Source organism: Paraburkholderia sp. GAS199, from assembly GCF_050436585.1.
Classification (GTDB): Bacteria; Pseudomonadota; Gammaproteobacteria; order Burkholderiales; family Burkholderiaceae; genus Paraburkholderia.
Window position 1 is genome coordinate 168444 of the sequence record NZ_JBNDMM010000009.1, and the last position, 114119, is coordinate 282562.

Here is a 114119-nt window from a genome sequence, read left to right on the forward strand (position 1 = left end):
GGCAAGCCGGCATCGTCCAGCGCGCGGGCGAGCGCCAGCGCCGTGGCGGGGCTTTCCTCGCCCGGCTTGATGACCACGCTGCAGCCGGCCGCGAGCGCCGCGGACAATTTGCGAGCCGGCGTGATGGCGGGAAAATTCCACGGTGTGAAGGCGGCCACCGGGCCGATTGCCTGACGCTTCACCAGTTGCTGCACGCCGGGGCGATTCGACGGCACCACGCGGCCGTCGATGCGGCGCGCTTCTTCGGCGAACCATTCGAAGTAGTCGGCGGCGCGCAGCACTTCGTCGCTGCTTTCGCCGAGCGGCTTGCCTTCTTCGAGCGTCATGAGCGTCGCGATGTGCGAAGCGCGTTCGCGGATCAGGTCGGCGGCCCGTTTGAGCACGCGGGCACGCTCGGCGGGCACGGTGTTGCGCCACACCTGGAAGGCACGCTGCGCCGTGGCGAGCGCGCGGTCCAGATCCGCCGCAGTGGCGAGCGGCACGCGGCCAAGCTCGGTTCGCGTGGCGGGATTGACGACGCTGGCCGTGTCGCGGCCGTCGGCGTGCAGCCATTCGCCGTCGATGAAAAGGTAGAGCGGGTCGTACGATGCGTTCATGACAATCACCTCTGACTGGGTTCCGAATCCTTAAAAGCCGGCTTTCCGGGCGCCGTCTGGCGCTAAGTGCCGGGGTATGGAACGCAGTCTATGAGGCAAGCGCCGATCGAATTAGAGGGGCGGCAGGGAAACATTCTTGTCGCCAGCAGCAATATCGCCGGCACCTTGCGTGGCTTGCGCCGGAATGGCGCCGGAATCATCATGCGCAATGAAAATGCGCTAGCGTGCCGTCTGACGATCAACCGGGATGGACTCCATGGACAAGTTCTACAACATGTCGGTGTATGCGAAAGTGGTCGAAATGGGCAGCTTCACAGCGGTCGCGAACCATCTCGATTCGACCGTGGGCAACGTGTCGCGCGCGGTGTCCTCGCTGGAAGAAGCGCTCAATACGCGCCTGTTGCAACGGTCCACGCGGCGTCTTTCCGTGACCGACGCAGGACGGCGCTTCTATGAACGCTGCGCGGCCATCCTTGCCGATCTCGATCAGGCCGAAGCCGAAGCGCGCGACGCGCTGCTCGAACCGCGCGGCACCTTGCGGGTCCACTGCGTGCCGGGTCTCGGGCGTCAGTTGCTGACGCGCGCGGTGCTGGCCTATCGCGAGGCGTTTCCGCAAGTGGGCGTCGATCTGCTGTTGTCGCAACGCATGCCGAACCTGCTGGAAGATCAGCTCGACGTCTCGATCGTGATTGCGCGCACCTTGCCGGATTCGGCTTACGTGAGCCAGAAAATCGGCAGCAGCCATTGCGTGCTGGCCGCCTCGCCCGCGTATCTCGAACGGCATGCCGCGCCGTCGACGCCGGAAGATCTCATCGACCATGCCTGCCTGTTGCTGGCAACCGTGGACTACGCCGCCGACGAATGGAACCTGACGAGCGCCGCAGGCAGCGTCACGTTCCGGCCGACCGGCCCGAACCTGTGCGTGAACGACATGGAAGCGATGGCGCTGGCGTTGCGCGAGGGCGCGGGCATCGGATTGCTGGCGGGTTTTTGCGCCATCGACGGTCTGCGCGACGGATCGCTCGTTCGCGTGTTGCCCGACTATCACACCTATTCACGCAACGTCTACGCGGTCTATTCGTCGCGTCAGTTCGTGGATGCAAAGGTGAAACGCTTCATCGAAGTGCTGAAAACGCTCGTCGGCGTGGAGCTGGAAGCGTTCGCGAGCGAACTCGGCATTGACTCGGCAGAGCCGCTCCCGTAGCCGCTTTTTCGAGTGCGCGCTCTACAGATTGCGCCCCCACGTAACTCCCGGATGAAGCTCGCGCGACTACCATGCACGTTTTGATGCCGCGCGCGGCGCTCTTTCTCTCACCGGGTTTTTCGCATGAATCTGATCGTCCGTCTGCTGTTTCTGTTGCTCACCAGTTCGCGCCGTAGCCGGCTGCATGTACTCGACACTTGCGTCACGCCGTTTCGTGTCTGGCTGAACGACCTCGACGTACTGATGCACATGAACAACGGCCGCTATTTCACGATCCTCGATCTCGCGCGCGTCGACCTGATGATGCGCAGCGGTCTCTGGCGGCAACTGAAAGCACAGGGCTGGTATCCGGTCGTCACACTGGAGACCATGCGCTTTCACCGCTCGCTCGAACTCAATGATCGCTATAACGTCGAGACGCGCGTGATCGGTTGGGACGAGAAGCATATTTTTCTCGAACAGGGCTTCGTGCGCGATGGCGTACAGGTTGCATTGGCGATAGTGCGCGCACGTTTTCTGAAGCGTAGCGGCGGCGTGGTGACAACCGCCGAGCTGATGCAACTCTCGGATGTCACGCAGGATTCGCCTGCATTGCCGGAATGGGTGGCGCGCTGGAGCGAGGCCGACGGCGGCATGACGTTCCAGTGAGCGCTCGCGGTCAGTCGACGAGGTCGTCGAGGCGCTCGTCGTCGATGCCCGCCGGTTCCAGATGCGCCGTGACGTCGGCCGACTGGAACAGCCGGCGCACGGCTTTCTCCGCGTTGTCGCCGATCTCGTGACCCTTCTCGACGCTCAGCGAGCCGTCTACTTCCACGTGAAATTCCACGAAAATGCGGTCACCGCCGTTGCGCGTGCGAATGTCGTGAACGGACTGCACACCTTCGCAGCCGCGCACGGCCGCTTCGATCCGTTCGCGGTCCGCCTGATCCAGTTCACGGTCGAGTAGCTGGATCAACGCGTGCGCGGCCATGCCTCGCGCGTTCCATAACATGTAGAGCGAAATGGCCAGTGCGCCGATTGCGTCGGCGCGCGTCCAGCCGAGAAAGCGCTCGAGCAGCAGCGCCACCAGCACGGCGAGATTGACGGCCACATCCGTCACGTAATGCGCGCGGTCGGCGGCGATGGCCGTCGAACCGGTGCGCGTCACCACGAAGGTTTGCATGCCGACCAGGCCGGCCGCGATGATCGTGCTGCCCACGATGACGGCGATGCCGAAGCCCGTTTGATTCAGCGTTTGCGGGACGACGAGGCGCTGGATCGACTCGACGCCGAGACCGAGCGCCGCGCCCGCCAGCAGAAGCGCCTGAACGAAAGCTGCGACGGCTTCGGCTTTGCCGTGTCCGTAGCGATGGCCACTGTCGACGGGGCGTGCCGCGTAACGCACGCCCGCGAACGTCACCGTGGACGCCACCACGTCGACCAGACCGTCGGCGGCGGCCGTGAGCAGCGAAATCGAGCCCGTTGTCAGCCACGCCCAGACCTTGACGACCACCAGCCCCAGCGCCACCACGAGCGCCACGATAGACGCCATGCGTCGGAGCGCGCCATCGGACATGCTTTCGGGCATCGTCTCGACCTCTCAATCGATGCATTGAAGGAACGACCGGCGGAATGTCCACCGGCTTTTATCGTACATGAAGGCAACGGCGAAGTCGTGAACGAACACGTCGGACGCATGCCGCCGCGACGCGGCTGCATTCGTGGTCATGACGCAATGTCATTTCATCCATGCCATTCATGTCATTCAGTTTTGCTTTGTATTTGTCCACAATGCCTCTCGACGACACATTCACGGCATCGGCACCGATGCCGGTTCATGCAAGGAGAAGCGGACATGTATGCAATCACAGGAATAACGGGCAAGGTGGGCGGCGCGGTTGCGCGTACGTTGCTGGCGGCGGGGCAGCCGGTTCGCGCTGTCGTGCGCGATGCGGCCAAAGCCCGGATGTGGGAAGAACGCGGCTGTGAAATCGTCACGGCCAATATGGACGACGCGGCCGCCTTGCACGCCGCATTCGCCGACGCGCAAGGTGTGTTCATTCTGCCGCCGCCCGAGTTCGATCCTGCGCCCGGTTTTGCCGAGGCGCGCGAGGTGATCGACGCGGTCAGCGCGGCACTTCGCTCGGCGCGGCCGGCGAAGGTCGTGTGCCTGTCGACCATCGGCGCTCAGGCCACCGAACTCAATCTGCTGACGCAGCGCACGTTGATGGAACAGGCGCTCGCCGATCTGCCCGTGCCGACCGCGTTTCTGCGTCCCGGCTGGTTCATGGAAAACGCCGCATGGGATGTTGCGCCCGCCCGCGACACGGGTGTCATCGCCAGCTTCCTGCAACCGCTCGACAAGGCCGTGCCGATGGTCGCGACCGCGGACGTCGGCCGGATCGCGGCGCAACTGCTGATGCAGAACTGGAACGGTCTGCGTGTCGTGGAGCTGGAAGGACCGCGCCGCGTGACGCCAATCGATATCGCGCAGACGCTTTCGCGGATTCTCGGTCGTGAAGTTGCCGCGCAGGCGGTGCCGCGCGATACGTGGGAAACCCTGTTTCGCTCGCAAGGCATGAAGCATCCGATGCCGCGTATGCGCATGCTCGACGGCTTCAACGAAGGCTGGATCGATTTCGAGTCGGCGGGGAGCGATGTTCTGAAGGGCGACGTGGAACTGGAAACGGTGTTGCGCGAACTCGTTTCGCAGGCCGGCTGAAAAACGGCGGCGCGGTTTTATCCGCGCCGCCGTTCGAGGCGGGTCGAAGCTGGCTCAGCTTGCCGTGCGTCCGCCCAGATGCTGCGCGAGGAAAGACTCCATGGCTTCGTAAAACTCGTACTGGTTTTCCTCGTTGTGGAAGCCGTGGCCCTCGTTTTCCTTGAGCATGTATTTCACCTCGACGCCGCGCTCGCGCAACGCGTTGACGATCTGGTCGCTTTCCGCCTGTTTGACGCGCGGATCGTTGGCGCCTTGCGCGACGAATAGCGGCGTGACGATGCGGTCGACGAAGAAAAGCGGCGAGGCGTCGTGCAACGCCTGCTTGCCCTCGTCGGTTTGCGGATTGCCGATCATCTCGTACATCATGTCGATCATCGGCTGCCAGTACGGCGGCAAGGATTCGAGCAGGGTGAACAGGTTCGAGACGCCCACGTAGTCCACCGCCGCGGCGTAACGAGTCGGCGTGAACGCGACGCCGGCCAGCACCGCGTAGCCGCCATAACTCGCGCCGTAGATGCCGACGCGCGCCGGGTCGACGAGGCCCTGGCCGACGAGCCACTCGATACCGTCGTCGATGTCGTTCTGCATCGACTTGCCCCATTGCCCGAAGCTTGCTTCCCAGAAAGCGCGCCCGTAGCCCGTCGAGCCGCGGAAGTTCAGTTGCAGCACCGCGTAGCCGCGATTGGCCAGCAATTGCGCTTCGGAGTTGAATCCCCACGTATCGCGCGCCCACGGACCGCCGTGCGGATTGACGATGAGCGGCAGCGGCTTCTGCAACGGCTGGGCGGGGTCGATGCCGGCGGGCAGGGTCAGATAGCCGTTGATCTGCAAGCCGTCGCGCGCGGCGAAATGGATCGGCTGCATCGGTGCCATGTCGGCGGCGTCGAGCCAGGGCATCAGCTCGGCGAGCCTGGATAGCCGCCGGCTCGCGACATCGTAGGTCCACGTCGAGCCGGGCGAGAGATCGCTTGCCACACGCACGATGGCGCGCGATTCGTCGCGCGTGATGCTCGTGACCGAAACTTCCTGACCGGGAAACTGGCGCTCCAGATCGTCGAAGATCGCGCGTGCCCAGTCGTCGAAGAAATGCCGGTGCACGCGGTCGTCCATGTACCACGCAGCCGTCAGCACGTGACGGTGCGTCGAATACGACATGCCGCCCACGTCCACGTGCTCCGTTTCGAACAGCAGTTTGCCTTCCTGCGCGGTCTGCGGATCGAACTCGAAAATCGCGGTCTTGTCGCGGCCGCGATTGGACATGACGTACAGGCGCTGGTCGTCGAACGTGAAAAACAGCGGCGAGACGGATTCGCGAAAGTTGGTGGTGAGGATCGGGCGGAACGGATCGCTTTCGACGTCGCGATAAAGCAGGGTGGTGTTGACGCCGTCGGAGGCCATGGCCACGCGCAGGCGTCCCGCGTGATCGGTCATCCAGCCCATCACGTTGCCGGGATTTTCGGCGATCGGCGTGAAGTCACCCGTGACCACGTCGACGCGGAATAAGTCGAATACCTGCGGGTCGCGGCGGTTCATCTGGAGCAGGATGTGACGGTCGTCGTCGCGCAGGTCGTCGACGATGCTCGCCCGCACGCCGTCGAACGGCGTCAGATCGAACGGCTCGCCACCGTCGATCGGCACCGACAGCACGTGAAAGTTTTCGTCGCCGCCAAAATCCTTGACGAACAGAATGCGGTCGTTGCCTTTCCATGCATGGCCCGGCACGTCGCGCTCGGTTTCGCTGGTCAACGGCCGTGCTTCACCGAGCGGCGAGCCGTCGGCGCCGAGTGCCTGCACGAAAATGTTCTGGCGGCCCGCGTGCCGGGTCAGGAACGACAGATGCCGGCCATCCGGTGAAATGGTGAACTGGCTTTTTTCGGGTCTGCGGAAAAAGTCGCGCACCGAATACGTTTTGACGGTACGGCCAGCCGTTTCGTTTTTGCCATCCAGGTTGCTCATGCAGTCCTCCTCGAAAACCCCATTTGACCATGATCGGCGCTTTTCTCGCTCGAACCCCGCCGTCGACCTTGTCGGCATGCGGCAAACCGGCTAGATTGCGGATTCGCGTTAGACGAACTCTTCCGAATGAAACGGATATTGCCTCCGCTCAATGCGTTACGCGTTTTCGAAGCCGCGGGACGCCTCGGCAGCTTCAAGGAAGCCGCGGCGGAATTGCACGTCACGCATGGCGCGGTGAGCCAGCAAGTGCGTCTGCTCGAAGAATGGCTGGAGGCTCCGCTGTTCGAGCGGCATAACCGGCGTGTGGTGCTGACGTCAGCGGCGCGCGTCTATCTCGCCGAAATCACGCCGCTGTTCGAGCAACTCGCGCACGCTACCGCGCACTATGGTTTGCCGGAAACGGTTGCGCGAACCTTGTCCGTGAATGCGCCGGCTACGTTCACCTTGCGCTGGCTCGTGCCGCGCCTCGCGACATTTCGCGCCGAGCATCCCGGCATCGAAGTGAATGTCGAGACGTCCAACGAGTCCGTGGAAAGTTTGCGGGAAAGCTACGACCTCGTGATACGCGGCGGCCCGGACACGTTCTACGGCTATTCGATGCGGCCGTTCCTTTCCGAAGAAAGACTTCCGGTGTGCAGCCCGGCGCTGTTGCAACGCCTGCCGCTGCAACAGCCCGACGACTTGCGGCAGCATACGTTGCTGCACACGTCGAGTTTGCCGAGGCTGTGGCCCGACTGGCTCACGGCGGCAAACGTCGCTCGGATCAAACCCGCCGCCGCGCTGACCTTCGACCACTTTTACCTGACCCTGCAGGCTGCCATCGACGGAATCGGCATCGCGATGGGACCGACGGCGCTGGTGTCGAGCGACCTTGCGGCGGGGCGGCTCGTCGCGCCATTCGAGGGGCCGCGTCTGCGTTCGCGAAGCTATTGCACCTACACGCCCGATGCGAAGTCGGGCGACGAACGCGTCATGCTGCTGCGCCAATGGCTGGAGCGCGAGGGCGGCTTGTCGCAAGAACAGCATGGGCGCTGACGACGCGCACGCCGCGCACTCTGACCGGAGATTGCACTGATGGTTTCGAAACGGACATGAATATCCGCGCGTTTCCTGACAACTCGCTTCGATCGAGCTGGCTGACGGGCGGCACGCTGCTGTTCGTCGGTGCATTGATCGCGTCGCAGTCGGGTTTCGACGTGGTATTCAATGCGGTGACGGGCGGCTCGGCCTGGCTTCGTGTCGTGTTGTTTATCGCGCTGACTTACGTGGGAATTTTTTGCGCGCAGCGCACCGGTCTTCGTCTCGCGGCGCATGGTCTCGATCATCCCATGGCGGTTGCGTTCGGCATCGGGCTGTTCGTCGCGCTCTATATCGCGGCTGTCGATCTGGTTCTGTTCCGCAGCCTGCTGCCGGCGAGTTACGTGACGTATTTCGCGGAACAGCCGCTGCATCGGCGGCTCTTTTACTTCATTCTGCGCGCGTTCAACGAGAACATCCTGTATCGGCTATTTTTCATGTCGACGATGCTCTGGTGTCTCGGGCTCGTCTGGCGCAACGCGCGAGGCCGCATTCCGGATGCGGCTGTGTGGCTGACTATCGTTCTGGCGCAGGCCGTGCCGATGCTGCTGAACGAAGCGCCTTTCTATCCGCCGCACCTCACGCCGGTTTTTCTGTTCTACGTGGTAGTGCGTTTCATTCTCGCGGGCATTCTGTGGGGCGTGCTCTACTGGCGATACGGCTTCCTGACCGCGGAAGTCGCGCACGTCAGCACGCATCTCTTCCTGCAGCCGATCATGGGTTACGTGCTGAGCCCGGCATAACGCCGGGTCGCGCGGCCTGTTTCGCGCATTATTCCGCGCATTTCACGTCCTGCTTTCGCACGTCGATGATGACGGGATAGTCGCCGTGTTCGAGTTCCACGCGCGCCACCACGGCCACGGTGTTGGCGTCGACTTCGTCGTACACGCTGACCTTGTCGTTGCGCAGGCTCGTCAGGCCGACGCAGGCCGACGCGCGGCCCTCGTCGGAGATCTTGCACTGGATCGGGTTGTCCGCGAAGTAGCGGTAACGGTCGCGCTCGGACGTGGCCATATATTCGCGGAAGCTCTGTTCCGAACCGCCAATGCCGGTGACATAACCAATCGCGCAATCGAGCTTCGGCGAATCGCTCGTGCCGGCGCTTTGAGCCCACGCGGGGCTGCTCGCGGTCAGCGCGGCGGCCAGGGTTGCGACGGCGAATGTCGATGCAGGCAGGTATTTCATGGCGCGCTTTACGTGTATGGATCGAAGTGCTGAATTGTAAAGCCATCTCCGAACCTGAGCGTCGGCGCGGGCTGCCGGGCGAATCTGTGAGCGCGAAGAACGCGCGGCTATAATCGCCTTCGAACCAGTTCGAGGGGAAGTGTTGCTCGTGAAAAAGATCGCTGCTGTTGCGCTTGTCGCGCTCGTTACATGTGCCGCAGGTTTGGCGGGTTGCTCGTCGACTGAAAAGGAACAGGCGCAAGCCCAGCAATTCCTCCACAACGAAAGCGGCCTCGCTGCCGCACAACGCAATGCCGCGATCGATTGCGGACCGTCGAATTGCGACGCTGCGTGGGCGCTGACGAAGCGTTATATCGAGCAGCATTCGGACACCGCCGTAACACGCGCCGACGCGGTTGCGATCGACACCGACGTGCCGTCGGGATCGGGCAAGGTCGCGTTTTCCGCCACGCGCGACGCCAGGGGCGCCGGCGCCACGCTCACGCTTTTCGCGCAATGCCGCGGCATGTACGGCGCGGACGGCGCGAAGGGCTCGGACTACGACGAGTGCGCCGAGAAAATCCTCAAGACGCAGAACGGATACGTGCCGTTTCTACGCACCCATGCTTCGCAGCAATAACGCCTGAACGCGTTCCGCGCATCGCGGGACGTCTCAACCCGGCTGACGTCGCAGTTCGCCGGGCCCCATGCCGGTCCAGCGCTTCAGTGCACGCCGGAAGTTCGCGGGGTCGCTGAAGCCGAGCAGCATGGCGATGTCGTCGGTGCTCATCTTGGTGGTCTTCAGATACTCAGTCGCGAGCGAGCAGCGCACGTCGTCGACGATGGCGACGAACGAGGTGCCTTCGTCCTCCAGACGCCGCCGCAAGGTCCGGCTGGTCATCTTCAGCGCTTCGGCCACGACCTCCATGCCCGGAAACTCGCCGGGCTTGCGCATCAACACCTGGTACACCTCACCCGACACGCCCACCGACGTCTTCGCCTGACCGATCAGCCGGTCGCAGGTTTCCTGCAACAACGTGGCCGTCAGCCGGTGCGCCAGTTGCGGCTTCTGTTCGAGAATGCCGCTGTCGTAATGAAGCTCGCACTGCGGCTCGTCGAAGTAACACGGACAACCGAGATACTCGGCGTAAATGTCGGCGTGCGCCGGCGCCGGATAGGCGAAGCAGGCCTTGACGGGCGGACAGGTTCGACCGGCCACGTCCTGAAGATGCGTGACGTGCTGCGTGAACTGCTGTTCGAGCAGGAATTCGCGCAACTCGCGTGACGGCGCGGAAATGAACGCGTCGGGAAAGGTCCAGACGCCTTTGTCCGGATACTCGGTCCATTCGATGGTGAGCGTGGGCGTGGCGAGCGGGTGATACTTCACGCCGAGCCGGAAGTAATCGCGCAGCGACAGGCAGGACATCAGCGCATAGCCGTACATGCCGTAAGCGGAGAGATGTAGACGCGAGCCGACGATAAACGGCGTCGCGGGACTGCAGCCCAGCAGAATGGCGTTACGGCACACGATGCCGTACTGGCGCACGGAAGTGAGCGCCGACGCGTCGTAAATCCGCTCCACGTCCACGCCGCTGCCTTTCAGGCTGTCTTCGGGCGCAATGCCCTGCTCGCTGAGCACTTCGACCAGCGCGGCGATCTTGTACGGCGCGTGGATGCGCTCGTTCTGCAATGGCAATCTCGACGACACCGCTTCACCTCAGAATGTCCCGTGACAACATGGCGTTGTCCGAAAATGACCTTACGTGCGAAATCGTATCTCACTAGTATCGAGTTCACAACAGGCGGGTCCGTGGACGGAGCCGCCGCAGACTCGGGAGACACGCTTGCTCAATCGTAAAGTCATTATTTCGTGCGCGATTACCGGCGCGACGCATACGCCGTCGATGTCGGAATATCTGCCGCTCACCCCGGCGCAAATCGCGGCGCAGTCGATCGAAGCCGCCGAAGCGGGCGCGGCGATCCTGCATCTGCACGCGCGCAATCCTTCGAACGGTCAGCCGACGCCGTCGCCCGAGGTGTTTCGCCAGTTCGTCCCCGCGATCGTCGAAGCCACCGACGCCGTCATCAACATCACGACCGGCGGCAGCACCCGCATGACGCTGGCCGACCGTCTCGCGTATCCGCGCCTCGCCAAACCCGAGATGTGTTCGCTGAACATGGGCTCGATGAATTTCTCGATTCATCCGATTGCCGCGAAGATTTCGTCGTGGCGCTACGACTGGGAGAAGGACTATATCGAAGGCATGGAAGACACGATCTTCCGCAATACCTTCAAGGACATCCGCAACATCCTGCTCGAACTGGGCGAACACGGCACGCGCTTCGAGTTCGAATGCTACGACGTCGGCCACCTCTACAATCTCGCGCATTTCGTCGATCAAGGTCTGATCAAGCCGCCGTTCTTCATCCAGTCGGTGTTCGGCATTCTCGGCGGACTCGGCGCGGAACCGGAGAATATGGCGGTCATGCGCAGCACGGCGGATCGTCTTTTCGGCCGCGAGAACTATCAGTTTTCGATTCTCGGCGCGGGCCGTCATCAGATGGCGTTCGTCACCATGGGCGCGATCATGGGCGGCAACGTGCGGGTCGGTCTGGAAGACAGCGTCTACCTCTCGAAAGGAGTGAAAGCCGAAACGAACGCGCAGCAGGTGCGCAAGATCCGGCACATTCTCGAAGAGCTTTCGTTCGAGATCGCCACGCCGGCCGAAGCGCGGCAAATGCTCGGATTGAAGGGCGCGGACAAGGTCGATTTCTAGCCGCCTTTTTCGCCCACTTCGCAAACGGTAGCGAATGCCGAATCACAAAAACAAGAACGAGCCATTTCTGGTGGAGACATCATGACGACCCAAACAACCGGCGCAGACAGCACGGCGCTACACCGCATCGCGACGCATAAGGCGATGTTGCGGCTGATCCCGCTCATGTGCGCGATCTATTTCATGTCGTACCTCGACCGCACCAACGTGTCGCTCGCCAAGGCGCGGCTCGCCGCCGACCTCGGCATCAGCGCCGCGGCGTACGGACTCGGCGCAGGCATCTTCTTTCTCGGCTACGCGCTGCTCGAAGTGCCGAGCAATCTTGCCGCGCATCGTGTCGGGCCGCGTCGCTGGATCGCGCGAATCGCGGTGACGTGGGGCGCGCTCTCGGCCGCGATGATGTTCGTGCAGGGCGAGTGGTCGTTCTACACGATTCGCGTCCTGCTCGGCATCGCCGAAGCGGGTCTATTCCCCGCGCTGATGTACATGGTGACGCTGTGGTTCGCGCCGCAGGATCGCTCGGTCGCGGTAGGCTGGATTTACACCGCGCCCGCGCTGGCACTCGTGATCGGCAATCCGCTTGGCGGCGCCTTCATGCAGATGGACGGCCTCGGCGGTTTGCACGGCTGGCAATGGCTGTTTCTGCTCGAAGGTCTGCCGACCATCGTGGTGGGCATCGTCCTGTGGTTCAAGCTGCCGGAAAGGCCGTCGGACGCGCGCTGGCTGTCGAAAGACGAAGCGCGTGTGCTGGAAGCGCGCGCCGTGCCGGACGCGGCGCACGCCGGCTTCTTTTCCAACGACTGGGTGGCGGCTTTGAAGCGCCCGGCCACCGTGCTGACCGGCCTGATCTACTTCCTGAATCAGGTCGCGTTCGTCGGCCTCGTGTTCTTCACGCCGGCCATGATCCAGCAGATGCACGTCAAGTCGCCGCTGATGGTCGGTGTGTTGTCGAGCAGCGTCGGTATCGGCTTCCTGCTCGGCGTGCTGGTGCTGCCGCGCATTCATCGTCGCGTGACGAACGACTGCGTCTATCTCGGCATTCTGACGGCGGGGCTGATCGTCAGTGCGGTGCTGTTCATCTCGTCGGCGTGGCTGCCTGCGCAGCTCGCGCTCTTCGTGGCCACGGCATTCTTTGCGGGCGGCGTGCTGCCGCTCTATTGGGCGATTTCGATGAAACGCCTGCACGGCATTCAGGCCGCCGCCGGACTCGCATTCATCAATACGATCGGCCTGATCGGCGGATTCGTCGGACCGTATCTGTTCGGACTGGCGGAGAGTGCGTCGGGCAGGAGCGCGTCGGGTTTCTCGGTGGTGGTGGGCGCGTCGGTGCTGGGGCTCGTCCTCGTCCCGCTGCTCGCCAAAGCGATTCAAGCCGAGGGACGGACGGCCAGTTTGAACGAGCCGCTATTGAATATCGAATCATGAGCCTGAGAGGGTTGCCGCGTCGCTTCGCTCGGAGCGGCGCGCGTTAGCCTTACTATGGGCGGGTTTCCTCATAGAACGAGTACAAGCAATGAGACTGAATCAGAAAATAAGCATCGTGACGGGCGCGGGGCAAGGCATCGGTGCCGCAACGGCACTCAAGTTTGCGCGTGAAGGTGCGATCGTCGTGGTGTGCGATGTGAATCACGAGGCAGTGACCAGCGTGGTGGCTGCGTGCCGCGAAGCAGGCGCTCAGGCGCAGGGATTCACGCTCGACGTGACCGACCGTGCAGCGGTAGACAGCATGGTTGCCGACGTGCTGGAGCGTTACCGGAAGATCGACGTACTCGTGAACAACGCGGGTATCACGCGCGACGCGCGTCTGCAGAAAATGACGCTCGCACAATTCGACGATGTGATCGACGTGAATCTGCGCGGCGTGTTCCACGTATCGCAAGCGGTGGTCGACAGAATGGTCGAGCAAGGTTCGGGTGTGATTCTGAACGCGAGTTCGGTGGTCGGCATTTACGGCAATTACGGGCAAACCAATTACTCGGCGGCGAAGTTCGGCGTGATCGGTTTTACCAAGACCTGGAGCCGCGAACTGGGGCCGAAGGGAATCCGCGTGAATGCGGTCGCGCCCGGCTTCATCGACACGCCGATTCTCTCGACCGTGCCGCAGGACGTGCTGGCGAAAATGCGCGAGCAGGTGCCATTGCGCCGCCTCGGTCAGCCCGAGGAAGTCGCGAACGTCTACGCGTTTCTCGCGAGCGACGAAGCAAGCTATATCAACGGCGCCGTGATCGAGGTATCCGGCGGCATGACGCTGTAATTTTCAAAGGAATGGTATGAAGACCGTCGATCTCCTCAAGCCCGCACCGGGGCTGCGCGTTCTGATCTCGGGCGCGGCAGCCGGCATCGGCGCCGCGATCGCGCAGGCGTTTCTCGACGTCGACGCGGCAGTCTATATTTGCGACGTCGATCCGGCGGCAGTCGATAAAGCGACCACCGCCGACCCGCGGCTCCATGCCGGCGTGGCCGATGTGTCGGATCGCGATCAGGTGGACCGCATCATCAAAGACGCGCGCGCGAAACTCGGTGGCCTCGATATTCTCATCAACAACGCGGGGATTGCGGGCCCGACCGGCGCGGTCGAAGATATCGACGCCGATCAGTGGGAGCGCACCGTGTCCACCAATCTGAACAGCCAGTTCTATTTTCTGAGGAAGGCCGTGCCGCTTCTGAAGGAGACGTCGAGCAATCCGTGCATCGTGGCGATGGCGTCGGTGGCGGGACGGTTGGGCTATCCGTTTCGCACGCCTTATGCCGCGACCAAATGGGCGATCGTGGGGCTGGTGAAGTCGCTGGCAATCGAACTCGGACCGAGCAACGTACGTGTGAATGCCATTCTGCCCGGCGTGGTGGAAGGCGAGCGCATGGACCGCGTGATCTCCGCGCGGGCCGAAGCGCTCGGCATCGGCTTCGAGCAGATGAAGGGCGAATATCTGGAAAAGATTTCGCTGCGGCGCATGGTGACGGTTCAGGACGTGGCCGCCATGACGCTTTTTCTCGCGTCGCCGGCGGGCCGCAATATCTCGGGTCAGGCGATCAGTATCGACGGCAACGTCGAGTATCTCTGATTACCGCACGCGCTCTATAGCCGCGTCGTCTGGTCAGTAGTTCTCCGTGGCGGCCTTGTTGCCCGCGCCGTGCGGATCGGCGGATGCCGGTTGACCGTGCGAGTCGCCGGAAGCTGCGGCCGCGCCGGGTTGCCCCGGCCGCAACAGCACGCCGCCGAGAATGCCTGCCGCCGCCGCGAAAATCGCGCCGAACAGAAACGCGACGTGATAGCCGCTATTGAGCGCGGCCACCGCATTGCCGAGTGCCTGCATCGCCTCGCTGCGGGCGGCCGCGAGACTCGCCAGCACGGCGAGGCCGAGTGCGCCGCCCATCATGAACGACGTATTGACGATGCCCGATGCCAGGCCCGAATCGCTCGGAGCGACATCGCTCATCGCGGCCAGCAGCATCGGATTGAAGGCGATGCCCGCGCCGATGCCGAGCAGCACCATGCCGGGCAACACGTCGGGCACGAAGCTGCCGTCCACGGGCGCGCGGGCGAACCACGCCAGCCCGCACGCGGCGACCAGCAAACCGGTGGCAAGCGGCGCGCGCAGACCGAAGCGCATCACCACGCGCGCCGACAGCCCGAGCGAAAAGAAGCCCATTATGAGGTTGGCCGGCAGGAACGCCAGCCCGACCTGCAGCGGACGGTAGCCGAGCACGCGCTGCAGATAGAGCGCGGAAATGAAGAACCACGCGAACATGGCCGCCGCCCACAAAACCCCGACCACGTTGGCCACGGCCACATTGCGCAGACGGAACAGCCCGAGCGGCATCAGCGGATGCTGCACGCGCGCTTCGATGACGAGGAACGCGCCGAGCAGGGCCAGCGCGACGAACAGCAGGCCGAGCGTTTGCGCGGAAGTCCAGCCGGCCTCGTTGCCGTTCACGATCGCGTAGACGGCGAGCATCAGCGAGGCGGTGATCGTGATGGCGCCGGCCACGTCGAGTTTCTCGCCATGAGCGGTGCCGCGTGCCGCGGGCAGCAACGCGACACAGAGTGCGTACACCGCAATGCCGATAGGCAGGTTGACGAGAAAGATCCAGTGCCAGCTCAGCAGGTTGGTGAGCACGCCGCCGAGCAAGACGCCGATACTGCCGCCGCCCGCGCACACGAAACCGTACACGCCCATCGCTTTCGCGCGTTCGCCCGGCTCGGTGAACAGATTCATGATGAGCGACAGGGAGACGGCCGAGACGATCGCGCCGGCCACGCCCTGCACGGCACGCGCGCACACCAGCAACACCTGCGAGTTCGAGATGCCGCACGCGAGCGACGCCAGCGTGAACAGCGTGATGCCGGTGAGGAACAGCTTGCGATGGCCGTACAGATCGCCGAGCCGCCCGCCCAGCAGCAGGCAGCCACCGAACGTGAGCATGTACGCGTTGACCACCCACACCAGCGAGGTCTCGGTGAAGCCGAGATCGGCCGCGATCGACGGCAATGCGACGTTCACGATGGTCGTGTCGAGCACGATCATGAGTACGCCGAGACAGAGCACGATCAGGGCCAGCCAGCGCGTCTTGCCGTGGATGGAGTGGGTCATACGGGCGGCTCCTTGACGGGGGTTTTTCAGTCTAGCACCCGCGACTTTTGGCCCACAACTACGAAATCCAGGTTCGAGCGCGATTGCGCGAACGCTCAGTCGCCGCCGACCATTTCGTACTTGCCGCCGCGTTCGAGTGCACGTTGATACGCCGGCCGCGCGTGAATGCGTTTGAGGAAGTCCGCGATGGCGGGCGTCTGGTTTTGCATGCCGCCGCGCGCGCTGGCGGCTTCGAGCGGGAAGCTCATCTGCACGTCGGCGGCGGTGAAGTCGGTGCCGACGAACCAGCCCGTCGTGCTCAACTCCTTGTTGATGTAGCCGAGGTGCAGCTTCAGTTGCGGGTCGATGAAACTCGATTGCAGCGTGGCAGCGATCTTGCGCGCAATCGGCTTGGCGAAGAACGGCATGGGCGCGCTGGCAATGCGCGACGCCACCAGCTTGAGCAGCAAAGGCGGCATTGCCGAGCCTTCCGCGTAGTGCAGCCAGTAGGTGTAGCGCAGGCGGTCGGGCGTGCCGATGGCGGGCGCGAAACGGCCCTCGCCATAGGTGTCGATCAGATACTCGATGATCGCACCCGACTCGGCGATGGTCTGGCCGTTGTCGGTGATGACGGGCGATTTGCCGAGCGGATGAACCGCGCGCAGTTCGGGCGGCGCGAGCATGGTTTTCGGGTCGCGCTGGTAGCGTTTGATGTCGTACGGCACACCCAGTTCTTCCAGCAGCCACAGGACGCGCTGCGAACGGGAGTTGTTCAGGTGATGGACAGTCAGCATGGCGTGGTCGAGGTGGACTATGGAACGTCACATCATAAGGATGTTGTGCAGAGGCGGGGCTCTAGTCGTCGCCACTGCTTCGCTGCGACTTCAGTTTCGCCATGCCCGCGCCTCGTGCGGACTCCGGCCTACACCTTCGACTTCGCGCCCATCAGCGTGTTGGAAGGCAGCGTTTCGTCCAGCAGCTTGCGCGCGCTTTCGATGCCCGCTACCGGCAAGCCTTCGGGATTCAGCAAGCCGACCTGCACCAGCACCGAGGCCTGGTCCCAGTAGATATGCTCGTTGTAGAGCTTGTCGCCGCGGAAGCACACCACGGCCAGCATCGGCACTTCGAAATATTTACCGGTGGGCGCGACGCCAGGCAGCAGCCAGTCGATCTCGCACGAGTGCGTGCAGCTGAACACGAATTCGTCGACCACGCGGTCCGAGCCGATCGTGCGTGAAATCGGAATCAGCTTCGTATCCGGCGGATTCGAGTTGACGAAGTGATGCGTATAGAAGCGCTTGAGATTGTCGTGACCGACACCGCCGGTCATTGTCGGCACGTGGTTGACGTAGGGCTGCGCGACCATGGTGGGCATCACGGCTTCCACGTCGCGGGTGGCGAACTCGTGGTAGCAATGCGCTTCCCACAGCGCGTTCAGATCGTAGACGGGACCGAGCACTTTGCGCAGCAACGCGAGCGTGCGCGAGTAAGCCATCATGGCCGCCGGTTTGTCGTATTGCGGACGCGCCGGCGCGGCGAACGCATGATCGCAGCCGGGGTACACGTATTGCTCGATCTGCGGACGCAAGCGTAGTGCGGCGCTGATTTTTTCGCGTGTGGCGGGCGGGCAGTGCGCGTCGTTTTCCGGGAAGTGAAACACCATCGGGCAGCGCACCAACTTCACTTCGTCGAGATAGGCTTCGAGTCCGACGCCGTAGTAGCTGACCGCGCAGTCCACGTCGGTACGCACCGCGCTCAGGAAGGCGAGCTTGCCGCCCAGGCAATAACCCACCGCGCCGACTTTGCCCGCCTGCTCCGGCATGGCACGCAAGGTGGCGATCGTGGCGGCAATGTCGCCAATGGCGAGATCGACGTCGAAGCGGCCGAGATAATCGAGTGCCTGCTTCATGTCGGCTTCGCCGTAACCGAGATCGATGCCGGGCTGGATGCGCCAGAACAGATCCGGCACCAGCACCACGTAGCCTTCTTCCGCGAAGCGCTCGGCGGTGGCTTTCATCGTTTCGTTGATGCCGAAGATTTCCTGCAACAGCACGAGGCCGGGACCCGAGCCTTGCGCGGGACGCGCCACGTAAGCGTTGAAACGGCCGCCGTCCTGGGCGACGACTTCGATGAAAGATGCGGACATACGGTGTGTCTCCTGCTGGAAGAGGGCTACTTCATCGTACGCAACTCGAAGCGTTTGAGCTTGCCGGTTTCGGTACGCGGCAGGGCGTCGACGAAGGTCACCACGCGGGGATATTTATACGGCGCCACGCTATTTTTCACGAAATCCTGCAGTTGCGCGACCAGTTTGTCGTCCGGCCCAAAGCCTGGGTTGAGCACCACGAAGGCCCGCACGATCTGTCCGCGCGTTTCGTCGGGCACGCCGACCACGCCGCATTCGGACACCGCGTCGTGTTGCATCAGCACGCTTTCCACCTCCGGGCCGGAGATGTTGTAGCCGGCGGAGACGATCATGTCGTCGGCGCGCGCCTGGTAGAACACGTAGCCGTCTTCGTCGAGATAAACCGAGTCGCCCGGCAGATTCCAGCCGTCGCGAACGAACTTCGTCTGGCGCTCGTCGGCGAGATAACGGCAGCCGGTCGGTCCGCGCACGGCGAGCTTGCCGATCGTGCCGGGCGGCACCGGTTGCATGTCGTCGTCTACCGCCTGCACGACATAGCCCGGCACGGCGCGTCCGATGGCATGCGGGCGAATCTGCTCGCCCTGCGCCGAAATGAAAATATGGATCAGTTCGGTGCCGCCGATCCCGTCGATCATCCGGATACCGGTGGCGTCCTGCCAGAGACGGCGCGTCGAGTCCGGCAGCGCTTCGCCCGCGGACACGGTCTTCTTCAGGCTGGATACGTCGTGGCGCGCCGCCAGCGGCGCCATCTGCCGGTAGAACGTGGGCGCGGTGAACATGATGGTGGCGTGAAAGCGTTCGACCGTTTGCAGCAGGGTCTCGGGCGTCAGCCGCTCGATCAGCACGGTCGAGGCGCCGGCGCGCAAGGGAAAGCAGAGCATGCCGCCGAGTCCGAACGTGAAGGCGAGCGGCGGCGTGCCGCAAAAAATGTCGTCCGGCGACGGCTTGAGCACGTGGCGGGGAAACAGGTCGCACATCGCCAGCACGTCGCGATGAAAATGCATGCAGCCTTTGGGCGCGCCCGTCGTGCCGCTCGTAAAGGCGATCAGGCAGACGTCGTCGGAAGCGGTGTCGCAGGCGTCGAAGCGATCGGGTTTGTTGACCGCGAGCGTGTCGAGGGAATCCGGGGCGTCGTCGTGGAACAGCAGCGTTTGCGTGAGGCCCGCGCAATAGAACTCGTCGGCCGGATCGGTGCAGCGTGCGAGTTCGTCAGTCAGACGCGCGTCGCACAAGGCCGCGCCGATCCGCGCCTTGTCGACGATCTGCTTGAGTTCCTTGGCGCGCAACAGCGGCATGGTGGGCACGACCACGAGCCCGACTTTCAACGCGGCGAGCGTGGTCACAGCCATGTGCAGCGAGTTCGGTCCGCGCAGCAACACGCGATTGCCGGGCTGCAGACCCATTTCGTCCACCAGCACGTGCGCGCTGCGATTCACCAGCGCGAGCAGTTCGCGGTAGCTCGTGGCGTGCGCCTTGCCGTCCACCTCCGACCACACCGCGGGCCGCTCGCCGTGACCCGCTTCGATACTGCGGTCGAGCAGTTCAGTGGCGCAATTGAAGCGCGCCGGATAGGCCACGTCGGGGTTGTCGAGCAGAAAGACAGGCCATTGATCTTGCGGCGGAAGATTGTCGCGCGCAAAGGTGTCGACGTGTGCTGACGGTTCCATCGTGGTCTCCCGGGCGTTGAGCCGGCTGAAGCGCTACGGTTGGCGTGTTGGGTCGGTTTCGGTTGCTTGCGGTTACCTGCTTATTGCGGAATGACGGCGGTGGCTTCGATCTCCACCTTGGCTTCGTCTTCGATCAGCGCGACCACCTGGACCGCGGTCATGGCGATGTCGTAGTCGCCGACCAATGCGCGGAACGCGGCGCCGATGTCTTTGAGCGAGGCGAGATATTCGCGCTTGTCGGTGACGTACCACGTGAGGCGCACCAGATCGCGCGGCTCGCCGCCGGCTTCGCGCAGCACGGCCAGGACGTTGCGCAGCGCCTGCGCGGCCTGACCGGCGAAGTCGGTGGTCTGGAAGCGCGCTTCCTCGTCCCAGCCGATCTGACCGGCAATGAACACCTGCGTGCCGCTCGCCGCGACACCGTTCGCGTAACCGCGCGGCTTGACCCAACCGGCGGGAAGGAGAGCTTTTTTCATGAGCGTTGGGCCTCGGTAGCGTCGATGGTGTCGCTGGTATGACTGGACGCGGGTTGGGGATCGAACTGGGCGAGCGCGCTCGCGATGTCCGCTGGAATCTCGATGGACTGGCCGCTTTCAAGCGAAGTGGTGACCAGCACCTGTTTCGCGCTGAAGCGCGTTTCCTCGTTGCAGCGCCCGACGATATCGAGGCCGATCGAACGACGGCCGATTTTCGCGACTGTGAGCGACAGGATAATCGTCTCGCCCATTGCGCTCGGCCGCGAGAATTCGCAATCGAGCTTGACGATCGGCAAGCCGATGCGGCGCCGGGCAATCATGTGCGCGTAGTCGATCCGCAGAGCTTCGTTGAACCAGTCTTCGACCAGCGCGTTGGTCATCACCAGATACTGCGGAAAGAACACGATGCCCGCGGGATCGCAATGCGAAAACCGGATGCGCACGGGCCGCTCGAACGTGGCGCTCATGACGTGCCGCCTTGCGCCGTTGCAGCAGACGCGGCGGCATGCGCTTTCAACAGATCGCGCCCGACGATCAACTGCTGCACTTCGGTCGCGCCTTCGTAAATACGCAGCGCGCGAATCTCGCGATACAGCATCTCCACGGCCGTGCCGCTTTGCACGCCCATGCCGCCGTAAAGCTGCACGGCGGCGTCGATCACCTGCTGCGCGCCTTCGCTGGCATGCCACTTCGCCATCGCGGCTTCACGCGTGACGTTCTCGCCCTGATCGCGCAGCCAGGCGGCGCGATAGACCAGCAAGGCGCTGCTGTCGATAGTCAGCGCCATCTGCGCGAGCTTCGCCTGCGTCAACTGAAAATCGCCGAGCGTCTGGCCGAACATCTTGCGCGAGGCGGCGCGGTCGAGACCTTCCGCCATGGCATGACGCGCAAAACCGAGCGACGCCGCCGCGACCGAGGTGCGGAAAATATCCAGCGTGCGCATGGCGAGCTTGAAACCTTCGCCGGCGACGCCGAGCATCTGGCTGCGCGGCACGCGCGCGCCGGCAAAGCGCAAACGCGCAAGCGGATGCGGCGCAATCACGTCGATACGCTCGGCGATGTCCAGGCCCGGCGTCTCGGCGTCTACGATAAACGCGCTGATGCCGCGCGCGCCCGGCGCTTCGCCGGTGCGGGCGAACACTACGTAGAAGTCGGCGATGCCGCCGTTGGAAATCCAGGTCTTCTCGCCGTCGAGTACATAGGCGTCGCCGTCTTCGCGCGCGCTGAGCGCCATGGCGGCCACGTCCGAACCCGCTTGCGGCTCCGACAAGGCAAACGCGGCAATGGCCGTGCCGTTCGCGACGCGCGGCAAATAGCGGCTCTTCTGCTCGTGGGTGCCGCCGAGCGAGATGGCGCCGGACCCCAGGCCTTGCATGGCGAGCGCGAAGTCGGCGAGGCCGTCGTGCTTCGCCAGCGTTTCGCGCAGCAGGCAGACGGCGCGCGTGTCGATGGTGTCGCCGTGACCGCCGTAGGCCACGCCGCCTACGCCGTATTTCAGCCAGCCGGCCGCGCCGAGTTCGCGCACGAGACGGCGGCACGCGGCGTCTGCGTCGTGATGATCGACATGGCCGAGATGCTCGCTCGCCCATGCCTCGATGCCGGCGGCCAGTTCGCGATGACGCGGCTCGAAGAACGGCCACGCCAGCGGGCTATGCAGGTCGATGTCGCGATGGGCGCTCATTCAGTTGCCCTCGAATGTTGGGCGCGATTTCGCGGCGAACGCCTGGTAGGCGCGTTCGAAATCGCGCGTGCTCATGCAGATTGCCTGCGCCTGCGCTTCGGATTCGATGGCTTCGTCGATACTCATGCTCCATTCCTGATGCAGCATTTTCTTCGTGATGCCGTGCGCGAACGTGGGACCGGCGACGAGATCGGCGGCGAGCTTATGTGCCTCGTCGAGCAGGGCCGAGGGTTCGCACAGACGGTTGTAGAAGCCCCACGCGTGGCCTTCGTCGCCGCTCGCCGAGCGTCCGGTGAAGAGCAGTTCGGCGGCGCGTCCCTGGCCGATGATGCGTGGCAGGATCGAGCACGCGCCCATGTCGCAACCGGCCAGACCGACGCGCGAGAACAGAAAGGCGAGCTTGCTGCGCGCGGTGCCCAGGCGCAGGTCGGAGGCCATCGCGAGAATCGCGCCCGCGCCGGCGCAGACGCCGTCGATAGCGGCAATCACCGGCTGCGGACAGTGGCGCATGGCCTTCACCAGGTCGCCCGTCATGCGGGTGAACAGCAGCAGCTCGGGCATCGGCAGATCGATCAGCGGCGCGATGATGTCGTGCACATCGCCGCCGGAACAGAAGTTTTCGCCCGCGCCGTGCAGCACGACGGCTTTCACGTCCGTGGCATAGGCGAGTTGACGGAACAGATCGCGCAGTTCCGCGTACGACTCGAAAGTCAGCGGATTCTTGCGTTCGGGGCGGTTCAGGGTGATGGTCCCGACCTTGCCGGCGACCGACCAGCCGAAGTGGCGCGCCTCGTAATCGGCGAGCGTGACCTGATTGCCGGCGAGCAGCGCGTCGGCGTTGGATCGTGTCATGAATGTCTCCCGTGCATGAGCGTTGCCCGATTGATGCGATTCAGTCTTTCAGACTGTCGAGCAGATGTTTCTTGAGTTTGCCGAGGCGCTGATGTGTGCGCGACTTTTCGTCGAGACTCAGGCCGCCGAACAGTTCGACCACCCATTGCTCGTGAGCCGCCGCCATCTTGTCGAACGCCTTGCGGCCTGCCGGCGTAAGGCACACGCTGATCGAGCGGCGGTCGTTCGGATCGTTGTCGCGCATCACCAGCCCTTCTTTTTCGAGCTGATCCGTAATGCCGGTGACGTTGCCGCCCGTCACCATCAAACGGCGCGACAATTCGGTCATCTTCAGTCCTTCGGGATGGCGTTCGAGTTGCGCCATCAGATCGAAACGCGGCAGCGTGGTGTCGAATTCGTTGCGCAGACGCTTTCGCAATTCGGCCTGCACGAGATTGGTGGTGGTCAGCATGCGCAGCCACAGGCGCAGGCCCATGTGGCTATCCGCGCCGGTGCTCATTTCGAGGTCCACGACGTTCTCCGCGGGTTGGGCGACGCCCTTGCGTGGCGACCGCGTGTCGGCGGCGGGCGCAGCGGGTTTCTTGATGTTCGATGACCGGGTCACATGACTTCTCCGCCGGAGATGGAAATAGCCTGTCCCGTGATGGCGTCCGAGCCGGACTGGCACAACCACAGGACAGAGTTCGCAACCTGTTCGGGACTCACGAAGCGCCGTTGCGGATTCGCGCGAAGCAGGGTGTCGCGCGCCTGCTGTTCGGTGCGCGACGTTTTACTGGTGATCTGTTCGAGCGACGCCTGCAGCAGTTCAGTCTCGGTGTAGCCGGGACACACGGCATTGACCGTGATGCCTCGGGTGGCCACCTCCAGTGCGAGCGAACGCGTGAGGCCGATCACGCCGTGTTTCGCGGCGCAATATGCCGCGACGTACGCGTACCCGATCTGTCCGGCCGTGCTCGCCACGTTGACGATGCGCCCGTAGCCGCGCTCGAGCATGCCGGGCAGCACGGCGCGCGTGCCGAGAAAGACGCCGGTGAGATTCACGTCGAGCATGCGTTGCCAGAGGGCGATGTCGGTGTGCGTGAAGGGCGCAGCCTGCGCCTGCCCCGCATTGTTGACGAGGATATCGACGGCGCCCGCTTCGGCGAACGCCCGTTGCACCGATGCCTCGTTGGTGACGTCCACGCTGATGCACGCCACTTCGCCGAGTGCGAGGCACTTTTCGCGTTGCGCTGCGAGACGTTGCGGATCGCGGCCCATCAGGGTGACGCGGGCGCCGGCCCGCAACAACGCTTCGGCGACTGCCGCACCGATGCCGCTGCCGCCGCCCGTGACCACGGCGTGCTGAGTGTCGAGTGTGTTGACGGAAGTGTTCACGTCGTTCCTTCGGCGCGTTGCGCGCGTTCTTGCGGCGAAAGACCGGCATTGGCCGCGGCCTGCGCGCGTTCGCGTTCGAGATTGCGTTCGAGTTGCGACTTGGCCGCGATATAGGGCTTGGGCCACGCCACATCGAAATAGCCGATTTTCGCGGCTTCGTTCAGCGTCCACGAAGGATTGGCGAGATGCGGACGGGCGATCGCGCACAGGTCGGCGCGACCGGCCGCGATGATGCTGTTGACGTGGTCCGCTTCGGAAATCGCGCCCACGGCGATCGTGGCGATGCCCGCTTCGTTGCGCACGCGGTCGGCGAACGGTGTCTGGAACATGCGGCCATACACCGGCTTTTCTTCCTTGCTGACCTGTCCCGACGAAACGTCGATCATGTCGGCGCCGGCGGCCTTGAATGCGCGCGCGATCTCCACGGCGTCGTCGGGCGTGGTGCCGCCTTCGACCCAGTCGTTAGCGGAAATACGCACGGACATCGGCTTGTCTTGCGGCCAGACGGCGCGCATCGCACGAAACACCTGTAGCGGGTAACGCAGGCGATTTTCCAGCGAGCCGCCGTATTCGTCGGTGCGATGATTCGTGAGCGGCGACAGAAAGCTCGACAGAAAATAGCCGTGTGCGCAGTGCAATTCGAGCCAGTCGAAACCGGCTTGCGCGGACATCTGCGTGGCGCGCACGAATTGCGCTTCGATTTCGCGTAGATCGTCGGCGGTGGCTTCGCGCGAATGCTGGCTCACGCCGTGTAAATATTGTTGCGGCGACGCGGAAACGAGCGGCCAGTTGCCTTCGGCGAGCGGTTGGTCGATGCCTTCCCACGCAACCCGCGTCGAGCCCTTGGCGCCGGAATGTCCGAGCTGGATACCGATTTTCGCGTCCGATTGAGCATGTACCAGATCGACGATGCGCTGCCACGCTGCGAGATGTTCCGGTGCATACATGCCGGGACAGCCGGGCGTGATACGCGCTTGCGGCGACACACAGGTCATCTCGGTCATGACGAGCGCGGCGCCGCCCATCGCGCGCGCGCCGAGATGCATCAGATGGTAGTCGCCGGCAACGCCGTTTTCCGCGCTGTATTGCGCCATCGGCGAAACCACCACGCGATTTTTCAGCGTGACGCCGCGCAACGTAAATGGCGTGAACATCGGCGGAACAGAGTGCTTTTCGGCCTGGCGTTGAATTCCCGCGCGTTGCGCGAGCCAGTCTTCAAAGCCGGAAAGATAGGTCGAATCGCGCTCGCGCAGATTCTCGTGCGAAATACGCTGCGAACGCGTGAGCAGCGAATACGCGAACTGTTCCGGCTCGAACGACGTGTAGCGGTCCACGTGTTCGAACCACTCGGTTGAATTGCGCGCCGCGTTCTGGATGCGCAGAACGTCGATGCTGCGCACGTCGGTGTAGTGTTGTAACGCGGCGGGCAGATCGCGAGGATGCGCCGCCATGCTGTTCGCGAGTTCGATGGAATCTTCGAGCGCGAGTTTGGTGCCCGAGCCGATCGAAAAGTGTGCCGTGTGCGCGGCGTCGCCCATCAGCACGATCGGCGTTTGCGAGCCGTCGGCATGGCGGCGCCAATGTACCCATTCTTCGTTGACGACGCGCGGAAAGCGGATCCATTGCGATGACCCACGCAAATGCGCCGCGTTGGAGAGCAACGGATTGCCGTCCAGATACTTCGCGAACAATTTTTCGCAGAAGGCGATGCTCTCTTCCTTGCTCATTTCGTCGAGACCGGCGGCGCGCCAGACACGCTCCGGTGTTTCGACGATGAAGGTGGACGTGTCGTCGTCGAAACGATACGCGTGCGCCTGAAACCAGCCGAACTCGGTTTCCTCGAACGCGAACGTGAAGGCATCGAAGCGCTTTTTCGTGCCGAGCCAGACGAAGCGGCAGTCGCGCATGTCGATGGCCGGCTTGTAGGTGTCCGCGTATTTTTGCCGGATCGCGCTGTTCGCGCCGTCGCAGGCAACGATGAGATCGGCTTCGTATTGCGTGTCGTCCGTGACCTGGGTTTCGAACACCAGTTTCACGCCGAGCGCTTCGCAGCGTTCCTGAAGAATGTTCAACAGGCGCTTGCGCCCAATACCGCAGAAGCCGTGTCCCGACGAACGGATCTTGCTGCCGCGGAAATTGATTTCGATGTCGTCCCAGTGATTGAACGCGTCGAGAATGGCGTTGGCGCTGGGGGCGTCGGCGGCGCGCAGATTGCCGAGCGTCTGATCGGAGAACACCACGCCCCAGCCGAACGTGTCGTAAGGCCGGTTGCGCTCGACCACCGTGACGTCGTATGCCGGATTCCGGCCCTTCATCAAGAGACCGAAATACAGCCCGGCCGGACCGCCGCCGATACAGACGATGCGCATGCTTGTTCCCCAATGTGAACTGCCGTTGGGGATAATTTAGGTTTAGATAGTTTAGATGTCAAGCAATTGTGCGCGATGCGTCGCGGCCGCGAACGGGCGGCGGGTCCTGACCGGCCCCCGCCGCGCGCTTAACCGTCAGACGAAATTACACCTTGGGCGTGTCGTGTGCATCGGGCTTGCGCAACTCGCGCCGAAGGATTTTGCCCACGGTCGATTTGGGCAGCGTTTCCACGAAGCGCACCAGCTTCGGCACTTTATAAGCCGCGATGAGCGAGCGGCAATGCGCGATGATCTCCTGCTCCGTCAAAGCGCTCTGCGCGCTCCTGACCACGAAAAGCTCGACGGCTTCACCCGTTCTTTCGTCTGGAATGCCGATGCAGGCGCACTCGGCGACGCCGGGGCAGGCGGTCGCCACTTCCTCGACCTCGTTCGGATAGACGTTGAAGCCGGAGACGATGATCATGTCTTTCTTGCGATCCACGATCTTGAGAAAGCCCTTTTCGTCGAATACGCCGATATCGCCCGTGCGGAAATAACCGTCGGCGGTGAATGCGTCGGCATTGGCCTCGGGCTTCTCCCAGTAGCCGCGCATCACTTGCGGTCCTTTGGCGCAGATCTCGCCCGATTCGCCGACGGCCACTTCGCGGCCGTTGTCGTCGAGCAGTTTGATATCCGTCGAAGGAACGGGCAGGCCGGTGGTGCCGTTGAATTCGTCGACGAAGTCCGGGTTGAAGGAGAGCACCGGCGAGGTTTCCGAGAGCCCGTAGCCTTCGCGGATGAAACCGCCGGTGATGGCTTTCCACCGCTCGGAAACGCTGCGCACCACGGCGGCACCGCCGCCGCCCGACATACGCAAACGCGACCAGTCGACCTCGGGCAGTTGCGGGTGCTGGATCATGCCTGCGTACAAAGTGTTGACGCCGATAAAGACCGTTGGACGCGACTGTTTGAGCACCGCCATGAAGGCGCCCATTTCGCGCGGATTGGGCACCAGCCAGTTCTCCGCGCCGATCGAGAAGTAGGTGATGAAGTTCACCATCAGCGCGAAGATGTGATACAGCGGAATGGCCGTGACGATGGTTTCTTCGCCGGGGCGCAGCGCGTCGGAGACGAAGGCTCTGAACTGCTCGGTGTTGGCCACCAGGTTGCCATGCGAAAGCGCGGCGCCTTTGGAGAGTCCCGTCGTGCCGCCGGTGTATTGAAGGAACAGAAGGTCGTCGCTCGTCAGGGCGACCGCGTGGCGCTGCAGCGTGCTGCCTTGAGCAAGCGCCTGGCGCAGGGAGACGGCATGCTCGAATCCGGTGACGGCCGTTTCTTCTCCCAATGCGTCGCCCGCAGTGGGGCGGCCGGCAACGAGTACTTGCCGGATAGCCGTGTTGCTCACCACGGCGGCGAGCGTCGGCAGCGCGTCGCCGTAGATCACGATGCACTGGCTGCCCGAATCCTTCAACTGATGTTCGAGTTCGCGCGACGTATAAAGCGGATTGACGTTGACCTGAATCGCACCGGCCCTGACGATCCCCAGAAACGCGATGGGGAACGCGGCGATGTTCGGCAGCATCACCGCCACCCGATCGCCTTTCTTCACGCCGGCATTTTGCAGATACGCGCAGAAATCGCGCGACAGCGCATCGATCTCGGCGTAACTGAGTGTCTGGCCCGCGCAAACGAAGGCCGTCTTGTCCGCGTAACGGATCATGGCGTCTTCCAGCATCGCGAGCACGGAAACGTGCGCGTGAGTGTCGATGTCGGCGGGCATGTCGCCATACGAATCAAGCCAGTGGCGGGAAGTCATCGGTTTTCCTGTAGGTGAAGTGGCGGCGAATCCAGCGACAGCCGCTATCCCGCATGGGCTTTTAGCGGCACCGTCTGCTGATGAAGCATCGCGCCATAGTGCTCGATCTTGCGCGCGCGGACTGTTCTGTTTTTATCAATTTAGGGCTAACCCCGATACGGCGAGCGCCTCACGTCAACGGATTGAACGCGGTATGCGGGGAACAGCCGTTGTGCGGTCAGGCCTGTGCGACCAGACGCTCCAGACCCGGCAGATCGAGAATCACGAAATGGGAGTAGGTGGTGCGGATGATGCCTTCGCGCTCGAGATTCTTGAGTTCGCGGTTCACCACGGGGCGCGACCGGCCGACCATGTCGGCGAATTCGTCCTGCGACAGTTTGAGCGAGATCGCCACGCCCTCGGGACGCGGCATGCCCCACGGTCCGACGAGATAGAGCAGGATGCGCGCGCACCGTTGGCGCAGCGTGAGCAGGCTGTTGTCGGAAAGATCGAGATACAGCGTGCGCGAGCGCAAACAGAGCAGACGCATGACGGCTCGCGCGAAGCCGGGTTCCGTGTCGAGTACGTCCTGAATCAGCGCTTTATCGAACAGCAACACGAGTGTGTCGGCGTGCGCCACGCTGTCGTGAATCGCACCCTGTTCGTCGAGCACGGGAATCAGGTTCATCAGTTGCCCCGGCTCGAGATGGCGCAACAGAAAACGCTTGCCGGCTTCGGTGGTCACGCTGATTTCGAGTGTGCCGTCGACGATCAGACACAGATGCTCGACCGGCTGCCCCTGGCGGCAAAGCGCTTCGCCGCGCTGAAGCAAACGGACTGTACCTTCCCTCAGCAGACGGTCGATCGTCTCGGGCCGGCACGTGGCGAACCATGCTGAGCGGTGCAGCGCTGCGCTGGCCAGCGCGCGCTGGGACGGACGGACTGTTTCTGTCATGTTTTTTACAGATTTGCGGACCTCGTCTCCCTAGACTCGTTTCATTCAATCAGAAGTGAGGAGACGAGAATGTCCGACGATCATAGCATCGGCGCGAGCGCGTATCTTACGGCGTTGCAGGAGGCCAGCGTGACCCATTTCGTCACGGTGCCCGACCTGATCCAGGTCGCGCTGCATCAGGCCATGGAGCGTGGCGACAGCGACCTGCGGCTCGTGCGGACCTGCAACGAAGACCAGGCGGTTTGCGTTGCCGCGGGTCTGACAATCGCCGGCCAGCGTCCCGTGGTGGTGGTGCAGAACCAGGGTTTCTACGCGTGCATCAACACGATTCGCGCCGTGGCGCTCGACGCGCAAATCCCCACTGTTTTGATGATCGGACAGTTCGGCCGCGAGCACGACAACTTCGGTCAACCTCACACGTCGTCGCGCCGGCGCGTGGTGAATCTGCTCGAACCGCTGCTCAATGCGCTGGGCGTTCCCTTCTGGTGTCTCGAAAGCAATCGCGACGTTGCCGAGGCCGTGCCCGCGGCATTCGATGCCGCTCACAACCGACGCGGCCCGGCGGCATTGATTGTCGGCCGCCCTGTGGCGTGGCACTAAAAAAGGAAGGAGAAAATACCATGCGAATCGGAGAAGCTTGCCAACAGATCGCGCTTGCGCGCAAGGAGCGCGTGATCGTCGCGACGATGGGCGCCATGTTTGCATTCGACGCACTCGGCGTGACCGAACGCCGTTTGAGTTCGGTGCCGTTGATGGGTGGCGCGGCAGGGCTCGCGCTGGGACTGGCGCTGGCGAAACCGCAAGTCGGCGTGATCGTCGTGGACGGCGACGCGAGCCTGTTGATGCAACTGGGCGGTCTCGTCACCGTAACCGATAGCGGCGCGACCAACATCGTTCATTTCGTTATCCAGAACGGTGCGCAGTTTGCCGGTACGTCCAACCTGCCGGTGCCCGGCGGCGAGGCCGTCGATTTCTGCGCGATGGCGCTGGCTGCGGGCTACGCAAGCGCCCACGTATTCGACGATCGTGCCGCGCTTGCCGACGCGTTGCCGACGCTCCTCGCCGCACCCGGACCGGTTTTCGTGGCGCTCAAGGTCGAGCCGGAACCGCCGCGTTTCGGCCCGGATCAGCCGCAGCCGGAAATGCCCGACCGTCAGTTTCAACGCATGGGTATGGAAGCGGAGCAACTGGGCGTGTGGTACGCGTCGGAGAGCGGCGCGCGTCATTGACGTGCGGGCCGCAGCGGTGTGTCGAAGACGTGGGTCGTGATCCGGCAGGATAGCCGGCTCGACCGCGTAGTAAGTCCGGAGCCGGTCGGGTCCGGACAGCAGTCACTCCTCGTCAGGGTCGTGCGGATCGATGCATCCGTGGCGGGGAAACATAAAAGAAAAGCTGGAGACGGAATGAAAGCAGTTCATCACCTGCCCGGACACGGGCGCATCGCATCTCCGACCCGCTGGTTAGGGTCGCCTCTGCCGTCGGGCGCTTACGTGCCCTCATACGCGGTGCGCTGACCCTCGTTGGTCCTCGTCGCATGTCCTCCCGCTGCGGTGTGTCTCACGCCCGGCGCAGGCGAAGTCGCGTGGTCCGGTTTGACCACGCGACTTCGCAAGACCTGCTTTTCGTATCCGTTTCACGATTCGTCGGGCCGGCACCGCACGACAGTTCGCGTGCCGGCCGCAGCTAGCGATGCAGGTTTTTTATAAAACAAGATCGGAGACAAGCCTTGCTGAAAAAACTGAAAACACATCGGGGACTCGGAATCGCCATTCAGGCGAGCGCCGTTGCGGCGATCGCCTGTCATGGACTGGCGGCGCATGCGCAGTCGTCGGTGACGCTTTATGGTATCGCCGACACGGCGGTTCGCTACACCACGCACGCCGACGCCAAGGGCGATTCGAAGACGCAACTCGGCAACGGCGGCGCCAGCGAAAGCCTGTTCGGGATGCTCGGCTCGGAGGATATTGGCGGAGGAACGCGCGTTGTATTCCAGTTGGAGAACCGCTTCTTTCTGAACTCCGGCATGAGCGATCCCAGCTATCCGTTCTTCAATACGGCGTTCGTCGGTTTGCAGTCTTCGACGTTCGGCAGGCTGACACTCGGCCGCCAGCTCAACCCGATGGCCGATGCGGTAGGACGCACGTACATGAGCCAGAACTTCTATCAGTTCCGTCCTGAAGTCGGCATGGCGCAGGGCAACTTCACCAGCAGCATGGCGAAGTACGCGGCCGCGTGGCACGACGTCACGGTGGAGTTGTCGTACGCGTTCGGTGGGACGGCGGGCGCATTCGGCGCGGGCAGCCAGATCGGCGCGTCGATTGCCTATGTGCCGAAAGGACCGTTGCGCCTCGGCGCCGCCTATCTGGATTCGCGCGACGCAATGAACTCGTCGGCGCACTTCAAGGCGTGGACGGCAGGCGCCGCGTACACGTTCGCGAGCACGACCTTCAACGCCGGCTGGGTCGTGAATCGCCAGGATCAGGGCTTTACCGGCAACTTTCCGAACGGGCCGTTCACCGCGCCGCAGTTGACCGCGCTCAAGTTCAACACGTTCTCGTCGCGGGAAATGTTCTTTGGCGGCGTGAGCCAGCGCTTCGGTGCGGCGACGCTCGTCTCGGCCAACGTGTGGCGCACCTTGCAGACCGGCAAGGCCGCGAGCGGCGACGGCAACGCGACGCAATTCCAGTTGCTCGCGGATTACAGCCTGTCGAAGCGGACGGATACTTATATCGAAGGCGACTACTCGCTGTATCGGGGCGGTCTGATCGGCGCGCAGGCGCAGGGGTTCAACGGCGTGAGCGCGGCGGCGCAATCGACGCAGCTAGGCGTCATGGTCGGTTTGCGTCACAGGTTCTGAGAGAAGCGTTTTTTCATTCAACACGGCTGACCGGCAGCGACCGGCGCAAGGAGCAAATATGAACGCGCGCTATCAACCAGCGAGGGCCTGGAGCATCGCGGTATTGCTCGCTCTGTTCATGCTGGTCAACTTCGTCGACAAGATCGTGATCGGTCTGGTGGCGGTGCCGATGATGAAAGATCTCGGTCTGACGCCGGTGCAGTTCGGCGTCGTCGGCGGCAGTTTCTTCTGGCTGTTCGCCATCTCCGGTATCACCGGCGGCTTCATGGCGAATCGCATCAAGGCGAGCACGCTGTTACTGGTGATGGCGCTGCTGTGGTCCGCGTCGCAATTGCCGGTGGCGTTCTCGACTTCGATGACGGTACTCATCGCCGCGCGCGTGCTGCTCGGTATCAGCGAAGGACCTGCGTGGCCGGTCACCATTCACGCCTGCTTCAAATGGTTTCCCGACGACCGGCGCAATCTGCCGGTTTCGATGATCGCGCAGGGCGCGACCGTGGGCCTGCTGCTCGCCGGCTTCTCGATTCCGCTCATCACGGCGCACTGGGGCTGGCGCGCGAATTTCATCGCGCTGGGTCTGGTCGGCGTGATCTGGGCCGTGCTGTGGCTGGCATTCGGCGGGGAAGGGGCAATCGGCGGTCATGACGCCGTGAAGGCGTCGGGTCACGCGGCCGAGGCGCGCGTGCCGTACCGGAAGTTGCTGGCCGACCGGATGGTGCTCGGCAATTTTCTGCTGCACTTCGTGGCCTACTGGAGCCTAGCGCTGATACTCACGTGGTTGCCGAGCTATCTGCAGAAAGGCCTCGGCTACGACGCCGTCACTTCGGGCCGTCTGTTTGCGCTGGTGGTCCTGATCGGCACGCCGATCAACGTCGGTCTCTCGTGGTGGTCGCAACGGATGCTGTCCAACGGCGCTTCGTCGCGGATGGCGCGCGGCGTCTTCGCGAGCATCGGGCTGGTCGTGGCGGGCGTGCTGTTCTGTCTGCAGATGGCGCTCGATCTCAGCAACATGCAGAAGGTCCTGCTCGCCGCCGTCGCTTTCGGCCTGACGCCGATCATCTACTCGCTCGGCCCGGCGATGCTCGGCGAGGTCACGCCGGGCGCGCAACGCGGCGGCATTCTGGCAATCGACAACTCGATCGCGTCCATCGCGGGCGTCATGGCGCCGGTCGTCACCGGCAAGCTCGTCGAAGTCACGACAGGCTCCGGCGCCGCGGGCTACGAACAGGGTTTTGCGATTTGCGGCTGCATGCTGATCGTGGGCGGCTTGATCGGAATGTTCTGTCTGGACCCGGCGAAATCGGTGCGCCGTCTGGCCGGATCGCGACCGGATCAGGCGCCATCCACGACGCGATCTGTTTGATCCCAATTGCTATCTGAAGGAGTACACGATGCCTGAAGGTTTGCCGTCCTTGTCGCCCTACATGGGCGGACCCGTGAGCGTCACGACCGGACGCAAAGGTGAAGTTGCCAACGCGCGATTGATCGCTCACGGCGAGGCGCTCGGGCGCAAGCTGCACCGGGTGACGGATCGCGTCTATTGCCAGTTGGGCAGCAGCCTCGGCAACTCCACGATGGTGTTGGGGCAGGACGGCATGATCGTCATCGATACCGGCGACTGTGTGCAGCAGTCGGTCGAACAGCGCGAAGACTTTCGCAGCGTGACGGATCGCGCCGTCAGCGCGCTGATCTACACGCACGGCCACTACGCGCTCGGCTCCCGCACCTACGTGGCGCCCGGCGACGAAGAACGTCTGCCGATCTACGCGCACCGGGACCTGCTGCAAGTCATGTCGCGCACGCTCGGCGATCTTGCGCCTTTTCTGACGCGGCGAGTGGCGATGCAATTCGGCATGTTCCTGCCGCCATCAGGGCCGGACGCGATGCCGAACCAGGGGCTAGGCGCCGAGTTTTTCCCGCTCGACCGATACACGCCGACGCCCGGCTTCGTGCGACCGAATCGTCTGCTGGACGACGGACAGTGCGAAACCATCGACGGTCTGCGCTTCCAGTTCTGGCATACGCCGGCCGACTCCGACGACACGGTGTTGATCTGGATGCCCGACGAGGGCGTGGTGGTCAACAACATCGCGTGGCCGGCGATGTTCAACATCTACACGCTGCGCGGCGAAGCGTTCCGCAATCCGACGAGGCTGTTGCCCGGTCTGGACAGAATTCTGGCGCTCGATCCCGAACATCTGGTGGGCGTGCACGGCGTGCCGATCAGCGGCAAAGAGGCGATTCGTCAGGCTGTGACGGAGTACCGCGATTGCATCCAGTACACCTACGACCAGACCGTGCGCGGCATCAATCAGGGGCTGACGCCGGATGAACTGGTGCGCTTCGTGCAACTGCCTGCGGCGCTCGCCAACGGTCGCCTGACGGGGCAGTTCTACGGCGAGTTGCCGTTTTACGTGCGGCAAATCTATTGCGGTCTCGTCGGCTGGTTTGGCAGCGACACCGTGGAACTGCACCGTCTGCCGGAAAACGATGCGGCGCGTCGCTGGGTCGATCTGGCGGGCGGCGCCGGGCGCGTGTTGCAGCAGGCGCGCGAGGCGCTGGAGAAGCGCGAGTTTCAGTGGGCCGCCGAGCTCTCGACCACCGCGTTGCGCGCGGGCGCCGACGTCGCGGCCGCGCGGCAAATCAAGGCCGATGCCTTGCGCGCAATGGCACAGGTGACCACGGCCGCGAATACGCGCTCCTGGTATCTCGCGCAGGCTCGCGAACTCGAAGAGAAAGTCGATACCCACCAGTTGCCATTCACCTTCGTGAACGCATCGACGGTTCGTCAGATGCCACCCGGCACCTATGTCAACGCGATGCGCTTCAAGCTCGATCCCTCGCTGAGCGCAGAACGGCCGCGGTGCGTGCATCTCGCGATCGACCAGCACCACTTCACGCTGCTGTTGCGTCATGGCGTCGTGCAGGTCTTGCCCGGATGCGTCGACGAAGCCGACGCCACTGTTGGATTGACGATGGATCAGTGGGCCGCTCTCGTATCCGGTGACGCTGCTCAGGCCAATGCGCCGGCATCGGAAGCGCGCTTCGGTGGCGACGAAACACTGGGCCGGGCGCTGCTCGATGCATGGCGTTAGCCGATAATTTTGCGCGTCAAAAAAACGATTGATTAAATGTAAGGATACCGAAACATGAGCAGCACGCTAGATCGCTATCGTGGACAAGACATCGGTCTGGTCGACGGACCGCGCGGTGCGCGAGTCGCCGCATCGACGTTGAAAGCGGTGGCGGCCACCTTTGCCGTGGCGCCGCGACTCATCGAAGTCGCGCCGAAAGTCTGGAATCTCGTGGGCATCGGCATTTCCAGCCGCATGATGATCGATGCGCCCGAAGGTCTGGTGATTTTCGACACCGGCGACGATCTGGAGGACGGCGAGCACGCGCTGGCCGAGTTCCGCAAGGTCAGCGACCGTCCGATCAAGGCTATCGTCTATAGCCACAATCACTACGCGCATGGCACGCAAGCCTTCGTACGCGAAGCGCCGGACGCGATGATCATCGGTCATCATGAGGTGAACCGGCATCTGGCCGAGATATCCACCGGCTTTGCATCGGGCGGTGAATTTCCCGAGGCCGTACCCGCGCTGACTGCCCGCTACGAGCGTCAGTTCGCGCTGCATCTGCCGCCGACGGGCCCGGACACCGGTCTCGCCGCGATCATTCCGCCCGGCCGCGCCAAAGGCACGGTGCCGGCCACGCATCTCGTGCATGACGGCGACGAGCTGACGGTGGCGGGGCTGCGCATGCAGTTCTTTACCGGACACTTCTCCGATTCGGAAGACACGCTCACCGCTTGGGTGCCGGAGATGAAGCTGGTCTACAACAACTTCCTCTGGCCGAGCCTCTTCAACTTTTATACGCTGCGCGGCGATGTGTTTCGCGACCCGTCGTCGTGGCGCAATGGTCTGAAGCTGATCCGCGACCTCGAACCGGAACTGCTCGTCAACACTCACGCCTTGCCGTATGTCGGCAAGGCCAACGTGCGGCAGGCGCTGGAACTCTACATGGACGCGATCAGTTACATGATCGATCAGACCTTGCGTGGCATCAACAAAGGTTTGTTGCCCGATGAGTTGAAGGAGTTCGTCAAACTGCCGCCGCATCTGCGCGAGTTCGCCAACAACGCGGAAACCTACAGCGAGTTTTTCTATTTCCCGCTGCACCTCTATCACCACATCTTCGGCTGGTTCGACGGTGACGCCGCGAGCATTCATCGGCTCGCACACGATGAAGAAGCGCGTCGCATCGTGGCGGGTTTCGGTGGAGCGTCGAAGGTGCTCGCGCAGTACCGCGAGGCGATGGCACAACGCGACCTCGTGTGGGCAAGCCGCCTCGCGGGCTGGTTGCTCGCCACCGACCCCGAAAACGACACCTATCGTCAGGCTCAGGCCGAGGCGTTGCGCCAGATCGCGTATCGCGCGCCGGGCACGATTCCGCGCCACTTCAACCTGACGCAGGCGCTGGAACTGGAGCGCAAGATCGCGCCCGTGCGCAGCGTGCTGCCGGATGTGCAGACGGTCAAAGCTGCGGAGCCGGCGCGCTTCATCGACTTCCTGCGGGTCCGTCTTGACCCGCAGCGCTCGGCCGGCGTGCAGCAACGTCTGGTGATCGAGATATCCGACCGGAACGCGCGCCATGCGTTGCAGGTGCGCCGCGGCGTCTGCGAATTCCATCGCGATCCGGGTGAGACCGTGATCGGCGATCTCAGCTTGCGGGTCACGCAGCAGGCGTGGGCCGAGTACTACGTCGGCCGCCAGTCGATCGCGGCGCTGCTGGATAGCGGCAGCGCGACCTGCGATCGGCGTGACGATCTGATTCGCTTCTTCGCGTTGTTCGACGACGCGCAGGAGTCCATTACACATGATGTTGCCGCAACGCCGCAGGGAGCCGTCGCATGAGCAATGCCGAATATGATTACATCGTCGTGGGAGCGGGTTCGTCCGGCGCCACGCTTGCCACCCGCCTGACTGAAGACGCGACCACGCGCGTGCTGCTGTTGGAAGCCGGTCAGCCGCGCGATAAAGACTTCTGGGTCAGGACGCCGGTTGGCGTGGCCAGGATTCTCGGCGATGCCAACTATGTGTGGCAGTCGAAGACCGTGCCTCAGAAGAGTTTGAAGGGTCAGGAAATCTACTGGCCGCACGGCAAACTGCCGGGCGGGTCGAGCTCGGTCAACGGCATGATCTATGTACGTGGCGACCCGCGCGAGTACGACGGCTGGGCGGCCGCCGGTTGCACGGGTTGGTCGTATCAGGATTGCCTGCCGTATTTCAAGCGGATGGAGTCGAGCAAGCGCGGCAACGACGCGTACCGCGGCCGCAGCGGCCCGATCTCGGTCACCGATCTGCGCGATAGCCGACGTCACGTTCTGTCGGAAGCGTTTGTTTCGGCATGCCAGCAAGCCGGTATTCCGCTGGCCGAAGACTACAACGGAGAGAAGTACGAAGGCGTCAACTTTCTTCAACTGTCGACGCGTAATGGCCGGCGTTGCAGTACGGCGCTCGGCTATCTGACCACGTCGCGGCAGCGCGCCAACCTCGACTTTCAGGTCGAAGCGCATGTGACCCGCGTGCTGTTCGAAGGGAAGAAGGCCGTGGGTGTCGAGTATCTGCAAGGCGGCCAGATCAGGACGGCGCGCGCACGACGCGAAGTGGTGCTCTCCAGCGGTCCCATCAAGACGCCGCATATTCTGGAGTTGTCCGGTATCGGTCAGGCGAACCGTCTGCAGAGCCTGAACGTGCCGGTTATTCACGACGCGCCGGAGGTGGGCGAAAACCTGCGCGACCACTTGCAGGCTCGCATCACCTTCGAGTGCTCGCAATCCATCACGATCAACGAAGTGCTGGGCAGCAAATGGCGCACGTTGCTGATGGGCGCCAATTATCTGATGACGCGCGACGGCTTCATGGCGACGCCGTCGGCCACGGCGCACGCGCAGGCGCGGACGCGGCATGAACAGACCCGGCCCGAAGTGAAGATCCAGATTCACCTGATCAGCGGTCCCGATCGCTACAGCGTCGATCCGTTCCCCGGTTTTCAGGTCGGCTTCTTCCAGTTGCGTCCGCAATCCAAAGGCTGGTTGCACGCGAGCTGTCCGGACCCGCTGGTCGATCCGACTATCGAGCCCAACTACCTGACGCACGAGGAAGACACGCGCGCCATGCTGGACGCGCTACATCTGTCGCGCAAGGTGATCGACCAGCCGGCCATGCGCGAGTACGTCAAGCGCGAAACGCGGCCCGGCACGGACATCCGCGACGACGAAGGTCTGCTGGACTACATCAAGCAATGCGGACAGACCTCGTGGCATCCGATCGGCACCTGTCGCATGGGCAGCGATGCGACGTCGGTGGTCGATCCGCAGTTGCGCGTGCGCGGTGTGCAGGGACTGCGCGTGATCGATTCGTCGATCATGCCGACCATGCCGTCGTCGAACACGAACGCCGGCTCGATCATGATCGGCGAGAAGGGCGCGGATCTGCTGAGGCAATAACGGATGTACGGATGTGGCGGCAGCCGGGCAAATCCCCGGCAGATGGGCGATGCAAGGCATTAGGGTTTGTACGTATTTCTACAACATTGTTTTGTTTTGCAGGTACTTAATTGCGAACGAGCTCCGGCCTAGACTGCAATCACTGAAACGCAAACGGGTGTTTGCGGAACAAACGAAGTCTGGAGGTCAACATCATGAAACTCGTTCAATCGCTCATCGTTGCAGCTGCTCTTGCTATCCCGGCTGTCTCGTCGTTCGCTCAATCGAATGTCGCCGCTGCTCCCGCCGACGCACAGGTCGCAGCCGACCATGGCGGTGTCGCCGACGGCGTGTCCGCTTCGGGCGGCCGTCACGAACTGCGTTCGTTCGGTACCGCCGTCTCGCATCTGGGACACAAGATTCAAGGCTCGGTGCGCCCCGACCCGAACGACGGCATGAAGCCCGTGTTCTTCGGCGGCGCCTGATTCGCCCGAGGCAATAATGCAAAAAGACGCGCAGATTGCTCTGCGCGTCTTTTTGTTTTCAGGCTTCGACAACTGAAGCGATTCACCGGAAATGGCTTCGGACGGATGCACCAACGGTGCGCCGCCGTCCGCCCCGGCTACATCATTCGTCCAGCGTTTCCGGCTCGATCTGGATGTTCTGCTCGCCCGCCGCCTTCTTTTCCCAATAGCGCTTGACCCAGTTTTCGAAGGTCTTGCCTGCGGCCGTATCCTTGCCCGTGAAGGCGATGGACACGATCTGCGGGTACGGCAGCACTTCCTTGGTCTGCTTGCCGGTCGGGATGATGCGCACGAAGCAATCCTTGAAGGCCGCGCCGTATTGACGGTCGTACAGATAGCCCACCACCGAGGAGCCGTCCTTGAGCGTGATGGTGACGTCGCCGCGATAGTCGAAGGCTTTTTCCATTGCCTCGCGCACTTCTGCTTCGTTCGTCAGTTCCGCCACCCAGCCTTCGAGCTTTTCGTGCTCGGTACCGGCAGCCGTTTCCATCAGATCCGGATCGACCACGGCCGCGACGGGCTGCACCGCCACGGCGGTTTCCTGCTTGGCCTTCGACGGCACGAACACCATCGGCACTTCGTGCGACGTCTTCTTCCAGCCGGCGAGGATCTCGTTGGCCTCGTTGTCCTGATAGCGATCGAACAGCATCGCCTTGACGGTCTGGAACAGACCCTTGAACGAGCCGAACGTGTAGTTCACGCCGCTGGCTTCATAGCCCGAGTGCACCATGCAGTTCGCGCACTTCGGGTTGCCGCTTTCGGTGCCGTAGTTCGACCATTCCACGCTCTTCATCAGCTCGTCGAAGCTGTCGGCATAACCGTCCTGAAGCAGGTAGCAGGGCTTCTGCCAGCCGAAGATGCTGTACGTCGGCATGCCCCACGGCGTGCAGGTCAGCTCCTTCTTGCCCATCAGGAATTCCATGAAGATCGGCGACGCGTTGAAGCGCCAGCTCTTCTTCCGGTTCGACAGGATCGAGCGGAACAGGCGCTTGGAACGCGCGCGGCCGAGGAAGTGCTTCTGGTCCGGTGCCTTGTCGTACGTGTAGCCCGGCGACACCATCATGCTTTCGACGCCGGCTTCCATCATTTCGTCGAAATGCAGACGCACGCTGTTCGGATCGGCGCCGTCGAACAGGGTGGTGTTGGTGGTGACGCGGAAACCGGCCGCCACCGCTGCGCGCACGCCTTCCATGGCGATGTCGTAGCCGCCTTCACGGCACACGGCGAAATCGTGGTGCTCGCGCTGGCCGTCGACGTGAACCGAGAACGACAGATACTTGCTCGGCTTGAACAGATGCAGGTTCTTCGCGAGCAGCAGCGCGTTCGTGCACATGTAGACGTATTTCTTGCGCGCGACCAGACCCGCGACGATCTCGGGCATCTGCGGATGCAGCAGCGGTTCACCGCCCGGAATCGCGACCATCGGCGTCCCGCATTCCTCGACCGCCTTGAAACACTGCTCGGGCGTCAGTTGCGATTTCAGCACGTGCGCCGGATATTGAATCTTCCCGCATCCCGCGCAGGCCAGATTGCAGCGCATGAGCGGTTCGAGCATGAGGACCAGCGGATAACGCTTGCGGCGCATCAGCTTCTGTTTCAGGACATAGGTGGCGACCGTCCAGGCCTGCGAAATTGGGACTGCCATGCTGCAAATACTCCTTTGTATCCAGTTACTTGGCGCACGAACCGGCGCTCGGGGCCGGCAGAAGCCGGGCATTCGATCTGGGGTTCGATCGGGAGCCAAGAACGTATCGGGGCGTCGGATTCTCGACTTTGGGCGCAATGATCGCACAAGCTGGGTCTAAGCGTCGCCCACCGCGTGCGTCGGGTGTTGCGCGGCGTTTGTTCGGAATTCGAACAGGCCCCGATCGGCTCTCATATAAATGGTCGCATCAAAGCCGTCAGAGGCACGCCGGGCGGGCGTCGCGGCCTGGTCGGCGTGTCTTCTGGAGGCGCCAAATCCTGACGTCTGCGGCCGATGGCGGCCAGAATGGGCTGACCGTGGGCTGACTGCAATTTTGGCGCACTGGTGGCAACCTATCGGTTTGGGCGCGGGTTTGGCTTCCGGTTTGGCTCCATGTTTGTCTCAACCAGTCGCCCGCCACATAAGTTTCCCTGACGCCTTTGCGGCCGCGCAGAAGTACCGCGCTTGCGCGATTCATTGCCGTCCAAGGCTCGACCACCATGACCGACCTCGCCACGCCGTCTTATCCCTCGGGCGCCGCGCCCGACCGGACCGCCTCACTGCAGATCGGCGGCATGACCTGCGCCGCCTGTGCGGCGCGGGTCGAAAAAGCGCTGGCCAGAGTGCCCGGCGTGTCGCACGTCTCCGTCAACCTGATGACGGAACGGGCGCACATCGACAGCGACCCGGGCGTCGAAGTCCACACGCTGATCGCGGCTGTTCACAAGGCCGGCTACGAGGCCACGCCGGCGGTCGTCGTGGATGGAGCGGCTGCGGGTTTCGCGGCGTCGGCGTCGGCGCCGGTTTTGACTCCCGCCGATGACGGACCGCACACGATCACCGAGTTGACCATTGGCGGGATGACCTGCGCGTCCTGCGTCATGCGCGTCGAGAAAGCCTTGATGAAGGTGCCGGGCGTGGCGGGCGTGTCGGTCAACCTCGCCACCGATACTGCCACGGTCGATCTCGGCGCGACGCCGCCAAGCGCGGACGCACTGATCGCGGCCGTCACTCAGGCCGGCTACGAGGCCGCGCTCATCGTGCCACCGGACGCAGCGCCCGCCGACGCCGCAACATCGGAAAGCGCGGCGGATAGCCTCGCGCAGCGACAGCGCGACCAGGCTCGCCGCGATTACTACGCCGTGCTGGCGTCGGCGGCATTGTCCATACCGCTCGTCGTGCCGATGATCGGGACGTGGTTCGGCGCTCACGAGATGCTGCCGCCCTGGCTGCAACTCACGCTTGCGTCGATCGTTCAGTTCGGGTTCGGCGCGCGCTTCTATCGCGCGGCGTTCCGTGCGCTGCGCGCCCACGCCGGCAACATGGACCTGCTGGTGGCGCTCGGCACCTCGGCCGCTTACGGCATCAGCGTCTACCAGATGGCGTTCCATCCCGGCGACGTCGCGCACCTGTATTTCGAGGCGTCCGCCGTCGTCATCACGCTGGTGCGCTTCGGCAAGTGGCTCGAGGCGCGCGCCCGCCGCCAGACCAGCGACGCGATCCGCGCACTGAACGCGCTGCGCCCGGACCGCGCGCGCATCCGCGTCGGCATCCACGAGCGCGAGGTGCCGCTCGCGCAGGTGAGCGTCGGCGCGGTCGTGATCGTGCGTCCGGGCGAGCGCGTGCCGGTGGACGGCGTGATGCTCGAAGGCCGCACGCATGTCGATGAATCGCTGATTACCGGCGAGAGCCTGCCGGTGCCGAAGCAGCCCGGCGACGCGCTCACCGCCGGGTCGATCAACGGCGAAGGCGCGATCGCCATCACCACGCGCGCGACCGGTGCCGAAACCACGCTCGCGCGCATCATCCGGCTGGTGGAGAGCGCGCAGGCCGGCAAGGCGCCGATCCAGCGGCTGGTCGACCGCGTGAGCGAGGTGTTCGTGCCGACCATTCTGGCGCTCGCCGTGCTCACGCTCACGGGCTGGCTGCTGGCGGGCGCGGGGGTGGAGACCGCGATCCTGAACGCGGTGGCCGTGCTGGTGATCGCGTGTCCGTGCGCGCTCGGTCTGGCGACGCCTGCGGCGATCATGGCGGGCACCGGCGTCGCAGCCCGTCACGGCGTGCTGATCAAGGACGCCGAGGCGCTGGAAACCGCGCACGGCGTGACGATCGTCGCGTTCGACAAGACCGGCACGCTCACGCTCGGTCAACCTTCGGTGACGGCGTTCGAGCCGACCGGCGGCATGGACCGCGACGACGCCCTCGCGCTCGCCGCCGCCGTGCAGCGGCACAGCGATCATCCGCTGGCGCGGGCGGTGGTGAGCGCGGCGCGGGATGCGGGGGTGGGGGCTGACCCATCCGCCAGCCACGCGCGTGCCGTACCCGGACGCGGCGTCGAGGCGCAGATCGGCGACGAGACTTTCGCGCTCGGCAGCACGCACTGGCTGACCGAACTCGGCATCCAGCTGGAGCCGCATCTGCGTGACCGCGCCGCGCAACTCGAAGCAGCGGGCAACACCGTGTCCTGGCTCATGCGCCGCGATCCGGCCACGCATGTCGCGTCCGCGCTCGCGCTGATCGCGTTCGGCGACACCGTCAAGCCGACCGCGCGGGCGGCGGTCGCGCGGCTTGCGCAGATGGGCGTGCGCAGCGTACTCGTGACGGGCGACAACGAAGGCAGCGCGGCCAGCGTCGCCAGAGCAGTCGGCATCGACGAAGTTCATGCCAACGTGCTGCCCGAAGACAAGGCGCGCGTGATCCACGATCTCAAGATCCGCAGCGCGGGCATCGTCGCGATGGCCGGCGACGGCATCAACGACGCACCCGCGCTCGCCGCCGCGGACATCGGCATGGCGATGGCCACCGGCACGGACGTCGCCATGCATGCGGCGGGCATCACGCTGATGCGCGGCGACCCGGCGCTGGTGGCCGACGCCATCGACATCTCGCGGCGCACCTGGCGCAAGATCCGGCAGAACCTGTTCTGGGCATTCGTCTACAACCTGGTCGGCATTCCGCTGGCCGCGTTCGGGCTGCTCAATCCGATGCTGGCCGGCGCGGCGATGGCGTTCTCCAGCGTGAGCGTGGTCACGAACGCGTTGCTGCTGCGCTCGTGGCGTGGCGGGCAGGCCGGCAAATCCGGGCAAGCGCGGTGAATTCGCAGCAGGACCGCGCGCACGACCGGCAAGCCGCAAGCCGCGCTATTCGATCCGATGACCGTAATCGCGCAGTACGGCCAGCGACCCAATATGCAGCGAGACCGCGTAAAACTCAGCCTCGGACATTTTCGTTTTAATGGCACCGGCCTTCAGGCGCGCATAGTCCGCCGGGTGCAGGGACAGCATGATTTCAACTCGCTCCTGCGGCGAGGATATCTGTTTCATGGTCAGTGATCCTTAACAAATCGCCTTGTTTTACTCCGTGTGGAATTCCGTAATGACGCCGCATTTCTCAACGCAGCAGACGCGGCCTCGGTTTCGAAATAATTCTACGCCGCGTTTCAATTGGGGTTGATACGTAATTTTGCAATTGATAAGTTCAAATTTGCAGCGCAAACTGCCGACGTATCGAGGCCAACCCGACGTAATCGTCAATAAAAATGGTTGCTAACAAAATGCCGTTTCCGTAGTGTGTAAATGCTCGTAAGGCAATTTTGCCGACATGCTTCAACCCGAATTAGGCGTTGTTCAGGATTGACCATGTTGGTGTTACACTGCCACTCGCCAGAGCCATTCTGGCACGGGGTTTTGGTGTTTCCAGTGCAATACTGGGTTTGAAACACGTTACGGCTCGTTATCTGGCGCCGCGCGTGAGGCAGCCATTCCACTGGAGTTCATTGAATATCTTTCTGCGTTTCCCGGATTCCCAGGTTCCTATACCGTGTACTCTCAAACGCAAATCGATCCGGTTGTCAGCTTCCGCAACTCGCAGCGCGAGCAGGTCCGTGGAACGATCATCAACCTCCAGAGAAAGTCTTTGGTAATGGAGGTCTATAACCCCTATTCCATCGTGCAGGTCAGCGAGGTATTAAGCGACCTGAGCGTGCGTATGGGAAGCCGGAATGCCTATCTCGGCAAGGCGGTCGTGGTCAGTCTGGTGAATACCGGTCTTACTGCGGTTGTTTCGCTGGCGCTGATCGACGAATGGCGGGAGTTGAGCGTTCTGTCCAACGAGCCGAAATCGGTCGGACGGGAAGCCGAACTCTTCATCAGCGACTGGGATGCGCGCTTCAATATCCGGCGCGATTATCAGATCGTGGTGAACGAAATGCGCGCCTTCCTTTCGGAAGTGTCGCGCTGGGTCGAGCAGGTCGATCTGACCGAAAGCCTGCCCAAGACCGACGGCAGGCTGCGCGAAGATCTGTTCTACGAACTCGCCACACCCATTATGCATAAGGTGAAGTCTTACCTCGTGCGTCTGGAAGAAGAAGCCGAACGGGTCGATGCGGAGATTGCACCGGTGCATCGCACCTACGCGCAATCGGCGTTGCATCCGTTGCTGCTGCGCGCCCCGTTTGTCTACCGAACCTTCACGAAGCCGCTCGGCTACGCCGGCGACTACGAGATGGTCAACCAGATTCTGAGCGATCCGCAGCAAGGACCCACCACGTATTTCCAGATCGTCAACACCGCGTTCCTGAAGGCGGCCGTTGCTACGGCGCACCGCAACCGGATCACGCTGCTGATCGATTTCCTCACGCGTCAGGCCGAAGCCGCGCGCGTGGCGGGCCGTCCGTTCCGCATTCTCAACGTCGGCTGCGGGCCGGCGTTCGAGATCCAGCGCTTCGTGCGCGAATATGCGCGGCCCGATCTGCTGTCGTTCCAGCTGGTGGATTTCAGCGAGGAAACGCTGGCGTTCACCAAGGCCGCGATCGAACGCTCGGCGGGCGAGGCGGGCCACAAAGTGGTGGTGGAAACGGTGCATCAGTCGGTGCACGATCTGCTCAAGCGCAAGATTACGCCGGATGCTTCGTCCCAGGAGTTCGACGCAGTGTACTGTGCTGGTTTGTTCGACTATCTCTCGGACAAGGTTTGCGCGCGTCTGCTGAGTTATTTTGCTGCGCGTACGCGACCCGGCGGCCGCTTGCTGGTCACCAACGTCCACTCGGCGAACCCGGAAAAGTTCGGCATGGAGCATTTGCTCGAATGGTATCTGATCTACCGGAACGAAGCCGGCATGGAGTCACTGCTGCCCGCGCAGTCCACCGAACACAAACTCTATGTCGACGAGACAGGCGTGAATGTGTTCGCAGAAGCCACGATTCTCTGAAACGTCAGCAGACACCCCATCCATGAGTATCAGTCAACTGCACACTGGCTATCAAACTGAACTGGCGGAATTTCGCGTCACGTTCAGCCGCGGCGGTGCCTATACAGCCATTGTGCTCGTCCTGCTCGGCGTGGGGCTGGACTACGCGCAGTATCCGCAATTGCAGACGTCGTTCGCGCTCGCGCGCCTGCTCGTTTCGCTGCTGATCGGCGGGATTGTCATCGTGCTGGGCAGCACGGTCGGGCGGCGCTTTTCGCCGTGGCTGACGCTGTCGTGGCTGCTGCTCCCGCAAGCCATGATTTCGTGGATGATCTGGCAAACCGACGGTGTTCAGTCGCCCTATTACATGGGCCTGAATCTCGCCATCTTTGCGTCCGGCATTGCGTTGCCGTTCGGCCTCTGGCAGAACCTGGTGTTCGGCGTGCTGTCCTGCATCATGTACCTGCTGGCGTGCGTGCTGCCGCCGCACGGTCTGGTGCCGCTCGGCACGGTGACGGTCAACGTGCTGCTGCTGCTGTTCGCCGCGGCGGCCAGCGCGGTGTACACGTTCTTTAACGAACGCGTGCGCTTCATGCTGTTCCGCCTGAAAGCGGAAGTCTCCGAGAAAAACGCCGAACTCGAAGTCATCAATCGCAAGCTGCTCGACATCAAAGGTCAGCTGTTGCAGCAGGAAAAAATGGCCGCCATCGGTACACTGGCGGCCGGCCTGCTGCACGAGGTCAACAATCCGGTGAATTTCTGCCTGATGGCGATCGAAGTCGCGCTGGAAGAACCCATCGCCAAAACGGAGGAAACGCTGCAGGAGTGTCTGGTCGATGCAAGGCAGGGTATGCAACGCATCCAGCACATCGTGTCGGACCTCAAAACCTTCGCGTACCGCAAGCCGGGCGCCGAGGCGGAAGCGGGCACGCCGTTCCTGTTCGAAAAGGCGCTCGATTCGTCGATCCGTCTCGTCGCGCACGAACTGCGCGGCGTCGCGGTCACGCGCGATCTTCCGGCGGATACCCTGGTGCAGGGTGACGAAGCCGCCATCATCGGCGTGCTGATCAACCTGCTTTCCAATGCAGTACTGGCTATGCGCAAGGCGGGGACGCCCAAGCCGGCGATCCATATCGCCGTGAAGTGGGAGGAACAGCGCCTGCATGTAACGGTGAAGGACAACGGGCCGGGCATCGCGGACGAGCATCTCGCGCGCGTGTTCGAGCCGTTCTTTACCACCCGAGAAGTAGGACAGGGCTTGGGCCTCGGCCTGTCGATCAGCTATGCCGTCGTCGAACGCCATGGTGGTCTGCTGTACGCCGAGAGCGAGCTGGGAAGCTGGGCAGCGTTCAGCTTCGATCTGTCGCGCGCTCCATGAGAACACAATGAATGACATCAGGCAGACGCAGCCCACTCTTCTCTACGTCGACGACGAAGAGTTGGCGCGCAAATATTTTGCTCGCGCGGTCGGCGGGGACTACGAAGTCCTCGTGGCCGGCAGCAGCGATGAAGCCATCGCCTTGCTCCAGCAGGAGAGCGCGCGCATTGCCGTGCTGGTCACGGATTTCCGTATGCCGGGCCGCGATGGCGGCGACCTGCTGCGGCAGGTCGCGCTGGAATACCCGCACATCGTCCGCATTCTGGTCACGGCTTACGCGGACGTAGACGTGTTGCTGCAAACGGTGAACACCGGCGAAGTGTTCCGCATCCTCGAAAAGCCGCTCAAGCCCGCTTCGGTGCGCGAGACGCTGGCTCTCGCGATCGAGCGCTATCACGAGCGCGCGATCCAGAACCAGCGGCTGATGGCCATCGACGAAACGCTCGCGTTTCTGGCGCACGAACTGAATACGCCGCTCGCCGCCATTACGCTGAACGCGAGCAGCATCGAACATCGCGTGGATGCGCCGGAGCACACCCAGCCGGACTCGCAGAAAGATATCGCCGATGCGGCGCGGGCGATGCGCGAAAGCGCACAGTACTGCATCGCCATGGTCTCGTCGTTCTGGCGCTCGGTCCACAACGGGCACCGCAGACTCGCGGGCACCGATGCGCGCAGCGAGATCACCGCGCATGGGCTCGTGTCGGCCCTGCTCGATACCTATCCGTTTTCGAACGGACAACGTTCGTGGGTGCAGGTGGAGGTCGAAAGCGATTTTGCCGTGGTCACGCAACCCAATTGCGTGGCGCTGGTGCTGTCGTCGTTGCTGTCCAACGCGCTGCGGGCGCTTGCCGACGTGCCGTCGCCGTCGGTGCGCTTCGTGGTCACGGCGCAACCCGATCCCTGCATCCGCATCAGCGACAATGGACCGGGCATTCCGCCCGAAATCAAGGCGCGTCTCCTGACCGACCCGATTACAACGCACGCGAAATCCGGTGGGAACGGCTTGGGCCTGATCCTATGCAACCGTGTCATGCAGTCCTGCGACGGCGCGCTGCGGATCGAGTCCACGTCGGGGGTTGGCACCACCGTCATGCTGGATTTCCCCCATATCAAAGGTCAAACGCACAGGAGTTGTTGATGAACGAAGCGAAAGCCACACAGGAGTCGGCACCGGCGATCATCTTCGTCGATGACGAGGCCACGGCCGTAAAGTACTTCCAGCGGGCTATCGGAAGCCTGGCGCCGGTCCTGACTGGCGGCTCGGTAGAAGAGGGCAAGGCGCTGCTCGACGAGCACGGCGACAGGGTGGGGGTCCTTGTGTCCGACCAGCGCATGCCGGGCGAATTCGGCAACGAATTGCTGCGCTACGCGAGCGAGCGCTATCCGCACGTCGTGCGCATTCTGACCACGGCGTATTCGGAGATCGACCAGACGGTTGCGGCCGTCAACCTCGGTCATATCCACCGCTACATCAAGAAGCCGTGGGATATCACCGCGTTGCGCATGGAGTTGAAGCAGGCGCTGGAACTGGCCGAACTTCGCAAGGAGCGCGACCATCTGGTACGCGAAAAGCTCGGCGTGTTGCAGAAGCAGACGCTCGGCACGCGTATCGGACTGGTCCGCACGCTGGCCGCCACGTTGCTCGGCCCCGAGCGTTTCGGGCCGGTCGAAGCCTATCTGGCCGCTGCCGTGCTTGCCGACGTGCAGACTTCGGAGCCGGACTGGCTGCTGCTCGACTATTCGGATCTGGTGGCGGCGGAAAGCCATCGCGGCGGCAACTTCGGTCACGCGGTCGCGACGAAATTCGCGGAACTGCGCAGCCGCCGGATCGATTCCGGCGCCGCTCAGGCCGTGCCGGCTCTGGCGGACACGCTGGAAACGGCGGGCATCAAGCTTCGCCGCAACGGCGACGCGTTGGTGTGGGACGAGCCTGCACTGCTGGCCGAGTTTCTGGGCGAACCGGCCAACAACGCCGTCTCCACACAGCACGCCGCCTGGCTGGCCAGCCTGCTCTGGCTGGACGACAACGGCCTGACGCTCGAAGCGGCGCGTGAAGGCGACGCCATCACCTTGCGCGCCGTGCCGGGCAAGACGGAGTTTCCTGCCGATCGCCTCGCGACGTGGATCGAGCAGTTCTGAGCGCCGCGCGTCAGTCGCGCGCTTTTTCGATTGCGGTGACGGCCAGTTCGCGCGCCAGATCCGCGTAAAGCTCGGCCCATTTTCCGAGCAAGCCGGGATCGTCGGTCAGAAATAGCGGATGTTCAGCCCAGGCGCTGACATCCGCGCCCTTCCACGCCATTTCGAAGATACGCAGGTCCTCGTCTTCGCTCACGCCGATATCCACCAGTTCGCGGAACGACGCAAGATTGCTCAACTGGACGTTTTGCGCCGCGACGTTGTGGATGGCCGCGAGTGCGCTGGTCGCGCGTTTGCGGGCGTCGTCGCGGTTAGTGGCGAACAGGAACACTGTGCTCGCTTCGTGGGCGCTGCTGAACACGGCCCGATAAAGGGAGGTTTTGCAGCGATCGCTCAGTTGCGTGCCCATGGTGGCCTCCGTTGCAGAAAACGGTTCGTCGTCCCGACCGGCCGGCTGTGCGCCGGTTTCCTGCGACGTGAGCCGCCGCTGCCGGTCGCGATACCTGTCGCTGCTCCAGTACACGTACATTCCGCATACGAACAGGCAGGCTAGCGAGAGAATGCCCGCACCTCCAAGTACAGCCAGATCGGCATGCGCCATTTCAGGCCCCCTTTGCGTGTACTTCGTCTCCCATCCGGGGCCTTCCGGCAATCAGCGAAACCGGGGCCGCGGCGTATTGGTCTGCTCCTTCCGGTAGCTGGGTTGAGCCTGGCTGCGAAAGTGCGACGCTTCGAGTATCCGGCCGGTGTTTGCAATGTTCAACTGAGCACACCTCTCTATTGACCAAAGCGGCTCACTATAGGAGGCTAGTGGGCTGTGGTCGTGCTTCGAGGTCGCGCGGCCAGTGTGCCGATTCCTTATGCATGAGCGAAAGACGGCCGAGCGGCGCGTAGCTCGTTAATGGACGCGTTTGCCGCGTTGCACAAAATGCGCTTTCTGGCGCTTCCGAAGTTTTTGCGACCCGCGCGCCTTATCCAGCTTGAATTCAGTCGCAGCTTGCATTCAGTCGCGCCGCGCGGTGCGTGATCCTGCATCGCTGCGTTTGTCGCCGTCGTCTTCGTCGGCGCGGCTGTCGATAAACGGCGAGTCTGTATCGCTGCCGCCGGCACGCAACGCCGCGCGCGCTTCTTCCGCCAGTTTTTCGTAATGCTTGCGAAAACGCGTCAGGTCCTTCTCCTCCAGTTCTTCCAGATCCAGCAGCGCGTTATGCGCGCCCGATACCGCGCGGATCAGTTCGTCGAGTTTGATCTGCATGGCAGCGGTATCGCGGTTCTGGGTGTTCTGGATCAGGAACACCATCAGAAACGTAACGATGGTGGTCGACGTGTTGATGACGAGTTGCCAGGTGTCGCTGTAGTGGAAAAACGGCCCGGTGATAGCCCACACCACCACCAGCACGGCGGCCAGCACGAAGGTGGCCGGTCTGCCGGTCATGGTGGACAGGTAACTCGAGAACGTCGAAAACCAGCTGCGATTCATCCTGTACTCCGGGAGTTGGCGGTGTACGCGATGATGGCACAGACGGTGCATAGCACTCCTCGTGCGGGCCAAGCAAATCGACCTCACGACGCGCGTTGACGTGCGCGGTCTATTCGCCGTTTATTCGCCGGAAGTGGACGGCCGCAACGGAAACAGGCACACCGCCGCGGCCAGGCCGAGCGCTCCGCCGAGCAGCGTCTCCCAGGCGCGAGCCGCGAGCAGCGGGATGGCATGCACACCGCTCGCCGCGAGCGTCACGATCAACGTGAAGGCGAATGCCGCGCAGGCGATGTCGTAGCGCTCCGGCAATGCCATTGCGTAGATCACCATCGCCAACGCGGCAACGATCCAGATCAGCAACGGCGCGTGTTCGGCGAGCGGCAGACAGGCGATGCCGAGCGGCACACCCACCAGCGTACCGAGAATCCGGCGTCGCACGCGCTGTATCGTGCCGGTTGCCGAACCGGCCACGACGTAGGTACAGGCGGTAATGGCCCACGCCGATTCTTCGAGTCCGATCAGACCGTTCAACGCGACGATCACCAGCGCGCCGACGCTCGCCTGCAGTCCCATGAAAAACTCGGGCGAGTATTGGCCTGCCTGCGGTAACGGACCTGGAGTCAGCGCGGCCGTCACCGCGGGGCGCTCGGCAGGGCCGCTCAGCATGCGCGGCACGACCGAGGCCATGGCGGCAATCACCGCCGCGATCAGGATGGCGCGCACGTCGGCGACGGCCAGATGCGTGCCATACGCAAGCAATTCGCCGATGTAGATCTGCGAGCCGAGTCCCGCGCCCAGAATGCCGAACCGCTTGAGATAGCCGACCAGAAACGCGCCGCTGACGAGCACCAGTTCCGGTCCCGCGCGTCCGGTGAGTTGCAAGGGCCGTGCGAGCAGCGCGCACAGAATGGCGCCGAATGCGGCGGCAAAGCTGAGCAGCACGAGGTCGCGCGCGGATTCGGGACGCGTCGTGCGGGCTTCGGACACGCTGGCCCACAGCGCGAAGCTTCCCGCGAGATAGCCCAGCGAGACGTTGCCCGGCACATCGCGGACCACGTCCTGCAATGTGCCGAGTGCAGCCGCGATGCCGTATGCCGTCACGAGTCGCAGACCTTTGATGCGGCGATGCGTGCCGGGATCGACCCGGTCGAGCCAATCGGCTGCCGTGCCGATGGATCGCTGGAAAGCGGACAGTCGAAGAGAGTGCTGCTCGCGCTGCGCGAGTCTTTGCGGATCGTCGTTCACGAATTTCTCCGTGCAAGCCGAGGGTGTTGCCAGGATGGAAATGCGCGTTGGCGGATTCGATGATACGCCGGCTGTCGTGGCGTATTGATGGCCTATTTTGCGGCTTATTCGTGGAGAAGCGGAGAAGCGGAGGCAGACAAACTGCCCTGAGCGACGGCCGCCGCTCAGGGCCCGGTCACGCTGTCAGCGTTTTAGTTGGACGCTGCCGTGGTCGGCTCGCCGATGTAATGCAGATCGACGATGTCGCGCGTGGCGTCGTCGGTCGATTCCAGTGTCGGGATGATGCGTCCCACCAGCAGGCCGAAGCCGACGCTGGTCTTCACGTACTTGGTTTCGCCTGCGTCGAGATGGAACGACACAGTCTTTTTGGTTTCGGTGCGAGTCGACACGACGTAGTCGCCAGCGGGTTCGTCGACATAGAAAAAGCCGCCCGGTTGCGATTTTCCGACCGGCTGGTCATTTACATAAACATGCGGCTGAAGCGCTGCGCCGAACATCGAATTAGCGCGATAAAAATAAATACGGCCCTGCGCTTCTTTCAATGTCGGAATGGATGCCGCCACGTCTTTATATTGCGGCCCGCTCGCGCACCCCGATGCGACGAACGCCACCAATGCGCTGGCGGCCAAGGTTTTGAAAAGCTTAGTCATTTATTTTCTCGATTGTTATGGGTTGAGACGGCTGCAGTGCGGAAAAGTGGGATTCGCCCGGTAAATAGAAACCCACCAACTGGTTTTCCTTGACGACCAGATCGGCCTCGTGAACTTGTCGTCCTTCGATGGTGAATACGCCATTGACGGGTCTCAGAACGAGGCCCTGAGGCAAGTCGCCAATAGGTCTCCACACCGTGCCGGCGTTGACCTTCCGCGAGAAGCCGGTGCTGAGCCAGATCGATACGGACTTGGCGACTCGTACGCGTTCGTGTTGCCGGGTCGTGTCGAATGGCGTCAATTGAGTACTTTGAACCGGTACTGCGGGCGCGCATGCAGAAAGAAGCAGCACAGTCAGCGCCGATATTCCGAGAGCCTTAATTCTAGTCAAGATGAACCTGTCCCTTGTCATTTCCGACAATGGCATATCGGCAAACGTATGAAGAAACTTTAGGAAAGACAGTGTTGGAATCGGGAAGAGAATTAAAGCTCTATGAATAGATTGGACATTGAATGCAGAGAAGACTTTCTCCGCTATGCGACTGGAATAAAGCAGTCGGTTTTTGCGAAGGCGATTCCAGTTCGTCCGGCCAGTGGTGCGATAAAGAATGCCGGCCTGATACGGTCCGGCGATCCGTCTGAGTCAGGCTCTGCAAAGCGCGGTGATTCGCGCTAACCTGTTGAAAGCCATTGCGGCGGATTACGCCGTCGCACACAGAACTCTTCCGTCAGGAAAGCCATGACTCAAACGCTCAAAATCGATTTCGTCTCCGATATTGCCTGCCCCTGGTGTGCAATCGGCCTTTCCTCGCTGCAACTCGCACTGGAGCGCCTCGGCAATACCGTCGACGCGCAGGTTGCCGTGCATCCCTTCGAATTGAATCCGGACATGGAGCCGGGCGGCGAGAAGATCGTCGACTATCTGGGCAAGAAATACGGACGTACGCCCGAGCAGATCGCCGAGACGCAGGCCATGATTCGCGAACGCGGCGCGCAGGTGGGTTTCGAGTTCGGTCCGCGCACGTCGGTCTACAACACGTTCGACGCGCATCGGCTGATGCATTGGGCGGGGATCGAAGGCAAACAGCTGGAATTGAAACTCGCGCTGCTGCGCGCGTATCACGGCGAGGGCAAAGACCCGAGCGATCATGCGGTGCTTGTCGAAGCGGCGCGCTCGGTGGGACTCGACGCGACTCAGGCTGCCGCCGTGCTGCAAAACGGCGACTACGCGCGTGAAGTTCGCGCGGAAGAGCGCAAGTATCAGCACATGGGCATTCAGTCGGTGCCGTCGATCATTTTCAACGACCGCTATCTGGTCACGGGCGGACAACCCGTCGAAGCATTCGAGCAGGTCGTGCAGCAGATTCTCGCCGAAGCGCAACAGGCGCAGGAAGCACCGCACGAAGCACACGAAGCGCCGAAGCAGTGAGATTGGCGCAGTGGCCGTGAGACAGCCCAGCCGGTCAGGCCGGGCGAAAGCGAAGTGAACGCGCGCGCCCGTCTTGCACGGGCCGCGCGCATCGTCGGTCAGCGCGTGGCGCTGGCGGCAGTCGGTTCGAAATCTTCGGCGTCCACGTCATAACCCGACGGTTCCCAGCGAACCGCCAGCAGCGCGATCAGACCGCACAACGGTGCGAACGCGATGACCCAGAACACGCGTGTGCTCAACGCCGCGGCCAGCACCGGGAAGAGGAACAGTGACGCGGCGGAACTCGCGCGCATCAGCGTTTGATTGAAGCCGACGCCGACGCCGCGCAGCGACGTGGGATAGCTCAGCGACGCAAAGGTCATGCTGTGCGAACCGGCGCCGACACCTTGTCCCAGCAGGAACAGCGCGAGCAGGGAAATAGCCGACACCACTTCCGGCGTGGAGGCCGGACGGCCGACGATCGCGAGGCCGATCAGCGCGGCGAACTGCAGCACGTAGCCGAGCACGGTCAGTTTCCATGCCCCGACCTTCGGCACGATACGCACGGCAATCACGCCGCCGACAAAAGCGAAGCCGAGATTCAGCGCCAGCGAGGCGAGAATGGTCGTCAGCATGGATTGCGCGAGGAAGCTGGAAATGATCACCGGCAAACCGAACGCCACCGCGTTATACGCAAACCCAGACGCAATGCCGATCACCGTTGCCAGCACGGTGCGCTTCAGATAGACGCCACGCAGCAGCGCGCCGTAGTTTTTCCACGCGCCGCCGCGAACCGGTTTGGTGGAGGCCGACACCTTTGCGTCGCGCGCGACTTCCGCGTCGATACCGTATGAGCGTTTCAGAATGCGCGCGGCGCTCTCCAGATCGCCCTGGTTCGCGGCCCACACCGGCGATTCGCTGATGTAGCGGCTGCGCACCGCAATGATGACGATGGCCGGCACCGCGCCGAAGCCCAGAATCAGGCGCCACAGCAAGCCCGCGTGACTTGCCGGCAGCGTCGAATAGAACGCCAGCACGAGCAGGTACGAGATGCTGATGGCGGCGTACCAGACCGGACACCACATGGCGATGCGCGAGGCCTTGTTGCCGCGTCCCGACAGGCGGGAGAACTCGGCCAGAAACGCCATCGCAACGGGAAGATCGATGCCGACGCCCAGACCCATGACGAAACGCGCGCCGCCCAGCACCCAGGCGTTCGGGGCGAATGCGCAGGCCAACGCCGCCACGACGAAGAAGAACATGTCGGCCATGAAGACGCGATAACGGCCGATCTTGTCGGTCAGGAAGCCGCCGAAGAATGCGCCGAAAATCGCGCCGAACGTGATCGCGGACGCGACGAGGCCGGTGCCCGTCGGCGTGAGCGAGAACTCTCGGCTGACGTCTTTCAGGCCGAAGGCGAGCGCGCCGAGGTCGTAGGCGTCGAGAAAGACGCCGCCGAGAGCGATCGCCACGACGATGCGGGCGTCGCTGCCGGCGGCCGCGCCCTGGTTGACGAGGTTGGAAACGTCAGACGCGCTGCGGATCACGGGCTTTGCAGGCCCGGTCGTGGAAACGGCGGCCGGTGGAGGCGCAAAGGTGGTGGACATGCAAAAACTACCCGCAAAAGGCGTGATCCTACCGCCCGACACCTTCACGGCACAAAGCTACATTCGTTATTTGCTAATGCGAATCGACAGGGTGGGGCGGATACCGCTGGCAACGATGTGTCCGGCGTTCACGCGCGATGCGCAAATGATCGGCAGAATGGCGGCTCTATCTATACTGAACGCCCATCTGACGGACAAGTCAGGCAGTCACGGAACGAGGCCAAACATGGATACCACGCTGCAATTCCAGCTACGAATCACCGCGTCGCCCGAACTGGCGGAGGCGCTGCGCCATGACACGGCATTCGCAGCGCAGCCCGCGCTTCTTCCGGCAATCCAGGCGCTCCTGCACCGCTACGACGCCACCCTCAAATGCCAGTTCGACGCCTTCGCCGGCTACGTGAGCGAAGCCGAGCAACTCGGCGTGGCCCACTATCCGCTCTACCAGTGGACCAAAGACACGATTGAAAATCCCCAGAAAAAGGTTCGCTATCTGCTGGCTTTCACGGTCTACGTGAACGGCCGCGAGGTCTACGACCGGGCAGTTGCCGACGCGCTCGAAGCCGGGTTGCGCGCGCTCGTCGACGAAACCGGCATTCTTAGCGTTTCGCGCTTCGACACCAATCCCGCCAATAATCCGCAGCCGCCGCAACGTTAGCGCGCGTTCAATGGCCGTTGCAGTAGATCGCGGTGAGGATGAGCGGCACCACGTCGCGGATGCCGGCCGCGCTGCCCGCCTGGCGAACCCGCGTTTCCACCGTCGACGACGGCCCCGACACGACCACGCCGTAAGTGGTCCACTTGATCGGCGTGCCGCTGCCCGGTTTGAACATGGGATCGTCCTGCTGGTAGCCGAATACGGCGTAGACGTGAAAGCCGAACGCCGTGAGATTGCTGCCGCGCGTGGGACGGAACGCGTTGACCGAGTCGGGTTCGATGCGCATGGGTTTGGCGTCGATCGACTGGCTGTCGAGAAGCGGGCTGATGAAGTCATGCGGGCTCGACTGGCAGTCGAGCTGCGTGTCGAGCGGTCCCGCATGGCCGACGCCCGGAGCGAAGCCGAGGCCCAGCGATGCGAAGACAATCAGCGTGTTCAGAACGGGCTGTTTCATCGTAGTAGCGCAGAAGGGCCAGGCGCGAGGGTCCTGCCACGCGAAAGCGATCCGGAGTTCGCTGGTACGGGCAGGTTCTGGATACCACCATCCTACGGCGGAATCGCAGAGTCTGTGCGCTGACGAGCAAATCGGTAAAAAGAGCCGGAAGACGGTGGGGTGGGCGAAGCGCGCGGCCGTTCTGCCGCCCTGATCCGGAACCGGATTGCCCGGTGGGAAGCCGCGCTTCAGCGGCCTTTGGTGCGGCCGGATTTGCGCCCGCCCGTCGCGCGCGGCGCGTCCTTGCCGGACACGCCGCCAGTGCTGCCGCCGTTCATCTGCTCGAGCCACGACAAGGTGTCGACGTAGGACAGGAACTGCTGCAGATAACCCGGCGATGACTCGCGCATCAGCGTCAGCGCGCGATGCACGAGGCTGTTCGAATTCAACGGACCGGCGTTGCCGGGCACCTGCTCCAGCGACTGCCGGAACTGCCTTTCGGTTCTCACCTTCGACGAGACTTCACGGAAGTAGTCGAGCACCGGCATCTCGGGATACGACGAGGCGGCCGCCGTCTGGCCCGACAGATAGCCGATCAGACGGGCAAGGTCTGAATCCGTCGGCGCGGTTTCCGGCACGCTGGTTGGCACGCTCGTTGGCACGGTATTGGCCACGTCGAGCGCATACGCGGCCAGCAACTCGGCGAGTTTCTCATCGAGCAGGCGGCGCGCTTCGCCGCTATGCGCGGCGGCGCGCCGCTCCAGCGCGTCCATGAAATGAAAACGCACCGGATTCAGGCGATCGGCGCCGCTCGCGCGCCATGCGTCGAGCGTCGCGCGGGCGTCGGCCGTCGCGTCAGTCATGAGCCTTCACCGCGGCGTTGGACGGCCTCGGGATCGGTGCGATTTCCACGCGACGGTTTTTCGCCCGGCCCTGCTCGTCGGTGTTCGAACCGACCGGCTGTTGCGAACCGAATGCCGCCGCGAAAACCGAACCGGCCGGCACGCCGTCGTCGATCAGGCTGCGCGTCACGGTCAGCGCGCGTTGCGCCGACAGTTCCCAGTTATCCGCAAAACGCCGATTGGCTTCGCGCACCTGACGGTCGTCGGTGAAACCGCTCACCATCAGAATTTCGTCGCGCGCCTGAAGATAGGCCGCGAGCGGTCCGGCGAGACTCTTCAGCAGGTCGCGTCCCTGCGGCTGAAGCTGATCGGAATTCAGCGCGAACAGCACATTGCCGCTGATGCCGATGCGACCGTTCACCAGCGTCACGCGGCCCGCCGCGAGCGGTCCCGCCAGCGCCTGCTCCAGCGTCTTGCGGCGCTGCGCTTCGAGCTGCCGCTGTTTGACTTCCTGATCGAGCCGGTTCGAGAGTTCCATCTGTACGCCGATCACACTCACGAGGATCAGCACGAACGCGCCCAGCAGCACCGACATCAGATCGCCGAATACCGGCCAGATCGGTGCGGCTGTTTCCACGCCGCCGTCGATTTCCTCGCTCATACCGCATCGACTCCAGCGGATGCGCGCCGTCCGGCGAGCTGTTGCAGGTCTTCGACAATCTGCTTCTGCGACATCATGCTCAGATCGATCACTTCACGCGCCTGCGCGACGTAGTAGGCCATCTGTTCGTCGCTGCGCGTGAGCGAGCGGTCGAGCGCGCCTTCGATTCGTTGCAGATGCGCCGCGAGTTTGTCGTTCGACTCGCCGAACAGTTGCACGGCCACGCCGAATGCTTCGCCGAGGCTCGCCACTTCGACCGCGCTGCCCGTCACCTGCGCCGCGACGGTGCCGAGCTTGCCGGTTTCGTGTTCGACCTTGCCGATGAATTCGCTGCCCACGCGTTCCAGCAGATCGGCCGAAGTCGAGACGAGCGCGTCGACGGCGGTGCGCTGCTCGGTCGAGGCATGGTTGACGGCGTCGAGCAGCGTTTCCAGCGTGGCGAGCAGACGGCTGCGTTCTTCCAGCATCGCCGTATCGCGGACCATGCTGTCGGAGAGCTTCTGACGCAATTCCGCGACCACTTCGGCCGCGGCTTTCGGCGCCTCGGACGCGGCCTGCAGGAGCCGGGAGATTTCGTCGATGGTATGGCTCGCGTGCGACTGCGTTTGAGCCGAGATGTCGCGTGCCGTTTGCGCCAGCGTGTCGCAGATTTCCTGCTGACGGTTCGCGGTGCGCGTGCCGACCTGTTCCCATTCCTGGCTCAAGGTGCTTGCCATCGAACCGAGCGTTTCGGTCCACGCCGCCAGACGTTGCTGGTCGCGTTCCGCGAGCTCGGCCTGCAGGTTCGCGGCGGCCTTCGGCGCTTCCGCCGCGGCCTGCACGAGCCGGTCGATTTCGGCGATGGTATTGCTGGCGTGCGTCTGCGTTTGCGTGGCGATGTCGCGCGCGGTTTGCGCCAGCACGTCGGCGATTTCCTGCTGACGGACGGCGGTGCGCGTACTCGTCTGCTCCCACTCGCTGCTCAGCGAAGCCGCCATCGACGCAAGCGCGTCCGTCCACGCCATCAGACGCTGCTGGTCGCGTTCCGCGAGTTCGGCCTGCAGGTTCGCGGCGGCCTTCGGCGCTTCCGCCGCGGCCTGCACGAGCCGGTCGATTTCGGCGATGGTGTTGCTGGCGTGCGCCTGCGTTTGCGTGGAGATGTCGCGCGCGGTTTGCGCCAACACATCGGCGATTTCCTGCTGACGGCTCGCGCTGCTCGCGCCGGCCTGTTCCCATTCCTTGCCGAGCGTGGCCGCCATCGTGCCGAGTTGTTCGGTCCAGGCCGCGAGCCGTTGCTGGTCGTGCGCGGCGAGTTCCGTCTGCAACGTCTGGTGCGACTGACCTAGCGTGGTCGTCAGGGCGGCCGCGTGCTGCTCGAAGGTCGCGGCAGCGGCGGACAAAGCCTGTTCGTGACGTGCCGCGAGTGACTCGCCGGCGCTCTCCTGGCGCGACAACGCCTCGCCCCATGCTTCGGACACGCGCGCCGCCGTCGCGTCGAGGCGCTTGGCGACGCCGTCGAGCAGACTCGCCGAGCGTTGCTCGAACGTTTCCGTGAAGTGTTGCAATGCGCCGCGCAGATGGTCGGCTTGCGCTTCGCTCGCGCGCTGCTGTCCTGCCAACGCCTGATTCCAGATTTCCGCGACGTTCGTGGTGGTGGCCGCGAAACCGCTGGAGAGACCGTCGAGTTGGCGCTGCACCGCTTGCGTCACCGACTCGTGCAACGCGGCGCTCTCACGTGCAAGACCGGCCATGGTGGCTTCCATGACCGGCTGCAAGGTCGCGCTGGCGGCGCGCGCGCCTTCGGCGGCAGTGCGCGCGCTGTCGGCCACGCTGTCCTTCAGCGACTGCGCCACCGACGACGCAAGCCGCGTATAGGCCGCTTCCGTCTTGCTGTAAAAAATCTCCTGGCTCGCGAGTTGCCGTTCATGCAAGGCCAGGCTGTGCTGCTCGACCATCGCCATCATGCCTTGCAGACGGTCGACCAGCGCCGGCATCGTGTCGGCCTGCTTCTGAAGAAGCCGGAAGCTCTCGTCGCGCTGGTGCGACTGCGAATAGACGCGCAAGGTGGTGGCGATTTTCACGTCGAGCGATTGCGCGACGTCGATCCGTTCGCGGCGGCACAGCGCCGAAAGCAGGCCGAGCATCGCCGAGGTGGCCACGCCCGCGATCGAGGTGCCGAACGCAAAGCCGAGTCCCTTGACCGGCGCGGCGAGCGAGGCGCGGATCGCCTGCAGGTCGGTGGCGCTTTCGAGCGCGATACCGGTGCCGCGCAGCGTCGCCACCATGCCGAGCAGCGTGCCGAGCATGCCCAGCAGCACCAGCAGACCGACGAGATACGGCGTCAACGCCGGTCCCGGCAAAGCAACCCGTTCCCCTTCGACCCGCAGACGCACCGCATTGCGCAGGCTCGGATGCAGCCGGTCGAGCCATGCGCCGAGACCCGGCGGCGGCCCGGACAGGTCCGCGACCGCGCCGGCGAGCGTCGCCGTGGCTTCGCTGTAGCGTTTCAGTTCGAACGCACCGGCGACGTAACAGGCGCCGATCAGCAGCGTCACGGCGAGCGCCAGCGAATTGGAGCCGACATAGGCAATAGCGATCCAGACCACCGCGGCCAGACCAACGACAAAAACAACCCAATGAGTCAAATGCTTGGACATAGCGTCTCAATTAGCTGGTGCGAAGGGCGGCAAGCAATCCTTCCACCGGTTGTAAGCGAACATCCAGTTCGGCGAGCAACACGCTCTGCGCATCTTTGCGGAAGGCGTCGAGAAACGCGCCGCGCGCGTGCGGCGCCGGTTCCTCCGACGCTTCGGCGTCGTCCAGCGCGCTTGCTTCGGCGGCGCGCAAGCGCTCGAAGTGCTGCGCGAGCATGCCCGGCAAAGCGGCCAGCAGAGTCTGCTCACGCGGACTCAACGCGCGCTCCATGACGGCATCCACCACCGCGAGCCGGGCCATGGCCGGCGTCTTCGTAGCGAGCATGCCGCGCAGCCGGCCGCGCAGATTGCCGATGGCGGTTTCCATCGACTGCTGGATGGCCGTGTAGCGCTGCCGGAAGACTGCGTAATCGACCGGACCCTCTGCCGCGCCCTGAAGTGGCCCCGTATGCGGTGCCGCAGCCGAACCGGGCCTCGCCGGCGCGCGCCGTTTCGACGAGCCGAACACGCTGTCGCCGGCAATCGCGTTCACCAGCGTGGTGCGCACGCGGGCGCATTCGTTTTCTTCCGCCGCGCCGAACGCCCGCGCGCTGCCGCCGACAGCCGGCGGTTTGCCGCTCAGCACGGTGGATAGCGCAATGGCGTCGGTCCAGCCGAGCCATTGGCTGAGCCGGTCCGAGAGCGATTGGCTGGATTCGGGCGCGTCGGCTTGCGTGAGACGCGCCAGCAGGCGAATGAGCGCCGGGCCGCTGAGAGCAGTGCGCTGGGGGGCTTGCACGATACCACCAGATACGAAAAAGTCAGCAGTTTACACGTCGGCGAGGCGGGGACCGTCAGAGTCGCGATCCGCGTGACGTCGGAAGGCCAAATTCGAGCCTGGCAGACATGCCATGCAAGCGGCATGAGCGCGGTCGATGGCGCGTTTCGACGTCATGATTCAGTCACGCGCGTCACGCAGTATGACCGGCGGTCGCCCCTTCGCCGAGCCTCGTCCGCTGCGCCGGCGCGCTGTTGTGCGCTAACGTGCGCCGTCCTGATGCGTCTCGCCGTCCTACTTCCACAGCACAAAAATCTGCCATGTCGAACAGGAAAAACGCCAACACCGCGCCGGCCGAAGCGGCCGCCAACGTTTCGCGCCGCGGCTTTCTCAAGCTGGCCGGCGCCTCGGGTTTCGCGACGGCCGCAGGCAGCTTCGCCGCCTCGGCGCGCGGCGCGGACAGCGCGCCCGACGGCACGCCCGAGCAGGTCCATCTGACATGGGGCAACGACCCGACGCGCGAAGTCACGGTGTCATGGTCGTCGCTTGCGCAGGCGGCGAGTCCGCGCGTGCGTTTCGGTCATCCGGGTGAGGCGAAGACCACCGTGCACGGTGTGCAGAGCACCTACACCGACGGCCTCAACGGCGAAGTCGTGTTCACGTATCACGCGCGGCTGCATGGTCTCAAAGCCGACGCGACGTACGAATACGAAGTCAGCGCGGACAACGACAGCAACCTCGCGCAACCCTTCACCGCGAGCTTTCGCACCGCGCCGCGCGGACGCACGCCGTTCCGCTGGACCAGCTACGGCGACCTCGCGACGCCCAATACCGGCTGGGTGCTGTCGTCGCCGCAAAGCCGGTTCGCGGTGCAGGCGGTCGAGCGGTTCCAGCCGCTGTTCCACCTGCTCAACGGCGACCTCTGCTACGCCAATCTGAATCCGGCGCATCAGCCGGACGTGTGGCGCGACTTCGGCAACAACTGTCAGACCTCGGCGTCGAACCGTCCGTGGATGCCGTGTCCCGGCAATCACGAGATCGAGTTCAACAACGGCGAACAGGGCCTCGCTTCTTATCTGTCGCGTTACACGCTGCCGGACAATCACACGCGTTTTCAGGGACGCTGGTACAGCTTTCGCGTGAGTTCGGTGCTGTTCGTATCGCTCGACGCCGACGACGTGGTCTATCAGGACGCCGCCGCGTTCGTGGCCGGTCCCGCGCCGCTCGTGCCGGCGGCCAGCACCGGCAATCCGCCGATTCCGCCGGGCACTTCGTTCTACGTGCGCGGATACAGCGGCGGCGAGCAGACGCGCTGGCTTGAAACCACGCTGCGTCGCGCGTCCGAAGACGACGAGATCGACTGGATCGTCGTGCAGATGCATCAGGACGCGCTGAGTTCGTCGAAGACCGGCAATGGTTCCGACAAGGGCATTCGCGAGGCGTGGCTGCCGCTGTTCGACCGCTACGGCGTCGATCTCGTGCTGTGCGGTCACGATCACGATTACGAGCGCAGCTATCCGGTGCGCGGCTGCAATCACAACAAGGGCACGGACATCGCGAGCGGGCGGATGGTGGACACGCTGCAACCGCGTCCGGTGATGTCGGCGGTATCGAGCGGCGCATCGACCTTCGACACGAGCCACGGCACCATTCACCTGATACTCGGCGGCGGCGGAACCAGCGCGCCGCTCGACGTGTATGGCGTGGACGCCGGCACGGGTCTGCCGCAGGCGCGCCTTTTCACGCGGCCGAACCGGCCCGCTCCCGGCAGCACGGCTGGCACTTTCGTGCGCGCCAATGCGGACGCGGTCGAAGATGCGATCTGGTCGGCGCAGCGCGACACGGGAACGGGCTACGGCATCGCCGTGTTCGATCACGATCCGGGTCATCCGGGCGGCGACACCACCATCACGATGAACTACTACCACGCGCCCGGCGCCGATCAGACGCCGACGCAGACCTACGAACTATTCGAAACCATCGAGTTGAAAAAGAAGCGCCGGGGCTGAACATCGCCTGAACGCGGCTCAAACGGGCGCGCGCTTCTTTACCGTGGATGACGACTGCAGCGTCACGTGTGACGCGCAGTCGATACAGCGAAACGCCGTGGCGACCACCTGTTCGACTTCGGCGTCGCTTCGCGCCTGCGACGGCATCATCAGGCGCTTGCGAAAAAAGCCGCTCAACGCGGCGTGAATGAAGTTCGCGGCCTGCCGCGTGTCGAGCGCGGCGGACAACTGCCCGTGCTCGACCGCGCAGCGCAACGCCGCTTCGATCTGCGCTTCCGCGCGCAGACCCGCCATCTGGATCAGCTCACAGAAATGCGCCGTCTCGGGCGCGCTTTCACATTTGATGAACGCAATGCTGTACAGGCGGCGCGTGCGCGCGATCTGCAAGGCGTCGCGCAGACGCCGGTGAAGGTCCGCGCGCAACTGACTCAACGGATCGCCGTCGCTGCTGCACGCCGCGATCGCGAAAGGATCGAGCGGCAGGTCGGAACATTCGAACATCGCATGGAACACGGCCTCCTTGTTCTTGAAGTGACCGTACACCGCGCCGCGCGTCACGCCGGCTTCTCTCGCGATGTCGTCTAGCGACGTACGCGTCGCGCCCCGCAGAAAAAATGCGCGCTCCGCCGCCTCGATGATTTTCGCTCGCGTGTCGAGCGCCTGCAGCCTCGTCCTTCTCATGCTTTTCGTTCGCCCTGCCGGCACGCAGCGCGCGCCATGCGCGTGTGCGATCTCGCCGATTTGATCACCGCTTCATCTTAAAGCGGCGCTGCGCCCGTTTGATTAATGAATCTTACGGACTCTTCGGCGCAGTAACCAACGCCCGAGCGATCTCCCCTATCGTCAGCCCCCTGACGCGTCGGTGCGTACCTGTTGTTGATTTCGCGTGCGCGGCGGCTCCTGTCCAACTCATCTCAGGTCGTCCATGCCCAAGCCATTCAATCCGCTATCTCTTCGTCTGATTTCGGCGCTCGCCGCGATCTCGTTCGTCGCCGCGTGCGGCGACAAGCCGGCCGCGCCGCCGCAGCAAACGCCCGAAGTCGGCGTGGTCACTGTCAAGCCGACGTCGGTGCCGGTCGTCGTGGAATTGCCCGGCCGTGTGAGCGCATTCCTCGTGGCGCAGATCATTTCGCGCGTGGACGGCATCGTGCTCAAACGCGATTTCGTGGAAGGCAGCGAAGTGAAGGCGGGTCAACGGCTCTATCAGATCGATCCCGCGCCTTATATCGCCACCTTGAACAGCGCCAAAGCGACGCTCGCGAAAGCGCAAGCCACGCTGGTATCCGCGCACGCCGAAGCCGAGCGTTACAAGGTGCTCGTCGCGGCCAACGCGATCAGCAAGCAGGACTACGACAACGCCGTGGCCACCGAAGGCTCGGACGCCGCCGATGTCGCCTCGGGCAAAGCCGCTGTCGACACTGCGCAGATCAACCTCGGCTACACCAGCATCGTCGCGCCGATCACAGGGCGCATCGGCAAGTCCGCGGTGACACCCGGCGCCTATGTGCAGGCGAGCGCCGCGACCGTGCTCTCGACCGTGCAGCAACTCGATCCGGTCTACGTCGATCTCACGCAATCGAGTCTCGCGGGGCTGAAGCTGCGCCGCGACATTCAGGAAGGGCGCCTCTCGGTGGGCGGCCCCAATGCCGCCAAAGTGAAGCTGATTCTCGAAGACGGCCGCGCTTACGACCTGCCCGGCAAGCTCGAATTCTCGGATATCACCGTCGATCAGACCACCGGTTCCGTGACGGTGCGCGCAACGTTCCCGAATCCGCAGCGCATTCTGCTGCCCGGCATGTTCGTGCGCGCGCAGATCGAAGAGGGCGTGAACGAGAAGGCGATCGTGGTGCCGCAAGTGGGCGTGACGCACGACCAGAAGGGCAACCCCACGGCGATGGTGGTCGACGCCGACGGCAAGGTCGCGTTGCGTCAACTCGTGACGTCGGGCACCGAAGGATCGAACTGGATCGTCGAGAGCGGCCTGAACGAAGGCGACCGCGTGATCGTGCAGGGCACCTCGAAGGTGAACCCCGGCATGGCCGTCAAGACAGTCGAAGCGCAGATGCCGGCGACGCCCGCATCCGCCGCGCAATAAGCGGAGCGTTCGATGGCACGATTCTTTATCGACCGCCCCATTTTTGCGTGGGTGATCGCGATTATTCTGATGCTCGCGGGTATCGCCTCTATCTTCAATCTTCCCGTTGCGCAGTACCCGACCATCGCGCCGCCTTCGGTGCAGATCAGCGCCACGTATCCGGGCGCATCGGCGAAGACGGTGGAAAACACCGTCACGCAGGTGATCGAACAGCAGATGAGCGGTCTCGATCACCTGCTGTATCTCTCCTCGACTTCCGACGACTCGGGCAGCGCGACCATCACGCTGACCTTCGCAGCGGGCACCAATCCCGACATCGCGCAGGTGCAGGTGCAGAACAAGCTGCAACTGGCCACGCCGTTGCTGCCGGAAGCGGTGCAACAGCAGGGCACCAAGGTCACCAAGTCGAGCAGCAGCTTCCTGATGGTGATGGCCTTCGTGTCCGATGACGGCAGCATGGACCGCTACGACCTCGCGAATTACGTGGCCTCGCACATCGAAGATCCGGTGAGCCGCGTGGACGGCGTCGGCACGGTCACGCTGTTCGGCACGCAGTTCGCCATGCGCATCTGGCTCGACGCCGACAAGCTGAACAAGTACAGCCTGACACCCGTCGACGTGCAAACCGCGTTGACCAACCAGAACGTGCAAATTGCGGGCGGCTCGCTCGGCGGCACGCCTTCCGTGCCGGGCCAGGCGTTGCAGGCCACCATCACGCAGGCGACCCTGCTGCAGACGCCGGAGCAGTTCGGCAACGTTTTGCTGAAAGTGAATCAGGACGGTTCGCACGTGCGTATCAAGGACGTGGCGCGTGTCGAACTGGGCGGCGAAAACTATAACTTCGACACCAAGTTCAACGGTCAGCCCACGGCCGGTTTCGGCATTCAGCTCGCCACCGGGGCGAACGCCCTGCAAACCGCGAATGCGGTGCGCGCCAAGCTGGCGGAGTTGTCGAAGAATTTCCCGCACGGCCTGAAGGTGAATTACCCGTACGACACCACGCCGTTCGTGAAGCAGTCGATCGAAGAAGTGGTCAAGACGCTGATCGAAGGCATCGTGCTGGTGTTTCTCGTGATGTATCTGTTCCTGCAGAACCTGCGCGCCACGCTGATCCCGACGATCGCGGTGCCGGTGGTGCTGCTCGGCACCTTCGCGATCATGAACGCGGCGGGTTTCTCGATCAACACGCTTTCCATGTTCGGGCTCGTGCTGGCGATCGGCCTGCTCGTGGACGACGCGATCGTGGTGGTGGAAAACGTCGAGCGCGTGATGGCGGAAGAAGGTTTATCGCCTCGCGACGCGACCAGAAAGGCCATGGGCCAGATTACCGGCGCGCTGGTGGGCGTGGCGCTGGTGCTCTCGGCGGTGTTCGTGCCGGTGGCATTTTCGGGCGGCTCGGTGGGCGCGATCTACCGGCAGTTTTCGCTCACGATCGTCGCCGCGATGGTGCTCTCCGTGCTGGTTGCACTGGTGCTCACGCCGGCGCTGTGCGCGACCATTCTCAAGCCGATTCCGCAGGGTCACCACGAAGAGAAGAAGGGCTTCTTCGGCTGGTTCAACCGTACCTTCGACAAAAGCCGCGACAAGTATCACGGCGGCGTGCAACACGTCATCAAGCGCTCGGGCCGCTGGCTGATCATCTATCTCGCGGTCGTGCTGGCGGTGGGCGTGCTGTTCGTGAAGCTGCCGAAGTCGTTCCTGCCCGACGAAGATCAGGGAACCATGTTCGTGATCGTGCAGACGCCGCCCGGCTCCACGCAGGAAACCACCGCGCGCACGCTGAAGAATATTTCGGACTACCTGCTTCACGACGAGAAAGACGTGGTGGATTCGGTGTTCACCGTCAACGGCTTCAGTTTTGCCGGCCGTGGACAGAACTCGGGTCTCGCGTTCGTGCGCATGAAGGACTACTCGCAGCGTCAGCGTGTGAATCAGAAAGTGCAGGCGCTGGTGGGCCGCATGTTCGCCCGTTACGGCTCGTATAAAGAGACCACCGTGATTCCGGTGAATCCGCCGTCGATTCCCGAACTCGGCACGGCGTCGGGCTTCGACTTCGAACTGACCGACAACGCCGGCCTCGGCCACGACGCGCTGATGAACGCGCGCAACCAGCTGCTCGGCATGGCCGCGAAAGATAGCTCGCTCGCGCTGGTGCGACCGAACGGCCTCAGCGACACGCCGCAGTTCAAGGTGAACGTGGACCGCGAGAAGGCCGAAGCGCTCGGCGTCACCGTGTCGGACGTCGACCAGACGTTCTCGATTGCGTGGGCGTCGGCGTACGTGAACAACTTCCTCGACACCGACGGCCGTATCAAGAAGGTGTATCTGCAAGGCGACGCGCCGTTCCGCATGAATCCGGACGACGTCGGCAAGTGGTTCGTGCGCGGCAGCAGCGGAACGATGGTGCCGTTCTCCGCGGTCGCCTCGACCGAATGGACCTACGGTTCGCCGAAGCTCGAGCGCTACAACGGTGTGTCGGCGGTGGAAATTCAGGGCCAGGCGGGCGCGGGCAAGAGTACCGGTCAGGCCATGGACGAGATGCAGAAGCTCGTGGAGAAGCTGCCGGCGGGCGTCGGGTACGAATGGACCGGTCTGTCGTTCCAGGAGCGTCAGTCGGGTTCGCAGGCGCCGATTCTGTACGGCATCTCGATTCTCGTGGTGTTCCTGTGTCTGGCCGCGCTGTACGAAAGCTGGTCGATCCCGTTCGCCGTAATCATGGTCGTGCCGCTCGGCGTGATCGGCGCCTTGCTCGCGGTGACATTGCGCGGGCTCGAAAACGACGTGTTCTTCCAGGTGGGCTTGTTGACCACGGTGGGGCTGTCGGCGAAGAACGCGATTCTGATCGTCGAGTTTGCGCGTGAGTTGCAGATCGAGCAGGGCATGACGGCGATGGCGGCCGCGGTCGAAGCGGCGCGCCTGCGTCTGCGTCCGATCCTGATGACCTCGCTCGCCTTCATTCTCGGCGTGCTGCCGCTCGCGATCAGCAACGGCGCGGGCTCGGCGAGCCAGCACGCGATCGGCACCGGCGTGATCGGCGGGATGCTGACGGCGACCTTCTTCGCGATCTTCCTGATTCCGATGTTCTACGTCGTGATCCGCTCCAAATTCAGCGGCGACGCGCCGCAACCCGACCACGCACAGCACGAAGGACATTGAGATGAAACGACACGCATTGATCGTGCTGGCGGTGGCCGCTCTGGCGAGCGGCTGTACCCTGGCGCCCACTTACCATCGGCCCGACGCGCCGGTTGCGGCGAGTTTTCCGCAAGGCGGCGCGTACGAGACCCAGCCGGCTTCCTCCGATAGCACGCGCAGCGCGCAGGGCCGCGCCGCGACGGACATCGGCTGGCAGGAGTTTTTCGCCGACCCGCGTCTGAAGCGCCTGATCGAACTGGCGCTGCACAACAACCGCGATCTGCGCGTCTCCGTGCTGCAGGTGGAAGAGGCGCGGGCGCAATATCGCATCGAGCGCGCCAATCTGCTGCCCACCGTCTCCGTGACCGGCACCGGTACGCGCTCGCGCACGCCTGCCGATCTTTCGTACGGCGGCCGCGCGACCGTGAGCAGCGACTATCAGGTTGCCGCGGGCGCGTCGTGGGAAGTGGACTTCTTCGGCAAGGTGCGCAGCCTCTCCGAGCAGGCATTGCAAACCTATCTGTCGACTGCGCAGGCTCGCAAAGCGGCGGAAATCGCGCTCGTGTCGAGTGTGGCCGATCAGTACCTGACCATGGTCGCGTACGACGAAATGCTCAAGGTCACGAAGAATACGCTGGACGTGGCCACGAATTCGTACAAACTCACCAAGCTGCAATTCGACACCGGCACGGGCTCTGAGCTCGATTTGCGTGAAGCGGCCGGCACGATGCAGCAGGCGCAGGCGAACTACGAAAGCCAGCAGCGCTCGCGCGCGCAGGCGGAAAACGCGCTGGTCGTGCTGGTGGGCGAGCCGTTGCCCGCCGACCTGCCGGCCGGTCTGCCGCTGAACGATCAGAGCCTGCTCGCGGATATTCCCGCCGGCTTGCCGTCGGATCTGCTGGCACGCCGTCCCGACATCATCGAAGCCGAAGCCACGCTCAAGGGCTACAACGCGAACATCGGCGCGGCCCGCGCGGCGTTCTTCCCGAGCATTTCGCTGACGGGCAGCATGGGCTACGCGAGCGCGAGTCTCGGCAGTCTGTTCAAACCGGGGCAACTGGCGTGGAGTTTCGGTCCGACGATTTCCGTGCCGATTTTCGAAGGCGGCACGAACAAGGCCAATCTCGACCTCGCGCACCTGGAGAAAAACGTCGCGATCGCGCAGTACGAGAAGGCGATCCAGACCGCGTTCCGCGAGGTTGCCGACGGTCTTGCCGCGCGCGGCACCTACGACCGCCAGATTTCGGCTTTGCAGGCTTATACGCAGTCGCAGCAGCGGCGCTACGATCTGTCGGACCTGCGCTATCGCAATGGCGTGGACAGCTATCTCACCGTGCTGACCGCACAAACCGATCTGTATTCGGCGCAGCAGTCGTTGATCACGGCGTCGTTGTCGCGCCTGACCAACCTCGTCGATCTGTACCAGTATCTCGGCGGCGGCTGGATCGCGCATGCGGGCGATCAACCGCGCCCGCCGGATGCACCGCTTGACGACGTGTCGGCACCGGAGTCCGCGCACACGTCAGGCTAATTACGGGTTCGTCGCAATCCGGCGTTAAAGTATGAAAGGCCCGCTACGCGCTACGTAGCGGGCCTTTCATTTATCGGCTTCAGAGTTATCGCGCATGTCGGAATCCGTGACGTCAGCCGCCTCTTTCGACGGCCGCCGGACGGCGCGCAGTTTGCCGCTGTTGCCGCCGCCGCAAAAGAACAGTTCGCCGCCGTCGGACTCCAGTCCCGACACGCCGACACCGGCCGGCATCTCCACGCACTCCAGCACATCGCCGGTTTGCGGGTCGATGTGCAGCAGTTCGCTCGTGTCGTCGTCCCAGGTGCCGTGCCACAACTCGCCGTCCACCCACGTCACGCCGGTAACGAAACGATTCGATTCGATCGTGCGCAGAATCGCGCCGGTCTGCGGGTCGATCTGATGAATCTTGTGCTCGCGGTATTGCCCGACCCAGAGCGTGCCTTCCGCCCACGCCATGCCCGAGTCGTCGCCCGCGCCGCCCGGTGCGGGAATGGTGGCGAGCACGTCGCCGGTGGCCGGGTCGATTCTGTTGATCGTGTCGCCGGCAATCTGATAAAGATGCCGGCCGTCGAAGGCGGTGCCCGCCCGCGAAGCGGTGTCGAGCGTGCGCAGCGTTTCGCCGCTGGCAGGATCGAGCGCACTCAGCCTGTCGCCGCTCGCGAACCACACCTGCGTGCCGTCGAAGGTGACGCCGTGCACACTGCTCACGCCCGGAAAAGGCCCATATTCACGAAGGATTCTGGCGGCTGATCGTTTCATGATTCCATCCTAATCGCTGGACAAAACGGCGGGGAGTAACAAAGTCGTCGCGAAACCCGGCATGGGCGGCGTGGTCCAGCGGCGCGCGCGTCCTTGTCCGAACGATTGCACCTTGTCTTGCGCCGCGAGCGTGTCGAGGGCGCGCTGCACCGTGCGCTGACTCGCGCCGAGCACGAGCGCGAGCGCGGAACTCGACCACGCTTCGCCGTCCGATAGAAACGCGAGCAGTGCCGCGTGCCGGTCTTCGACGGGGCGCGCCAGCACCACGACGTCCCGCGCGTCGCGTGGAGCCAGCACGAAGCCGTGGCGGGTCGCCGTGATATCGGCGAGCGGACCGAGCGCCGCGCGCAGCCTGCCGATTTCGACACGCAGACGCGCGCGGTGAGATTCGTCGGCACGCTTCGCGCGGAACGCCTGCGCGACCAGCGCGTCGCGCGACACGTCGGCAGGCCACGCCTGCGCCAGCATGCGCGCGAGCGTGAACAGCACGGGACGGCTTGCGAGCGGCACGACGGTGTCGGCCTGGCGAATCACGTAGCGGCACGCATCGACGATAAAAGCCGGCGAGCGCAGCAGGCTTTCCACTTCGTCGAGCAGGAGCGGGCGTTCGTCGCCCTGGCGGATCAGGCGCGCGGCAGGTGTGGTCAGCAGCGACGCTGCACTTTGAATTTCCGCCATCAATGCGGGGATGCCCGCATGACGCGCGGCACGGGCGGCGCGTGCCAGCGCGGTGCGTGCGACGCCGGTTTGCAGCCGCCGCAACGCGACGCCTGCTGCGATCAGTTCGTGAATGGCACGCGACGCGGGCGGCAATGGCCCGGTGTCGAGCGAGCCGAGTGTGCGCTCGGCCTCGTCGAGACGCCCGAGCAATAGCAGACGGCGAATCGTCAGATAGCGCGCATGCGCCGCATTCACGCGGTCGCCGTGCGCGTCGAGCGTGGCTTGCGCCGCGTCGAGCGTCGTCACGGGCCAGTTCAACTCGCGCGAGGCGAGCGCGATTTCCGCCTCGGCAACCACGCAACGCGCCCGGGCGACGGCATGCGCAGGACCGAAAGCGCGCGCGGCGTCGCGCATCAGCGCTTTGGCGCGGACGAAATCGCCGAGCTGCGCCATTGCGATGCCGCGCAACGCAAGCGACGCCGCGTCGTCGCGCAGGGCGACATGTTGCAGGGCGCCGAGCGGGTCGCCCGCCGAGAGAGCGCGCGCGGCCGCCGTGACTAGCGCGTCCATGGCCGAATCGAATCCCGCCACACTTGTCACTCCCATCGTCCGAGGTCGGGAAACTAATCTATCACGACCGACAACCCGAACGCCGCCCGACACGAATCCGGACGGTACGGACAACCAAGGAGCGAATCATGACGACGACACACACCACCGCATCGCGTGAAGCCTGGCTCGCGGCGCGGCTCGAATTGCTCGAAGCGGAGAAAGCGCTGACGCGAAAAAGCGACGAAGTCGCGCAGCAACGTCAGGCGCTGCCATGGGTGCGGATCGACAAAACGTACCGCTTCGACACCGACGAGGGCAGCGCTTCGCTCGCCGATCTTTTCAAGGGACGCTCGCAACTGCTCGTGTATCACTTCATGTTCGGACCGGACTACAAGGCGGGTTGCCCGTCGTGCTCGTCGGTGGCGGACGGCTTCGACGGCGTTGCCGTGCATCTGGCGAATCACGACGTCACGCTCATGGCGGTTTCGCGCGCGCCGCTCGACAAGTTGCAGGCCTATAAGCAACGGATGGGATGGCGTTTTCCGTGGGCGTCGTCGGCGGGCAGCGACTTCAACTTCGACTTCAACATTTCGTTCACCGAGGCGCAGCAACGTGACGGCAGCATCGAATACAACTACGAACGCGGCGGTCACGCCATGGATGCAGCCGACGTGCCGCCGCCCGTCGCCCAGTTCGCGGCCACTTGCGGCACGGATGCGGCGACTTATACGCGCGACCGTCCGGGCCTGAGTACCTTCGTGCTCGAAGACGGCGTGGTCTATCACGCGTATTCCACCTACGCGCGCGGCGTGGACGGCATCTGGAGCATGTACCGCTGGCTCGATCGCGCGCCGAAAGGGCGCAACGAAACCGGCGTGTGGTGGAAGCGGCATGACGAGTACGTGACGCGCTGAGACGCATCATGAGCGGCGTGGGCGCAGTTCGCGATACGCAAACTCAGGAGCGGTGCCTCGTTGGCGTGGCGAGTCTGGTTTTCGTTACATGTGCAGCGGCGACGGTGGTGTGCTGCACGGCCATGTCCGCGAAAGGCGGCGTGCCGATGCCGGGCGGCTGGACGATGTCGATGGCGTGGCTGCGAATGTGTGGACAGACCTGGCAGGGCGCGGCAGCGTCGTTCGTCGGCATGTGGATCGTAATGATGGTGACGATGATGCTGCCCGCCTTGCTGCCCGTGCTGGTGCGGTACCGGAGTGCGCCGGGCGGTTCCGTCCGGCTGACCCTGGCCGCGGCTGCGGGCTATTTCGGGGTGTGGCTCGCGCTCGGCGTAGTGGTGTTTCCGCTCGGCACGGCGGTGGCGGCAGTGGAAATGCGTGTGGCGGACGTGGCGCGGCTGGCGCCGCTCGTTAGCGCGCTGGTGGTGGTGGCGGCCGGGGTGTTTCAGGGCGGCGGTCGAAAGATGCGTTGCCTGAAGCACTTTCCGGCCTTGTCCGCCGACGCCGGCCTGCTCGCCGCCGCACGCAGCGGTGCTGTTTTCGGCCTTCACTGCCTGATTTGCTGCGCGGGATTCACGGCGATTCTTCTTGCCGTCGGTGTCATGAATCTGGGGCTCATGGCACTCATGACGGCGGCGATCACGGCGGAACGTATTCTGCCGGATCGCGAACGTGTCGCGCGCCTGACCGGCTACATTCTCGTTGCAGCCGGCGGGGTCGGCATGGCATCTGCATGGCCAAGCGTATTTTTGAACTGACCAGGCCGCGCGTACACTTCGATCCATCCCTGTGCCGACACCACGAACCAGTTGACGCGCAAAACCTGCCACCTTCGTCGAGCCGTCTTATGTGCCGCGATCGGCTGCGCAGCGCAATGGCCGCCCGCTCATGCGGCCGACACCGCCAACACCGTCACCCTGTACGGCGTGTTCGACACGAGCCTCGAAGTCACCAACCCCGGTTCCGGCTGGACCTCGCGTCTGGACTCCGGCGCCTATCGCGGCTCGCGCGTCGGACTGCGCGGCAGCGAACAGCTGAGCGGCGACACGTTTCTCGTGTTCACGCTGGAAAACGGTTTCAGCAGCGCGGACGGCACCTTGCAGACGCCCGGCGTGATCTTTAACCGGCAAGCGTGGATCGGCGCGCGCGGCAACTGGGGCGAACTGCGGGTCGGCCGTCAATATTCGCCCATCTACATTCCGTTCAAAGGCAATCTCGACGCGTTCGGCGCCGGCACGATCGCCTCCGGCCTCAACAATCTTTCGAAGATCACGCCTTACGCCAGCAACGCGATTGCCTACCTTTCGCCGCTGATCGCCGGTTTCGACGCCACCGTGATGGTGTCGACGCGCGATCCGTCGGAAAACGACGGTAACGGGATCGACGGCTACTTCGTTACCGCGAGCTATCAGCTCGAGTCGCTCCGGCTGCTCTATGCGCGGCAACAAACGCACGGTGCGGGCGCGTTGCGCGCCAATCTCGGCGGCGCGACGTATGCCGTGAACAAAGTGCGCGTCTGGCTGGCGTTCTTCAACGGCGACGGCGGCACGCCGCTCTATCACGGCGCGGGCGGATCGCTTTCCGCGCAATACGCGTTCTCGGCACGCGCACGCGCTTCGCTGGGATACACGCATGCGCGCGACTTCACGGGCGCCGGGGCGAACGCCGACCAGTTCAGCGCGGCGCTCGAATACGACATGTCGCCGACCCTGCTGCTCTATTTCAGCGCGGCATACCTCGCCAATCACGAAGACGCCAGCTTCACCTTGCGCGGCGTCAACGTGACCGGGTTGCCGGTGGCGTATCCCGGCGCGCCCGTCAAAGGCGTGCAACTCGGGTTGATCGAACGCTTCTGAGCGTGCGCCGGAATTACTTCTCCAACTCCGGAAACAGCCAGTCCTGAAAGCTGCGCAGCTTCGGCAGATCGGCGCGGGACTTCAGCAGGTTGAGGGTATACCCATGCACGATCAGACCGTCGAAACCGAACGGCGCGACGAGCCGGCCGGTTTCCAGTTCGCGTTGCGCGAGCAGCAGACTTTCGAGGCACACGCCCAGACCATCCACCGCCGCGCTGATCGCCATGAACGAGCGGTCGAAACGCGGGCCGCGCCCGATGTCGAGCGGCGTCTTGCGATGCTGGCGCATCCAGTCGCGCCAGCCCACGAGGCAACCCTCGCTATGAATCAGCGAATGGTGCTGCAGATCGGCCACGCTGCGCAGCGGGTGTTCGCCTGACATCAACGCGGGCGAACACAGCGGCACGATCGTCTCGGGCGGCAGTTCGAGCACCAGCGTGCCGGCGGGTTGAAGTTTGCGCGGACCGTAGCGGATGTCGATATCCACCGCTTCGGAGATCAGGTCGGCCGCCGCCGACGACGCATTCAGCCGCACGTCGATGTCCGGATGCGCCGCGCTGAAACGCGCGATGCGCGGCATTAGCCATTGGGTCGCGAAGCTCGGCGTGCAGTGGATGGTGAGGATGTCGCTCTTCGCGGCCCGGCCGATCTCGCGCGTGGCCGAGTCGATCCGCGCGAACGCCGCGGTGATTTCCTCGGCGTATTGGCGGCCGTAGTCCGTGAGGATCACAGTGCGGTGCAGCCGATGGAACAGACGAATGCTCAACTGCTCTTCCAGCAGCTTGATCTGATGGCTGACGGCGGACGGCGTCACGAACAGTTCTTCTGCTGCAAGCGCGAACGATGAAAGCCGCGCGGCGGCTTCGAAGGCCTGTATCGACTTGAGGGTTACGCGGTTGTGCATGGCAGCATCAAGGTGAACTGAATTCATCTATTGGGCTATGTTAATTCGTTTGAGCACACCTGAGGGCGAGATTACGCTTGAGTCACTGGGAACGACACGTTCGTGACCCCGAAAAAGACATCAAGGAGACAGCCAGTGAACAGCAGCGAAACCGCGCCGTACGCCGCACTCGCGGAGCACGCTTATCAGATTCGCCGCAACGCGCTGCGAATGGGCGAAGTGCAGGGCCAGGGATATATCGGCCAGGCACTCGATATCGCCGACGTGCTCGCCGTCGCCTACTTCCGCGCCATGCGCTATCGCGCCGACGATCCCGACTGGGAAGACCGCGACCGCTTTCTCCTCTCCAACGGCCACTACGCGATCGCGCTCTACGCCGCGCTGATCGAAGCAGGCGTGATCGCCGACGAAGAACTGGAAACCTACGGCAGCGACGACAGCCGTTTGCCGATGTCGGGCATGGCGAGCTACACGCCGGGCATGGAAATGTCGGGCGGCTCGCTCGGCCAGGGTCTCACGATTGCCGTGGGCCGCTGCCTCGGACTCAAACGCAAAGGCTCGAAAGCGCGCGTCTTCACGCTCTTCTCCGATGGCGAACTCGACGAAGGCGCGATCTGGGAAGGTCTGATGTCGGCGGCTCACTGGCGGCTCGACAACCTGATCGCGATGGTCGACGTGAACAATCAGCAGGCCGACGGTCCGTCGATGGGCGTGATGGCGTTCGAACCGCTGGTCGACAAGCTGCTCGCGTTCGGCTGGTTCGTGCAGCGCGTGGACGGCAACGATCTTGCCGCCGTGGTTGCCGCCTTCGACGCGGCCGTGGCGCATCCCGAGGCGCAGCCGCGCATCATCGTCTGCGATACGCGTATGGGCTGCGGCGTGCCGTTCCTCGAAGAACGCGAGAAAAACCACTTTATTCGCGTCGACGCGCACGAATGGCAACTCGCGCTGCAAGCACTCGAAGCCGGGAGAACCGTATGAGCGCCGCCGCACCGAAAGCACGCCTGAAGACCTCGGCGATGATCGCCTCGATTGCAGGCGAAGGACAGATCACGCGCTCCGCGCCCTTCGGCCATGCGCTGGTCGAACTGGCGCGCCATCGTCCCGAAGTGGTCGGCATGACCGCCGACCTCGGCAAATACACCGACCTGCACGTGTTCGCCAAGGAATACCCCGAGCGCTTCTATCAGATGGGCATGGCCGAGCAACTGCTGATGGGCGCCGCCGCCGGCATGGCGCACGAGGGCGCCATGCCCTTCGTCACGACCTACGCCGTGTTCGCCGCGCGCCGTGCCTACGACTTCATCCACCAGGCCATTGCCGAAGACAACCTCGACGTCAAACTGGTGTGCGCGTTGCCGGGTCTCACCACGGGCTACGGACCGAGCCATCAGGCCGCCGAAGACATCGCGCTGTTCCGCGCCATGCCGAACCTCACCGTGATCGACCCGTGCGACGCCATCGACATCGAGCAGATGGTGCCGGCCATGGCCGACCATCGCGGCCCGGTCTACGCGCGGCTCCTGCGCGGCAACGTGCCGGTGGTGCTCGACGAGTACGACTACAAGTTCGAGCTTGGCAAGGCAAAGCTGCTGCGCGACGGCGCCGAGGTGCTGATCGTCTCGTCCGGGATCATGACGATGCGCGCGCTCGAAACCGCCAAGGCGCTCGCCGCCGACCGCGTGGACGTCGGCGTGCTGCACGTGCCGACCATCAAGCCGCTCGACACCGTCACGCTGCTGCGCGAGGCCCGCCGTTCCGGCCGTCTCATGGTGGTGGCGGAAAACCATACGGTGATCGGCGGTCTGGGCGAAGCCGTGGCGGGCGTGCTGCTGACCCATGGCGTGACGCCGCCGTTCCGCCAGATCGGCTTGCCGGATGCTTTCCTCGACGCCGGCGCCTTGCCGACCCTGCACGACCGCTACGGTATTTCCACCGAGGCGATGTGCGACACGATCAAAGGCTGGCTGCGCTAGGCACATCGCAGCGGGCGTGGTCAGCCGCACAGTCACTCACGTAGTCACCAATAGCCAGCAACGCAGTACACCATAAGCTCTATACCCAGGAGATCCGCATCATGTCAGAGTCACGTTTGCTCGACGGCAAGGTCGCCGTCATTTCCGGCGGCGCATCGCCGCGCGGTATCGGGATGGCGACCGCCCGCATGTTCGCCGCGCACGGCGCACGCATCGCCATTTTCGATCTCGACGAAAACGCCGCGGTCGAAGCGGCGGCGTCGATCGGACCGGAGCATCGCGGTTACGTCTGCAACGTCACCGATCGCGGCGCCTGTCAGGCCGCCGTGGAACGCACGGTCGCCGATTTCGGTTCGATCGACATCCTGATCAACAACGCGGGTATCACACAGGCCGTCAAGCTGCTCGATATCGACGCAGAAAGCTGGGACCGCATTCTCGACGTCAATCTGCGTGGCGTGCTGTATCTCTCGCAAGCCGTGGTGCCGCAAATGAAGAAGCAGAAGGGCGGTTCGATCGGCTGTATGTCCTCGGTGTCGGCGCAGCGTGGCGGCGGCATTCTCGGCGGCCCGCATTATTCGGCGGCGAAAGCGGGCGTGCTCGGACTTGCCAAGGCGATGGCGCGTGAACTCGGCAACGACGGCATTCGCGTCAATTGCGTGACGCCGGGGCTGATCCAGACCGACATCAACGCGGGCAAGATCAGCGACGAAAAACGCGTCGAGATTCTGTCCGGCATTCCGCTCAATCGCCTGGGCGTTCCCGACGACGTGGCCGGCGCGTTCCTGTTCCTCGCGTCGAATCTGTCTTCGTACATCACCGGTGCGGTGATCGACGTGAACGGCGGCATGCTGATTCACGGCTGATCTCGCCGCGCGTCGACCGCAAGCCCGGCGGGAGGCCGGGCTGCATCGAGGCGAAACTCAGGCGAAACCCAGGCGGAACCTGAGAGATTTTGTCGTAGAGCACAGACGACCGCGGTGAGCGACACGTGCAGCCGCCGCGGTTCAGCTTCAAAGAAATATAACGACACGCCATATTGGAGGAAGACACCATGACTACCGGTCCCAACGCCCCGAAGGGCATCAGCCGACGCACTTTTCTGAAGGCCGGCGCGACCTTGTCCGCGGCCGCGCCTTTGTGGAGCATCTCGCGCAGCGCCACGGCCGCGCCCGAATTTTCGTACAAGCTCGCGACCGGCCAGGACCCGACGCATCCGGTCAATATCCGCGCTCAGGAGGCGATCAACCAGATTCGCGACGCCACCAAGGGCCGCCTCGACATCAAGCTGTTTCCGCAGAATCAGCTCGGCTCCGACACCGATCTGCTCTCGCAGGTGCGCAACGGCGGCGTCGAATTCTTCAACCAGGCCTCGTCGATTCTGGCAACGCTCACGCCCGCTGCGGGCATCGTCAATACAGGCTTCGCATTCAAGGACTACGACGCGGTCTGGAAAGCCATGGACGGCGATCTCGGCAACTACATCCGCGCGCAGATCACGAAGTCGGGCATCGTGTCGGTGAGCAAGGTGTGGGACAACGGGTTCCGCCAGATCAGTTCGTCCACCAAGGCCTTGCGCGCGCCGGCCGACCTGAAGGGCTTCAAGATCCGCGTGCCGCAGGCGCCCATGCTGACCTCGCTGTTCAAGGCGCTCGACGCCGGTCCCGCGCCGATCAATTTCAACGAGTTGTACTCGGCGCTGCAAACCGGCGTGGTGGAAGGGCAGGAAAATCCGCTGCCGATCATCGCGACCGCCAAGCTCTACGAAGTGCAGAAGTACATCAGCCTGACCTCGCACGTGTGGGACGGTTACTGGATTCTCGGCAATCGCGCCGCGTGGGAGCGTCTGCCGGCCGATATTCGCGCCATCGTCACGCGCGAGTTCGAAAAGGCCGCGATGCTGCAACGCGCGGACATCGCCAAACTGAGCCTGTCGTTGCGCGACGACCTGAAGTCGAAGGGCATCACTTTCGTGGATGTCGATCGCGAAGCGTTCCGTGGCGCGCTGGCCAAGACGAGCTTCTATCACGACTGGAAAGCCAAGTACGGCGACGAGGCGTGGGGGCTGCTGGAGAAGTCAGTCGGAAAACTGGGGTAATGCGATGATCTCGATCTCCTATTCGCACGAGCGGCAGCATCGCTTCGCCTGTGCGCTCGATTCCGCGTTGGGCCACCTGGTGGAGATTCCCGCCGCCTTGCTGGTGCTCGCGGAAATCGTCGTGCTGCTGGCCGGCGTGACGAGCCGCTATCTGCTGCACTCGCCGCTCGTCTGGTCCGACGAACTCGCGTCGATGCTGTTTTTGTGGCTTGCCATGCTGGGCGCCGTGATCGCACTGCGGCGCGGCGAGCATATGCGAATGACGGCGCTGGTCGGCATGGCGTCGCCGGGTGTGCGCGCCTTTCTCGACGTGGTCGCGATCGCCGCGCCGATCGCGTTCCTGGCGATGGTGATCGGACCGGCCATCAGCTTCGCGCAGGATGAAGCGTTCATCACGACGCCCGCGCTGGAGTTGTCGAACTCGTGGCGCGCGGCGGCGCTGCCGGTCGGCTCGGCGCTGATGCTACTGGTCGCCGTGGTGCGGCTCGCGCGCATGGGCAACTGGCGGCTCACGCTCGGCGCGCTCGCCACGGTCGGCGCGCTGGTCGGCATCTTTGTCGCGCTGGGACCGTTGCTGCGCGACCTCGGCAACATCAACCTGCTGATCTTCTTCGTCGGCCTCGTGGCGCTCGGTGTGCTGAGCGGCGTGCCGATCGCGTTTTCGTTCGGTCTCGCGACGTTCGGCTATCTCGCGCTCACCACCAATACGCCGATGCCGGTGGTCGTGGGACGCATGGACGAGGGCATGTCGCATCTGATCCTGCTGTCGGTGCCGCTCTTCGTGTTTCTCGGACAACTGATCGAGATGACCGGCATGGCCGCCGCGATGATCGCGTTTCTCGCGAGCCTGCTGGGTCACGTGCGCGGCGGGCTGTCGTACGTGCTGGTCGGCGCGATGTATCTGGTGTCGGGCATCTCGGGTTCGAAGGCCGCCGACATGGCAGCGGTGGCGCCCGTGCTGTTCCCGGAAATGAAAGCGCGCGGCGCCAAACCCGGCGATCTGGTGGCCTTGCTGGCCGCCACCGGCGCGCAGACCGAAACGATTCCGCCGAGCCTCGTGCTGATCACGCTCGGTTCGGTGACGGGCGTGTCGATTTCCGCGCTCTTCACCGGCGGCATGCTGCCGGGCATCGTGCTGGCGTTTACGTTGTGCATCGTCGTGCAGTGGCGTTATCGCCGCGAAGACATGTCGGGTGTCAAGCGCGCGACGCGCGGCGAGATTCTGCGCAAGTTCGTGATTGCCTTTCCCGCCATCGCGCTGCCGTTCGTGATTCGCGCGGCGGTGGTGGAAGGCATCGCGACGGCCACCGAAGTGTCGACCATCGGCATCGCCTACGCGGTGGTGGCGGGTCTGCTGATCTATCGACGCTTCGAATGGGCGCGCCTGAAGCCGATGCTGATCGACACCGCGACCTTGTCCGGCGCGATCCTGCTCATCATCGGCGCGGCGACCAGCATGGCGTGGGCGCTGACGCAATCGGGCTTCTCGGGACAACTCGCGCAGACGCTCGGCAGTCTGCCCGGCGGCGCGGCGATGTTCATGGCCGCGTCCATCGTCGTATTCGTGATTCTCGGCAGCGTGCTCGAAGGCATTCCGGCCATCGTGCTGTTCGGCCCGCTGATGTTCCCGATCGCGCGCGCCATGCACATTCATGACGTGCATTACGCGATGGTGGTGATCCTCTCGATGGGCGTGGGTCTGTTCGCGCCGCCGTTCGGCGTGGGCTACTACTCGGCGTGCGCCGTGAGCCGCATCCATCCGGACGAAGGCATGAAGCCGATTCTCGGCTACATCGCCGCGCTGATGGTCGGTCTCATCATCGTTGCCGCAGTGCCGTGGATTTCCACCGGTTTCCTGCATTGATTCGCCGGTCGTGCGCGAGGTGGTGGATTCTGCCGGTTGCCGCCTCGTGAACGTTTCGTTCGCCGCATTCCTGTTCGTTCTGATTGCCGCTGCGCTGCAAAACGGCGCGGCGTAGAGGAGCCTTTTGTCATGTCCACCACCGAAGCGCAGTCCGTTGCGCCGAATGTTTCGCCCGTTTCACCGGCATCGTCCAGCGCGGACGAACCGTCTGCGGCGGCGCATTCAGCGCAGCCGCCGCTCGCCGACGCGATCCGCTTTCTTTCCATCGACGCCATTCTGCAAGCGGGCGAAGGTCATCAGGGCGTGCCGCTCGGCATGGCCGAAATCGCGACGGCGCTGTTCACGCGGCATCTGAAGTTCAATCCCGCCGATCCGACCTGGGCCGATCGCGACCGCTTCGTGCTGTCCAACGGTCACGGCTCGCTGCTGCTGTATGCGCTGCTGTATCTGACCGGCTACGAAGCGATCGGCCTCGATCAGTTGAAGCGTTTTCGCGAACTCGGTTCGCATTGTGCGGGGCATCCCGAGTACGAGCCGGCGCACGGCATCGAAGCGACGACAGGGCCGCTCGGTCAGGGGATCGCCAACGCGCTCGGCATGGCGATCGCCGAAGCGTATCTGGCGGCGAAGTTCGGCAGCGAACTCGTGGACCACTACACGTATGCGTTCGTCGGCGACGGTTGTCTTCAGGAAGGCATCGGTCAGGAAATGATTTCGCTCGCCGGCCATCTGCGGCTCGGCAAACTGATTCTCTGCTGGGACGACAATCAGATCACCGACGACGGCAGCACCTCGCTTTCCATCAGCGAAGACGTCAGCGAACGATTCCGCGTGGCCGGCTGGCATGTGATCGACGTGGACGGTCACGATCTCGACGCGGTCTCGGCGGCCTTGACGATTGCACGCTCGGACCCGCGTCCGTCGATGATCGCGTGCAAGACGGTGATCGGGCGTGGCATCGCGCGCTTGCAGGGACAACGCGGCGGCCACAGCGGCAAGCTGTTTCAGACGGACGCCGACGCCGCGCGTGCGGAACTCGGCTGGCCGCATGCGCCGTTCGAGATTCCCGCCGCCACACTCGACGCGTGGCGCGAAGCGGGCCGTCGCAGCAACGCGGACTACAACGCGTGGCACGCACGGCTGGCCGCCTTGCCGCCGGCGCAGCGCGCCGAATTCGACCGCGTCATGTCGGGCCGCCTGCCCGATGGCTGGCGCGACATACTCGACGCTTACCGGCAACGCGCCGTGGAGCGCGACGAACCGCAACCCGGCATCGCCGTGTCGGGCGAGATCAGCGATCTGTTCGCGCCGTTGCTGCCGGAACGCATGATCGGATGCGCCGATCTCGAAGCACCCACGGCGCACAAGCGTCAGCTGCACGCTTTCACCGCCGACGACCGCAGCGGCGCTTACGTCCACTGCGGCGTGCGCGAGCACGTAATGGGCGCGATGGCCAACGGCATGGCCGCGCACGGCGGCGTGATCGCGACCAGCGTCACGTATCTGGCGTTCTCCGATTACCAGCGCCCCGCCATGCGGATGGCCGCCCTGATGGGTCTGCCGGTGCATTACGTGTTCAGTCACGACTCGATCGGTGTCGGCAAGAACGGCCCGACGCATCAGCCGGTGGAAATTCTCGCTTCGCTGCGCGCCATGCCGAACATGCTCGTGCTGCGTCCCGCCGACGCCGTGGAAGCCGCCGAATGCTGGGCGCTCGCGCTGTCACATCGCAGCGGGCCGAGCACGCTCGTGTTCGCGCGCCAGGCGTTGCCGCCGGTGCGGCGCGAGCACACCACGGAATCGCTGTCGCAGCGCGGCGCGTACGTGCTCGCCGAAGCCGACGGCGGCGCGCGCGCCGTGACCTTGCTCGCGACCGGTTCCGAGGTCGCGCTGGCGGTCGAGGCGCGACGCCGTTTGCAGGAAGACGGCATTCCGACTGCGGTGGTGTCGATGCCGTGCTGGGAAATCTTCGACGAGCAGGATGCCGCCTATCGCGCCGCCGTGCTCGGCGCGAACACGGTGCGCGTCGGCGTGGAAGCGGCGTTGCGCTTCGGCTGGGACCGCTATCTGGGCGAGCGCGGCGGCTTCGTCGGGATGACGGGCTTCGGCGCGTCGGCGTCGGCGGAAACCTTATATGAACACTTCGGCATCACCGCTCGGCAGATCGTGGCCGAAGCGAAGCGGCTGTTGTCGAACACGGGGACATGACCATGCATAAGATTGCTTTTCTCGACCGCGCCACGCTCGCGCCGCAAATCGTCCTGCGCGAACCGCGTTTCGAGCATCAGTTGATCGAGTACGAGAACACCACGCCGGAGCAGGTGAGCACGCGACTCGCGGGCGTTTCGATCGTCATCACCAACAAGGTCGCGCTCACGCGCGAGACGCTGGAGCGCTTGCCCGATCTGAAGCTGGTGGCGGTGGCGGCCACCGGCACCGATTGCGTCGACAAGGCGGCGTGCCAGCAACTCGGCATTGCCGTGTGCAATATTCGCGGCTACGCCATCAACACGGTGCCGGAACACACCTTCGCGCTGATTCTCGCGCTACGACGCAACCTGATCGCGTATCGCGACGACGTGCTCGCCGGCGAGTGGCAGAAGTCCGGACAGTTCTGTTTCTTCACGCATGCAATTCACGATCTGGCCGGCGCGCGGCTTGGCATCATCGGCGAAGGCGTGCTCGGGCAGCGTGTCGCGGAGATCGGCAAGGCGTTCGGCATGCAACCGGTGTTCGCCGCGCACAAAGGGCGCGACGGCCTCGGGCCGCTCTACACACCGTGGAGCGAAGTGCTCGAAACCAGCGACATCATCACCGTGCACAGTCCGCTCACGCCGGCCACGCGCAATATGCTGGCAATGCCCGAATTCCGCGCGATGAAAAAGAAGCCGCTCATCATCAACACGGCGCGCGGCGGTCTGGTCGACGAAACGGCGCTGGTGCAGGCGCTCGACGAAGGTCTGATCAGCGGCGCGGGTTTCGACGTGACCGCCGGCGGTGAGCCGCCGCCGTCGGATAGTCCGTTGTTGCGCGCGGCCGGTCGCCCGAACGTGATTCTCACGCCGCACGTGGCGTGGGCGTCGGACGAAGCGCAACAAGGTCTCGCCGATCAATTGATGGACAACATAGAGAATTATGTGAACGGCGCGCCGACCAATCTGGTGCAAGGCGCGTATTGATCCGATTGATGGATTGATTGAAAACACGCCGACAGTTAGCTCGCTGCCGACAAAAAATCGACGACACCGGACGAGATATTCTGTATCTCGCCCGGCTTGTTCGGGCACGTCACGCTGCAATCCTTAATGGCCGCGGGCCTCGGGTAAGCCCGCAGTTTTCGTACCTCTCTCTTCGCACTCCGCGACCTGCGGCACAGACCTTTTTTTCGCATTAGCATACGCACGATGTCCAGTGCGTCCGGCACGTTTGCTTCGCCGGACCCTGCCGCTGGAATGTCACATGCGCGGGTCGCGCAGAACGTCCCCCATCGCTCATCGCAGGCTCAGACTGCGAACCCCGCCGTTCGACGCCTTTTTTATGCGTCACGGCCATCATCCATTCACGCGCTTTGCCTGACACATCGTTGGCTGATATGAGGAATGTACGCACATCTTTGATCGTGGCCGTGTTCGTCGTGGAACTGATTTTCGGCGCTTTTCTGTTGCTGCACAAAAGCAGCCGTTCGACAGGAAGCGACGGCGACAGTGACGGCGCCACGCATGCAGCCGAAGTCATGGCCGCCACCGATCCACGCTTCGGCAATAGTCATGTGACGGTGGGCACCGTGGCGGTCGCTGCGCAAACTGTCAATGCGCCGGCGGCGCCGGTCCCGCCAATTCCGGTGACGACCGCGCGGCCGGTCGTAGTGGCGCCGGTTGCGGCGCAGGCGGACACGTCGGCGAGCCTGGCTGCGCAAGTGCCCGTCACGCCGCCTTCCGTCGACGGAAAAAGCTATGCCGCGCACGGATCACGCTGGGCGTCGCGTGGCGAAGTGCATCGTGACGGCTTGACGCGTCACGGCTCGAATCCGGTGGCGGCCGCGTTGACGGACGAACTGGTGAAGGAGTCCGCGAAACTCGATCCGGATTTGCCGCCGCCCGAGCCGATGAACCACGTCGACGCGTATCAACCCGCGGCGCACAGCGACACGTCTCTGCAGGCTGCGCGGTCGGGGTCGAACCCGTCGGGACCGGGAAGCAGTGCGCGTTTCAACCCTGTCGCTTCCGCGATGACGGAACAGCTCGTGAAGGAATCGGCGCGGCTCGATCCGGCCTTGCCGCCGCCGGACCCGACCGGCGCGAAGTGAGCGTTGCGTTGAATAGTTCGCGCTAGGCGGCGCGTTTCAGCACCAGCCGCGCTTCGAGACCGCCGTCGGGCCGGTTGTGCAGCGACAGCGTGGCGTCGATGGCGAGCGCCAGTTGCCGTGCGATGGCGAGGCCGAGTCCGGTGCCGCCCGTGCCGCGATTGCGCGACTCTTCCAGCCGCACGAACGGTTCGAACACCGCGTCGAGCGATCCGGCGGGAATGCCCGGACCCCGGTCGAGCACGGAGAGCGTGATCTGACCGGCCTCTGAGGCGGCGATGGCAATTTCGGCGGAGCCGCCGAACTTCAGCGCGTTGTCGACGAGATTGCCCACGATGCGCCGCAACGCCTGTGGACGCGTGACGATCTGCGCGCCGATACGGCCGCTCAGCGAGACGTCTTTGCCCGCGTCCACGTAATCGAACACGAGGCTTTCGACCAGCGCGTCGGGGTCGATCCGCAACGGCGCTTCGCTCGCGCCGTGCAGGGTGCGGGCATAGGTGACGCCTTCCTTCACCATCGTTTCCATTTCGTGCAGATCCTGTTGCAGCTTCGCGCCCTGCGCGCTGTCGTCGAGTACATCCAGACGCAGCCGCATGCGGGTGATCGGCGTTTGCAGGTCGTGCGAGATCGACGCGAGAATCTGCAGACGCTCGGTCATGTACGACTTGATCCGGTCCTGCATCGCATTGAATGCGCGTGCCGCGCGCGCGACTTCGTCCGGTCCGTCTTCGGGCAGACGCTCCGCCTGCAGATCGGGACCGAGCGTGTCGGCGGCGCGCGCCAACTGGCTGAGCGGCCGCGTCGCGAGCCGCACGGCCAGCCAGCAGCACGCCACCAGCACCACCAGTTGCAATACCAGCACCCACGAGAGCCAGGGCGAAAGCGGCGCGCTGGGCACCGGGTGATAGTCGATGGTGAGCGGCGTGCCGTCGCTCAGTTGCAGATGCACTTGCAGTCGGTCCGGATCGCCCGGCACGGCATTCACAGTCAGCGCGTAGCGTTTGCCGATGCCGTCCGCGATGGACTGGGCGACCCGCGCCGAGAGTTCCACGTCGGGCGGCGCGCCGGTTACGCCGGGTCCGAGAATGAAGGTGTAGGTGCGCCGCGCGAGTCGCGGCAGCCACGCGGCGCGCTCGGCGGGCGGCAGGTGATCGAGCAGCGCGACGGAACTGGTGACCTCGCTTTCGATGTAGCCCATCATCACGTTGGTCATGGTCTGGTCGCGTTCGGTCCGGGTGAGCCAGACCGACAGCGATTGCACCAGCGCAAGACTGACGAACAGAATCAGAACGAGCCGCGCAAACAGCGTGCGCGGCGCGTGCAGCAGCGCCGTCGGATTCATGGCGTGCCTTCGATCATGCTGACTGCGGACGAGAACACATAGCCTTCGTTACGCAGCGTCTTGATGTAGCGCGGCTCGCGCGCGGTGTCCTGCAGACGTTGGCGCAGCCGGCTGACCAGCAGGTCGATGGAGCGGTCGAAGGCGTCGGCCTGACGTCCCTGGGTGAGATTGAGCAGTTGATCGCGCGTCAGCACGCGCTGCGGGTGATCGAGGAACACGCGCAGCAGGCGGTATTCCGCGCCGCTCAACGCGACCATCGTGCCGTGCGCGTCGAGCAGATGCCGCGCCGTGGTGTCGAGACGCCAGTCGCCGAACGCGATCATCGGCGCGGTTTCCGTCACCTGCATGCCGGGTGGCAGCATGCGCGCGCGACGCAGCACGGAGCGGATGCGCGCCAGCAGTTCGCGCACGGCAAAGGGCTTGGAGAGGTAGTCGTCGGCGCCCATTTCGAGTCCGACGATACGGTCGGTTTCCTCGCCGCGCGCCGTCAGCATCACGACCGGCACCGCGCGGAACTTGCCGGCGCGCAATTCGCGGCAGAGCACCAGACCGTCTTCGCCGGGCATCATCAGATCCAGCACGATCAGATCGGGCGCGCCGCTTTCCAGCACCGTGCGCATCTGCCGGCCGTTGGCCGCCTGCGAGGCACGCATGCCGTTCTTTTCGAGGTAGGTGGCGATCAGTTCACGAATGCCCTGATCGTCGTCGACGATCAGCACGTGGTCGGGGGTTTCCATCGATGAATCGATCCTCTGGACGGTCAAGCCGGTTTTCGTATGGCCATGATGATGCCGTAAACGTCGGGCTCGCAGCGCGCGCGTTCGGGTGCATGACGATCCCGCCGCGGCGTCCGCATTGGTGCGATTTTTTTGGGGAAGGTATCATCGTCGGCCGTACGAGGTCGAAGGCGATCCGCCGCCGCGACGCATCCTTATCTATCGAGGGGTTTCGATGGCCGGTCTGATCAGGGCATTGTTTGGGGACGAACAGGGCGATCTGCGCCGCAAGATCGGCGGGCTCTATCTGCTTCTGATCGCATTCAATATCGGCGCCTGGCTCTGGGCCTTCGCGGCCTTCCATCATTATCCGCTGCTGATGGGCACGAGTCTGCTGGCTTATTCGCTCGGTCTGCGGCACGCCGTAGACGCAGACCACATCGCCGCGATCGACAACGTCACGCGCAAGCTGATGCAGGCCGGCAAGCGGCCGATCACGGTCGGTCTCACGTTTTCGCTGGGGCATTCGACCATCGTGGTGCTGGCCTCGGTGGGTATCGCCGCGACGGCGATGGCGCTGCAAACCCGCATGGCCGGCTTCCGGGAAATCGGCGGCCTGATCGGCACGCTGGTGTCCACGCTGTTCCTGTTCGCGATCGCGCTGATGAACCTGGTCATCCTGCGCTCGGTGATTCGCGCATTCCGGCGCGTGCGGCGCGGCGAGCCTTACGTCGACGAAGATTTCGATCTGCTGCTCGCGGACCGTGGCCTGCTGGCGCGCATTTTCCGGCCGCTGTTCCGCCTCGTCACGCAAAGCTGGCACATGTACTTTCTGGGCTTCCTGTTCGGTCTCGGCTTCGACACCGCGACCGAAGTCGGCCTGCTCGGCATTTCCGCGGCGGGCGCGGCGCAGGGTATGCCGATCTGGTCGATTCTCGTGTTTCCCGCGCTCTTCACGGCAGGCATGACGCTGGTCGACACCACCGACAGCATTCTGATGCTGGGCGCCTACGGCTGGGCGTTCGTCAAGCCGATCCGCAAGCTCTACTACAACATCACGATCACCACGATTTCGGTCGTGGTCGCGTTGCTGGTCGGCAGTATCGAAGGGCTCGGCCTGCTCGCCGACCGCTTGCAACTCACGGGCGGCTTCTGGGACCTGATCGGCCGTCTGAACGACAACTTCGGGATGATCGGGTACGTGGTGGTCGGCGTGTTCGTGGTGAGCTGGCTGGTGTCGGCGGCGCTTTACAAGTGGAAACGGTTCGACGAGATGGACGTCGGGTCCACGCAGGCCTGAACCCCGGCTCGACGCGGCGCAATGCCCCGGCAAACCGGGCTCAGCCAGCCGCGCCGGCGTGCGTCCGCTGCGTGCCGACCGCCTGCAGAATGGCCTGCACGACCTTGTCGCGAGCCGGCCAGTTGCGCGCCATGTCACCTTCTACATACTGCTCCGGCGCGATGCTGCGATACGGCGGCGGATAACCCCAGATAGCGTCGTGAACCTGCGGACGCGTGATGCTGCCGCCGAGCACGGCCACCGTTGGGCGACGAAACGCGGCGGCCACGTGCATCAGCATCGTGGAGTTGGTCAGCACGACGTCGGCGCCCTCGGTGAGAGCAAAGACGATGCGCATGGGCAATTCGCCTGCCAACGAGCGCACCGGCACAGCCGCACCGGTGGCGGCCACGGCCTCGGCGGCGCGCGCGCGGTCCGCCTCGCTGCCGACAATCACCATATCGCACGCGGCGCCGTCGGCCGCGACCGCTTGCGCGACCTGCGTGAGCGCCGCGCCCACTTCGCGCGGATCCCACGCCTTGGTCGGCACGCCCGCGCCGACACCGATCACCATTCGCACCATGCGGCGGCCCGCGTCCGCTGAACGCCAGAGTTGGGCGGCGCGGCTGCGTTCTTCGTCGGTCAGGAAGAGTTGCGGACGCGCTTCGGGCAGGTCCGTCACGCCGAGCAATTCGCCTTGAGCCAGGGCAGCGCGACCGGATTGCCGGCGCGCGAATTCGATGTATTCCTGACAGCCGCTCCAGCCGCCGCGATAGCCGCGCACGCCGATGCGATAGCGCGCGCCCGCGCGCATCAGCAGCATCGCGCCCATGTAACTGCCGAGCACGTCGATGCCGACATCGAAGCCGCCGCGCGCGCGTAGCGCCGCCACTTGCGGCGAACCCGACAGGAAGCGCAGCACGTTGCCATGCGAGCGGTCCGCGACCAGCTTGTTGTTCCAGGGCGCGTCGATATCGACCACTTCGTCGACATAAGGATTGTTCTCGAGAATCGGACGGCCCCAGCTGCCGATGCCGGCGACGAGGCGCGTGGTCGGGAAGCGCTTGCGCAGCGCTTCGAAGAGCGGCGTGGTGGTGAGCAGTTCGCCGAAATCGTTGGGCCGCAGCACGAGAATATCGCGCGGCGTGCCGCGATGCGGGTCGAACCGCGGCGGGTAGAAGCGGCCCAACAGCCAGGCCGGCGATTCGATCAGCAGGCTTTTCCAACCCATCGTTTGATGCTCCGAACTGGCGTGAAGTAAGCGGCGGCGCGACGCGACGTTCCAGTCACGATTGTGCAACGCAACCCGCGGCGCAAATGTGGCGAGGCGTACAGTGCCGGGGCGGTGGGGCTGTCCGATTCCGCCATCGTGCGAAGCGGCGCGCGCGTGACATAATTCCCGCGACGTGCTTTCAACGCGGCGAGGGCGTATTGCCCGTGTCCGCTTACAACCAGGAGATTCGAATGAGCAAGGGATATTGGGTGACCGCGTACCGCGAGACGAAAGACGCGGCGAAGCTGGCAGCCTACGCACAGCTCGCGGCGCCCGCCATCGCGGCCGCCGGCGGCAAGTTCATCGTGCGCGGTCCGGCCGAAGAAGTGCGCGAGCAGGGCGTGAAGCAACGCACCGTCGTGATCGAATTCCCGTCTTACGAAGCCGCGCTCGCCGCCTACGACAGCGACGCCTACAAGGAAGCGCTGAACGCACTGGGCGACGGCGCCGAACGCGATCTGCGCATCGTACGCGGCTTCGAATGACGCAAGGCGCGCCGGGCGGCGCGTCATCACGCAGATAAACGCTGGCCACGGTGCGCCGCGAGGAGCTGCCATGTTTCGACTTCGTTCAATTCATGGGATCAGGGCGCTCGGCGGCCTGCTTGCCGCGCTGACGCTGCTCGGCGCGTCGATGGCCTTCAGCTGCACGCGCGTGCTGTACGCGGGCGCGGACGGTCAGGTGATCACCGGACGGTCGATGGACTGGTCCGAAGACATGCGCTCGAATGTCTGGGTGTTCCCGGCCGGCATCCAGCGCGACGGCGCGGCCGGTCCGCGTTCGCCGCGCTGGACGTCGAAATACGGCAGCGTGATCGTCTCGGGCTACGAGATAGGCAGCGTGGACGGCATGAACGAACGCGGTCTCGTCGCCAACGCGCTCTATCTCTCCGAAACCGATTACGGCAAGCCGGATGCGCGGCGCGCGCCACTTTCCATCAGCCTGTGGGCGCAATACGCGCTCGACAATTTCGCCAGCGTCGAAGAAGCGGTCGAGGTGCTTCAGCGCGAACCGTTCCAGATCATCGCGCCGCCGTTGCCCAACGGCAAACCGCTCACCATCCACCTGTCGCTGTCGGACGCGCACGGCGATTCGGCGATTCTCGAATACCTCGACGGCAAACTCGTGATTCATCACAGCCCGGCGTTCAAGGTCATGACCAATTCGCCGATCTACAGCGAACAGCTTGCGCTCGACACCTACTGGAAAGGCGTGGGCGGGCTCACGTTTCTGCCCGGCACGAATCGCGCGGCGGATCGTTTCGTGCGGGCGTCCTTCCTGCTGGACGCGATTCCGAAGGAACTCGATCCGAACTACATCGCCAGCGTGCCGGACCGGTCGTACGCCTATCAGGCGGTGGCCGGCGTGATGAGCGTGATGCGCTCGGTGAGCGTGCCGCTCGGCATTCGCTCGGCCGACCAGCCGAATCTGTCGTCGACCATCTGGCGGACGGTTTCCGACCAGAAGAACCTGATCTACTACTTCGACTCGTCCACGCGACCCGACACCTTCTGGGTGGCGCTCGGCAAACTGAACCTGAAGCCGGGCGCGCCCGTGATGAAGCTGTCTATCGACAGCGGTCAGGTTTATTCCGGCGAAGTGTCGGCGTCGTTCGTGCCGACCCCTTCGTTCAGATTCATGCCGGCGCCGCCGCCGGCGCCCGCGCCCGGTACCTGATGCCGCGCGCGTGTCAGACGCCGGCCAGCGCCGGCAATTCCACGCCGTATGCTGCGTGCGACTCGCGGCCGCCCACCGAGGCTTGACGCGCCGTGCGGCTGACTGGCGACGCGCTCCCGACGCGCAGATTCAGACACGCCGGATAGCGCGCGTTTTTCTTCGCCAGAATCGCGGCGCTCAGAAATTCCGCGCTGTAGGCGTTCAACAGATGGGCGTGATGGGTTTCGATGTAAGCGGCGATCCGCGCCTGTTCTCCATCGATCGTCACCAGCGAAACGAGCGTGCCGGCGTCCCAGCGGAAACGCAGGCCGAGTTCGTCGAACGCGGCGTTGTAGGCGCACAGTTGCGCTTCGATTTCCGCGCGGTGGGCAGGATCGAAGGCGTCGCTTGGGTCGAGGTTCATGGTCGTCTCCTTGAGGCAGATGGCATGGACCAAGAATAGAAGCGACGATGGATTAGCAACAGTTAAAGTTATTGTGAAAAACGATAGCGCTTTGGTTATACGTGCCATCGCGACTGCGTGGCGGCCGCCGCGCGTGGCGCTCAGGCTGTCGTTCTCGCCGCGCGTTCGTGCCGGCCGTGCTGCTCGTGCAGGTGATCGGCGTCGATCTGCGTGATCGCCGCAATCTGGGCGGCGCCCTCGTTGATCAGAAACTGCTTGAACGCCAGCGCAGTCGGCGGCAGACGCTTGTTCTTGCGATGCACCACGTACCAGTCGAGCATCAGCGGAAAACCCACCACGTCGAGCACGGCAAGATTGCCAACCTGCAATTCGAGGCTGATGGTGTGCGCCGACAGAAACGCGATACCCATGCCCGCGATCACCGCCTGCTTGATCGTCTCCGTGCTGCGAATTTCCATCGCGATGTTCAGGCGGCCCAGGTTGCCGGCGAAACCGTCCTGCATCGAATGCCACGTGTCCGAACCCTTCTCGCGCACGATGAACGGTTCCTCCGCCAGCGCGGAAAGCGTGATGCGCTTCTTGCCGACCAGCGCGTGACCCGGCGGCGCCACGATCACATAAGGATGAGGCGCGAACGATTCGTTGAGCGTGTCGAGATCGTGCGGCGGCCGCACCATGATCGCGAGGTCGGTGAGGTTGTGCGCCAACTGGTGAAGCAGTTCCTCGCGATTGTGCACTGCGAGATTGAGCCGCACGCCTTCATTGCGGCGCGCGAATTCGCCAAGCAGACGCGGGAAAAAATAGTCACCCGCGCTAATCACGGCGACATTCAGCTGACCGCCCGCGATGCCCTGCAAGCGGTCCATCGCACCGTCCATCTGACGGAACTGGTCGATGATGGTCCGCGCGTAGTGCAGCATTTCCGAACCGGCAGGCGTGAGATAAATCTTTTTGCCGAGTTGTTCGAAGAGCGCGATGCCCGCGTGCTCCTCGAGTTGCTTGACCTGCGTGGAAACGGCGGGCTGCGTGAGGTACAGCTCTTCGGCAGCGCGAGAAAAGCTCAGGTGACGAGCTACTGTCTCGAAGATCTTCAGCTGGCGCAGCGTCGCGTTTCTCATGAGCCAATACCCTGTCAGGGCAAACCATATATTAGGGATGCCTAATACAAACCATAAAATGTTTTAACTTTCGCTGATTGCCGTTCTCGCGCAGCATGCCCTCAGACTTGCTGCTCGCGCAACTACTTTATTCAGGTGCCTCGCGACGCAAAAAGTAAGGGTTTTCGTGAGTGCAAGGTGTGTGTGCATTCCATCTGGCCGACCATGGGCGCTTCACTGCCGGCACAACGCCGGGCAGCACGGCGATTCGATGAGTAAGTCCAACGTGCCGATCGAGCGCGACGGAATCTACAGGAGACGGAAGACATGGCCTATTCCAACGCGGCTGAGGATGGCAGTAAGCCGTTCACGCATAATCGATGGGTGCAGCTGGCGATCGGCATCGTCTGCATGGGACTGGTTGCGAATCTGCAATACGCCTGGACACTCTTCGTCGTACCGATGGACAACGCGCACCATTGGGGGCAAGCGGCAATTCAAACCGCGTTCACTGTCTTCATCGTGACCGAAACGTGGCTCGTGCCGGTGGAAGGCTGGCTGGTCGACAAGTTCGGGCCGCGTCCGGTGGTGATCGGCGGCTCGGTGTGCGCAGCGCTCGGCTGGATCATCGACGCGCACGCCAGCAGTCTCGTCGAGCTCTACGTCGCGGCGGTGATCGCCGGTATCGGCGCGGGTTGCGTGTACGGCACCTGTGTCGGCACGGCGCTCAAGTGGTTTCCGGACAAGCGCGGTCTCGCGGCCGGTCTGACGGCAGCGGGCTTCGGCGCGGGTGCCGCCGTCACGGTCATTCCGATTGCCGACATGATCCAGCGTTCGGGTTACGAGCACACGTTCATGTTCTTCGGCATCTTCCAGGGCGTCTGCATTCTGCTGCTCGCCACGATGCTGATTCGCCCGAAGCCGCCGGTCGGCGCCGTGGCTGCACGGCGGGTTGTCGCTTCCAAGATCGATTACACGCCTGGCGAGATGATCCGTTCGCCGCTGTTCTGGGTGCTGTATCTGATGTTCGTGTTCGTCGCGGCGGGCGGCATCATCGCGACCGCGCAACTCGGGCCGATCGCCAAGGAATTCGGATTCGCGAAGTTGCCGGTGAACCTGATGGGCATCACGTTGCCGCTGCTCACCATGACTCTTTCGATCGACAATCTATGCAACGGCTTCACGCGTCCGTTGTGCGGCTTTCTGTCCGATCGCATCGGTCGTGAAAATACGATGTTCATGATCTTCCTCGGCGAAGGCGTCGCGCTGCTCGGGCTCATGCAGTTCGGTCACAACCCATACGCCTTCATGTTCTTCGCGGCCGCCGTGTTCCTGTGCTGGGGCGAGATATTTTCGATCTTCCCGGCCACTTGCGCGGACACCTTCGGCAGCAAGTACGCCGCGGCCAATGCGGGCACGCTCTACACCGCCAAAGGCACGGCGTCGATGCTGGTGCCGATCGCCTCGGTGCTTTCCGCAAACGGCGGATGGGGCACGGTGTTCATCGCGTCCGCCGTGGTGTCGATTGCGGCTGCCGTGTGCGCGAAGTTCGTCCTCGCGCCCATGCGCAAGCGCTGGATCGAGCAGTCGGGTGCGCCGGCAACTGTCGCGGTTGCCGAGGTCCGGCTGAGCTCCGCGTCGAATGGACCGCTCGAATGAGCGTCGCGCGCCACCGCTGATCGTTGACTCCTTTGCGTGCCGCGGCGTCGTTCACGCTGCGGCTGCCCTTTCCGCCCGCTTTCGACGGTGCGTTCCGGCGACCTGCAGCCTGGCTGCAAGGTCGCTTTCCGTGCTTCCAGCCACGCCCTCCTGACAGATCGCGATGCCCCGCGTCGAGTGAATCACGACGCGTGCGACATGCTCGCAGACACTAACTGGACTCCGTTGTGTATGTGATATATGGTATTAAATATATATTCGGCTCGCGTGCGGAGCCGTCCATGTGTCCTTCACATCGGGAAACACTGTCTATGGCTGATACGCAAACAGATGATTTTTCCGTGGCGCCGCCGCTGACGCTCGTCCCCATCAGTGCGACGGCTTCCTTGCGCGACCAGGCCTACGCCAAGCTGAAACAGGCGATTGCCGAGGCCGACATCTACCGCTCGAGAGAAGAGATCCGGCTGGACGAAAAGGAGCTGACCGAAGCGTTGGGTGTGAGCCGTACGCCGGTTCGCGAGGCCATGACGCTGCTCGAACAGGAAGGCTTTCTGCGCACGGTGCCGCGTCGTGGCATCTACATCCAGCGCAAGACGAAGAAAGAAATCGTCGACATGATCCACATGTGGGCGGCGCTCGAAAGCATGGCGGCGCGGCTCGCCACGCAGCGCGCGGCCGACTCCGAGATCGAAGCGCTGCGGCGGATGTTCGATCACTTCCGCGACGCCACGCCTGCCGAGCATATCGACGAATATTCGGAGGCGAACATTGCCTTTCACCAGTCGATCGTCGAGTTGTCGCAATCGCGGATTCTGCTCGACACCATGAAGAATCTGTTCGTTCACGTCCGCGCGATACGCAAGATGACCATTTCGCAAAGCGATCGTGCGTCGCGTTCCATCGTGGATCACATGCGCATTATCGAAGCGCTCGAAAGGCGCGACACCGAAGTGGTCGAAAGCCTCGTGCGTCAGCATTCGCTCGAACTGGCCGCGTTCGTCGAAGCGAATTGTGATTTTCTCGACTGAATGAAACGTGGCCTGGAAATTGGGCCGTATAAATTAGTAAGAATGCCTAAGCATTGCGACGATTCACGCGTCGCAGTGTTGGGCTATTGCATCGCGTAGTCAGCAGAAACCCGAAAGGGAAAACGCGAACTTCGGCGGCAGAAAACGCAGGGAATTCGAGGCGGCGTGTCATCGCGTCGACGCGGGAACGTCGCCAAAAAGACCGGGCCGACACGCAATGGAAGCTCGAGTGCAACTTGTGCGATGCAAACGTGTTTCGATGCATCGGCTTGGCATGAAGCCCTCTGCGCGAAAGTGCAATGCAGCAAACGCAACCGGCCTCAAAAACTCGCTTGACTAATACTGTGTGTGGAATATTGTATATCACGAATCCACACAACGCCCCGCCACGGAGGAGAGACGTCATGGCAGAAGCTGACAGCACCGCAGCAGAAGAGACACTGAAACAGCAGGCGAGCGAAACGACCGACGGATTCCATCTCGTCATCGACGCACTGAAACTGAACGAGATCGACACGATCTTCGGGCTGGTCGGCATTCCGATCACCGACCTCGCACGGCTGGCGCAGGCCGAGGGCATGCGCTTCATCGGTTTTCGTCATGAGCAGCACGCGGGTAACGCGGCGGCTATCGCCGGCTTCATGACCAAGAAGCCGGGCATCTGCCTGACCGTCTCGGCGCCGGGCTTCCTGAACGGGCTGACGGCACTCGCCAACGCAACCACGAACTGCTTCCCGATGATCCTCATCAGCGGATCGAGCGAGCGCGAGATCGTCGATTTGCAGCAGGGCGACTACGAGGAAATGGACCAGCTCAACGCCGCGAAGCCGTACGCCAAGGCCGCGTATCGCGTGCTGCACGCCGAAGACATCGGCGTCGGCGTGGCGCGTGCCATTCGCGCGGCGGTGTCGGGCCGTCCGGGCGGCGTGTATCTCGACCTGCCGGCCAAACTGCTCGCACAGACGCTCGACGCGGTCAAAGCGCAGCAGTCGCTCATCAAGGTGGTGGACGCCGCGCCGCGCCAGCTGCCCGCGCCTGACTCGGTCAAGCGCGCCATCGACGTGCTCAAGGGCGCGAAGCGTCCGCTGATCCTGCTCGGCAAAGGCGCGGCCTACGCGCAGGCCGATGCAGAAATTCGCGCATTCGTCGAGCAGAGCGGTATTCCGTATCTGCCGATGTCGATGGCCAAGGGTTTGCTGCCCGACACGCACGAACAGTCGGCGTCGGCGGCGCGCTCGTTCGTGTTGCAGGAAGCGGACGTGGTCGTGCTGATCGGCGCGCGTCTGAACTGGCTGCTTTCGCACGGCAAGGGCAAGACGTGGGGCGCGGAACCCAAACGCTTCGTGCAGGTAGATATCTCGCCGACCGAAATCGACAGCAACGTCGCGATCGCGGCGCCGGTGATCGGCGATATCGGTTCGTGCGTGGCGGCGCTGCGCGGCGGCCTCGACGCGAGCTACACGAAGCCGAACGCGGAATGGCTGGGCGCGATTGCCGAACGCAAGAACAAGAATCTCGCGAAGATGGCGGCCACGCTCGACAAGAACCCGTCGCCGATGAATTTCCACAGCGCGCTGCGCGCCATTCGCGACGTGCTGAAAACGCGGCCGGATATCAACGTGGTCAACGAAGGCGCGAATACGCTCGACTACGCGCGCAGCATCATCGACATGTACGAGCCGCGCAAGCGCTTCGACTCGGGCACGTGGGGAATCATGGGCATCGGCATGGGCTTCGCCATCGGCGCAGCGGTGACGAGCGGCAAGCAGGTCGTGGCGATCGAAGGCGATAGCGCGTTCGGCTTCAGCGGCATGGAACTCGAAACCATCTGCCGCTACGAGTTGCCCGTCTGCACGATCGTGTTCAACAACAACGGCGTGTATCGCGGCACCGACGTGAACCCGACCGGCGGCAAGGACGTCGCACCGACCGTGTTCGTGAAGGGCGCGCGCTACGACCGGATGATCGAGGCCTTCGGCGGAGTGGGTTGCCATGCCACCACGCCCGAAGAGTTGACTCAGGGACTGCTCGACGCCATTGCATCGGGCAAGCCGACCCTGATCAACGCAGTGATCGATGAAGCAGCGGGCACCGAAAGCGGACGCCTGACCAATCTGAATCCGCAAAGCGCGGCGATGAAAAAGTGATCCAGAGCAACCACGGAGATACCAAAGTGACCAAACCACTCGAAGGCATCAAGATCATCGACTTCACCCACGTTCAGGCAGGTCCGGCGTGCACCCAGTTGCTCGCCTGGTTCGGCGCCGATGTGATCAAGGTCGAACGGCCGGGTTCCGGCGACGTCACGCGCAACCAGTTGCGCGACATTCCCGACGCCGACGCGCTGTACTTCACCATGCTCAACAGCAACAAGAAGTCGCTGACGCTGGACACCAAGAAGCCGGAAGGCAAGGAAGTGCTGGAAAAGCTGATCCGCGAATCCGATGTGCTGGTCGAAAACTTCGGCCCCGGCGCGCTGGATCGGATGGGTTTTTCGTGGGAGCGTCTGAACGAACTGAATCCGAAGATGATCGTTGCGTCGGTGAAAGGCTTTAGCGACGGCCACCATTACGACGACCTCAAGGTGTACGAGAACGTCGCGCAATGCGCGGGCGGCGCGGCGTCCACCACCGGCTTCTGGGACGGCCCGCCGACCATCAGCGCAGCGGCGCTCGGCGACAGCAACACGGGCATGCATCTGGCCATCGGCATTCTCACGGCGCTGATCGGCCGCGATAAAACGGGCAAAGGTCAGAAAGTGGCCGTCTCGATGCAGGACAGCGTGCTGAACCTGTGCCGCGTGAAACTGCGCGACCAGCAGCGCCTCGACCGTGTCGGCTACCTCGAAGAGTATCCGCAATATCCGCATGGCGAATTCAGCGACGTCGTGCCGCGCGGCGGCAATGCGGGCGGCGGCGGTCAACCGGGCTGGGTGCTCAAGTGCAAGGGCTGGGAAACCGATCCGAACGCGTACATCTATTTCACGATCCAGGGCCACGCATGGGAGCCGATCTGCAAGGCGCTCGGTCGTCCCGAGTGGATCGACGATCCGGCCTACAAGACCGCCGAAGCACGGCAGCCGCATATCTTCGAGATTTTCGGCGTGATCGAGGCGTGGCTGGCCGACAAGACCAAGTTCGAAGCCGTGGACATTCTGCGCAAGTTCGACATTCCGTGCGCGCCGGTGTTGACGATGAAAGAACTGGCCAACGATCCGTCGTTGCGTGCCAGCGGCACGATCGTGGAAGTGCCGCACAAGAAGCGCGGTTCGTATCTCACGGTGGGCAGCCCGATCAAGTTCTCGGATATGAAGCCGGAGGTCACGGCGTCGCCGTTGCTCGGCGAACATACGGACGAAGTGCTGGCGAGCCTCGGCTACAGCCGGCAGGACATCTTCAATCTGCACGAGATCAAGGCAGTCTGACGGTATGACGTTGCGCTACGGCGTCCTTCACCGGACGCCGTAGCGGTTGCAGCAGACAAAACATATTTGGGGGCAAGCAATGAGTGCCGCAATCGACTTCGAGCAACTGGTCAACGCCATCGGCGACGCGGTCATCATTTCCGATGCGCAGGGCAGCATCACGCTCTGGAATCCGGCGGCGGAACGCATGTTCGGCTTCACGCAGAGCGAGGCCCTTGGCAAGTCGCTCGATCTCATCATTCCAGAACGTTTGCGCGGCCGTCATTGGGACGGCTATCACAAGACCATGGCGACCGGCGAAACGCGCTACGGCAATGACGTGCTGCGCGTGCCCGCCGTGGACAAGGCCGGCCGCTCGCTCTCGATTGCATTTACGGTCGCTTTGCTGCACTCGCCGCAGAACGAACTCACCGGCATCGTCGCCGTGATTCGCGACGAAACCAGTCGCTTCCAGGAAGAGCGCGCCTTGCGCAAGCGTCTGACGGAACTGGAAGCCGCAGCGGGATAAGCCACGTGCGCTGTTAGAATGGTTTCCCTTTTCTTGGGAGACGCACATGTCCTGGTTCATTTACGAAGTGCCCGAATACAACGAAGACGGGGCGCGCATCGAACCGTTCAGCGACCTGCGTAGCCGCGTGGTGAAAGTCAGCGGTCAAGCCATGGCGGACGAGCTGGAAAGCGTCCGCGAAAACGCCGCCACGACGGCCGACAAGCCGGCGCATCCGCTACGCTCGGCCGACAATCCTCATGTGTTTCCCATTCCTTACGCCGACTCGATGATCCTGGTCGGCTTTATCTTCGAACTGAAACGCGAAGGGCGGCAACTGGTGGTGTCGCCGGTCGAGATGCCGTGGTTGAAAGAAGCGTAAAGCGTCGGTAGCTAATCTACCTGCGTGGTTGACTCCGCGCCTGCACGTCGCCGCGACCATTCGTCGGCGACGTCGCCCATATTCTTCGATACACCGTTTTTGACCCACGCCATGAAATCGCGGTCGAACCTGAAATCGGGTCCGCATTCGGCGGTCAGAAACCGGCGCACGTTCTGCGTATTCCTGTAGTTTCCATCCACGAGCGTTGCGCGCGTCATGTGTCCGCCGTGCCAGTCGAACTTCATAAGTAGTGTCCGTTTTATCGGGTTGCGTAGAGCACCAGCGTAAAGCTGTTGAACAATGCGTGCGTGAAGAACGTGGCTTTGAAAGCGGGACCGGCGCGGCGCGCTTCGATAATAAACACGGCGGCAAGGATCGCAGCGGTGGCGACCATGCGCACGGCGCGCCAGTCCGTATGGCCGTGGGCCAATCCGAAGATCAGCGCCGACACGCAGCCTGCCACGAACCATGAGCGGCGCAGCGGGCCGCGCAACACGCCAATCAATGCCCACTGGAAAACCAGCGTTTCGAAGAACGGCGCGATGACCGCCACGCCCAGCACTTTGAGCCAATAAGGCCGTGCGGCGAACGGATCTGCGTCGGGAAGCGGATAGCCGAGCAGACCGCCCAAGCTTATCGAAATCAGGCTTTGCGCGGCGAGTATCGCCAGCGCACCCACGACGACGAGAACGGGCGTGGGTGCCGATAGGCATGTCGCCATTGCATTATCCGGTGCTCTCAGTCTCGTCATTAATTTCGTCATTTTTTTCGATTTTTGTTTTGAGCCATAAAGGTACCATCGGCGCAGCCTGACGATGAGAAAAAGGGGCACAAAATGGCGGCTACGATGAATCTGTCTGCGAATCAGCATAAGTCGTTGAAGATAGACGCCATCCGGTTTCTCGCGGCGTTCTGGGTGCTGATGTATCACTTCAAGCCACCCGCGTTCAAGGAACTGCTGCCTCACAAACTGGCCTTTCTGGGTGGCGCATTGTGGTCTGGATCGACCGCGTTGTTCGCGGGGCCCGCGGCTGTCATCGTGTTCTTCGTCATTTCCGGTTATTGCATCCACAACGCATATCAAAAGGATGTGACGCTCAAGCCGGTCAACTATTACGCCTCGCGATTCATCCGTATCGGCCTGCCGCTGCTCGTTCTGCTGTGCGTCGTGCAACCGTTGCCCACGGGACAGAATTATCTGGAGTCCGTGCTCTGGTCGTTGTACTGCGAGATGGTTTATTACGCGGTTTATCCGCTGCTGCGCGCGCGTTTTCGTTATCTCGGCGAGATGATCGTCGGCTGTGCGTTGACGGCGGCAGTGATGGTGGCCGTGGTACGGCTCTTCGGACATCCGGCCTGCCATGCCTGCGTCATCGAAACCTATCGCGTTCCCGGCACGGCGCTGCTGTACGCGGCCGGCTGGATTCTCGGCTGCCTGATTGCGGAGAGGCAGCGCAATGCGGCGCGCTTTCAGGTGCGCGATGCCTATTCGCCGCTCACCATGCTGTTCAAGCGTGTCCTCGACAACAGCACGCGTGTGCTGGCCCGGCATCTGGTCGCGCTGCGTATTGCCGTGGTGTCGGCTGGCGCGCTCGTCATGATTCTGTTGTCGGGTTCGAGTCTCAAGCCCGCTTTCGTTCCGCAGATCACGCCGGACATCACCTTGCCGCTGTTCCAGTTTCTCGCCGCCCTCTGGATCGCGACGGAAACGGCCACGCCGTCGCATTCGCGTGTGTGGACGAGACTGGCGGCCCTCGGCGCGTGGTCGTATAGCCTTTATCTCTGTCACAAGATGGCGCTGTCGATCCTGGAGATGACGAGTTTCGACAGCACGTCGCGCTTCGCCTGGTTCGTGCAAGTGGCGTTGGCGCTCGTCATCAGCTACGGCTTTTACCGGCTGGTGGAGCGTCCTTCGCATCTGATCTCGCAGCGGTTGCGCAAGTACACGCCCGATTCACCGGTCGCGCCCGCCGCCTGAAACAGCCGCGGCCGGCGCGCTCGATGCCGCGCTCTATGGCGTCCAGCGATACACCACGACGCTGGAGCCGTTGTAGTTGTCTTTCGTCACCACGTATTCGCCCGTGGACCGTTGATACGCCCGCAAGCCGTACATCGAATCGACGTCGTTGCCGACATCCACCGTGGCGGGGCTCGTGTTGGTCAGCGTGGTATCGAGTTGACCGGTGGTGAGATTGAAGGCGTCGATGTTGGGCACGGTATGCACGTAGCCGACGAACAGATAGTTGCCCGCCGCGGTGATCGACTTCGGATTGGCGCTGGTGAGGTTGATCACCGGATTGGGATTGGTCGTGTTGCCCGCGCTCCAGCCGTGATAAACCTCGATGCGCGATTGCATGGCGGTCCAGTCGGCGCTGCCCGCGATGCCTTGCGCGAGGATCATGGTGTCGCTTTCCGGCAGATACACGATCCGCGTCAACGGCCGGATGCTCAGCGGAATGGAGATCGCGATACCCGGACCCCACGTCGGCTTGCCATAACCGTCGAAGCCGGTGAGCGGATAGTGGTAGATGTGGTTGGTTCGATCGAGACCCGCCCACACGTCGCCCTTGCTGTCGATGCAGAATCCGCCGGTGACGGAGCGCGTCGTTCCGAACGCCGTACCCGGCAGCGCCGCGTCGGGAATGGCAATGTAGCCGTTGGCCGCATTGAAATGATAGAAGTAGAAGATCGCGGGATTCTGTCCCGATGCCACGAGAATGCGATTGCCGCCCACGTTCACGAGTTGCCCGAAGTGTTCGTCGCGCTGGGTGTCGTTCACGTTCAGGCGCGGGTCGTTCGGGTAGTCGAACGGATTCACCGTATTGGCGACGAAGCTGCCGCCCGCCGTGCCGGTGTAGATGTTGGTGCCGCTGTAGAAGTACGCGGCGTCGGTGGCGGGGTCCGGCGCGGCGACGGCTTCGAAATTGAGCGACTGGAGCTTCCAGCGCAAGTTGCCGGCGTTGTCGTAGGCGTGAATGTCGGTGCCGCCGTTGCGGCCCAGATCCCAGCCGCCGCCCCACGGATTGTTGAGCACGTACAGATTGCCGGCGCTGTCCTTGCCGATACCCACTACGCGCGTAAAGCGTTTGTCGCCGACCTGACCTTTGATGCCGGTGGTGGTGTCGAGATAGCCGCCCTGAATGCCGAACGTGCCGACCTGCGTCGGCGTACCCGAAACGTTGTAGAGCTTGATGTTCATGTCAGGCCCCTGATCGCCGACCATCAACTGTCCCGACGCCGCGTCGAAATACAGCGCGGACGGCCGCGAAGCCGCCGGCATCTGGATCGTGCTCAAGGGCGCGCCGGCCGGGCTGAAGCCGGTCACGGTCGCGTTGTTTTGCTGCGCGACCCACAGATTGCCCGCGCTATCCACGGCGAGCGCGCCGGGACTCGCTATGCCGATGTCGCGTTGCCAGACGCCGTCGGTGGTGAAGACGCGGACGCGGTTGCCGAAGAAGTCGCTGGCGTAGAGCAGCGAGCCTGCGGTGGCGAGTCCGGTGATGACGTCGCCGCGCGACACGGCGTTCCATGTGCTGACGGGAATCACGAGATCGCGCGTTTGGGTGGCGCGGTTGTAGCGTCCCACCGCGCCCGTGCCGGCCGGATTGCCGTATTGAAGCGCGGTGAAGATCGAGGTGGCATTGCCGGTAATCGCGCCGCCCTGGAATTCGCTGTTGATCCCGATCGAGCCAATGCTATTGCCGTTCTGGTAAATCGCGACGCCGCCCTCGTTTTCATCCCATAAGGAGGCCGTATAAATCACGCCTTCGGGCGCGACCCACATCGAGCGCGCCGCGTTGCCGACGTGCGCGGCAAGCGTGCCGAATGTATTCGCGAGCCAGTCCGTCGTGTATTGCGCGTGACAAACGGGTGTCAGCGTCGCAAGGGCTGCGCCTAGCAATGCAGCGTGGATTCGTTTCTTGCCAATCAATGTTGCTCTCCGCGCGAATTGCCCGTTGGTGCATTTATCCTAGCGGATAAGAAATGCGTCTCAACGCATTTTGCGAAGTAAAAAAATTCATTGATGCGCGACGAATGAAAAGCGCCGCGCGATCACCTTTCTGGGGCGTTTTTTCAACGAACCAGCGTGATCGTGCGGCGCAGTACTGGTGCAAAAAATTACGTCATGCGGCGAAGTCGGTCGATGCCGAAAGCGTCTGCCACGTTTGCGTTTCCTGCGTGACGAAGGCGTTTTTCTCCGCGATCGCCTTCAGCGTGTCGCTGCCCAGCGGCAGACGCAACGGCGGCGTGGGGGCGTCGATCAACTGGACCATGGCGGAGGCGAGTTTCTCGGGATCGCCCGGCTGGTTGTGATTCATGTCGACCGCGCGACGGCGAACGTTGCCTGAGGTGTCGTCGTAATCGGCAATGATGTCTTTGGCAATCGCAAGCGACGACGCGTCCAGAAAGTCCGTACGGAAATAGCCGGGTTCGACCACCGTTGCATGAATGCCGAGCGGCTTGAGTTCGGCGTGCAGCGCTTCGGTCAGACCTTCCACGGCGAACTTCGTCGAGCAATATGCGCCGAATCCCGCCGCCGACCGATAACCGCCCACCGACGACATATTGACGACATGCCCGGCCCGTTGCGCACGCATGACCGGCAACACGGCGCGCGTGATGTTGAGCAGGCCGAACACGTTGGTGTCGTACATGCGGCGCACGTCGGCATCGGTGGATTCTTCCACTGCGCCGAGCAGACCGAATCCCGCGTTGTTGATCAGCACGTCGATCCGGCCGAATTTGTCGACCGCGGCCTGCACGGCGGCCTTCGCCTGACTTTCATTGGTCACGTCCAGCGCAACCGGCAGCAGCGCCGGCGAATCGCCGAGACGTTCGCGGATCGCGTCGGCGTTGCGGCCCGCGGCGACCACCGCATTGCCGTCCGCGAGCGCCGCCTGCGCGATCAAGGCGCCGAGTCCGCGCGATGCGCCGGTGATGAACCAGACGCGCTTGAAACCGTTGCTTTGGATGTCGCTCATGATGTGCTCCTACGTTTCGGTTGGGATGAGCGAATAGTAGGCGTGGCGATTCGCACAAACTAGGCGTGGATTGCTAGACTGATAATCAATATTTATTTGCTAATTACCGCCAGTGTCTGCCAGTCTTTGCCAACCCGAACGGCCCAACGGACCATGAACGAAGTTCGCGCGATCACCATTTTTGTCCGGGCCGCCGCGCTCGGCAGTTTGCGCAAGGCGGCTGTCGATCAGGGCATCTCGCCTCAGGCCGCAAGCCATGCGGTGATGCAGCTGGAAAAGGAATTAGGCGTGCGGCTGTTTCACCGCACCACCCGCAAATTGACGCTGACCGAAGAGGGGCAGGGCCTGTTGAATAGCGTCACGCCGGCGCTGGCGATTCTCGCCTCGGCGCTGGACGATGCGCGTCGTTCAAAAGAGGAAATTGCGGGGCCGCTGAGGGTGAACGCACCGAAAGCGTTTTCACGCACGGTGCTGTGGCCGGCCTGCATGGAGTTCGCGGAACTGCATCCGAATGTCCAGCTGGACGTGCAGTTCGACGACCACTTCACCGATCTCGTGAACGATCGCGCGGACGTGGGTTTTCGCGGCGGCTCGCCGCCCTCGGGCGGAACGATTGCCCGCAAGCTGCTGCCGATCCAGCTGATCGTGTGCGCGTCGCCCGCCTATCTGCAGCGGCACGGCACGCCACGGAGCATCGAGGAACTCGACCGGCATCGTTGCACGGCGTATCGCCGCGCCAATACCGGCAAGCAGGCGCCGTGGGAATTTCTGATCGGCGATGAAATCGTCTATCGCGACATTGCGGCGAGCTTATGCACCAACGACACCGATGCCGAAACCGACGCCGTGCTCGCGGGGCTCGGCATCGGTCAACTCGGCAGCTTTTCGGCCACGCCGCATCTGCGAAGCGGCCGGCTCGTCCCGCTGCTCACGCAGCATGTCACGCAACGCGAGGCGATCTACGTCTACTATCGCCACCGCACCGAGCAACCGCTGCGCGTGCGCACGTTCATCGACTTCATGGTGGCGCGTCTGGCCGGCAATCCGCAGTTCTGCTTCGAGCCGGCCGAGCTTCACGCCTTGCGCTGAACGCGCGATCAGTCGTAGTGACGATGCTTGTGATGACGTTTGTTCGAACGATAGCCGCGGGCGTAGTCGTCCGAATAGGAGTTGGAGCGCGACACGTTGCCGCCGAGCGCGGAACCCGCACCGCCGCCCAGCGCTGCGCCGATCAATCCGCCGGAGCGGCCGCCCATCGCGTTGCCGGCGGCCGTGCCCGCGCCGCCGCCGAGTGCGCCGCCGATAATCGCGCCCGAGCGCTCGCGCCGGTTCGAGGTGACCGCGCCGCCCGCGCCGCCGCCCACCGCACCGCCGATCACGGCGCCGGTGCTTCCGCCCACCGCGCCGCCAAGCGCCGCGCCGGCGACACCGCCGAGCGCGCCGCCCAGCATGTTGTTCATATCGCCGGCCACGGCCGGCAGCGAGACCGCAGCGGCGAGCGCTGCAATGGCAACCATCTGGACGATTTTCTTCGACATAGGAAAGGTCTTTCGTTTTTGAGACGGTGCTGAGTATAGCTGTCTGACGAAAGGCGTTTGTAAAACGAAGGCGGGGCGTCTGTAAGACGTGTAACAAAAAGACGGGGTGAGCAAAGTGTTGGCCGGCGGCCCTTGCGCGACATGAAGGTTGTCTACAATGGCCTTTCCAACTGGCTTCACCGGAGTTCCTGATGGCGCATCACCACGAGCACGAAGGCAGCCACGCCGCGCACGATCACGCCAGCCGCGCGCATGACCATGGCGCCCATGCTCATGCCGGCCACGCGCACGGCGATCACGCCGGACACGCCGGACATAGTCACGCGGGGCATAGTCACGCGGGTCATAACCATCTGCATGGCGTGACCGATCAGCGCCGCATCGGCTGGGCCTTCGTCATCATCGCGCTGTTCATGTTCGTAGAAGTGGTCGGCGGGGTGGTGTCGGGTTCGCTTGCGCTGCTCGCCGATGCCGGCCATATGGTGAGCGACGCCGCCGCGCTCGGTTTCAGCTGGCTCGCCATTCACTACGGCCGGCGCCCCGCCACCGCGCAATTGTCGTTCGGCTACAAGCGGCTGGAGGTGCTGGCCGCGTTCGTCAACGGCTGCGCGTTGTTCGTGATTGCCGCGTGGATCGTGTTCGAAGCCATTCAGCGCTTCGCCGCGCCGGTGCCCGTGGTGGGCCGCACGATGCTCGTCATCGCGTTCATTGGCCTTGCCGCGAATATCGCGGCGTTTCTCGTGCTGCACGGCGGTAATCGCGAAAACCTGAATCTGCGCGGCGCCTGGTTGCACGTACTCGGCGACATGCTGGGCTCGGTCGCGGCCATCGTCGCGGCCGGCGTCATTTTGCTCACCAACTGGACGCCGATCGACCCGTTGCTGTCGATATTCGTCGCCGTGATCATCCTCAAGAGCGCGTGGGGCATCGTCAAATCGTCCGCGCACATTCTGCTGGAGGGCACGCCCGAGGGCATGAACCTCGCGGAGATCAAGGCCGATCTGGAGCAGAACGTGGTGGGCGTGCGCGATGCTCATCATATTCACGCGTGGTCCATCACGGGCGAGCGGCATCTGTTGACGCTGCACGTTCATCCGACGAGCGGCGCCGTGCCGCGCGACGTGGTGTGCGCGGTTCAGGTCCGGCTCGCGGAACGCTTCAGCATCGAACACGTCACGGTGCAGATCGAAGAGGCCGACTGCATCGACTTGCGCACGGAAGGCGCGGTCGCCGCCGATTCGAAAGATTGCTGCTAGGCCGCGGCCTGGCCACGGCGCGTTCCGCTTTCGAATCGCCAGATGCTGCCCGTATCGCTGCATGACTATACTGAGGCACCTGGAGGATTCAATGGCCGATCAAGACAAGCTGCATCCGCTGCGTCCTTTCCTGAAGAACTGGGTGTGGGAGCATGGCCGCGTCGGCACGCGTTATCTGGACTGCACCGACGGCCAGATCAAGTTCGACGAAGGTAAGAAATCGCACTTCGCGGCGGAGAAATATTTCTACGTGCCGCTCACTAAAGACATGCCCGACGACACTTCCGCCGACGCACCGTCGATCCAGGAAGCGGGACTCGCGCGCTTTCTGCGCGCGGCTCAACTGGGCAAGCCCGAAGAAGCGGGTTCTGCCGCCGAGGTTCAGCGCGCGGCGCACGATTGCCTGGAACTCGGCCTCTTCAGCGCCTACCAGGCCGAGGCGCGCGCCGGCCTGGAGCGTTACGCCCAGGAGGCGATGTTCGACGACGAGATTCGCGCGGCGGTGATCGAGGACATCCGCCGCGTGTACGTCGGCATGCGCGAACAACTGGCGCTCTACGATTTCAGCGTGCTGTACGGCTTGCCCGCGCCCTTGCTGATCAGCGATGCGCCGTTTATTGACTGGCGCGTGCGGGCAAATCCCGCGCTGCCCTTTGTCTCGCTTCCGCTCGGACCGTATTGCCTGCTGATCGGCGCGGCATCCGGCAGAAAAAGCCGTGCGGCACCGGTGGTATGGAAAGCCGCCGCGGCCATGGGCCCGTTGAAGGACCACAACCGGCTGATCGCGCAGCACGCGCGCTTGTGGCTGGTCGCGACCACGGACGATCAACTCGCCGCCGTGCAAGGCCGCTTTGCCCCGCAGACCGACGCCGCGCAGGACGCTGCCGCGTCAGACCCGAAGGCCGAGTAAGGCCGCAAGCCCGGCGACATCCGTGACGATGCGCGCCGTTGCCGGGAACTGCCCGGTGACGAGCTCCCCGTTAGGCCAGGCCAGCACGCGCATGCCCGCCGCAATGCCGGCCTGCGCGCCGGTCGGGCTGTCTTCCACGACGACCGCATGGCGTGGCGCCACGCCGAGCAGCGAAGCCGCGAGCAGGTAAGGTTCCGGATCGGGTTTCGCGCGGTGCACGTCGTTTGCGCTGACCGTGACGCGGACGCAATCCAGCAGGCCGAGCGCGTTCAGTCCGGCGTCGAGAATCGTGCGTCCCGCATTCGACACGACCGCCTGCGCGATGCCCGCCGACGCCGCCGCGCGACACACCTCGACCGCGCCGCTGCGCGCTTTCAACGAACCCACCGACGCCATGTAGTGCGCGGCGCGAAAGCGCGCCCATTCCTCGTAATCGAAATCGCGGTGGAAATATTCGCAACAATAGCGATGGACATCGCGTCCTGATCTGCCGACGGTGGCGGCGTGCAGATCGTCGTGCGCCTCGATGCCGTGCTCCTGCAATACCGCGCGCAAGGTGCCGAAGTGCAAGGCTTCGCTGTCGGCGAGCGTGCCGTCCATGTCCCACAGGATGGCTTCGATGGACGGCGGCGAAATGGCATGCATGATGGCGCCTGTACAAAATGTCTAATGTTGTATTATATGTCAATGCAACGCGCGGTTAACGCGGCTTCCTTGCCGGCACACAAACATCTTGAACATCATGAACGACACTTCCATTTTCGAGCGGCTGGGCGATCTGCTCAGCGCGTCGGGCGCAAAATTCCGTCTGATGGAGCACGTCGCCGAGGGCAAATCGGACCATATTGCGGCCATTCGCGGCACGAGTCGCGGGCAGGGCGCGAAGGCCATGCTGTGCGCGTTCAAAGATAGCGAAGACGAGTTCGTGCTGGCCGTGATTCCGGGCGATCGTAAAGTCGATTTCCGGAAGATCGCCGCAGCCGCCGGCCGCAAGAAAGCGACGCTCGCGCCCGCCGAACTTGCCGTGCGTATCACCGGCTGCGTCGTGGGCGCAATTCCGCCGTTCTCGTTCAGCGAGCACGTGCGGCTTATCGTCGATCCCGCGCTGATTCAGAACAATCGCGAGATCGCGTTCAACGCCGGACGCCTCGATCGTTCCATCGTGATGGACGCAGCGGATTACGTGCGCGTGTCTCATTGCCGGCTCGTCGATATCACGCGGTCTGACCTCGCAAGCGAAGAAACTGCGTAGACGTATTGCCTCGAACCTTCATCGGACCCGTCTGTCATGACCACACGCAGCACTCGACCCCGCGCAAAAGCCGTTACGACGCGCACCGCGAGACACGCGGCCAAGCCCAAGCCCAATCCCGAGCAGCAGGCGCTGCTCGATCAGGTCGGCCAGATCGCGGCAGGTCTCGCCCAGACGTTTGCGCCATTCTGCGAGGTCGTGGTTCACGATCTGCTCGACCCGAAGCACGCGGTGCTGGCCATCCACAACAATCTGTCGGGACGGGAAGCGGGGCATCCGGCCACGGAACTGGGTCTCGCGCGCATCGCCGACCCCGACTATCCGCAAGTGATCGCGAACTACGGCAACCAGTTCGCCGACGGCCGTCCCGCCAAAAGCACGTCGATCGGCATCAAGGACTCGTCCGGCCAATACATTGCGGCGCTCTGCATGAACATTGACCTGACGCTGTTTCGCGGCTTGCAGAGTGCCGTCGGACAATTCGTCCAGATCGACGCGGACGCGGCGATGAAAGAGTCGCTCGATCCCGCGGGCGCCGATCTGATCCGTCAGCGCATCGACGAGTTCGCGGCGCGGCGGGCCACCACGCCGCGTGCATTGAAAACGGAAGACCGTCGCGCCTTGCTACGCGAATTGAAGGAGTCCGGCATCATGGAAATTCGACGCGCGATGGAAACCGCCGCACACTATCTCGGCGTGTCGCGCGCAACGGTGTACAGCGATGCCCGATAACGCCCGCCTTCTCCTGCTCGACCGGGATCAGGTCGAACGTCTGATGCAACCCGCCGACGTGCTGGAAGCAGTGAAGCAGGCTTTCACGCTGCACAGCGACCGCGAGGGACGTGTCTTTCCGGTGGTGCGCGAACGGCTCTCCACGGGCGGTGTGTTCGGCATCAAATCCGGCGACGTGCAATCGCAAGGACTGCTCGGTTTCAAGGCCGCGGGCTTCTGGCCGGCCAACCGTCAGGTCGGCGGCGAACCGCATCAGGCCACCGTCATGCTGATGGATCCGGCAAATGGCCGGCCTGTGTGCATGATCGACGGCAATGCCATCACCACCATGCGGACCGGCGCGGCCGGCGCGTGGGGCGTGAAATGGCTGGCGCGCGCCGACAGCACGCGCGTTTGCGTATTCGGCACGGGCGTGCAGGCGGCCGTCCAGTTGCGCTTTGCACTGGACCAGTTGCCGTCGCTCGACGAAGTTCGCTACGTCACGCACGGCGGCAAACCCAATGCGCAGTTCGAAGCGGCTTTCGCGCAGCGCTGCAGGATCGAGCATGCCACCGATGCCAACGACGCCGTGGCGCGCGCTGACCTCGTCATCACGGCGACGCCCGGCGCGGGTGCGCTATTCGATCTTGACGCGTTGCAGCCCGGCACGCATCTGAACTGCGTCGGCGCCGATACGAAAGGCAAGCGCGAGTTGCCCGAAGGCACACTGGCGCGCGTCAAACTCGTGGTGGACGACCGCGAGCAGGCGAGGCAGATCGGCGAAACGCAGTGGGCCGCGTCCACGCCATGTACGGAACTCGGCGACCTGATCACCGGCAAGGAAACGTTCGAGCGGCAGGCGTCGGACATCACGTTGTTCGACATGACGGGACTGGCGCTGCAGGACCTGACCGTCGCGCGTCTGCTTTACGAACGCGCTGTCGCGCAAGGTGTGGGTTCCAGTATCGCGTGGCCCTGGTAAGGCGGCCTCAGGTTGCGGCGCGGCTACTCTGCGCGGACGCTTCCGCCGCCAGATAGCGCCCCGGCGTCGTGCCCAGTGTGCGGCGGAACATGTCGATGAATGCGCTCACGTTTTCATAGCCGAGTTCGAGCGAGATCGTCGTGACGGGCACGCCGTCCGCGATCAGTTCGAGCGCGCGAAGCAGGCGCGCCTGCTGGCGCCATTGCGCGAACGTCATGCCCGTCTCCGTGACGAAACGGCGGCTCAGTGTGCGCGGCGCGAGCCCGGCCCACGCTGCCCATTCTTCGAGCCGCCGCGTGTCCGACAGATTGCCGGCCAGCGCATCGGTGATGCGCGCGAGTCGCGGATCGTCCGGACTCGGCAGATTCAACGATTCCTCTCTCGAAGCCGCGAGTTCATCGACGATCACCTCGGCGATGCGCGCCTGCGTCGCATCGAGTTCGGCGCCGGGCCAACTCGCCGCGCGCCGTACCGCTTCCCGTAACAACGGCGTGGTCTTGATGGCGCGCGCCTTGCGCGGCAGCGCATCGCAGCGCGGCTCGGCAATGAACACGCTCCAGCCCGAAAACGGCCCATACGAACGCACCGAATGAACGCAGTGCGGCGGAATCCAGATGGCGTGCGTGGCGGGAACCACCCATTGCTGCTTGTCGAGGCCGACTGAAACGAGCCCGCTGAGCGCGCCCATGAGTTGACCGCGCGCATGACTATGCGAGGACGTCGTGCGCGCTTCGCTTTGCGTCAATTCGGCGGCGGCGAGAAACGGGCCGTCGGGCGAGGTCACGAGGTCGGGCCGGATCAGATGAGTGGTCATGGCGGCATTTCCGTATCGAATGACCTTTATACCGGAGACGGGTCGAAACCGCATCACTAGACTGGCTTCACTGACACCCGCCGGAGCGACGCACGATGCGAGCCGAACACATTCTTCCCAACCACGTCGATCAGGTCGACCTCAATGGCGCGACGGTCCGCAAAGGCACGGTCGCCGCTTTTCTTGCGAATGCGCGGGTGTGGAGCGACCGCGCGAGTTCTGCCGCGGCGCGCGCC

At 63.7% G+C, this 114119-nt stretch carries 105 protein-coding genes (2 of these 105 cut by a window edge); 57 read left to right on the forward strand and 48 right to left on the reverse strand.

Annotated features, from left to right (window positions below):
- On the reverse strand, positions 1-596 hold the 5' end (the start) of the coding sequence (locus P3T18_RS29995; protein ID WP_429303582.1) for an NAD-dependent succinate-semialdehyde dehydrogenase. Its footprint begins 841 nt before the window's first position; 596 of the gene's 1437 nt are visible here — the first part of the coding sequence; its start codon is at positions 594-596; its stop codon lies off the left edge, out of view.
- A 256-nt stretch (positions 597-852) separates the two neighbouring features.
- On the opposite strand from P3T18_RS29995, the gene P3T18_RS30000 reads away from it, so the two are divergent.
- Together P3T18_RS30000 and P3T18_RS30005 are read left to right on the forward strand one after the other, a co-directional pair.
- Positions 853-1800, forward strand: a complete 948-nt coding sequence (locus P3T18_RS30000) for a LysR family transcriptional regulator (protein ID WP_429303583.1) — start codon at positions 853-855, stop codon at positions 1798-1800.
- A 123-nt stretch (positions 1801-1923) separates the two neighbouring features.
- Entirely contained in the window at positions 1924-2448 is a 525-nt protein-coding gene (locus P3T18_RS30005; RefSeq protein ID WP_429303584.1) for an acyl-CoA thioesterase, read from the forward strand.
- 10 nt (positions 2449-2458) lie between these two features.
- Here the strand turns inward: P3T18_RS30005 and P3T18_RS30010 are convergent, their stop codons facing one another.
- A complete protein-coding gene (locus P3T18_RS30010) occupies positions 2459-3331 on the reverse strand; it encodes a cation diffusion facilitator family transporter (RefSeq protein ID WP_429303585.1) in 873 nt (290 codons plus the stop codon).
- A 303-nt stretch (positions 3332-3634) separates the two neighbouring features.
- On the opposite strand from P3T18_RS30010, the gene P3T18_RS30015 reads away from it, so the two are divergent.
- Positions 3635-4501 (forward strand): NmrA family NAD(P)-binding protein, encoded by an 867-nt coding sequence (locus P3T18_RS30015; protein ID WP_429303586.1) that lies wholly within the window; start codon positions 3635-3637, stop codon positions 4499-4501.
- 54 nt (positions 4502-4555) lie between these two features.
- On the opposite strand, the gene P3T18_RS30020 is transcribed toward P3T18_RS30015, so the two are convergent.
- Complete coding sequence (locus tag P3T18_RS30020; protein WP_429303587.1) at positions 4556-6457, reverse strand: prolyl oligopeptidase family serine peptidase; 1902 nt, start codon at positions 6455-6457, stop codon at positions 4556-4558.
- A 126-nt stretch (positions 6458-6583) separates the two neighbouring features.
- Between P3T18_RS30020 and gcvA (P3T18_RS30025) the strand changes: the two genes are divergently transcribed.
- Both gcvA (P3T18_RS30025) and P3T18_RS30030 read left to right on the forward strand, forming a co-directional pair.
- The gene (gene gcvA, locus P3T18_RS30025) at positions 6584-7492 is read left to right on the forward strand and encodes a transcriptional regulator GcvA (RefSeq protein ID WP_429303588.1); all 909 of its coding nucleotides are present in this window, start codon (positions 6584-6586) and stop codon (positions 7490-7492) included.
- Between the two features lie 56 nt (positions 7493-7548).
- Positions 7549-8277, forward strand: coding sequence for a hypothetical protein (locus P3T18_RS30030; protein ID WP_429303589.1), 729 nt, complete (start codon positions 7549-7551; stop codon positions 8275-8277).
- A gap of 28 nt (positions 8278-8305) precedes the next feature.
- Here P3T18_RS30030 and P3T18_RS30035 read toward each other — a convergent pair whose 3' ends face one another.
- Entirely contained in the window at positions 8306-8719 is a 414-nt protein-coding gene (locus P3T18_RS30035) for a hypothetical protein (RefSeq protein WP_429303590.1), read from the reverse strand.
- A 148-nt stretch (positions 8720-8867) separates the two neighbouring features.
- Here P3T18_RS30035 and P3T18_RS30040 point away from each other — a divergent pair, with 148 nt between their 5' ends.
- Positions 8868-9338 carry a hypothetical protein gene (locus tag P3T18_RS30040; RefSeq protein WP_429303591.1) on the forward strand — a complete coding sequence of 157 codons (471 nt, stop codon included), beginning with the start codon at positions 8868-8870 and terminating at the stop codon, positions 9336-9338.
- Positions 9339-9371: 33 nt separating this feature from the next.
- Here P3T18_RS30040 and P3T18_RS30045 read toward each other — a convergent pair whose 3' ends face one another.
- On the reverse strand, positions 9372-10406 hold the full coding sequence (locus tag P3T18_RS30045) for an AraC family transcriptional regulator (RefSeq protein WP_429303592.1): 1035 nt from the start codon (positions 10404-10406) through the stop codon (positions 9372-9374).
- Positions 10407-10542: 136 nt separating this feature from the next.
- Here P3T18_RS30045 and P3T18_RS30050 point away from each other — a divergent pair, with 136 nt between their 5' ends.
- The 4 genes from P3T18_RS30050 to P3T18_RS30065 all read left to right on the forward strand — a co-directional run bounded on the left by P3T18_RS30050 (position 10543) and on the right by P3T18_RS30065 (position 14537).
- On the forward strand, positions 10543-11475 hold the full coding sequence (locus P3T18_RS30050; RefSeq protein WP_429303593.1) for a 3-keto-5-aminohexanoate cleavage protein: 933 nt from the start codon (positions 10543-10545) through the stop codon (positions 11473-11475).
- 81 nt (positions 11476-11556) lie between these two features.
- Positions 11557-12900, forward strand: coding sequence for an MFS transporter (locus tag P3T18_RS30055; RefSeq protein WP_429303594.1), 1344 nt, complete (start codon positions 11557-11559; stop codon positions 12898-12900).
- 88 nt (positions 12901-12988) lie between these two features.
- Entirely contained in the window at positions 12989-13729 is a 741-nt protein-coding gene (fabG, locus tag P3T18_RS30060) for a 3-oxoacyl-[acyl-carrier-protein] reductase (protein ID WP_429303595.1), read from the forward strand.
- 16 nt (positions 13730-13745) lie between these two features.
- Entirely contained in the window at positions 13746-14537 is a 792-nt protein-coding gene (locus P3T18_RS30065; protein WP_429303596.1) for an SDR family oxidoreductase, read from the forward strand.
- A gap of 33 nt (positions 14538-14570) precedes the next feature.
- On the opposite strand, the gene P3T18_RS30070 is transcribed toward P3T18_RS30065, so the two are convergent.
- From P3T18_RS30070 to P3T18_RS30130, 13 genes are all read right to left on the reverse strand, one after another.
- Entirely contained in the window at positions 14571-16067 is a 1497-nt protein-coding gene (locus P3T18_RS30070) for a DHA2 family efflux MFS transporter permease subunit (RefSeq protein ID WP_429303597.1), read from the reverse strand.
- A gap of 95 nt (positions 16068-16162) precedes the next feature.
- Positions 16163-16840 carry a glutathione S-transferase family protein gene (locus P3T18_RS30075; RefSeq protein ID WP_429303598.1) on the reverse strand — a complete coding sequence of 226 codons (678 nt, stop codon included), beginning with the start codon at positions 16838-16840 and terminating at the stop codon, positions 16163-16165.
- A 128-nt stretch (positions 16841-16968) separates the two neighbouring features.
- Positions 16969-18192 (reverse strand): dienelactone hydrolase family protein, encoded by a 1224-nt coding sequence (locus P3T18_RS30080; protein WP_429303599.1) that lies wholly within the window; start codon positions 18190-18192, stop codon positions 16969-16971.
- Between the two features lie 26 nt (positions 18193-18218).
- Positions 18219-19859, reverse strand: coding sequence for an AMP-binding protein (locus tag P3T18_RS30085; protein WP_429303600.1), 1641 nt, complete (start codon positions 19857-19859; stop codon positions 18219-18221).
- 80 nt (positions 19860-19939) lie between these two features.
- Positions 19940-20335, reverse strand: coding sequence for a RidA family protein (locus P3T18_RS30090; RefSeq protein ID WP_429303601.1), 396 nt, complete (start codon positions 20333-20335; stop codon positions 19940-19942).
- Entirely contained in the window at positions 20332-20802 is a 471-nt protein-coding gene (locus tag P3T18_RS30095) for an acyl-CoA thioesterase (RefSeq protein WP_429303602.1), read from the reverse strand. Before P3T18_RS30095 ends, P3T18_RS30090 begins: the two co-directional genes overlap by 4 nt.
- Positions 20799-22016, reverse strand: a complete 1218-nt coding sequence (locus P3T18_RS30100; protein ID WP_429303603.1) for an acyl-CoA dehydrogenase family protein — start codon at positions 22014-22016, stop codon at positions 20799-20801. The genes P3T18_RS30095 and P3T18_RS30100 overlap by 4 nt, the downstream gene beginning before the upstream one ends.
- Positions 22017-22868 carry an enoyl-CoA hydratase family protein gene (locus P3T18_RS30105; protein ID WP_429303604.1) on the reverse strand — a complete coding sequence of 284 codons (852 nt, stop codon included), beginning with the start codon at positions 22866-22868 and terminating at the stop codon, positions 22017-22019.
- A 40-nt stretch (positions 22869-22908) separates the two neighbouring features.
- Positions 22909-23472, reverse strand: coding sequence for a MarR family winged helix-turn-helix transcriptional regulator (locus P3T18_RS30110; protein WP_429303605.1), 564 nt, complete (start codon positions 23470-23472; stop codon positions 22909-22911).
- The gene (locus P3T18_RS30115) at positions 23469-24242 is read right to left on the reverse strand and encodes an SDR family NAD(P)-dependent oxidoreductase (protein WP_429303606.1); all 774 of its coding nucleotides are present in this window, start codon (positions 24240-24242) and stop codon (positions 23469-23471) included. The genes P3T18_RS30110 and P3T18_RS30115 overlap by 4 nt, the downstream gene beginning before the upstream one ends.
- A complete protein-coding gene (locus P3T18_RS30120; protein WP_429303607.1) occupies positions 24239-26611 on the reverse strand; it encodes a bifunctional salicylyl-CoA 5-hydroxylase/oxidoreductase in 2373 nt (790 codons plus the stop codon). Before P3T18_RS30120 ends, P3T18_RS30115 begins: the two co-directional genes overlap by 4 nt.
- A gap of 145 nt (positions 26612-26756) precedes the next feature.
- Positions 26757-28406 carry an AMP-binding protein gene (locus P3T18_RS30125; protein ID WP_429303608.1) on the reverse strand — a complete coding sequence of 550 codons (1650 nt, stop codon included), beginning with the start codon at positions 28404-28406 and terminating at the stop codon, positions 26757-26759.
- 217 nt (positions 28407-28623) lie between these two features.
- On the reverse strand, positions 28624-29340 hold the full coding sequence (locus tag P3T18_RS30130; RefSeq protein ID WP_429303609.1) for a Crp/Fnr family transcriptional regulator: 717 nt from the start codon (positions 29338-29340) through the stop codon (positions 28624-28626).
- Between the two features lie 69 nt (positions 29341-29409).
- Between P3T18_RS30130 and P3T18_RS30135 the strand changes: the two genes are divergently transcribed.
- From P3T18_RS30135 to P3T18_RS30170, 8 genes are all read left to right on the forward strand, one after another.
- Positions 29410-29940 (forward strand): thiamine pyrophosphate-binding protein, encoded by a 531-nt coding sequence (locus P3T18_RS30135; protein ID WP_429303610.1) that lies wholly within the window; start codon positions 29410-29412, stop codon positions 29938-29940.
- A 20-nt stretch (positions 29941-29960) separates the two neighbouring features.
- A complete protein-coding gene (locus tag P3T18_RS30140; RefSeq protein WP_429303611.1) occupies positions 29961-30569 on the forward strand; it encodes a thiamine pyrophosphate-dependent enzyme in 609 nt (202 codons plus the stop codon).
- A 497-nt stretch (positions 30570-31066) separates the two neighbouring features.
- Positions 31067-32197 (forward strand): porin, encoded by a 1131-nt coding sequence (locus tag P3T18_RS30145; protein WP_429303612.1) that lies wholly within the window; start codon positions 31067-31069, stop codon positions 32195-32197.
- A gap of 58 nt (positions 32198-32255) precedes the next feature.
- Entirely contained in the window at positions 32256-33560 is a 1305-nt protein-coding gene (locus tag P3T18_RS30150) for an MFS transporter (protein WP_429303613.1), read from the forward strand.
- A 28-nt stretch (positions 33561-33588) separates the two neighbouring features.
- Entirely contained in the window at positions 33589-35292 is a 1704-nt protein-coding gene (locus tag P3T18_RS30155) for an alkyl sulfatase dimerization domain-containing protein (protein WP_429303614.1), read from the forward strand.
- A gap of 54 nt (positions 35293-35346) precedes the next feature.
- Positions 35347-37113: an alkyl sulfatase dimerization domain-containing protein gene (locus tag P3T18_RS30160; protein WP_429303615.1), complete on the forward strand. Its 1767-nt coding sequence runs from the start codon at positions 35347-35349 to the stop codon at positions 37111-37113.
- Positions 37110-38708, forward strand: a complete 1599-nt coding sequence (locus P3T18_RS30165; protein WP_429303616.1) for a GMC family oxidoreductase — start codon at positions 37110-37112, stop codon at positions 38706-38708. The genes P3T18_RS30160 and P3T18_RS30165 overlap by 4 nt, the downstream gene beginning before the upstream one ends.
- Before the next feature lie 194 nt (positions 38709-38902).
- Entirely contained in the window at positions 38903-39172 is a 270-nt protein-coding gene (locus P3T18_RS30170; RefSeq protein ID WP_429303617.1) for a hypothetical protein, read from the forward strand.
- Between the two features lie 142 nt (positions 39173-39314).
- Here the strand turns inward: P3T18_RS30170 and hpnH are convergent, their stop codons facing one another.
- Positions 39315-40856: an adenosyl-hopene transferase HpnH gene (hpnH, locus tag P3T18_RS30175; RefSeq protein WP_429303618.1), complete on the reverse strand. Its 1542-nt coding sequence runs from the start codon at positions 40854-40856 to the stop codon at positions 39315-39317.
- A gap of 539 nt (positions 40857-41395) precedes the next feature.
- On the opposite strand from hpnH, the gene P3T18_RS30180 reads away from it, so the two are divergent.
- Complete coding sequence (locus P3T18_RS30180) at positions 41396-43990, forward strand: heavy metal translocating P-type ATPase (RefSeq protein ID WP_429303619.1); 2595 nt, start codon at positions 41396-41398, stop codon at positions 43988-43990.
- Positions 43991-44035: 45 nt separating this feature from the next.
- On the opposite strand, the gene P3T18_RS30185 is transcribed toward P3T18_RS30180, so the two are convergent.
- On the reverse strand, positions 44036-44218 hold the full coding sequence (locus tag P3T18_RS30185; protein WP_429303620.1) for a hypothetical protein: 183 nt from the start codon (positions 44216-44218) through the stop codon (positions 44036-44038).
- Positions 44219-44714: 496 nt separating this feature from the next.
- Here P3T18_RS30185 and P3T18_RS30190 point away from each other — a divergent pair, with 496 nt between their 5' ends.
- Genes P3T18_RS30190 through P3T18_RS30205 form a run of 4 tightly spaced genes read left to right on the forward strand, consistent with a single transcriptional unit; the run spans position 44715 to position 49602 of the window.
- Positions 44715-46103, forward strand: coding sequence for a class I SAM-dependent methyltransferase (locus P3T18_RS30190; protein ID WP_429303621.1), 1389 nt, complete (start codon positions 44715-44717; stop codon positions 46101-46103).
- Positions 46104-46125: 22 nt separating this feature from the next.
- Positions 46126-47460, forward strand: coding sequence for a sensor histidine kinase (locus P3T18_RS30195; RefSeq protein ID WP_429303622.1), 1335 nt, complete (start codon positions 46126-46128; stop codon positions 47458-47460).
- Between the two features lie 7 nt (positions 47461-47467).
- On the forward strand, positions 47468-48601 hold the full coding sequence (locus P3T18_RS30200; RefSeq protein ID WP_429303623.1) for an ATP-binding protein: 1134 nt from the start codon (positions 47468-47470) through the stop codon (positions 48599-48601).
- On the forward strand, positions 48601-49602 hold the full coding sequence (locus tag P3T18_RS30205) for a response regulator (RefSeq protein ID WP_429303624.1): 1002 nt from the start codon (positions 48601-48603) through the stop codon (positions 49600-49602). Before P3T18_RS30200 ends, P3T18_RS30205 begins: the two co-directional genes overlap by 1 nt.
- A 10-nt stretch (positions 49603-49612) precedes the next feature.
- Here P3T18_RS30205 and P3T18_RS30210 read toward each other — a convergent pair whose 3' ends face one another.
- The 5 genes from P3T18_RS30210 to P3T18_RS30230 form a co-directional block, all read right to left on the reverse strand.
- Positions 49613-50200: a hypothetical protein gene (locus tag P3T18_RS30210; RefSeq protein ID WP_429303625.1), complete on the reverse strand. Its 588-nt coding sequence runs from the start codon at positions 50198-50200 to the stop codon at positions 49613-49615.
- Between the two features lie 402 nt (positions 50201-50602).
- Positions 50603-51079 carry a low affinity iron permease family protein gene (locus P3T18_RS30215; protein ID WP_429303626.1) on the reverse strand — a complete coding sequence of 159 codons (477 nt, stop codon included), beginning with the start codon at positions 51077-51079 and terminating at the stop codon, positions 50603-50605.
- A 120-nt stretch (positions 51080-51199) separates the two neighbouring features.
- Complete coding sequence (locus P3T18_RS30220) at positions 51200-52273, reverse strand: FUSC family protein (protein WP_429303757.1); 1074 nt, start codon at positions 52271-52273, stop codon at positions 51200-51202.
- 242 nt (positions 52274-52515) lie between these two features.
- Complete coding sequence (locus tag P3T18_RS30225; protein ID WP_429303627.1) at positions 52516-52974, reverse strand: DUF2846 domain-containing protein; 459 nt, start codon at positions 52972-52974, stop codon at positions 52516-52518.
- Positions 52967-53365, reverse strand: coding sequence for a hypothetical protein (locus P3T18_RS30230; protein WP_429303628.1), 399 nt, complete (start codon positions 53363-53365; stop codon positions 52967-52969). Before P3T18_RS30230 ends, P3T18_RS30225 begins: the two co-directional genes overlap by 8 nt.
- Positions 53366-53713: 348 nt before the next feature.
- Here P3T18_RS30230 and P3T18_RS30235 point away from each other — a divergent pair, with 348 nt between their 5' ends.
- Positions 53714-54403, forward strand: coding sequence for a DsbA family oxidoreductase (locus P3T18_RS30235; protein ID WP_429303629.1), 690 nt, complete (start codon positions 53714-53716; stop codon positions 54401-54403).
- Positions 54404-54501: 98 nt separating this feature from the next.
- On the opposite strand, the gene P3T18_RS30240 is transcribed toward P3T18_RS30235, so the two are convergent.
- A complete protein-coding gene (locus P3T18_RS30240) occupies positions 54502-55989 on the reverse strand; it encodes an MFS transporter (RefSeq protein ID WP_429303630.1) in 1488 nt (495 codons plus the stop codon).
- 226 nt (positions 55990-56215) lie between these two features.
- On the opposite strand from P3T18_RS30240, the gene P3T18_RS30245 reads away from it, so the two are divergent.
- Entirely contained in the window at positions 56216-56647 is a 432-nt protein-coding gene (locus P3T18_RS30245) for a hypothetical protein (RefSeq protein WP_429303758.1), read from the forward strand.
- Positions 56648-56654: 7 nt separating this feature from the next.
- Here the strand turns inward: P3T18_RS30245 and P3T18_RS30250 are convergent, their stop codons facing one another.
- From P3T18_RS30250 to P3T18_RS30270, 5 genes are all read right to left on the reverse strand, one after another.
- Positions 56655-57101 carry a hypothetical protein gene (locus P3T18_RS30250; protein ID WP_429303631.1) on the reverse strand — a complete coding sequence of 149 codons (447 nt, stop codon included), beginning with the start codon at positions 57099-57101 and terminating at the stop codon, positions 56655-56657.
- A gap of 227 nt (positions 57102-57328) precedes the next feature.
- On the reverse strand, positions 57329-57943 hold the full coding sequence (locus tag P3T18_RS30255) for a DUF2894 domain-containing protein (RefSeq protein ID WP_429303632.1): 615 nt from the start codon (positions 57941-57943) through the stop codon (positions 57329-57331).
- Positions 57936-58583, reverse strand: a complete 648-nt coding sequence (locus P3T18_RS30260) for an OmpA family protein (protein WP_429303633.1) — start codon at positions 58581-58583, stop codon at positions 57936-57938. Before P3T18_RS30260 ends, P3T18_RS30255 begins: the two co-directional genes overlap by 8 nt.
- On the reverse strand, positions 58580-61219 hold the full coding sequence (locus P3T18_RS30265; RefSeq protein WP_429303634.1) for a DUF802 domain-containing protein: 2640 nt from the start codon (positions 61217-61219) through the stop codon (positions 58580-58582). Before P3T18_RS30265 ends, P3T18_RS30260 begins: the two co-directional genes overlap by 4 nt.
- A 10-nt stretch (positions 61220-61229) precedes the next feature.
- Positions 61230-61997, reverse strand: coding sequence for a DUF3348 domain-containing protein (locus tag P3T18_RS30270; RefSeq protein ID WP_429303759.1), 768 nt, complete (start codon positions 61995-61997; stop codon positions 61230-61232).
- 296 nt (positions 61998-62293) lie between these two features.
- Between P3T18_RS30270 and P3T18_RS30275 the strand changes: the two genes are divergently transcribed.
- A complete protein-coding gene (locus tag P3T18_RS30275; RefSeq protein WP_429303635.1) occupies positions 62294-63982 on the forward strand; it encodes a purple acid phosphatase family protein in 1689 nt (562 codons plus the stop codon).
- Positions 63983-64000: 18 nt separating this feature from the next.
- Here the strand turns inward: P3T18_RS30275 and P3T18_RS30280 are convergent, their stop codons facing one another.
- The gene (locus P3T18_RS30280; RefSeq protein ID WP_429303636.1) at positions 64001-64663 is read right to left on the reverse strand and encodes a TetR family transcriptional regulator; all 663 of its coding nucleotides are present in this window, start codon (positions 64661-64663) and stop codon (positions 64001-64003) included.
- A gap of 244 nt (positions 64664-64907) precedes the next feature.
- On the opposite strand from P3T18_RS30280, the gene P3T18_RS30285 reads away from it, so the two are divergent.
- The 3 genes from P3T18_RS30285 to P3T18_RS30295 are packed head-to-tail and all read left to right on the forward strand — an operon-like array spanning position 64908 to position 70743.
- A complete protein-coding gene (locus P3T18_RS30285; RefSeq protein ID WP_429303637.1) occupies positions 64908-66077 on the forward strand; it encodes an efflux RND transporter periplasmic adaptor subunit in 1170 nt (389 codons plus the stop codon).
- Positions 66078-66089: 12 nt separating this feature from the next.
- Positions 66090-69233 (forward strand): efflux RND transporter permease subunit, encoded by a 3144-nt coding sequence (locus P3T18_RS30290; RefSeq protein WP_429303638.1) that lies wholly within the window; start codon positions 66090-66092, stop codon positions 69231-69233.
- A 1-nt stretch (position 69234) separates the two neighbouring features.
- Positions 69235-70743, forward strand: a complete 1509-nt coding sequence (locus tag P3T18_RS30295) for an efflux transporter outer membrane subunit (protein ID WP_429303639.1) — start codon at positions 69235-69237, stop codon at positions 70741-70743.
- A 66-nt stretch (positions 70744-70809) separates the two neighbouring features.
- On the opposite strand, the gene P3T18_RS30300 is transcribed toward P3T18_RS30295, so the two are convergent.
- Together P3T18_RS30300 and P3T18_RS30305 are read right to left on the reverse strand one after the other, a co-directional pair.
- Positions 70810-71502 (reverse strand): DUF5074 domain-containing protein, encoded by a 693-nt coding sequence (locus P3T18_RS30300; RefSeq protein WP_429303640.1) that lies wholly within the window; start codon positions 71500-71502, stop codon positions 70810-70812.
- A 9-nt stretch (positions 71503-71511) separates the two neighbouring features.
- Positions 71512-72732, reverse strand: a complete 1221-nt coding sequence (locus P3T18_RS30305; RefSeq protein WP_429303760.1) for a helix-turn-helix domain-containing protein — start codon at positions 72730-72732, stop codon at positions 71512-71514.
- Positions 72733-72860: 128 nt separating this feature from the next.
- Between P3T18_RS30305 and P3T18_RS30310 the strand changes: the two genes are divergently transcribed.
- The 3 genes from P3T18_RS30310 (at position 72861) to P3T18_RS30320 (ending at position 75523) form a co-directional block, all read left to right on the forward strand.
- Entirely contained in the window at positions 72861-73628 is a 768-nt protein-coding gene (locus P3T18_RS30310) for a DUF899 domain-containing protein (RefSeq protein ID WP_429303641.1), read from the forward strand.
- Positions 73629-73636: 8 nt separating this feature from the next.
- A complete protein-coding gene (locus P3T18_RS30315) occupies positions 73637-74425 on the forward strand; it encodes a DUF2182 domain-containing protein (protein ID WP_429303642.1) in 789 nt (262 codons plus the stop codon).
- Positions 74426-74524: 99 nt separating this feature from the next.
- Positions 74525-75523: a porin gene (locus tag P3T18_RS30320; protein WP_429303761.1), complete on the forward strand. Its 999-nt coding sequence runs from the start codon at positions 74525-74527 to the stop codon at positions 75521-75523.
- 13 nt (positions 75524-75536) lie between these two features.
- Here the strand turns inward: P3T18_RS30320 and gcvA (P3T18_RS30325) are convergent, their stop codons facing one another.
- On the reverse strand, positions 75537-76427 hold the full coding sequence (gene gcvA / locus P3T18_RS30325) for a transcriptional regulator GcvA (RefSeq protein ID WP_429303643.1): 891 nt from the start codon (positions 76425-76427) through the stop codon (positions 75537-75539).
- A gap of 210 nt (positions 76428-76637) precedes the next feature.
- On the opposite strand from gcvA (P3T18_RS30325), the gene P3T18_RS30330 reads away from it, so the two are divergent.
- The 8 genes from P3T18_RS30330 (at position 76638) to P3T18_RS30365 (ending at position 86671) form a co-directional block, all read left to right on the forward strand.
- A complete protein-coding gene (locus P3T18_RS30330; RefSeq protein ID WP_429303762.1) occupies positions 76638-77408 on the forward strand; it encodes a transketolase in 771 nt (256 codons plus the stop codon).
- The gene (locus P3T18_RS30335) at positions 77405-78403 is read left to right on the forward strand and encodes a transketolase family protein (RefSeq protein WP_429303644.1); all 999 of its coding nucleotides are present in this window, start codon (positions 77405-77407) and stop codon (positions 78401-78403) included. The genes P3T18_RS30330 and P3T18_RS30335 overlap by 4 nt, the downstream gene beginning before the upstream one ends.
- A 101-nt stretch (positions 78404-78504) precedes the next feature.
- Complete coding sequence (locus P3T18_RS30340) at positions 78505-79269, forward strand: SDR family NAD(P)-dependent oxidoreductase (RefSeq protein ID WP_429303645.1); 765 nt, start codon at positions 78505-78507, stop codon at positions 79267-79269.
- 188 nt (positions 79270-79457) lie between these two features.
- Positions 79458-80501 carry a TRAP transporter substrate-binding protein gene (locus P3T18_RS30345; protein WP_429303646.1) on the forward strand — a complete coding sequence of 348 codons (1044 nt, stop codon included), beginning with the start codon at positions 79458-79460 and terminating at the stop codon, positions 80499-80501.
- A gap of 4 nt (positions 80502-80505) precedes the next feature.
- On the forward strand, positions 80506-82365 hold the full coding sequence (locus P3T18_RS30350) for a TRAP transporter large permease subunit (RefSeq protein ID WP_429303647.1): 1860 nt from the start codon (positions 80506-80508) through the stop codon (positions 82363-82365).
- Positions 82366-82494: 129 nt separating this feature from the next.
- On the forward strand, positions 82495-84573 hold the full coding sequence (gene tkt / locus P3T18_RS30355) for a transketolase (protein ID WP_429303648.1): 2079 nt from the start codon (positions 82495-82497) through the stop codon (positions 84571-84573).
- A 2-nt stretch (positions 84574-84575) separates the two neighbouring features.
- A complete protein-coding gene (locus tag P3T18_RS30360) occupies positions 84576-85544 on the forward strand; it encodes a D-2-hydroxyacid dehydrogenase (protein WP_429303649.1) in 969 nt (322 codons plus the stop codon).
- Positions 85545-85957: 413 nt separating this feature from the next.
- The gene (locus P3T18_RS30365) at positions 85958-86671 is read left to right on the forward strand and encodes a hypothetical protein (RefSeq protein ID WP_429303650.1); all 714 of its coding nucleotides are present in this window, start codon (positions 85958-85960) and stop codon (positions 86669-86671) included.
- 22 nt (positions 86672-86693) lie between these two features.
- On the opposite strand, the gene P3T18_RS30370 is transcribed toward P3T18_RS30365, so the two are convergent.
- Complete coding sequence (locus P3T18_RS30370) at positions 86694-88013, reverse strand: ATP-binding protein (protein ID WP_429303651.1); 1320 nt, start codon at positions 88011-88013, stop codon at positions 86694-86696.
- Positions 88010-88750, reverse strand: a complete 741-nt coding sequence (locus P3T18_RS30375) for a response regulator (protein WP_429303652.1) — start codon at positions 88748-88750, stop codon at positions 88010-88012. The genes P3T18_RS30370 and P3T18_RS30375 overlap by 4 nt, the downstream gene beginning before the upstream one ends.
- Positions 88751-88964: 214 nt before the next feature.
- Here P3T18_RS30375 and P3T18_RS30380 point away from each other — a divergent pair, with 214 nt between their 5' ends.
- Positions 88965-90029, forward strand: coding sequence for a HoxN/HupN/NixA family nickel/cobalt transporter (locus tag P3T18_RS30380; protein WP_429303653.1), 1065 nt, complete (start codon positions 88965-88967; stop codon positions 90027-90029).
- A 40-nt stretch (positions 90030-90069) separates the two neighbouring features.
- Here P3T18_RS30380 and P3T18_RS30385 read toward each other — a convergent pair whose 3' ends face one another.
- The gene (locus P3T18_RS30385) at positions 90070-91239 is read right to left on the reverse strand and encodes a glycosyltransferase family 9 protein (protein ID WP_429303654.1); all 1170 of its coding nucleotides are present in this window, start codon (positions 91237-91239) and stop codon (positions 90070-90072) included.
- A gap of 233 nt (positions 91240-91472) precedes the next feature.
- Here P3T18_RS30385 and P3T18_RS30390 point away from each other — a divergent pair, with 233 nt between their 5' ends.
- Both P3T18_RS30390 and P3T18_RS30395 read left to right on the forward strand, forming a co-directional pair.
- Positions 91473-91766 carry a DUF1330 domain-containing protein gene (locus tag P3T18_RS30390; RefSeq protein WP_429303655.1) on the forward strand — a complete coding sequence of 98 codons (294 nt, stop codon included), beginning with the start codon at positions 91473-91475 and terminating at the stop codon, positions 91764-91766.
- 70 nt (positions 91767-91836) lie between these two features.
- Positions 91837-92958, forward strand: coding sequence for a linear amide C-N hydrolase (locus P3T18_RS30395; protein WP_429303656.1), 1122 nt, complete (start codon positions 91837-91839; stop codon positions 92956-92958).
- Positions 92959-92971: 13 nt separating this feature from the next.
- On the opposite strand, the gene P3T18_RS30400 is transcribed toward P3T18_RS30395, so the two are convergent.
- Complete coding sequence (locus P3T18_RS30400) at positions 92972-93361, reverse strand: hypothetical protein (RefSeq protein ID WP_429303657.1); 390 nt, start codon at positions 93359-93361, stop codon at positions 92972-92974.
- Positions 93362-93501: 140 nt separating this feature from the next.
- Complete coding sequence (locus tag P3T18_RS30405) at positions 93502-94479, reverse strand: LysR family transcriptional regulator (protein ID WP_429303658.1); 978 nt, start codon at positions 94477-94479, stop codon at positions 93502-93504.
- Between the two features lie 306 nt (positions 94480-94785).
- On the opposite strand from P3T18_RS30405, the gene oxlT reads away from it, so the two are divergent.
- The 6 genes from oxlT (at position 94786) to P3T18_RS30435 (ending at position 101438) form a co-directional block, all read left to right on the forward strand.
- Positions 94786-96117 (forward strand): oxalate/formate MFS antiporter, encoded by a 1332-nt coding sequence (gene oxlT, locus P3T18_RS30410; RefSeq protein ID WP_429303659.1) that lies wholly within the window; start codon positions 94786-94788, stop codon positions 96115-96117.
- A 311-nt stretch (positions 96118-96428) separates the two neighbouring features.
- Positions 96429-97145 carry a GntR family transcriptional regulator gene (locus tag P3T18_RS30415; RefSeq protein ID WP_429303660.1) on the forward strand — a complete coding sequence of 239 codons (717 nt, stop codon included), beginning with the start codon at positions 96429-96431 and terminating at the stop codon, positions 97143-97145.
- 404 nt (positions 97146-97549) lie between these two features.
- Positions 97550-99292: an oxalyl-CoA decarboxylase gene (oxc, locus tag P3T18_RS30420; protein WP_429303661.1), complete on the forward strand. Its 1743-nt coding sequence runs from the start codon at positions 97550-97552 to the stop codon at positions 99290-99292.
- A 26-nt stretch (positions 99293-99318) separates the two neighbouring features.
- Positions 99319-100569 (forward strand): formyl-CoA transferase, encoded by a 1251-nt coding sequence (frc, locus tag P3T18_RS30425; RefSeq protein ID WP_429303662.1) that lies wholly within the window; start codon positions 99319-99321, stop codon positions 100567-100569.
- A 79-nt stretch (positions 100570-100648) separates the two neighbouring features.
- The gene (locus P3T18_RS30430) at positions 100649-101077 is read left to right on the forward strand and encodes a PAS domain-containing protein (RefSeq protein ID WP_429303663.1); all 429 of its coding nucleotides are present in this window, start codon (positions 100649-100651) and stop codon (positions 101075-101077) included.
- Between the two features lie 46 nt (positions 101078-101123).
- A complete protein-coding gene (locus P3T18_RS30435; protein WP_429303664.1) occupies positions 101124-101438 on the forward strand; it encodes a helicase in 315 nt (104 codons plus the stop codon).
- Between the two features lie 11 nt (positions 101439-101449).
- Here P3T18_RS30435 and P3T18_RS30440 read toward each other — a convergent pair whose 3' ends face one another.
- Positions 101450-101683: a DUF6434 domain-containing protein gene (locus P3T18_RS30440; protein ID WP_429303665.1), complete on the reverse strand. Its 234-nt coding sequence runs from the start codon at positions 101681-101683 to the stop codon at positions 101450-101452.
- Positions 101684-101697: 14 nt separating this feature from the next.
- Positions 101698-102309 (reverse strand): CPBP family glutamic-type intramembrane protease, encoded by a 612-nt coding sequence (locus P3T18_RS30445; protein WP_429303666.1) that lies wholly within the window; start codon positions 102307-102309, stop codon positions 101698-101700.
- A gap of 6 nt (positions 102310-102315) precedes the next feature.
- On the opposite strand from P3T18_RS30445, the gene P3T18_RS30450 reads away from it, so the two are divergent.
- Positions 102316-103416: an acyltransferase family protein gene (locus P3T18_RS30450; protein WP_429303667.1), complete on the forward strand. Its 1101-nt coding sequence runs from the start codon at positions 102316-102318 to the stop codon at positions 103414-103416.
- 33 nt (positions 103417-103449) lie between these two features.
- On the opposite strand, the gene P3T18_RS30455 is transcribed toward P3T18_RS30450, so the two are convergent.
- Both P3T18_RS30455 and P3T18_RS30460 read right to left on the reverse strand, forming a co-directional pair.
- The gene (locus P3T18_RS30455) at positions 103450-105366 is read right to left on the reverse strand and encodes an SMP-30/gluconolactonase/LRE family protein (protein ID WP_429303763.1); all 1917 of its coding nucleotides are present in this window, start codon (positions 105364-105366) and stop codon (positions 103450-103452) included.
- Between the two features lie 196 nt (positions 105367-105562).
- Positions 105563-106420: an oxidoreductase gene (locus P3T18_RS30460; protein WP_429303668.1), complete on the reverse strand. Its 858-nt coding sequence runs from the start codon at positions 106418-106420 to the stop codon at positions 105563-105565.
- A 153-nt stretch (positions 106421-106573) separates the two neighbouring features.
- Between P3T18_RS30460 and P3T18_RS30465 the strand changes: the two genes are divergently transcribed.
- Positions 106574-107509, forward strand: a complete 936-nt coding sequence (locus tag P3T18_RS30465) for a LysR family transcriptional regulator (RefSeq protein ID WP_429303669.1) — start codon at positions 106574-106576, stop codon at positions 107507-107509.
- A gap of 8 nt (positions 107510-107517) precedes the next feature.
- On the opposite strand, the gene P3T18_RS30470 is transcribed toward P3T18_RS30465, so the two are convergent.
- Entirely contained in the window at positions 107518-107958 is a 441-nt protein-coding gene (locus P3T18_RS30470) for a hypothetical protein (RefSeq protein ID WP_429303670.1), read from the reverse strand.
- A 176-nt stretch (positions 107959-108134) separates the two neighbouring features.
- Positions 108135-108305: a hypothetical protein gene (locus P3T18_RS30475; protein ID WP_429303671.1), complete on the reverse strand. Its 171-nt coding sequence runs from the start codon at positions 108303-108305 to the stop codon at positions 108135-108137.
- A 15-nt stretch (positions 108306-108320) separates the two neighbouring features.
- Between P3T18_RS30475 and P3T18_RS30480 the strand changes: the two genes are divergently transcribed.
- On the forward strand, positions 108321-109214 hold the full coding sequence (locus P3T18_RS30480) for a cation diffusion facilitator family transporter (RefSeq protein ID WP_429303672.1): 894 nt from the start codon (positions 108321-108323) through the stop codon (positions 109212-109214).
- A gap of 91 nt (positions 109215-109305) precedes the next feature.
- Positions 109306-110124 carry a hypothetical protein gene (locus P3T18_RS30485; RefSeq protein WP_429303673.1) on the forward strand — a complete coding sequence of 273 codons (819 nt, stop codon included), beginning with the start codon at positions 109306-109308 and terminating at the stop codon, positions 110122-110124.
- On the opposite strand, the gene P3T18_RS30490 is transcribed toward P3T18_RS30485, so the two are convergent.
- Complete coding sequence (locus P3T18_RS30490; RefSeq protein WP_429303674.1) at positions 110104-110769, reverse strand: HAD family hydrolase; 666 nt, start codon at positions 110767-110769, stop codon at positions 110104-110106. The two genes, P3T18_RS30485 and P3T18_RS30490, sit on opposite strands and share 21 nt — an antisense overlap.
- A 97-nt stretch (positions 110770-110866) precedes the next feature.
- Here P3T18_RS30490 and P3T18_RS30495 point away from each other — a divergent pair, with 97 nt between their 5' ends.
- From P3T18_RS30495 to P3T18_RS30505, 3 genes are read left to right on the forward strand one after another with little or no spacing between them, the layout of a single operon-like run.
- Complete coding sequence (locus P3T18_RS30495) at positions 110867-111376, forward strand: YbaK/prolyl-tRNA synthetase associated domain-containing protein (protein ID WP_429303675.1); 510 nt, start codon at positions 110867-110869, stop codon at positions 111374-111376.
- 36 nt (positions 111377-111412) lie between these two features.
- Entirely contained in the window at positions 111413-112108 is a 696-nt protein-coding gene (locus tag P3T18_RS30500; protein ID WP_429303676.1) for a helix-turn-helix transcriptional regulator, read from the forward strand.
- Positions 112098-113069: an ornithine cyclodeaminase family protein gene (locus P3T18_RS30505; protein WP_429303677.1), complete on the forward strand. Its 972-nt coding sequence runs from the start codon at positions 112098-112100 to the stop codon at positions 113067-113069. The genes P3T18_RS30500 and P3T18_RS30505 overlap by 11 nt, the downstream gene beginning before the upstream one ends.
- Positions 113070-113076: 7 nt before the next feature.
- On the opposite strand, the gene P3T18_RS30510 is transcribed toward P3T18_RS30505, so the two are convergent.
- Entirely contained in the window at positions 113077-113883 is an 807-nt protein-coding gene (locus tag P3T18_RS30510; protein ID WP_429303678.1) for an AraC family transcriptional regulator, read from the reverse strand.
- A gap of 95 nt (positions 113884-113978) precedes the next feature.
- Here P3T18_RS30510 and P3T18_RS30515 point away from each other — a divergent pair, with 95 nt between their 5' ends.
- Positions 113979-114119, forward strand: the 5' portion of a protein-coding gene (locus P3T18_RS30515; protein WP_429303679.1) for a hypothetical protein. The gene runs 111 nt beyond the window's last position; only the first 141 of its 252 coding nucleotides appear in the window; it begins with the start codon at positions 113979-113981; the stop codon falls past the right edge of the window.

Bases quoted from the DNA above. Each gene is read 5' to 3' on its own strand.
- P3T18_RS30000 (WP_429303583.1), top strand. From the start codon at position 853: ATGGACAAGTTCTACAACATGTCGGTGTATGCGAAAGTGGTCGAAATG.
- P3T18_RS30005 (WP_429303584.1), top strand. From the start codon at position 1,924: ATGAATCTGATCGTCCGTCTGCTGTTTCTGTTGCTCACCAGTTCGCGC.
- P3T18_RS30010 (WP_429303585.1), bottom strand. From the start codon at position 3,331: ATGGCGTCTATCGTGGCGCTCGTGGTGGCGCTGGGGCTGGTGGTCGTC.
- P3T18_RS30015 (WP_429303586.1), top strand. From the start codon at position 3,635: ATGTATGCAATCACAGGAATAACGGGCAAGGTGGGCGGCGCGGTTGCG.
- P3T18_RS30020 (WP_429303587.1), bottom strand. From the start codon at position 6,457: ATGAGCAACCTGGATGGCAAAAACGAAACGGCTGGCCGTACCGTCAAA.
- gcvA (WP_429303588.1), top strand. From the start codon at position 6,584: ATGAAACGGATATTGCCTCCGCTCAATGCGTTACGCGTTTTCGAAGCC.
- P3T18_RS30030 (WP_429303589.1), top strand. From the start codon at position 7,549: ATGAATATCCGCGCGTTTCCTGACAACTCGCTTCGATCGAGCTGGCTG.
- P3T18_RS30035 (WP_429303590.1), bottom strand. From the start codon at position 8,719: ATGAAATACCTGCCTGCATCGACATTCGCCGTCGCAACCCTGGCCGCC.
- P3T18_RS30055 (WP_429303594.1), top strand. From the start codon at position 11,557: ATGACGACCCAAACAACCGGCGCAGACAGCACGGCGCTACACCGCATC.
- fabG (WP_429303595.1), top strand. From the start codon at position 12,989: ATGAGACTGAATCAGAAAATAAGCATCGTGACGGGCGCGGGGCAAGGC.
- P3T18_RS30065 (WP_429303596.1), top strand. From the start codon at position 13,746: ATGAAGACCGTCGATCTCCTCAAGCCCGCACCGGGGCTGCGCGTTCTG.
- P3T18_RS30070 (WP_429303597.1), bottom strand. From the start codon at position 16,067: ATGACCCACTCCATCCACGGCAAGACGCGCTGGCTGGCCCTGATCGTG.
- P3T18_RS30075 (WP_429303598.1), bottom strand. From the start codon at position 16,840: ATGCTGACTGTCCATCACCTGAACAACTCCCGTTCGCAGCGCGTCCTG.
- P3T18_RS30080 (WP_429303599.1), bottom strand. From the start codon at position 18,192: ATGTCCGCATCTTTCATCGAAGTCGTCGCCCAGGACGGCGGCCGTTTC.
- P3T18_RS30085 (WP_429303600.1), bottom strand. From the start codon at position 19,859: ATGGAACCGTCAGCACACGTCGACACCTTTGCGCGCGACAATCTTCCG.
- P3T18_RS30090 (WP_429303601.1), bottom strand. From the start codon at position 20,335: ATGAAAAAAGCTCTCCTTCCCGCCGGTTGGGTCAAGCCGCGCGGTTAC.
- P3T18_RS30095 (WP_429303602.1), bottom strand. From the start codon at position 20,802: ATGAGCGCCACGTTCGAGCGGCCCGTGCGCATCCGGTTTTCGCATTGC.
- P3T18_RS30100 (WP_429303603.1), bottom strand. From the start codon at position 22,016: ATGAGCGCCCATCGCGACATCGACCTGCATAGCCCGCTGGCGTGGCCG.
- P3T18_RS30105 (WP_429303604.1), bottom strand. From the start codon at position 22,868: ATGACACGATCCAACGCCGACGCGCTGCTCGCCGGCAATCAGGTCACG.
- P3T18_RS30120 (WP_429303607.1), bottom strand. From the start codon at position 26,611: ATGCGCATCGTCTGTATCGGCGGCGGTCCGGCCGGGCTGTATTTCGGT.
- P3T18_RS30125 (WP_429303608.1), bottom strand. From the start codon at position 28,406: ATGACTTCCCGCCACTGGCTTGATTCGTATGGCGACATGCCCGCCGAC.
- P3T18_RS30130 (WP_429303609.1), bottom strand. From the start codon at position 29,340: ATGACAGAAACAGTCCGTCCGTCCCAGCGCGCGCTGGCCAGCGCAGCG.
- P3T18_RS30135 (WP_429303610.1), top strand. From the start codon at position 29,410: ATGTCCGACGATCATAGCATCGGCGCGAGCGCGTATCTTACGGCGTTG.
- P3T18_RS30140 (WP_429303611.1), top strand. From the start codon at position 29,961: ATGCGAATCGGAGAAGCTTGCCAACAGATCGCGCTTGCGCGCAAGGAG.
- P3T18_RS30150 (WP_429303613.1), top strand. From the start codon at position 32,256: ATGAACGCGCGCTATCAACCAGCGAGGGCCTGGAGCATCGCGGTATTG.
- P3T18_RS30155 (WP_429303614.1), top strand. From the start codon at position 33,589: ATGCCTGAAGGTTTGCCGTCCTTGTCGCCCTACATGGGCGGACCCGTG.
- P3T18_RS30160 (WP_429303615.1), top strand. From the start codon at position 35,347: ATGAGCAGCACGCTAGATCGCTATCGTGGACAAGACATCGGTCTGGTC.
- P3T18_RS30165 (WP_429303616.1), top strand. From the start codon at position 37,110: ATGAGCAATGCCGAATATGATTACATCGTCGTGGGAGCGGGTTCGTCC.
- P3T18_RS30170 (WP_429303617.1), top strand. From the start codon at position 38,903: ATGAAACTCGTTCAATCGCTCATCGTTGCAGCTGCTCTTGCTATCCCG.
- hpnH (WP_429303618.1), bottom strand. From the start codon at position 40,856: ATGGCAGTCCCAATTTCGCAGGCCTGGACGGTCGCCACCTATGTCCTG.
- P3T18_RS30180 (WP_429303619.1), top strand. From the start codon at position 41,396: ATGACCGACCTCGCCACGCCGTCTTATCCCTCGGGCGCCGCGCCCGAC.
- P3T18_RS30185 (WP_429303620.1), bottom strand. From the start codon at position 44,218: ATGAAACAGATATCCTCGCCGCAGGAGCGAGTTGAAATCATGCTGTCC.
- P3T18_RS30195 (WP_429303622.1), top strand. From the start codon at position 46,126: ATGAGTATCAGTCAACTGCACACTGGCTATCAAACTGAACTGGCGGAA.
- P3T18_RS30200 (WP_429303623.1), top strand. From the start codon at position 47,468: ATGAATGACATCAGGCAGACGCAGCCCACTCTTCTCTACGTCGACGAC.
- P3T18_RS30205 (WP_429303624.1), top strand. From the start codon at position 48,601: ATGAACGAAGCGAAAGCCACACAGGAGTCGGCACCGGCGATCATCTTC.
- P3T18_RS30210 (WP_429303625.1), bottom strand. From the start codon at position 50,200: ATGGCGCATGCCGATCTGGCTGTACTTGGAGGTGCGGGCATTCTCTCG.
- P3T18_RS30215 (WP_429303626.1), bottom strand. From the start codon at position 51,079: ATGAATCGCAGCTGGTTTTCGACGTTCTCGAGTTACCTGTCCACCATG.
- P3T18_RS30225 (WP_429303627.1), bottom strand. From the start codon at position 52,974: ATGACTAAGCTTTTCAAAACCTTGGCCGCCAGCGCATTGGTGGCGTTC.
- P3T18_RS30235 (WP_429303629.1), top strand. From the start codon at position 53,714: ATGACTCAAACGCTCAAAATCGATTTCGTCTCCGATATTGCCTGCCCC.
- P3T18_RS30240 (WP_429303630.1), bottom strand. From the start codon at position 55,989: ATGTCCACCACCTTTGCGCCTCCACCGGCCGCCGTTTCCACGACCGGG.
- P3T18_RS30245 (WP_429303758.1), top strand. From the start codon at position 56,216: ATGGATACCACGCTGCAATTCCAGCTACGAATCACCGCGTCGCCCGAA.
- P3T18_RS30250 (WP_429303631.1), bottom strand. From the start codon at position 57,101: ATGAAACAGCCCGTTCTGAACACGCTGATTGTCTTCGCATCGCTGGGC.
- P3T18_RS30255 (WP_429303632.1), bottom strand. From the start codon at position 57,943: ATGACTGACGCGACGGCCGACGCCCGCGCGACGCTCGACGCATGGCGC.
- P3T18_RS30260 (WP_429303633.1), bottom strand. From the start codon at position 58,583: ATGAGCGAGGAAATCGACGGCGGCGTGGAAACAGCCGCACCGATCTGG.
- P3T18_RS30265 (WP_429303634.1), bottom strand. From the start codon at position 61,219: ATGTCCAAGCATTTGACTCATTGGGTTGTTTTTGTCGTTGGTCTGGCC.
- P3T18_RS30275 (WP_429303635.1), top strand. From the start codon at position 62,294: ATGTCGAACAGGAAAAACGCCAACACCGCGCCGGCCGAAGCGGCCGCC.
- P3T18_RS30280 (WP_429303636.1), bottom strand. From the start codon at position 64,663: ATGAGAAGGACGAGGCTGCAGGCGCTCGACACGCGAGCGAAAATCATC.
- P3T18_RS30285 (WP_429303637.1), top strand. From the start codon at position 64,908: ATGCCCAAGCCATTCAATCCGCTATCTCTTCGTCTGATTTCGGCGCTC.
- P3T18_RS30290 (WP_429303638.1), top strand. From the start codon at position 66,090: ATGGCACGATTCTTTATCGACCGCCCCATTTTTGCGTGGGTGATCGCG.
- P3T18_RS30295 (WP_429303639.1), top strand. From the start codon at position 69,235: ATGAAACGACACGCATTGATCGTGCTGGCGGTGGCCGCTCTGGCGAGC.
- P3T18_RS30300 (WP_429303640.1), bottom strand. From the start codon at position 71,502: ATGAAACGATCAGCCGCCAGAATCCTTCGTGAATATGGGCCTTTTCCG.
- P3T18_RS30305 (WP_429303760.1), bottom strand. From the start codon at position 72,732: ATGGACGCGCTAGTCACGGCGGCCGCGCGCGCTCTCTCGGCGGGCGAC.
- P3T18_RS30310 (WP_429303641.1), top strand. From the start codon at position 72,861: ATGACGACGACACACACCACCGCATCGCGTGAAGCCTGGCTCGCGGCG.
- P3T18_RS30315 (WP_429303642.1), top strand. From the start codon at position 73,637: ATGAGCGGCGTGGGCGCAGTTCGCGATACGCAAACTCAGGAGCGGTGC.
- gcvA (WP_429303643.1), bottom strand. From the start codon at position 76,427: ATGCACAACCGCGTAACCCTCAAGTCGATACAGGCCTTCGAAGCCGCC.
- P3T18_RS30330 (WP_429303762.1), top strand. From the start codon at position 76,638: ATGGGCGAAGTGCAGGGCCAGGGATATATCGGCCAGGCACTCGATATC.
- P3T18_RS30335 (WP_429303644.1), top strand. From the start codon at position 77,405: ATGAGCGCCGCCGCACCGAAAGCACGCCTGAAGACCTCGGCGATGATC.
- P3T18_RS30340 (WP_429303645.1), top strand. From the start codon at position 78,505: ATGTCAGAGTCACGTTTGCTCGACGGCAAGGTCGCCGTCATTTCCGGC.
- P3T18_RS30345 (WP_429303646.1), top strand. From the start codon at position 79,458: ATGACTACCGGTCCCAACGCCCCGAAGGGCATCAGCCGACGCACTTTT.
- P3T18_RS30350 (WP_429303647.1), top strand. From the start codon at position 80,506: ATGATCTCGATCTCCTATTCGCACGAGCGGCAGCATCGCTTCGCCTGT.
- tkt (WP_429303648.1), top strand. From the start codon at position 82,495: ATGTCCACCACCGAAGCGCAGTCCGTTGCGCCGAATGTTTCGCCCGTT.
- P3T18_RS30360 (WP_429303649.1), top strand. From the start codon at position 84,576: ATGCATAAGATTGCTTTTCTCGACCGCGCCACGCTCGCGCCGCAAATC.
- P3T18_RS30365 (WP_429303650.1), top strand. From the start codon at position 85,958: ATGAGGAATGTACGCACATCTTTGATCGTGGCCGTGTTCGTCGTGGAA.
- P3T18_RS30370 (WP_429303651.1), bottom strand. From the start codon at position 88,013: ATGAATCCGACGGCGCTGCTGCACGCGCCGCGCACGCTGTTTGCGCGG.
- P3T18_RS30375 (WP_429303652.1), bottom strand. From the start codon at position 88,750: ATGGAAACCCCCGACCACGTGCTGATCGTCGACGACGATCAGGGCATT.
- P3T18_RS30380 (WP_429303653.1), top strand. From the start codon at position 88,965: ATGGCCGGTCTGATCAGGGCATTGTTTGGGGACGAACAGGGCGATCTG.
- P3T18_RS30385 (WP_429303654.1), bottom strand. From the start codon at position 91,239: ATGGGTTGGAAAAGCCTGCTGATCGAATCGCCGGCCTGGCTGTTGGGC.
- P3T18_RS30390 (WP_429303655.1), top strand. From the start codon at position 91,473: ATGAGCAAGGGATATTGGGTGACCGCGTACCGCGAGACGAAAGACGCG.
- P3T18_RS30395 (WP_429303656.1), top strand. From the start codon at position 91,837: ATGTTTCGACTTCGTTCAATTCATGGGATCAGGGCGCTCGGCGGCCTG.
- P3T18_RS30400 (WP_429303657.1), bottom strand. From the start codon at position 93,361: ATGAACCTCGACCCAAGCGACGCCTTCGATCCTGCCCACCGCGCGGAA.
- P3T18_RS30405 (WP_429303658.1), bottom strand. From the start codon at position 94,479: ATGAGAAACGCGACGCTGCGCCAGCTGAAGATCTTCGAGACAGTAGCT.
- oxlT (WP_429303659.1), top strand. From the start codon at position 94,786: ATGGCCTATTCCAACGCGGCTGAGGATGGCAGTAAGCCGTTCACGCAT.
- P3T18_RS30415 (WP_429303660.1), top strand. From the start codon at position 96,429: ATGGCTGATACGCAAACAGATGATTTTTCCGTGGCGCCGCCGCTGACG.
- oxc (WP_429303661.1), top strand. From the start codon at position 97,550: ATGGCAGAAGCTGACAGCACCGCAGCAGAAGAGACACTGAAACAGCAG.
- P3T18_RS30430 (WP_429303663.1), top strand. From the start codon at position 100,649: ATGAGTGCCGCAATCGACTTCGAGCAACTGGTCAACGCCATCGGCGAC.
- P3T18_RS30435 (WP_429303664.1), top strand. From the start codon at position 101,124: ATGTCCTGGTTCATTTACGAAGTGCCCGAATACAACGAAGACGGGGCG.
- P3T18_RS30440 (WP_429303665.1), bottom strand. From the start codon at position 101,683: ATGAAGTTCGACTGGCACGGCGGACACATGACGCGCGCAACGCTCGTG.
- P3T18_RS30445 (WP_429303666.1), bottom strand. From the start codon at position 102,309: ATGCTGATTCGCAGACAGATTCATCGTAGCCGCCATTTTGTGCCCCTT.
- P3T18_RS30460 (WP_429303668.1), bottom strand. From the start codon at position 106,420: ATGAGCGACATCCAAAGCAACGGTTTCAAGCGCGTCTGGTTCATCACC.
- P3T18_RS30465 (WP_429303669.1), top strand. From the start codon at position 106,574: ATGAACGAAGTTCGCGCGATCACCATTTTTGTCCGGGCCGCCGCGCTC.
- P3T18_RS30470 (WP_429303670.1), bottom strand. From the start codon at position 107,958: ATGTCGAAGAAAATCGTCCAGATGGTTGCCATTGCAGCGCTCGCCGCT.
- P3T18_RS30475 (WP_429303671.1), bottom strand. From the start codon at position 108,305: ATGACCCGCGTGACTATGCCCCGCGTGACTATGTCCGGCGTGTCCGGC.
- P3T18_RS30485 (WP_429303673.1), top strand. From the start codon at position 109,306: ATGGCCGATCAAGACAAGCTGCATCCGCTGCGTCCTTTCCTGAAGAAC.
- P3T18_RS30490 (WP_429303674.1), bottom strand. From the start codon at position 110,769: ATGCATGCCATTTCGCCGCCGTCCATCGAAGCCATCCTGTGGGACATG.
- P3T18_RS30495 (WP_429303675.1), top strand. From the start codon at position 110,867: ATGAACGACACTTCCATTTTCGAGCGGCTGGGCGATCTGCTCAGCGCG.
- P3T18_RS30500 (WP_429303676.1), top strand. From the start codon at position 111,413: ATGACCACACGCAGCACTCGACCCCGCGCAAAAGCCGTTACGACGCGC.
- P3T18_RS30505 (WP_429303677.1), top strand. From the start codon at position 112,098: ATGCCCGATAACGCCCGCCTTCTCCTGCTCGACCGGGATCAGGTCGAA.
- P3T18_RS30510 (WP_429303678.1), bottom strand. From the start codon at position 113,883: ATGACCACTCATCTGATCCGGCCCGACCTCGTGACCTCGCCCGACGGC.